General features: G+C 46.7%; 122 protein-coding genes and 1 other annotated feature (2 of these 123 running past the window's edge). Of the genes, 100 read left to right on the forward strand and 22 right to left on the reverse strand.

All coding sequences use genetic code 11. The features are described 5' to 3' along the window. Positions 1-575 carry the 3' portion of an oligoendopeptidase F gene (pepF, locus tag DVG79_RS02815; RefSeq protein WP_114595372.1) on the forward strand. Its footprint begins 1228 nt before the window's first position, so the window shows 575 of its 1803 coding nt (coding positions 1229-1803); its start codon lies off the left edge, out of view; its stop codon occupies positions 573-575. A 171-nt stretch (positions 576-746) separates the two neighbouring features. On the opposite strand, the gene DVG79_RS02820 is transcribed toward pepF, so the two are convergent. Both DVG79_RS02820 and DVG79_RS02825 read right to left on the reverse strand, forming a co-directional pair. Next, the gene (locus tag DVG79_RS02820) at positions 747-1538 is read right to left on the reverse strand and encodes a DsbA family protein (protein WP_114595373.1); all 792 of its coding nucleotides are present in this window, start codon (positions 1536-1538) and stop codon (positions 747-749) included. A 92-nt stretch (positions 1539-1630) separates the two neighbouring features. Continuing rightward, the gene (locus tag DVG79_RS02825; RefSeq protein ID WP_233494512.1) at positions 1631-2206 is read right to left on the reverse strand and encodes a CYTH domain-containing protein; all 576 of its coding nucleotides are present in this window, start codon (positions 2204-2206) and stop codon (positions 1631-1633) included. A 105-nt stretch (positions 2207-2311) separates the two neighbouring features. Here DVG79_RS02825 and yjbM point away from each other — a divergent pair, with 105 nt between their 5' ends. From yjbM to DVG79_RS02840, 3 genes are read left to right on the forward strand one after another with little or no spacing between them, the layout of a single operon-like run. Continuing rightward, positions 2312-2962, forward strand: a complete 651-nt coding sequence (gene yjbM, locus DVG79_RS02830) for a GTP diphosphokinase (protein ID WP_034769792.1) — start codon at positions 2312-2314, stop codon at positions 2960-2962. 10 nt (positions 2963-2972) lie between these two features. Continuing rightward, positions 2973-3776 carry an NAD kinase gene (locus DVG79_RS02835; protein ID WP_114595374.1) on the forward strand — a complete coding sequence of 268 codons (804 nt, stop codon included), beginning with the start codon at positions 2973-2975 and terminating at the stop codon, positions 3774-3776. Between the two features lie 17 nt (positions 3777-3793). After that, the gene (locus DVG79_RS02840; RefSeq protein WP_114595375.1) at positions 3794-4675 is read left to right on the forward strand and encodes an RluA family pseudouridine synthase; all 882 of its coding nucleotides are present in this window, start codon (positions 3794-3796) and stop codon (positions 4673-4675) included. A 45-nt stretch (positions 4676-4720) separates the two neighbouring features. On the opposite strand, the gene DVG79_RS02845 is transcribed toward DVG79_RS02840, so the two are convergent. Next, positions 4721-5890, reverse strand: a complete 1170-nt coding sequence (locus DVG79_RS02845) for an FtsW/RodA/SpoVE family cell cycle protein (protein ID WP_114595376.1) — start codon at positions 5888-5890, stop codon at positions 4721-4723. Positions 5891-6034: 144 nt separating this feature from the next. Here DVG79_RS02845 and fabI point away from each other — a divergent pair, with 144 nt between their 5' ends. Both fabI and DVG79_RS02855 read left to right on the forward strand, forming a co-directional pair. After that, complete coding sequence (fabI, locus tag DVG79_RS02850; protein ID WP_114595377.1) at positions 6035-6808, forward strand: enoyl-ACP reductase FabI; 774 nt, start codon at positions 6035-6037, stop codon at positions 6806-6808. 133 nt (positions 6809-6941) lie between these two features. Beyond that, the gene (locus DVG79_RS02855; RefSeq protein WP_114595378.1) at positions 6942-7145 is read left to right on the forward strand and encodes a hypothetical protein; all 204 of its coding nucleotides are present in this window, start codon (positions 6942-6944) and stop codon (positions 7143-7145) included. 2 nt (positions 7146-7147) lie between these two features. Here the strand turns inward: DVG79_RS02855 and DVG79_RS02860 are convergent, their stop codons facing one another. Further along, the gene (locus DVG79_RS02860) at positions 7148-7660 is read right to left on the reverse strand and encodes a YjcG family protein (protein WP_114595379.1); all 513 of its coding nucleotides are present in this window, start codon (positions 7658-7660) and stop codon (positions 7148-7150) included. A gap of 145 nt (positions 7661-7805) precedes the next feature. On the opposite strand from DVG79_RS02860, the gene DVG79_RS02865 reads away from it, so the two are divergent. The 3 genes from DVG79_RS02865 to DVG79_RS02875 are packed head-to-tail and all read left to right on the forward strand — an operon-like array spanning position 7806 to position 9482. Further along, positions 7806-8351, forward strand: coding sequence for a phosphatidylglycerophosphatase A family protein (locus DVG79_RS02865; RefSeq protein ID WP_026827879.1), 546 nt, complete (start codon positions 7806-7808; stop codon positions 8349-8351). After that, on the forward strand, positions 8351-8989 hold the full coding sequence (locus DVG79_RS02870; protein ID WP_114595380.1) for a phosphatase PAP2 family protein: 639 nt from the start codon (positions 8351-8353) through the stop codon (positions 8987-8989). The genes DVG79_RS02865 and DVG79_RS02870 overlap by 1 nt, the downstream gene beginning before the upstream one ends. Further along, positions 8976-9482, forward strand: a complete 507-nt coding sequence (locus tag DVG79_RS02875; protein WP_114595381.1) for an HAD family hydrolase — start codon at positions 8976-8978, stop codon at positions 9480-9482. Before DVG79_RS02870 ends, DVG79_RS02875 begins: the two co-directional genes overlap by 14 nt. Before the next feature lie 159 nt (positions 9483-9641). Here the strand turns inward: DVG79_RS02875 and DVG79_RS02880 are convergent, their stop codons facing one another. From DVG79_RS02880 to DVG79_RS02895, 4 genes are all read right to left on the reverse strand, one after another. After that, positions 9642-10514, reverse strand: coding sequence for a DegV family protein (locus DVG79_RS02880; protein ID WP_114595382.1), 873 nt, complete (start codon positions 10512-10514; stop codon positions 9642-9644). Between the two features lie 64 nt (positions 10515-10578). After that, complete coding sequence (brnQ, locus tag DVG79_RS02885) at positions 10579-11901, reverse strand: branched-chain amino acid transport system II carrier protein (RefSeq protein WP_114595383.1); 1323 nt, start codon at positions 11899-11901, stop codon at positions 10579-10581. 201 nt (positions 11902-12102) lie between these two features. Continuing rightward, complete coding sequence (locus tag DVG79_RS02890; RefSeq protein ID WP_014970831.1) at positions 12103-12396, reverse strand: hypothetical protein; 294 nt, start codon at positions 12394-12396, stop codon at positions 12103-12105. Between the two features lie 250 nt (positions 12397-12646). Beyond that, positions 12647-13378: a hypothetical protein gene (locus DVG79_RS02895; RefSeq protein ID WP_114595384.1), complete on the reverse strand. Its 732-nt coding sequence runs from the start codon at positions 13376-13378 to the stop codon at positions 12647-12649. A gap of 122 nt (positions 13379-13500) precedes the next feature. Here DVG79_RS02895 and DVG79_RS02900 point away from each other — a divergent pair, with 122 nt between their 5' ends. From DVG79_RS02900 to DVG79_RS02930, 7 genes are all read left to right on the forward strand, one after another. Next, the gene (locus tag DVG79_RS02900) at positions 13501-14058 is read left to right on the forward strand and encodes a GNAT family N-acetyltransferase (RefSeq protein WP_012370898.1); all 558 of its coding nucleotides are present in this window, start codon (positions 13501-13503) and stop codon (positions 14056-14058) included. A gap of 8 nt (positions 14059-14066) precedes the next feature. Then, positions 14067-14792 (forward strand): alpha/beta fold hydrolase, encoded by a 726-nt coding sequence (locus DVG79_RS02905; RefSeq protein ID WP_114595385.1) that lies wholly within the window; start codon positions 14067-14069, stop codon positions 14790-14792. A 139-nt stretch (positions 14793-14931) separates the two neighbouring features. Beyond that, positions 14932-16023 (forward strand): virulence factor, encoded by a 1092-nt coding sequence (locus DVG79_RS02910; RefSeq protein ID WP_114595386.1) that lies wholly within the window; start codon positions 14932-14934, stop codon positions 16021-16023. 357 nt (positions 16024-16380) lie between these two features. After that, the gene (locus DVG79_RS02915; RefSeq protein ID WP_114595387.1) at positions 16381-16593 is read left to right on the forward strand and encodes a hypothetical protein; all 213 of its coding nucleotides are present in this window, start codon (positions 16381-16383) and stop codon (positions 16591-16593) included. Between the two features lie 92 nt (positions 16594-16685). Next, complete coding sequence (locus DVG79_RS02920) at positions 16686-17150, forward strand: BsuPI-related putative proteinase inhibitor (RefSeq protein ID WP_114595388.1); 465 nt, start codon at positions 16686-16688, stop codon at positions 17148-17150. A gap of 36 nt (positions 17151-17186) precedes the next feature. Continuing rightward, positions 17187-18002 carry an ammonia-dependent NAD(+) synthetase gene (nadE, locus tag DVG79_RS02925; protein ID WP_114595389.1) on the forward strand — a complete coding sequence of 272 codons (816 nt, stop codon included), beginning with the start codon at positions 17187-17189 and terminating at the stop codon, positions 18000-18002. 106 nt (positions 18003-18108) lie between these two features. Next, positions 18109-19404 carry an FAD-dependent oxidoreductase gene (locus DVG79_RS02930; RefSeq protein ID WP_114595390.1) on the forward strand — a complete coding sequence of 432 codons (1296 nt, stop codon included), beginning with the start codon at positions 18109-18111 and terminating at the stop codon, positions 19402-19404. Here the strand turns inward: DVG79_RS02930 and DVG79_RS02935 are convergent. Further along, a complete protein-coding gene (locus tag DVG79_RS02935) occupies positions 19398-19790 on the reverse strand; it encodes a disulfide bond formation protein B (RefSeq protein WP_114595391.1) in 393 nt (130 codons plus the stop codon). The two genes, DVG79_RS02930 and DVG79_RS02935, sit on opposite strands and share 7 nt — an antisense overlap. A 65-nt stretch (positions 19791-19855) precedes the next feature. Here DVG79_RS02935 and DVG79_RS02940 point away from each other — a divergent pair, with 65 nt between their 5' ends. The 5 genes from DVG79_RS02940 to DVG79_RS02960 all read left to right on the forward strand — a co-directional run bounded on the left by DVG79_RS02940 (position 19856) and on the right by DVG79_RS02960 (position 25343). Beyond that, positions 19856-20746, forward strand: coding sequence for a transcriptional regulator CcpC (locus tag DVG79_RS02940; protein WP_012370890.1), 891 nt, complete (start codon positions 19856-19858; stop codon positions 20744-20746). Then, positions 20730-21842: an N-acetyldiaminopimelate deacetylase gene (locus DVG79_RS02945; RefSeq protein WP_114595392.1), complete on the forward strand. Its 1113-nt coding sequence runs from the start codon at positions 20730-20732 to the stop codon at positions 21840-21842. The genes DVG79_RS02940 and DVG79_RS02945 overlap by 17 nt, the downstream gene beginning before the upstream one ends. Positions 21843-22063: 221 nt before the next feature. Then, positions 22064-23452: a cytochrome ubiquinol oxidase subunit I gene (locus DVG79_RS02950; RefSeq protein WP_114595393.1), complete on the forward strand. Its 1389-nt coding sequence runs from the start codon at positions 22064-22066 to the stop codon at positions 23450-23452. Between the two features lie 12 nt (positions 23453-23464). After that, positions 23465-24487, forward strand: coding sequence for a cytochrome d ubiquinol oxidase subunit II (locus DVG79_RS02955; RefSeq protein ID WP_012370887.1), 1023 nt, complete (start codon positions 23465-23467; stop codon positions 24485-24487). A gap of 187 nt (positions 24488-24674) precedes the next feature. After that, the gene (locus DVG79_RS02960) at positions 24675-25343 is read left to right on the forward strand and encodes a potassium channel family protein (RefSeq protein WP_012370886.1); all 669 of its coding nucleotides are present in this window, start codon (positions 24675-24677) and stop codon (positions 25341-25343) included. Positions 25344-25395: 52 nt separating this feature from the next. Here DVG79_RS02960 and DVG79_RS02965 read toward each other — a convergent pair whose 3' ends face one another. After that, complete coding sequence (locus DVG79_RS02965; RefSeq protein ID WP_114595394.1) at positions 25396-26172, reverse strand: Cof-type HAD-IIB family hydrolase; 777 nt, start codon at positions 26170-26172, stop codon at positions 25396-25398. Between the two features lie 170 nt (positions 26173-26342). Between DVG79_RS02965 and DVG79_RS02970 the strand changes: the two genes are divergently transcribed. Next, positions 26343-26561 carry a DNA-dependent RNA polymerase subunit epsilon gene (locus tag DVG79_RS02970; RefSeq protein ID WP_114595395.1) on the forward strand — a complete coding sequence of 73 codons (219 nt, stop codon included), beginning with the start codon at positions 26343-26345 and terminating at the stop codon, positions 26559-26561. Further along, positions 26558-28225 (forward strand): ribonuclease J1, encoded by a 1668-nt coding sequence (gene rnjA, locus DVG79_RS02975; RefSeq protein ID WP_012370883.1) that lies wholly within the window; start codon positions 26558-26560, stop codon positions 28223-28225. Before DVG79_RS02970 ends, rnjA begins: the two co-directional genes overlap by 4 nt. Before the next feature lie 55 nt (positions 28226-28280). Here rnjA and def read toward each other — a convergent pair whose 3' ends face one another. Further along, the gene (gene def, locus DVG79_RS02980; RefSeq protein WP_114595396.1) at positions 28281-28820 is read right to left on the reverse strand and encodes a peptide deformylase; all 540 of its coding nucleotides are present in this window, start codon (positions 28818-28820) and stop codon (positions 28281-28283) included. A 378-nt stretch (positions 28821-29198) separates the two neighbouring features. Here def and pdhA point away from each other — a divergent pair, with 378 nt between their 5' ends. From pdhA to DVG79_RS03005, 5 genes are all read left to right on the forward strand, one after another. Beyond that, positions 29199-30281, forward strand: a complete 1083-nt coding sequence (pdhA, locus tag DVG79_RS02985; protein ID WP_012370881.1) for a pyruvate dehydrogenase (acetyl-transferring) E1 component subunit alpha — start codon at positions 29199-29201, stop codon at positions 30279-30281. 3 nt (positions 30282-30284) lie between these two features. Continuing rightward, positions 30285-31262 (forward strand): alpha-ketoacid dehydrogenase subunit beta, encoded by a 978-nt coding sequence (locus DVG79_RS02990; protein WP_012370880.1) that lies wholly within the window; start codon positions 30285-30287, stop codon positions 31260-31262. Between the two features lie 98 nt (positions 31263-31360). Then, positions 31361-32659 carry a dihydrolipoamide acetyltransferase family protein gene (locus DVG79_RS02995; protein ID WP_012370879.1) on the forward strand — a complete coding sequence of 433 codons (1299 nt, stop codon included), beginning with the start codon at positions 31361-31363 and terminating at the stop codon, positions 32657-32659. Positions 32660-32662: 3 nt separating this feature from the next. Further along, on the forward strand, positions 32663-34075 hold the full coding sequence (gene lpdA, locus DVG79_RS03000; protein WP_114595397.1) for a dihydrolipoyl dehydrogenase: 1413 nt from the start codon (positions 32663-32665) through the stop codon (positions 34073-34075). Positions 34076-34178: 103 nt separating this feature from the next. Next, positions 34179-34487: an SAV0927 family protein gene (locus DVG79_RS03005; protein ID WP_114595398.1), complete on the forward strand. Its 309-nt coding sequence runs from the start codon at positions 34179-34181 to the stop codon at positions 34485-34487. 50 nt (positions 34488-34537) lie between these two features. Here DVG79_RS03005 and DVG79_RS03010 read toward each other — a convergent pair whose 3' ends face one another. Then, positions 34538-36025: an aminotransferase class I/II-fold pyridoxal phosphate-dependent enzyme gene (locus DVG79_RS03010; RefSeq protein WP_114595399.1), complete on the reverse strand. Its 1488-nt coding sequence runs from the start codon at positions 36023-36025 to the stop codon at positions 34538-34540. A 132-nt stretch (positions 36026-36157) separates the two neighbouring features. On the opposite strand from DVG79_RS03010, the gene DVG79_RS03015 reads away from it, so the two are divergent. From DVG79_RS03015 to DVG79_RS03025, 3 genes are all read left to right on the forward strand, one after another. After that, complete coding sequence (locus DVG79_RS03015) at positions 36158-36430, forward strand: UPF0223 family protein (RefSeq protein WP_114595400.1); 273 nt, start codon at positions 36158-36160, stop codon at positions 36428-36430. A gap of 234 nt (positions 36431-36664) precedes the next feature. Next, positions 36665-36853: a hypothetical protein gene (locus DVG79_RS03020; RefSeq protein ID WP_012370874.1), complete on the forward strand. Its 189-nt coding sequence runs from the start codon at positions 36665-36667 to the stop codon at positions 36851-36853. A gap of 139 nt (positions 36854-36992) precedes the next feature. Next, positions 36993-37772, forward strand: a complete 780-nt coding sequence (locus DVG79_RS03025) for an inositol monophosphatase family protein (RefSeq protein WP_114596541.1) — start codon at positions 36993-36995, stop codon at positions 37770-37772. 18 nt (positions 37773-37790) lie between these two features. Here DVG79_RS03025 and DVG79_RS16075 read toward each other — a convergent pair whose 3' ends face one another. Then, positions 37791-37961 (reverse strand): DUF5325 family protein, encoded by a 171-nt coding sequence (locus DVG79_RS16075; protein WP_012370872.1) that lies wholly within the window; start codon positions 37959-37961, stop codon positions 37791-37793. Positions 37962-38148: 187 nt separating this feature from the next. Between DVG79_RS16075 and typA the strand changes: the two genes are divergently transcribed. The 3 genes from typA (at position 38149) to DVG79_RS03040 (ending at position 41567) form a co-directional block, all read left to right on the forward strand. Then, a complete protein-coding gene (gene typA / locus DVG79_RS03030) occupies positions 38149-39996 on the forward strand; it encodes a translational GTPase TypA (protein WP_014970803.1) in 1848 nt (615 codons plus the stop codon). Positions 39997-40023: 27 nt separating this feature from the next. Then, on the forward strand, positions 40024-40377 hold the full coding sequence (locus DVG79_RS03035; RefSeq protein ID WP_012370870.1) for a YlaH-like family protein: 354 nt from the start codon (positions 40024-40026) through the stop codon (positions 40375-40377). 140 nt (positions 40378-40517) lie between these two features. Further along, complete coding sequence (locus DVG79_RS03040) at positions 40518-41567, forward strand: PQQ-dependent sugar dehydrogenase (RefSeq protein WP_114595401.1); 1050 nt, start codon at positions 40518-40520, stop codon at positions 41565-41567. Positions 41568-41596: 29 nt separating this feature from the next. Here the strand turns inward: DVG79_RS03040 and DVG79_RS03045 are convergent, their stop codons facing one another. Further along, positions 41597-41800 (reverse strand): YlaI family protein, encoded by a 204-nt coding sequence (locus tag DVG79_RS03045; protein ID WP_114595402.1) that lies wholly within the window; start codon positions 41798-41800, stop codon positions 41597-41599. A 116-nt stretch (positions 41801-41916) separates the two neighbouring features. Between DVG79_RS03045 and DVG79_RS03050 the strand changes: the two genes are divergently transcribed. Both DVG79_RS03050 and DVG79_RS03055 read left to right on the forward strand, forming a co-directional pair. Continuing rightward, positions 41917-42369 carry a PNPOx family protein gene (locus DVG79_RS03050; protein WP_114595403.1) on the forward strand — a complete coding sequence of 151 codons (453 nt, stop codon included), beginning with the start codon at positions 41917-41919 and terminating at the stop codon, positions 42367-42369. Positions 42370-42408: 39 nt separating this feature from the next. Next, complete coding sequence (locus DVG79_RS03055; RefSeq protein ID WP_114595404.1) at positions 42409-43725, forward strand: PhoH family protein; 1317 nt, start codon at positions 42409-42411, stop codon at positions 43723-43725. 78 nt (positions 43726-43803) lie between these two features. On the opposite strand, the gene DVG79_RS03060 is transcribed toward DVG79_RS03055, so the two are convergent. Further along, positions 43804-44265 carry a hypothetical protein gene (locus tag DVG79_RS03060; protein WP_114595405.1) on the reverse strand — a complete coding sequence of 154 codons (462 nt, stop codon included), beginning with the start codon at positions 44263-44265 and terminating at the stop codon, positions 43804-43806. A 122-nt stretch (positions 44266-44387) separates the two neighbouring features. Between DVG79_RS03060 and DVG79_RS03065 the strand changes: the two genes are divergently transcribed. The 4 genes from DVG79_RS03065 (at position 44388) to DVG79_RS03080 (ending at position 50899) form a co-directional block, all read left to right on the forward strand. Continuing rightward, positions 44388-44666, forward strand: coding sequence for an Fpa/YlaN family protein (locus DVG79_RS03065; RefSeq protein WP_014970798.1), 279 nt, complete (start codon positions 44388-44390; stop codon positions 44664-44666). Between the two features lie 77 nt (positions 44667-44743). Then, complete coding sequence (locus DVG79_RS03070) at positions 44744-46015, forward strand: FtsW/RodA/SpoVE family cell cycle protein (protein WP_114595406.1); 1272 nt, start codon at positions 44744-44746, stop codon at positions 46013-46015. After that, positions 46008-49442: a pyruvate carboxylase gene (locus DVG79_RS03075; RefSeq protein WP_114595407.1), complete on the forward strand. Its 3435-nt coding sequence runs from the start codon at positions 46008-46010 to the stop codon at positions 49440-49442. Before DVG79_RS03070 ends, DVG79_RS03075 begins: the two co-directional genes overlap by 8 nt. Positions 49443-49543: 101 nt before the next feature. Continuing rightward, complete coding sequence (locus DVG79_RS03080) at positions 49544-50899, forward strand: cryptochrome/photolyase family protein (RefSeq protein WP_114595408.1); 1356 nt, start codon at positions 49544-49546, stop codon at positions 50897-50899. 62 nt (positions 50900-50961) lie between these two features. On the opposite strand, the gene DVG79_RS03085 is transcribed toward DVG79_RS03080, so the two are convergent. Then, positions 50962-51855 (reverse strand): COX15/CtaA family protein, encoded by an 894-nt coding sequence (locus DVG79_RS03085; RefSeq protein WP_114595409.1) that lies wholly within the window; start codon positions 51853-51855, stop codon positions 50962-50964. A gap of 325 nt (positions 51856-52180) precedes the next feature. Here DVG79_RS03085 and cyoE point away from each other — a divergent pair, with 325 nt between their 5' ends. The 9 genes from cyoE to DVG79_RS03130 all read left to right on the forward strand — a co-directional run bounded on the left by cyoE (position 52181) and on the right by DVG79_RS03130 (position 59474). Next, positions 52181-53113, forward strand: a complete 933-nt coding sequence (gene cyoE, locus DVG79_RS03090; RefSeq protein WP_114595410.1) for a heme o synthase — start codon at positions 52181-52183, stop codon at positions 53111-53113. A gap of 64 nt (positions 53114-53177) precedes the next feature. After that, positions 53178-54209, forward strand: a complete 1032-nt coding sequence (coxB, locus tag DVG79_RS03095) for a cytochrome c oxidase subunit II (RefSeq protein WP_114595411.1) — start codon at positions 53178-53180, stop codon at positions 54207-54209. Between the two features lie 34 nt (positions 54210-54243). Beyond that, positions 54244-56112 carry a cytochrome c oxidase subunit I gene (ctaD, locus tag DVG79_RS03100; protein WP_026827913.1) on the forward strand — a complete coding sequence of 623 codons (1869 nt, stop codon included), beginning with the start codon at positions 54244-54246 and terminating at the stop codon, positions 56110-56112. A gap of 1 nt (position 56113) precedes the next feature. Then, positions 56114-56743, forward strand: coding sequence for a cytochrome (ubi)quinol oxidase subunit III (locus tag DVG79_RS03105; RefSeq protein ID WP_012370856.1), 630 nt, complete (start codon positions 56114-56116; stop codon positions 56741-56743). Between the two features lies 1 nt (position 56744). Continuing rightward, positions 56745-57074: a cytochrome C oxidase subunit IV family protein gene (locus DVG79_RS03110; protein WP_114595412.1), complete on the forward strand. Its 330-nt coding sequence runs from the start codon at positions 56745-56747 to the stop codon at positions 57072-57074. Positions 57075-57204: 130 nt separating this feature from the next. Next, positions 57205-58110: a cytochrome c oxidase assembly factor CtaG gene (gene ctaG / locus DVG79_RS03115; RefSeq protein ID WP_114595413.1), complete on the forward strand. Its 906-nt coding sequence runs from the start codon at positions 57205-57207 to the stop codon at positions 58108-58110. 18 nt (positions 58111-58128) lie between these two features. Next, on the forward strand, positions 58129-58590 hold the full coding sequence (locus tag DVG79_RS03120) for a DUF420 domain-containing protein (RefSeq protein ID WP_114595414.1): 462 nt from the start codon (positions 58129-58131) through the stop codon (positions 58588-58590). Positions 58591-58602: 12 nt separating this feature from the next. After that, positions 58603-59208, forward strand: a complete 606-nt coding sequence (locus DVG79_RS03125; RefSeq protein ID WP_114595415.1) for an SCO family protein — start codon at positions 58603-58605, stop codon at positions 59206-59208. An 8-nt stretch (positions 59209-59216) separates the two neighbouring features. Then, positions 59217-59474, forward strand: a complete 258-nt coding sequence (locus tag DVG79_RS03130) for a hypothetical protein (RefSeq protein ID WP_114595416.1) — start codon at positions 59217-59219, stop codon at positions 59472-59474. A 159-nt stretch (positions 59475-59633) separates the two neighbouring features. Here DVG79_RS03130 and DVG79_RS03135 read toward each other — a convergent pair whose 3' ends face one another. Together DVG79_RS03135 and DVG79_RS03140 are read right to left on the reverse strand one after the other, a co-directional pair. After that, positions 59634-59984 (reverse strand): YugN family protein, encoded by a 351-nt coding sequence (locus DVG79_RS03135; protein WP_012370850.1) that lies wholly within the window; start codon positions 59982-59984, stop codon positions 59634-59636. A 110-nt stretch (positions 59985-60094) separates the two neighbouring features. Further along, positions 60095-60862, reverse strand: a complete 768-nt coding sequence (locus DVG79_RS03140; RefSeq protein ID WP_233494513.1) for an ATP-grasp domain-containing protein — start codon at positions 60860-60862, stop codon at positions 60095-60097. Between the two features lie 101 nt (positions 60863-60963). On the opposite strand from DVG79_RS03140, the gene DVG79_RS03145 reads away from it, so the two are divergent. From DVG79_RS03145 to DVG79_RS03165, 5 genes are read left to right on the forward strand one after another with little or no spacing between them, the layout of a single operon-like run. Next, on the forward strand, positions 60964-61404 hold the full coding sequence (locus DVG79_RS03145; RefSeq protein WP_012370848.1) for a YlbF/YmcA family competence regulator: 441 nt from the start codon (positions 60964-60966) through the stop codon (positions 61402-61404). Positions 61405-61429: 25 nt separating this feature from the next. Continuing rightward, positions 61430-61687 carry a YlbG family protein gene (locus DVG79_RS03150; protein WP_114595418.1) on the forward strand — a complete coding sequence of 86 codons (258 nt, stop codon included), beginning with the start codon at positions 61430-61432 and terminating at the stop codon, positions 61685-61687. 54 nt (positions 61688-61741) lie between these two features. Continuing rightward, positions 61742-62311 carry a 16S rRNA (guanine(966)-N(2))-methyltransferase RsmD gene (rsmD, locus tag DVG79_RS03155; protein WP_114595419.1) on the forward strand — a complete coding sequence of 190 codons (570 nt, stop codon included), beginning with the start codon at positions 61742-61744 and terminating at the stop codon, positions 62309-62311. Beyond that, positions 62308-62802 carry a pantetheine-phosphate adenylyltransferase gene (gene coaD / locus DVG79_RS03160; RefSeq protein WP_114595420.1) on the forward strand — a complete coding sequence of 165 codons (495 nt, stop codon included), beginning with the start codon at positions 62308-62310 and terminating at the stop codon, positions 62800-62802. Before rsmD ends, coaD begins: the two co-directional genes overlap by 4 nt. Beyond that, positions 62799-63797 (forward strand): SepM family pheromone-processing serine protease, encoded by a 999-nt coding sequence (locus DVG79_RS03165; protein WP_114595421.1) that lies wholly within the window; start codon positions 62799-62801, stop codon positions 63795-63797. The genes coaD and DVG79_RS03165 overlap by 4 nt, the downstream gene beginning before the upstream one ends. On the opposite strand, the gene DVG79_RS03170 is transcribed toward DVG79_RS03165, so the two are convergent. Continuing rightward, on the reverse strand, positions 63770-64921 hold the full coding sequence (locus DVG79_RS03170; protein WP_114595422.1) for a tRNA(Met) cytidine acetate ligase: 1152 nt from the start codon (positions 64919-64921) through the stop codon (positions 63770-63772). The two genes, DVG79_RS03165 and DVG79_RS03170, sit on opposite strands and share 28 nt — an antisense overlap. A 155-nt stretch (positions 64922-65076) precedes the next feature. On the opposite strand from DVG79_RS03170, the gene DVG79_RS03175 reads away from it, so the two are divergent. From DVG79_RS03175 to DVG79_RS03345, 35 genes are all read left to right on the forward strand, one after another. Further along, on the forward strand, positions 65077-65601 hold the full coding sequence (locus DVG79_RS03175; RefSeq protein WP_114595423.1) for a YceD family protein: 525 nt from the start codon (positions 65077-65079) through the stop codon (positions 65599-65601). A 47-nt stretch (positions 65602-65648) separates the two neighbouring features. Beyond that, positions 65649-65822: a 50S ribosomal protein L32 gene (gene rpmF / locus DVG79_RS03180; RefSeq protein ID WP_012370841.1), complete on the forward strand. Its 174-nt coding sequence runs from the start codon at positions 65649-65651 to the stop codon at positions 65820-65822. Between the two features lie 87 nt (positions 65823-65909). Beyond that, the gene (locus DVG79_RS03185; protein ID WP_114595424.1) at positions 65910-66731 is read left to right on the forward strand and encodes a ketopantoate reductase family protein; all 822 of its coding nucleotides are present in this window, start codon (positions 65910-65912) and stop codon (positions 66729-66731) included. Beyond that, positions 66728-67084 carry a DUF3397 domain-containing protein gene (locus DVG79_RS03190; RefSeq protein ID WP_114595425.1) on the forward strand — a complete coding sequence of 119 codons (357 nt, stop codon included), beginning with the start codon at positions 66728-66730 and terminating at the stop codon, positions 67082-67084. The genes DVG79_RS03185 and DVG79_RS03190 overlap by 4 nt, the downstream gene beginning before the upstream one ends. Before the next feature lie 25 nt (positions 67085-67109). Continuing rightward, positions 67110-68669, forward strand: coding sequence for a bacillithiol biosynthesis cysteine-adding enzyme BshC (gene bshC, locus DVG79_RS03195; protein WP_114595426.1), 1560 nt, complete (start codon positions 67110-67112; stop codon positions 68667-68669). Between the two features lie 160 nt (positions 68670-68829). Then, positions 68830-69768, forward strand: coding sequence for a 16S rRNA (cytosine(1402)-N(4))-methyltransferase RsmH (gene rsmH, locus DVG79_RS03200; protein ID WP_114595427.1), 939 nt, complete (start codon positions 68830-68832; stop codon positions 69766-69768). 13 nt (positions 69769-69781) lie between these two features. Further along, positions 69782-70168 (forward strand): cell division protein FtsL, encoded by a 387-nt coding sequence (ftsL, locus tag DVG79_RS03205; RefSeq protein WP_114595428.1) that lies wholly within the window; start codon positions 69782-69784, stop codon positions 70166-70168. Then, positions 70165-72303, forward strand: coding sequence for a penicillin-binding protein (locus tag DVG79_RS03210; RefSeq protein WP_114595429.1), 2139 nt, complete (start codon positions 70165-70167; stop codon positions 72301-72303). The genes ftsL and DVG79_RS03210 overlap by 4 nt, the downstream gene beginning before the upstream one ends. A gap of 104 nt (positions 72304-72407) precedes the next feature. Beyond that, positions 72408-73727, forward strand: a complete 1320-nt coding sequence (locus DVG79_RS03215; protein ID WP_114595430.1) for a UDP-N-acetylmuramoyl-tripeptide--D-alanyl-D-alanine ligase — start codon at positions 72408-72410, stop codon at positions 73725-73727. 22 nt (positions 73728-73749) lie between these two features. Beyond that, positions 73750-74712, forward strand: a complete 963-nt coding sequence (gene mraY, locus DVG79_RS03220; RefSeq protein ID WP_114595431.1) for a phospho-N-acetylmuramoyl-pentapeptide-transferase — start codon at positions 73750-73752, stop codon at positions 74710-74712. 33 nt (positions 74713-74745) lie between these two features. Continuing rightward, positions 74746-76095 carry a UDP-N-acetylmuramoyl-L-alanine--D-glutamate ligase gene (murD, locus tag DVG79_RS03225; RefSeq protein WP_114595432.1) on the forward strand — a complete coding sequence of 450 codons (1350 nt, stop codon included), beginning with the start codon at positions 74746-74748 and terminating at the stop codon, positions 76093-76095. After that, positions 76092-77186, forward strand: coding sequence for an undecaprenyldiphospho-muramoylpentapeptide beta-N-acetylglucosaminyltransferase (murG, locus tag DVG79_RS03230; RefSeq protein WP_114595433.1), 1095 nt, complete (start codon positions 76092-76094; stop codon positions 77184-77186). The genes murD and murG overlap by 4 nt, the downstream gene beginning before the upstream one ends. Before the next feature lie 61 nt (positions 77187-77247). Next, complete coding sequence (locus tag DVG79_RS03235; RefSeq protein ID WP_114595434.1) at positions 77248-78027, forward strand: cell division protein FtsQ/DivIB; 780 nt, start codon at positions 77248-77250, stop codon at positions 78025-78027. Between the two features lie 229 nt (positions 78028-78256). Then, positions 78257-79561: a cell division protein FtsA gene (ftsA, locus tag DVG79_RS03240; protein ID WP_114595435.1), complete on the forward strand. Its 1305-nt coding sequence runs from the start codon at positions 78257-78259 to the stop codon at positions 79559-79561. Positions 79562-79599: 38 nt separating this feature from the next. Then, on the forward strand, positions 79600-80757 hold the full coding sequence (gene ftsZ / locus DVG79_RS03245) for a cell division protein FtsZ (RefSeq protein ID WP_114595436.1): 1158 nt from the start codon (positions 79600-79602) through the stop codon (positions 80755-80757). A gap of 82 nt (positions 80758-80839) precedes the next feature. Further along, complete coding sequence (gene pgeF / locus DVG79_RS03250) at positions 80840-81616, forward strand: peptidoglycan editing factor PgeF (RefSeq protein WP_114595437.1); 777 nt, start codon at positions 80840-80842, stop codon at positions 81614-81616. Beyond that, on the forward strand, positions 81603-82274 hold the full coding sequence (locus tag DVG79_RS03255; RefSeq protein ID WP_114595438.1) for a YggS family pyridoxal phosphate-dependent enzyme: 672 nt from the start codon (positions 81603-81605) through the stop codon (positions 82272-82274). Before pgeF ends, DVG79_RS03255 begins: the two co-directional genes overlap by 14 nt. Positions 82275-82475: 201 nt before the next feature. Beyond that, on the forward strand, positions 82476-82799 hold the full coding sequence (locus DVG79_RS03260) for a cell division protein SepF (protein WP_233494514.1): 324 nt from the start codon (positions 82476-82478) through the stop codon (positions 82797-82799). Positions 82800-82801: 2 nt separating this feature from the next. Then, positions 82802-83074: a YggT family protein gene (locus DVG79_RS03265; protein ID WP_034769807.1), complete on the forward strand. Its 273-nt coding sequence runs from the start codon at positions 82802-82804 to the stop codon at positions 83072-83074. After that, entirely contained in the window at positions 83074-83847 is a 774-nt protein-coding gene (locus DVG79_RS03270; protein WP_114595440.1) for a YlmH family RNA-binding protein, read from the forward strand. The genes DVG79_RS03265 and DVG79_RS03270 overlap by 1 nt, the downstream gene beginning before the upstream one ends. Positions 83848-83873: 26 nt before the next feature. Further along, positions 83874-84395, forward strand: a complete 522-nt coding sequence (locus DVG79_RS03275) for a DivIVA domain-containing protein (RefSeq protein ID WP_114595441.1) — start codon at positions 83874-83876, stop codon at positions 84393-84395. Then, positions 84396-84624, forward strand: a binding site (T-box leader). A 57-nt stretch (positions 84625-84681) separates the two neighbouring features. Further along, complete coding sequence (gene ileS / locus DVG79_RS03280; RefSeq protein WP_114595442.1) at positions 84682-87417, forward strand: isoleucine--tRNA ligase; 2736 nt, start codon at positions 84682-84684, stop codon at positions 87415-87417. Between the two features lie 72 nt (positions 87418-87489). Then, positions 87490-87963, forward strand: a complete 474-nt coding sequence (lspA, locus tag DVG79_RS03285) for a signal peptidase II (RefSeq protein ID WP_012370820.1) — start codon at positions 87490-87492, stop codon at positions 87961-87963. Then, complete coding sequence (locus DVG79_RS03290; RefSeq protein WP_026827946.1) at positions 87964-88887, forward strand: RluA family pseudouridine synthase; 924 nt, start codon at positions 87964-87966, stop codon at positions 88885-88887. 242 nt (positions 88888-89129) lie between these two features. After that, the gene (gene pyrR / locus DVG79_RS03295; protein ID WP_012370818.1) at positions 89130-89660 is read left to right on the forward strand and encodes a bifunctional pyr operon transcriptional regulator/uracil phosphoribosyltransferase PyrR; all 531 of its coding nucleotides are present in this window, start codon (positions 89130-89132) and stop codon (positions 89658-89660) included. 51 nt (positions 89661-89711) lie between these two features. Further along, on the forward strand, positions 89712-91028 hold the full coding sequence (locus tag DVG79_RS03300) for a uracil-xanthine permease family protein (RefSeq protein ID WP_114595443.1): 1317 nt from the start codon (positions 89712-89714) through the stop codon (positions 91026-91028). 138 nt (positions 91029-91166) lie between these two features. Further along, positions 91167-92066 (forward strand): aspartate carbamoyltransferase catalytic subunit, encoded by a 900-nt coding sequence (locus DVG79_RS03305; protein WP_114596542.1) that lies wholly within the window; start codon positions 91167-91169, stop codon positions 92064-92066. A 1-nt stretch (position 92067) separates the two neighbouring features. Further along, positions 92068-93339, forward strand: a complete 1272-nt coding sequence (locus DVG79_RS03310; RefSeq protein ID WP_114595444.1) for a dihydroorotase — start codon at positions 92068-92070, stop codon at positions 93337-93339. Continuing rightward, a complete protein-coding gene (locus DVG79_RS03315) occupies positions 93332-94420 on the forward strand; it encodes a carbamoyl phosphate synthase small subunit (RefSeq protein ID WP_114595445.1) in 1089 nt (362 codons plus the stop codon). The genes DVG79_RS03310 and DVG79_RS03315 overlap by 8 nt, the downstream gene beginning before the upstream one ends. Further along, positions 94413-97625: a carbamoyl-phosphate synthase large subunit gene (gene carB, locus DVG79_RS03320; protein ID WP_114595446.1), complete on the forward strand. Its 3213-nt coding sequence runs from the start codon at positions 94413-94415 to the stop codon at positions 97623-97625. Before DVG79_RS03315 ends, carB begins: the two co-directional genes overlap by 8 nt. Beyond that, the gene (locus tag DVG79_RS03325) at positions 97622-98353 is read left to right on the forward strand and encodes a dihydroorotate dehydrogenase electron transfer subunit (RefSeq protein WP_114595447.1); all 732 of its coding nucleotides are present in this window, start codon (positions 97622-97624) and stop codon (positions 98351-98353) included. The genes carB and DVG79_RS03325 overlap by 4 nt, the downstream gene beginning before the upstream one ends. Then, complete coding sequence (locus tag DVG79_RS03330; protein ID WP_114595448.1) at positions 98350-99279, forward strand: dihydroorotate dehydrogenase; 930 nt, start codon at positions 98350-98352, stop codon at positions 99277-99279. The genes DVG79_RS03325 and DVG79_RS03330 overlap by 4 nt, the downstream gene beginning before the upstream one ends. Then, entirely contained in the window at positions 99254-99952 is a 699-nt protein-coding gene (gene pyrF / locus DVG79_RS03335) for an orotidine-5'-phosphate decarboxylase (protein ID WP_114595449.1), read from the forward strand. Before DVG79_RS03330 ends, pyrF begins: the two co-directional genes overlap by 26 nt. Beyond that, positions 99949-100590 (forward strand): orotate phosphoribosyltransferase, encoded by a 642-nt coding sequence (gene pyrE, locus DVG79_RS03340; RefSeq protein ID WP_114595450.1) that lies wholly within the window; start codon positions 99949-99951, stop codon positions 100588-100590. The genes pyrF and pyrE overlap by 4 nt, the downstream gene beginning before the upstream one ends. A gap of 110 nt (positions 100591-100700) precedes the next feature. Further along, positions 100701-101510, forward strand: coding sequence for a GNAT family N-acetyltransferase (locus DVG79_RS03345; protein WP_114595451.1), 810 nt, complete (start codon positions 100701-100703; stop codon positions 101508-101510). Between the two features lie 82 nt (positions 101511-101592). Here the strand turns inward: DVG79_RS03345 and DVG79_RS03350 are convergent, their stop codons facing one another. Next, positions 101593-102564, reverse strand: coding sequence for a zinc-binding dehydrogenase (locus DVG79_RS03350; RefSeq protein WP_114595452.1), 972 nt, complete (start codon positions 102562-102564; stop codon positions 101593-101595). 1 nt (position 102565) lies between these two features. Next, positions 102566-103057 carry a lactoylglutathione lyase family protein gene (locus DVG79_RS03355; protein ID WP_114595453.1) on the reverse strand — a complete coding sequence of 164 codons (492 nt, stop codon included), beginning with the start codon at positions 103055-103057 and terminating at the stop codon, positions 102566-102568. Positions 103058-103163: 106 nt separating this feature from the next. Here DVG79_RS03355 and DVG79_RS03360 point away from each other — a divergent pair, with 106 nt between their 5' ends. The 4 genes from DVG79_RS03360 (at position 103164) to DVG79_RS03375 (ending at position 106209) form a co-directional block, all read left to right on the forward strand. Then, on the forward strand, positions 103164-103463 hold the full coding sequence (locus DVG79_RS03360; RefSeq protein ID WP_114595454.1) for a winged helix-turn-helix transcriptional regulator: 300 nt from the start codon (positions 103164-103166) through the stop codon (positions 103461-103463). A gap of 40 nt (positions 103464-103503) precedes the next feature. Then, complete coding sequence (locus DVG79_RS03365) at positions 103504-104193, forward strand: metal-dependent hydrolase (RefSeq protein ID WP_114595455.1); 690 nt, start codon at positions 103504-103506, stop codon at positions 104191-104193. A gap of 208 nt (positions 104194-104401) precedes the next feature. Continuing rightward, positions 104402-105301 carry a DUF4097 family beta strand repeat-containing protein gene (locus DVG79_RS03370; RefSeq protein WP_114595456.1) on the forward strand — a complete coding sequence of 300 codons (900 nt, stop codon included), beginning with the start codon at positions 104402-104404 and terminating at the stop codon, positions 105299-105301. Beyond that, positions 105298-106209, forward strand: a complete 912-nt coding sequence (locus DVG79_RS03375; RefSeq protein ID WP_114595457.1) for an FUSC family protein — start codon at positions 105298-105300, stop codon at positions 106207-106209. The genes DVG79_RS03370 and DVG79_RS03375 overlap by 4 nt, the downstream gene beginning before the upstream one ends. 59 nt (positions 106210-106268) lie before the next feature. On the opposite strand, the gene DVG79_RS03380 is transcribed toward DVG79_RS03375, so the two are convergent. Beyond that, positions 106269-107963 carry an Rqc2 family fibronectin-binding protein gene (locus tag DVG79_RS03380; protein ID WP_114595458.1) on the reverse strand — a complete coding sequence of 565 codons (1695 nt, stop codon included), beginning with the start codon at positions 107961-107963 and terminating at the stop codon, positions 106269-106271. 168 nt (positions 107964-108131) lie between these two features. Here DVG79_RS03380 and gmk point away from each other — a divergent pair, with 168 nt between their 5' ends. The 7 genes in view from gmk to DVG79_RS03415 are tightly spaced (at most 56 nt apart) and all read left to right on the forward strand, a layout consistent with a single transcriptional unit that may run on beyond the window. Continuing rightward, positions 108132-108749 carry a guanylate kinase gene (gene gmk, locus DVG79_RS03385; protein ID WP_188005445.1) on the forward strand — a complete coding sequence of 206 codons (618 nt, stop codon included), beginning with the start codon at positions 108132-108134 and terminating at the stop codon, positions 108747-108749. A gap of 1 nt (position 108750) precedes the next feature. Continuing rightward, positions 108751-108954, forward strand: coding sequence for a DNA-directed RNA polymerase subunit omega (gene rpoZ, locus DVG79_RS03390; RefSeq protein WP_012370799.1), 204 nt, complete (start codon positions 108751-108753; stop codon positions 108952-108954). Between the two features lie 56 nt (positions 108955-109010). Next, positions 109011-110201: a bifunctional phosphopantothenoylcysteine decarboxylase/phosphopantothenate--cysteine ligase CoaBC gene (coaBC, locus tag DVG79_RS03395; RefSeq protein ID WP_114595460.1), complete on the forward strand. Its 1191-nt coding sequence runs from the start codon at positions 109011-109013 to the stop codon at positions 110199-110201. Then, on the forward strand, positions 110198-112522 hold the full coding sequence (gene priA / locus DVG79_RS03400) for a primosomal protein N' (RefSeq protein WP_114595461.1): 2325 nt from the start codon (positions 110198-110200) through the stop codon (positions 112520-112522). The genes coaBC and priA overlap by 4 nt, the downstream gene beginning before the upstream one ends. 11 nt (positions 112523-112533) lie before the next feature. Next, positions 112534-113919, forward strand: coding sequence for a methionyl-tRNA formyltransferase (fmt, locus tag DVG79_RS03405; RefSeq protein ID WP_114595462.1), 1386 nt, complete (start codon positions 112534-112536; stop codon positions 113917-113919). Continuing rightward, positions 113916-115256 carry a 16S rRNA (cytosine(967)-C(5))-methyltransferase RsmB gene (gene rsmB / locus DVG79_RS03410; RefSeq protein ID WP_114595463.1) on the forward strand — a complete coding sequence of 447 codons (1341 nt, stop codon included), beginning with the start codon at positions 113916-113918 and terminating at the stop codon, positions 115254-115256. Before fmt ends, rsmB begins: the two co-directional genes overlap by 4 nt. Positions 115257-115280: 24 nt before the next feature. After that, on the forward strand, positions 115281-115343 hold the 5' end (the start) of the coding sequence (locus tag DVG79_RS03415; protein ID WP_114595464.1) for a Stp1/IreP family PP2C-type Ser/Thr phosphatase. The gene runs 672 nt beyond the window's last position; the window shows 63 of its 735 coding nt (coding positions 1-63); its start codon is at positions 115281-115283; its stop codon lies off the right edge, out of view.

The following is a 115343-nucleotide window of genomic DNA, read 5'->3' on the forward strand; positions in this document are numbered from 1 at the left end:
ATTATTCAATCTTTGTCGCTGAGGTAGCGTCGACGACAAACGAAGCACTCCTAAATGATTACTTGTTGAAACTTGTGACGGATAAAAACGAGAAACTGTACCTCTTGAACAACCAATTGGAAACATTCCGCGGAACGTTATTCCGTCAGACGATGTTTGCAGAGTTCGAACACCAAATTCATGAAGCAGCACGTCTTGGACAAGCGCTGACACCTGAATTCTTAACCAAGACGTATTACGCCTTAAATGAAACGTATTTCGGTGAGGGTATCGTGTTAGATGAAGAAATTGGTTTGGAATGGGCACGGATTCCCCATTTTTATTACAACTACTATGTCTATCAGTATGCGACAGGTATTTCTGCAGCTGCAGCGCTGACTTCACAAATTTTAGAAGAAGGGGAGCCGGCGGTCGAGCGATACATCAATAACTTCCTTAAAGCAGGATCAAGTGATTATCCGATTGAAGTCCTCAAGGCGGCAGGCGTCGATATGACGACGAAAGCCCCGGTTGAGGCGGCCCTCCGTCAATTCGAACGGGTACTCGATGAATTTGAAGCACTTCTCGGAGAATGACAATTTTGTGAAAAGATGAACAAAAGGCTTTCGAAGAGGAATATATTCGATTATACTAAACATGTGAAGCGAATCACATTCCCCCTGATGATTCTCTTTTCCCCCATCCGAGTTTAAAAGAACGACAAAGAAGCTGCTTCCGCGATTGACGTGGAAGCAGCTTCTTTTAAGTTAAGCATGGGCAGAATCTTTTAAATGACGCCATACTTTACCGTCACAATACGTCAGTGAAACGCATTTTTGTTGAAGCATTAACTTTTTCAATTCGTGTTCAACCTGCGCTTCTGTTGCATCATAGATAAATGCAATTTCAGAAGTAGTTGCGGTGTCATACCGTCTCAAGAATTGTTCGAGAGGAGGCTTTGCCTGTTTCTCAAACGGTTGTTCTAACAATTCGTTCAGAATCGATACATAAATCAAGTATTCGTAATGGCCTTCCGCCTTGATTGCTTCCTCATCTCCAACAAAAGCAAGCGTCGGGAGAATACGTACGTCCCAATCGGTCACCAGTTCAGTTTCCTTTTCGAGCATCAATTGAATGGTATCTGATTCGATATCACGATGGAATTCTGCTAAATCAAGACCAAATTCCGTTAATGCTTCTGCCAATCGCATCAGGGAAGAGCGCGAATAAGCGCTTTTTCCTTCGACATTATGCAACATGCGTAAACGACGCATGAATCGCATACCAAACGTTTTACCTTGCAATTCAATGGCTTTTAGAATCAGCAGAGGTGACATATCACACGCTGATCGCGAAGGCGCACAAGGAATTGTTGCAATTGTCCGAAGACGGAACAGATGACCGTATTCTAATTCTAATTTCTTGAGAACGGGAATCAACCGTAAACCATCCGTTTGTGTGATGTCTAGAAAATGATAGATTTCTAGTGGTTTTGTCGGTTGTTGAATTGATGGTTCGTCCAATGAACAATATGAACCGTTGCATTGTTCGTGTTCCATCCGTTCACCCCTTTTCTTTTTAATATCGTTACCCTATTTTAGCAACGAAAAAAAAGAAAGAGCAAAGGTTTTGCTTGTACATTTCTACACGATTAACGTGTAAGCGCTTTACGGTCCATAAAACGGACGATTTTATTTTTTGTTTCACGAAGGGGAATCTCGTTTGTTTGCAACAGTTCTTCGAACGCACGTTTACCGGCCGCGTAGTCTGTCACTTCAAATTCAAGTTCATAATCTGTGGTGCCTAAATACGTACTTTTATCTAAAACTAACAAACCGCTTTCCAGTTGTTTCTCGAATCGTTCTGTTTCAAGGCGCCCTAAATGTTCAAGTGAAGTCGTTAATTCGAATTTTTCCAACTGCTGATTCATTTCAGAAGAGTGGATCAAACCGTATTGAAATAAATCTTCCGCCTCTTGTTCGGACAAAGACACATGTGTTTCAAGTAACCCGTCGTCCTGTGGTTCTTTCAAAGTCAAAATCAAACCGGTCTTCTTTTCGCGAATGCGCAATGCAGCACCATGGCTACGAAGTTCAAACGTAGGTGTATCAAAATAGTCATTTGCTTGCCAAACAGAAGACCCGGATGTATTGTACCGTTCCATCAGTTTGGTATAATCCTTTTCGTTTAACAGGTTTTTAAATTCAATTTCCATTTCTTGTCTCATTTCCGACCACACCTTTCTAGTTGAATGCTTGAAAATATGATACCATGAATGGTGTAGTGGAACGAATTGAACTAACAATTTAGACTAAAAGTGGTGACAATAACGATGACAAAAGAAAATTGGGACTTATTTCTCGCACCGTATCAAATCGCAGTGGATGAATTAAAAGTAAAATTAAAAGCCATTCGAAAACAATTTCAACAACGTGGGGAACATTCACCGATTGAATTTGTCACAGGACGTGTCAAACCTGTAAAGAGTATCTTACAGAAGGCAGAACGAAAATCGATTGATATCGAGTTGTTGGAACAAGATATGCAGGACATAGCAGGTCTCCGGATCATGTGCCAATTCGTGGATGACATCATCCATGTCTTAGAACTGTTACGTTCACGGGGAGACTTTAAGATTGTCGAGGAACGCAACTACATTACACAAAAGAAGGAGAGTGGGTATCGCTCGTACCACATCATCATTGCTTATCCCGTCCAAACGATTGAAGGAGAAATCCCGACACTTGTTGAGATTCAAATCCGGACACTTGCAATGAATTTTTGGGCGACGATCGAACATTCTTTGAATTATAAATACCAGGGGAATATTCCCGAAGAGACACGGGAACGCTTGCGACGTGCGGCTGAAGCGGCGTTTCTGCTCGATGCGGAGATGAGTCAGCTGAAAGTAGAGATACAAGATGCTCAAGTCGTTTTACATGAACGAGAGGCGACCGAAGCAAAGAATCGAACAAAAGAGTAGGGGGATGACGATGCGTTTTGCGGTTACGGCTCGGGGCGATGAACGTTCCCATATGCTGAAGGAACAAGTAGAACAGGCGTTGATCGAACGGGGAAGTCATCGAGACGTCGTTACTCCGGAAATCGTGATTTCAATCGGCGGGGACGGTACAATGTTACAGGCCTTTCATTCTTATCTGGATCAGGTCGAGGAAATCACGCTGGTCGGAATTCATACCGGGCATCTCGGATTTTATGCCGACTGGAGACCGGAAGAAATGGATGAATTGATTCAACACATCGCGGACGATAACATAGCGACCGTTGAATATCCGCTACTTGAATTATCGATTGATTATGCAGACGGTTCGACGAATAAACTGTTGGCACTAAACGAATGTACGATTAAAAGTTTTAATCAGACGCTGGTCTGCGATTTGTCGATTCGTGGAGAATATTTTGAAACGTTTCGTGGTGATGGTCTGTGTATTTCAACCCCATCCGGTTCAACAGCCTACAACAAAGCACTGGGCGGGGCCATCGTGCATCCGGCGCTCGAGGCAATCCAGATCACAGAAATGGCTTCAATCAATAACCGGGTGTACCGGACGATTGGATCCCCGATGTTACTGCCGAAGCACCACGATGTCGAGATTCAACCGGTCAATCCGATTGATTTTCAATTGACATACGATCATTACGCATCGATTGTGCACCAAAATGTTAAGTCGATCCGTTGTCGTGTGTCCGATAAAAAAGTCAAATTCGCCCGATTCCGCTCTTTCCCGTTTTGGCAACGCGTCCGAGAATCGTTTTTAGCAGAAGAAAGAAGTTAATTAGAAGAGGTAACGTGATGGCATTTCAAATGGAACACCAGGTAACTTTAAATGAAGATGGCTGGAGTGTCGGTCATTTTTGTACGACACGCCTTCATATTTCCCGAAAAATGTTAGTTTCGATCAAGCACCACGGGGATATTTTACGGAATGGACAACATGTCAATGTCAACGAGCCCGTTCACGCAGGTGACCGGATTCATGTCCGGTTTCCTGACGAACAGCCTGCGCACGATATGCATGCGACGATTGGAGAACTTGATATTCTCTTTGAAGACGAGTGGCTGTTGATTGTCAACAAACCGCCGGGCATGGCTTCGATTCCGTCCCGACTCCATCCGGAGCGGTCATTATCGAATTTCGTACTCGGTTATTACCGGCAACATCAAATTCCATATGCGATTCACATCGTCAATCGGTTGGACCGGGATACGAGCGGTCTGGTCGTGTTTGCGAAACATGCCCTTGCACATTATCAGTTGAGCAAGATGCAACAGAATGGCTTGCTCGATCGCCGGTATGTGGCGTTGATTGAAGGATCAATCAAACCTCAGACGATTGATCTTCCAATCGGTCAAACCGATCATTCCTTCATGGAAAGAATGGTCCGGGAGGATGGTCAACAGGCGATTACGCATATCTTAACGAGTGAGCGGATTACTGCTTTTTCGCGTGAATTGTCCCGATTGACGATTAAACTGGAAACGGGCAGGACGCATCAAATCCGGGTACATCTCGCAGCACTTGGTCATCCGTTAGTCGGAGATACGATGTATAAAGGGACACCATTGATTGCGAGACAAGCATTACACAGTGCGTCTGCTACGTTTCCGCATCCGGGGACGGGTGAGATGATGACGTTCGTCGCACCGTTGCCGGACGACTTAAGTCTTGCGTGAATACCAAAAGAGTGGCACCCGACTGGATGCCACTCTTTTTTGACGTTAATCTTCATCAAACATCGAGATGCGGGACTGTGAAGCAATTGCCATGATCAAGCCGAGTCCAACCAAGTTAACAATCATCGTCGACCCTCCGTAACTAATGAAGGGAAGCGGGAGACCGGTGATCGGTAAGACCCCCATCGTCATACCGATGTTTTGGAAGATCTGGAATGTGAACATGGCGACGTAACCCGTTACGATATACGTTCCAAACGGATCTGCTGTTTCCAGCGCGATTTGTATCAACCGGTAGATGAACAGGAACAGGATAATTAGAACGACGGCTGCACCGATAAAGCCATAGTGAGCTGAAATCGCAGTGAAGATAAAATCGGTGTGCAGTTCGGGAACCGATACCTGCAGTTTTCCGTACCCGACACCAAACATCTGACCTGAACCGATGGCGTTAATCGACTGGACCAACTGATAGGAGAGGTCATCCGCATATTCGAACGGTTGTAACCAGGCCATAATCCGGTTCATTGCATGCCCCGGGAAGAAGGTGGCGAGTAAATCATTCTGGAAATAAAACAGATAAAAGAATCCGACGATCGCGACAGTCAACAACCCGAACATAGTGAGCAGCCATTTCCAGTTCAAACCGGACAGTAACATCGCACACGCTAAAATGACGCAGAGAATCAAGCCGATTCCTAAGTCAGGTTGAATGATGATCAAAGCAAGTGGAAGCAACGTAATCGCGACCATCTTGACTAACAGCAGGAAGTCCCGCTCATGTTGGACATACCGGGCGTTGTGTTCCGAAATGACGGCAGCTAACGTAACAATCAGAAAAAACTTCATGAACTCAGCCGGTTGAACGGTTCCGATGACCGGGAACTGATACCAGCCATAGGCTCCTTTAATGTTTGCGACCAACGGTGTACCGCGTAAAACAACGAGACCAATCAAAGAGATGATCCCTGCTCCATATAAGTACCAGTGAAAACGTTTCAGCTGCTCATAATCGATGAAAATGACGACAGACAATGCGATAAATCCGATGATATACCACTGAATCTGTTTGGCCATGAAATTGATTTCACTGATTGCTCCCTGTAAGAAAGGTTGCGCGGTATAGATTGCGATGACACTGATGACCATCAAACAACCGAGCAAAAAAAGCAACGTGTTATCATAACGTTGTGTAAATGATTTAAAACGGTTCATTCCATCCCTACTTTCTGTCTCTTTCTATATTACCGTAATTTATCAAAATCGCAATATCAACAGCGACAGTTGACAGAAGCGTTACGTTTTTGTAACCTAGACATAGGTGTTATTACCAGGTACTAATTTAAGGGGGAACTCATAATGAATATTTATCCTTCGCTTGAGGGAAAGACGTATGTTGTAATGGGTGTCATCAATCAACGGTCAATCGCATGGGGAATCGCACGTGCTCTTGATGCAGCGGGTGCAAGTCTTGCATTTACGTACGTCGGAGAACGCTTCAAGGCCCCGCTCGAAAAGTTAGGCCAAGAACTTTCACGACCGGCGACGTATTATACGTGTGATGTCACGAGTGATGCTGAAATCACACAAGTATTTGAAACGATTCATGCCGATCACGGACAGATTTCAGGAATCGCTCACTCGATTGCTTTTGCCGATAAAGAAGCATTACGTGGTGAATTCTCAGGTGTGACACGCGAACAGTTTGCACAAGCACTTGATATCTCGGCATACAGTTTGACGGCTGTCGTCAAAGCAGCAAAAGATTTCTTCACGGAAGATGCCTCTGTTATTACATTGACGTATCTTGGTGGCGAAAAGATGGTCCCGAACTACAATGTGATGGGCGTCGCGAAAGCGGCACTCGATGCAAGTGTCCGTTACTTAGCAGCAGAATACGGAAAGCAGGGTGTTCGCGTCAATGCGATTTCAGCCGGTCCGGTTCGGACGGTTTCTGCAAAAGGTGTCGGTGATTTCAATTCGATTCTTGAAAGTATCGAAGAGCGGGCACCACTTCACCGTAACGTCACGACAGAACAAATTGGTCAAAGTGGATTATTCCTCTTGTCCCAGATGTCGAGTGGTGTTACGGGTGAGATTCTTCACGTCGACAGCGGTTTCCATATCTTATAATATAATAAGAATTTTCGTTCATTTCGAACTAAACTGTCCAGTTAAAACCAAGGGAAACCTTGGTTTTTTGTTTTTCTTAAAGAGATTTTGGGAATAACAGAATAACGAGCTGAACTTTAGGGAGGGATATTCTATGTACCAGGTAGATTTCACGGTAGTCCAATATGTCAATCGGCAAGTCAGAGTCGATTTGGAGCGGAAAACAGAACCGGTCGCCCGCATCAATCCGATCAAGCGTGTCGAGCCGCATCATGCTGAACTGGAAGAACAAGCAAATGCTTATGGGGTTTTGCCAGAACTAAAACTTCCCGGTCGCAAGTTCGACCGGGAAGTTTGATGTTATTGACCTGTAAATCGGAACGTTTCGTACACACTCCATGAACCGTTTTCTAGTTCATACAGCAGAGCCATCTTGGTGACATCTTCTTGGAAACGGATATCTTCCATTTTCAATCGTTCGAGAACGTCGAATAATTCGACATCGGATAAATCTTGACCGATTGTAATGTGAGGTAAGAAATCATACTTCGGTGTGTGACTAAGATCACCCGAATGCAAGGCTTGATGTAATTGTTCCAATTCATCCGTCGGCATGACTTTTAAAAATAAGACATTATTCGTCGGATGGAAAGACCGCGCGCCTTGGATATGAAGTGAAACCGGTTTTGTTTGCTCTGCTACCTGATTGAGCGCTGCTACGATGGAATCAAGTTCGGCATCATCGACGCTGATCCGTTCTCGCATCGTAATGTGTGGTGTGATTAACGCATACTTGGAATCGTACCGTTTTCGGTATGAATTCGCAAAATCCTGAATTCGTTTCGATGGAAACAAAACTACCCCGATGTTCATCGAAAATCCCCTACTTTCCCCTGAAATGATAACGCTTTACAGGATAATCATGACGGATTATCGGCGTGATGTCAAAGAAGTTTGAGGGGAGAGCAGCAATCCGTGTATACTTGTGAAGAACTTTGTCAGAGAGGTGGATTTTGTCATGAAAGAAAAAGCACATTCTAAAGAAGTCAAACAAGCAGCAATCGATAAGTTGCATGAGCGAGGTGTCACGATTCATGCAATTGCTGAAATCGTGTATCAAATGCAAGCACCATACACGATTGAACTTACGCTTGAAACCTGTGTCAGCTCCGTGGAACGTGTTCTCGAAAAACGGGAGTTGCAGCATGCTATTCTCGTTGGGGCAGAACTCGATATTTTAGCCGAAAAAGGATTGTTATCTGAACCGCTTTTATCCATCATTCGTAGTGATGAAGGATTGTTTGGCGTCGATGAGACGATTGCAATTGGGGCTGTCAATACGTACGGTTCGATTGCCGTAACAACGTTTGGTTACTTGGATAAGGCTAAGATCGGGATTATCAAAGAACTGGATACAAAGGTCGATGACGGACGCGTCAATACCTTCATGGATGATATCGTAGCGGCAATTGCTGCCAATGCGTCCGGGCGTCTTGCACACCGATTACGTGATAAGGAAGATTACTCGGCCGAAGAACTTGAGCAACGGAAAGGGACGTATTGATGAAATTAAATCGAAAAGCTTTAGCTGTTTCAGGAATTGCGTTCGTCATCTTTCTCGGAATCGCTATCTCCATCCGGTTGACGGGCTATTTTTTATTTGACGCGCAACTGTCCAATCGCATGTCGAAACAAGTCCCGGCTGACTATGTCAGTTGGTTCACGCAGTTAGGATCAGGAGTAGGAGCCGTGACGGTAACACTTCTGTTAACCGCCATCAGTTATTATCTGTGGCGAGATCGCGTGGGAAGTATTTGGTACCTGTCGACCTTTTTAGCAGTGGCCGTTCTCAATCAAGTCGCGAAGGCGATTTTTGTCCGGGACCGTCCTTCCCTCAATGAACTGGTTGGCGGCGTCGGTTACAGTTTTCCGAGTGGTCACTCGTCAATGGCTTTTGCAGTGTACGGTGGGTTTTTGATTCTGAGTTGGCGGTTTTTAAACCGGGCCGGGAAAATCATTTTGGGAACCTTTCTTAGTCTGTTGATTTTAGCAATGGGTTCGTCACGTATTATCTTGAACGTGCATTACTTCTCGGATGTTGTTGGTGGTTTTTGTTTTGCTGCGTTCATCTTGTGCCTGTCCTATGCCTTCATCTCATCGCGACGTAAACAAAAGGAGACCGGTCATCATGTTATTAATTGATATCGATCACAGTCTGCTTTTTGATGAAACGGCGATGAAAAAGATTGCAGTCCCTACTTTATTAGTAGAGCGAATAGGAGAGGAAAAACGGTTCATGACGATGCGGACGCATTTGCGATTGAAACGTCTCGTTGAAAAGAACGCTTTGATTCCATTTACGAGCCGCACATTTGAGGGATTCCGGCATTTGGAGTTGTTTCAAATCGATGCGAAGCCGAAATGGTCTATTCTTGAGAGTGGTAGAACCTTGCTGAAGGATGGGAAACCAGATAAACGTTATGCAAACTGGTTACGACAATACGAAGAAAACCCTTCCCTGGAAACGGTACTCCGTTATTTAGAGGAAGTGGAGCAGTTCGATTGGACCGTTTATCCGGCAGAAGCATGGGAAAAACGAATCACTCGTCCGCATCAGACGATTTTGCGCCAAGAAGATGAAGCGACGATGCTTGATGATGTCTTTAAACAAATGAATGATTTGCAGCAAGGATAACACTTACCCGAATGGGGACACTTAATTCAAAGGTCCCATTCGGTTTTTTTGTGTAGATGGACTGTTGGGCACAAAAAAAGATGACTCCGATGTAATATCGGAATCACCTAATAAGCGGGGGCAGCGTCCAGAATAAAGGAAGTCGTTCAAGGTTACTTCTTATACGTTGACAGTCAAATCATCGAACCAGTACACACCAACGGTTTCCGATCCGGCGTGCGTGAGAATGGACGGACCAAACTGTGTAATCTCGATTGAAATCTGTGGCAATTTTGTTTGCAGCAAATCGCGTAATTGTTCGGCAGAAGACCGCGCAAGTGTATGGCCGATGTAAAGGGTCTGATTGTATAAACCAAACTGTTCGATTTTAGTAGCGATCTCGAATGACATTTCGTGAAAAGCTTTTTTAATCGACCGCACTTTTTTAAACGGAACCAGTTTACCGACCTCGTCGAACTTCACGATCGGTTTAATGTTCAGCATGTTGGCCAGTAAAAATTGACTGCTGGAAACACGACCACTTCGACGCATCGTCTCCATGTTGCCGATAATCAGATAGAAATGAGAGTGGTGCTTGAACTGTTCCAAGACTTGCATGACTTCTTCCGGCTGCTTACCAGCTTGCGCCATCTCGATGGAAAGACGTAACATGTTTTGTTGATTCGTAGCACCGGTGTAAGAGTCAATAGCATATAACTTAAAACCGACAGCATCCGCAGCGGCGACAGAACTGGCATACGTCCCACTTAAGCCGCTCGTGATGTGAACAGCATACGCATAATCATAACCGTCTGCTTGTAAACGCTCGTAAAGTTCAACCAACTCACCAAACGACGGTTGTGAAGTCGTCGGGATGACAGAAGAATTTTCGCGCATTTTTTGATCCAGTTGTTCAATCGACAGATCAGCATATTCCCGGTATGATTCTCCGTTGATGATGATGACTGTTGGTACGACATGGACTCCGAGTTTTTCAGCTTCCCCGGGTGGGAAAAAAGCCATACTATCGGTAATCCAAGCAATCTTATCCATTAAAGCGACGCCTCCAGTAGAATTTCATTTTTTTAATCATACCATAGCGATGAAAGCGGCATCACTAGCCAATCTGTTTTTCAGGAATAGAATCTGGAGAATCGTGTCTAATCGATGAACTGATGAAGAAGGTGATCAAAACAGGCAACAGCCAAGCTAAACTTTTATCGGATAACGGCAAGGAAGAATATACAGCGACTATCGGATCAGGCAAAACTTTTAACGTATGGAGAGCACTTAATAAAGAGAACAAGGCCGTGACCGATAAAGTGGTTCGATACACAAGTGATGGTCTCTTCAGCAAAGAACGGATAAAGGTCAAATCAATCAGGACGATGACGATCGGATACAGGAACATCAAAACAGGTACCGCAATCGCAAGTAAGGCATCAAGTCCGACAATTGAAACGGAAAAACCTAAAACGGTTGTGATCGTGCCGGTGATTGGAAGTGTGAGACGGGTTGAGAGCGACATCATATATTCTGAAAAAGCTGTGACAAGACCAACGGATGTCGTTAAACAGGCAAGTAAAATAGCGACTCCCAAAATCATCAGACCAATCGTACCAAATGTACTTTCGGCATATTGTTGTAATAATGAAGGGCCATCGATTACCCCGACTGCTCCAAAACTATTCCGGCCAATGAAACCGAGTCCGGTGTAAACCAGAGTCAGTGATAGTGCAGCAATTAATCCGGCTTGTGTCACGGTTTTTAATTGGACTTTTCGACTTTTTAAACCTCTGGCATGTAGTGTATGCAGGACGATGACACCAAATACAAGAGCGCCGAGAGCGTCAAGCGTCAAGTATCCTTGAAGAAATCCTTGAATGAATGCATCTGTAAAATCATCGTACGAAGAGGCAGGGGGTTGAACTGCTGATAATGGCGTTAAGATACTGCTGATACTGAGTGTCGCAAGTGCCAACAGCAGCAACGGAGTGATAAAACGGCCAATGATATCAAGCAGTTTGCCCGGTTTAAGGACAAGGTACAATGTGATTAAAAAGAAAACGGAAGAAGAAATCAACAGCGTCGTTTGACTAGGACCACTTAAGAAGGGAACAACACCAAGTTCATACGTGACGACGGAAGTCCGTGGAATTCCAAAAAAAGGTCCGATGGCGACATATAAAGCAAAAGTCAGTAGGGCACCGACGAATTTAGGAAGCGGACGGGCAAGTGTACGGATTCCCCCGCCGACCCATGCGACAGCAATCAATCCAGTCAGAGGTAATCCGACACCGGTAACAATGAAGCCGAGTATTGCAGGAAAGAACTGTGTTCCGGCCAGGGCACCGAGTTCAGGAGGGAAAATCAAATTACCCGCACCAAAGAATAATGCGAAAATCATAAAACCTAAAGCAAAGACATCTTTTTTACTCATAATATATCTTACCTCCTGTTTTTTTTTACGTTATCCACTATATCATCGGATGGAAATGGATGAAAGAATTTTTAGAAAATTCATTTGTTTTCAAGCTTTATTTTTTGACTTTATCAAAAAAAGCCCATGTCATGGTTAGAAGATCTCTAACGGTGACATGAGCAGGTGTTGCAGGAATGACAAAGTAAAGGAGTAAGTGGTTTAGCTAGACGCCATGAAACGACCTTTTTTTTGTCGTCTTAATTTATGGAGGAGCCAAGCGTGAACGACTTCGCACGATTGACGAGGAAGGGTCAGTTCCACGAGTGGTTCTTGCTGCTGACCACGGATAATAAATAATCCTGTTTCTTCATCAATAGGTGAGATAGTCATTGAGCTCGCTTCATTCAACGATACTTTCAGTTCGCCTGTTGTGGCATCCTTCAATTTCAGGATGTTTCCGTTCGTTGCAAACTTGGTGAATGAACCGATACCGTTCACTTTTAACTGATCCATGCTAAATTCCTCCTTCGGTTGATCCAGACTTATTTAAATCATCAGAAAAGCGGTTCCAACTTCTAACTTCCAAAAGGTTAATCTCATTATAACGAAGTCTCGCCCAGATGCCAGTCTTAATTTATGTGAAAATTCCAACTAATCAGTAATGATATTGTCATATAGAGGATTATGCAAAAAACGACCAAAAAATACTGTTTGAAACATATGAGAAAACTATCCTGTTATCAAGTAAAAAAAGTGATTGGGATCAACGTAACTCCAAACTCCAATTTTTTTTACGATGGATCAACTCACCACGAAGGATGATTGATTCTTTTTTTGCCTCAAGATCTTCTTTCAGAACATGCATGTCTTCGTATCGACCGGCGATATAAACCGGAATGGTCGTTTGACGTGTGAACATCGATTGCCGTGTATGCGTGAAATCGATCAAAATTCCTTCTTGTAACAATTGACGCAGATTAATGATGATTTCCGCTGTAAGAGGTGAGAGGGTCGGAATACGGAGTTCACGACGGATTTTTTGTTGCACTAGTGTGGATAAGGCTTGTTCGATACTGGACCAATCTTTTAAATAAGCCGTTGCCTGTGTCCCATCACGCTCACTGAAATAGGCCCATTCGTTTTCGACGGAAGTCATGAATGGACTAGGCATTCCGCGTTTCATATGCATTAAAAATAACAGCTCTGCGATTTCAACATCTGTCAGGATATCCAGGGAATGAGAAGAACGGATATCAATGGCGTTCAGTGGAAAACGTTCTACATCATTCGATTGGACAAATTGTTCGACTTCATGGGCCTCGACGTAATGAAAGGCGGTCCGCGAAGAATATTTGATGGATTTGAAAGCGGCTCCTGAGACAAGCAGGGCACTTTTTGAATCAATAGACGTGATAAAGTCCGCAAAGGTAACACCGGACATCGTCAAACGATGATTTTCGGCATCTTCATACAAATAGAGCAGGGAGTTGGACATAAACGAGCGACTTCCTTTCGTGGTCAGGACGTGAATAAGTTCAATAGTAGCAAAACTTCTAATGAGCGAAAAGGGTATTTCCTTCTGAAAACGGGCATAATATAAAAAAGAGGTGATTGGGCATGTGGGGGTTAAGAAAACCATTCCCGGAACTAAAAACAGAACGCTTCATCTTGAGAGAACTGGAAAACAAAGATGCACGAGATCTATTTAAGATTTTATCGGATGATGAGGTCATGTATTATTACGGATCAGATCCGCTGGTCACGGTGTATGAAGCAAAAAATGTCATCAGTTACTTCAAAGAACAATTTACCCAAGGGAAAGCGATTCGATGGGCGATTGCCGACCAGCAAACGAATCAACTGATTGGAACAATTGGATTTCATAATTGGTTGACCCAGTATCACCGGGCAGAAATCGGATTTGAAGTCAGCCAAGACTATTGGCAACAGGGAGTGGCCTCGGAAGCAGCACGGGCAGTCTTGACACACGGATTTGAAGACTTCGCGCTGCACCGGATCAGTGCACTTGTTGCACCTGAAAATATCGCGTCCAATGCACTGGTTCAGAAACTTGGTTTTCAAGCAGAAGGATTACTTGAAGATTATGCATACAGTCATGGACGATTTATGGATTTAACGATCTACCGAATGCTTGCATCGGAATGGAAAGGATGACTAGTCGAATGTCGAAACAATCACTTGTGTTACTACATGGATTTGCCGGAGGAACGGATTATTTTAATCGGGTTGAAGCGAAACTGCGTCTGTCGTTTGATGTACTCGTGCTGGCTTTGCCTGGTCATGAAGGACAATCAGTCGGTCCGGAGACGATTGAAGAATTTGCCTCATGGGTGATGGAGGACTTGAAACGAAGAGGAATTGAACGGCCGATTCTGATTGGACATTCGTTTGGCGGTTATATCGTCTCCTCGATTGTCGAGACGTATTCGGAAAAAATCAATGGATTTGGTCTTGTCTATTCAACGGCTAAAGCAGATACGGACGAAGCCAAACAAAAAAGAAATCAAAACATCAGCCGAGTCCAAGAAATCGGTGTGCGGGAATTTGTTGACGGGTTAGTTCCCGGACTATTCGCTGAAGGTACTGATGTGATGATTATCTCTGAAGCGAAGGAAATCGGTTATATGATGACTGTCGAAGGGGCAATCCGGGCGCTGACAGCGATGCGTGACCGTAGAGATTTGACAGACGTTTTAAGTCGAACAGACGTTCCGGGAGTGATCATCCACGGAACGAAGGATCCTTTAATTTCGGAAGCGAGTGCATTTGCGCCTCAAAACGAACGGATTATAAAACGTTCGACGGACAGCAGTCATATGGGGATGCTTGAGACACCCGATGCATTTTGTGAGATTTTAGAAGAAGTGTTCTCAGAGGAGAAGTCTTGAGGGAAATCTGTCTGATCAGCGTTCACCACACGGTGGGCGCTTTCTTGCTTCTTTTACGTTACCGGTTGAAAAAAGATACAAAAGCGTATGCGTTGCATTTTTAATTGAATTTCTGAATGATGAAAGGGGAGGGATTAAGATGAAAATTATAGCAATTGAACCAACACCAAGTCCGAATAATATGAAGGTCATCGTTGATGAAACGTTTTCGGAGAAGGGACAAACGTTTGAACATGCATTCGGTGCACCGGATCATGTAGCAAAATTACTGGAGATTCCAGGCATTAAGTCGGTTTATCAAGTGAGTGACTTTTTAGCCGTTGAACGGTTTCCAAAATATGATTGGCGTACACTAGTCATCGAGATTCGCCGGTCCTTTGGCGAAGTACTCAGCGATGTCGAACAGCATGAGACGGATGAAGCATTTGAGCCTGTTCATCTGTTCATTCAATTTATTTTAGGTGTACCGATGCAACTAAAAGGAGTCAAAGGACTAGAAGAAAAACGCCACGGATTACCTGACCGGTTCCGGGAAGCGGCGCTATTCGTTCAACCTTATGTGAAAAATGTCATCAGTGACCGCCGCTGGGTCGAACAGGCACCGCGTTACGGGGATTTAGATGAAAGTTTGGCAGAAGTAGCTCAAGAAATCGAAGTCGCATATCCAGCAGAGCGGATTGATCGCTTAAAGACTATTGCTTCAGGGGAAGAAGTCACATTTGACGGACAGGCGTTAACGTCGGCAGAGTGGAAACAGCGTTTTGCAGCTCTGGATGAATTACCGATTGAATTGAATTGGGTTCCGGCATACGCCAAGATGCTTCAAGATGAAAAGATGCAGATCAGAAGACAGGCTGTAGTCAAACTCGGAATGTTTGAAGAAAACCGATTAGAGCTGCTGGATTATATAACAAATGCGCTACACGACCCGTCAAGCAGTGTACGGCGAACGGCCGGAGATACGATTTCCGACTGGGCCTTGCCGGAGGCGGAAGTGATGATGATTGAAGCGTTGACGGATAAAAATAAACTGGTCCGTTGGCGGGCTGCCCGCTTTTTATTTGATGTCGGAACGGAACAATCGATTCCACGGTTAAAGGAAGCCGCGCAAGATAAGGAATATGAAGTCGCACTTCAAGCGGAACTGGCATTGGCACGAATCGAAAGTGGGGAAGAAGCACTAGGCACGGTTTGGCAACAAATGAATCGAATGTCAGGTGAAGGTTCATAAGAACCTCAAAAAAGAGGTGTATGAAGAACCATTCGACAAAATAACAATTAAGATGTCTAGGTATATTTTACCTTCTAACGAATAGATATGGGAAAATATGAATATTTTTTTGTAATGGTTTTGAAATGGAATTGAAATGTCGTGATAAATCGCCATTTTAAAGGTGTATAATCCAACTATTTTAACATTCCAATAAATGGTTGTATTTTTTGGAATAAAGTTTTGACACGAAATGTCGAACGAGAATTTTCCGATGTTTTTCCTGTTTTGATAAAGTGAAATCACAATAACTGATTCGATTTCAAACAGCTATTCTGGTTTGACTGACATCTGACATAACAAAGGAGATTCGGGGACATGATACTTTTTGCTGAAACAGATCTAGCAGTAGGATACAAAGAACGTACGGCTTCGGGTGTATTCGTAACGATTGAAACAATGGACAGCCGGACAATTACACTTGTGGCACCGGCAACGGCAACGGATGCCATTTGTGATGAATTGTTTGTGACGGGGATTGAACAATTGTTTTCTACATCAAAAATGACAGTAGCCATTCCGGTTGCTTAATCGATGAATCAAAGAGGCAGGATGGGGGGAGAACCTTATCCTGCCTCTTTTTTGTGCTAAAATTGAGAAGAGAGAAGAGAGGGGGCATTGTTTTGAAATGGATCATCCGGTTATCCTGTTTATGCGTACTGACTTTGATGTTGGCTGGATGTAACCAGCAAGAACAAAAGAAAGCGACGACACAAGGCGATGCCACGGAACAACCGATTGAAATCAAGGTGTCCGGAAAACAAGTAGAACCAAACGTTGTCTTAGCTGTCGTACAATTAAAAAATCCGAATGAACAAGCTGTGACCTTGACATTCCCGACATCCCAGCGATTTGAATTGAAAGTCAAGGATGCGGATCAAAAAGTGCTCTATACTTTTTCGCAAGAGCAGGTGTTTACGCAAGCGATTGAACAAGAGCGCTTCAAAGGATTGGAGACAAAACGTTACGAAGTAAGAATTGAGCTTCCGGATTCCAGTCATCCGACGCAAGTCGAGGCGATGACCATCCGTCAAGTAAAGGGAGATGCGAGTTCCAACAGGAAAGCGCAAAGTGAAATCTTGAACTAGACAAGTATAAAAAAGCTGAAGGAGTGTGACGGTTTCATGCAACAGGAAATCATTCAAGTGACCGGGGTCAAGCCAGTCATCGTTGCTGAAGAAGAAATTAAACAACGTGTTCAATTTTTAAAAGCGTATCTTGTGCATACAGGGGCAAAGGGACTTGTTCTTGGTATTTCAGGAGGACAGGACTCCTCATTAGCGGGTCGTCTTTGTCAACTCGCTGTTGAAGAGTTACGCAGTGAGACGAATCGCGATTATCAATTTTACGCCGTCCGATTACCGTATGGTCAACAACAAGACGAGTCGGATGCGCAGCTTGCGTTGTCATTCATCCGTCCGGATCATGCGTTGCGAGTCGATATCAAACCGGCTGTTGCTGCTTCCATGGCTTCTTTTGAACAGGCAACGGGAGACGTTTTGTCTGATTTTAGCAAAGGAAATACAAAAGCACGGGAACGAATGAAGGTGCAATATGATATAGCGGCTCATTACGGCTGTTTAGTCGTCGGAACAGATCATGCAGCAGAATTCGTAACCGGTTTTTATACGAAACACGGGGATGGAGCATGTGATTTAACACCATTGACCGGACTGAACAAGCGCCAAGGAAAACAGTTACTCCGTGAATTACAGGCACCTGAAGGATTGATTGAAAAAGTTCCGACAGCCGACTTAGAAGACGATCAGCCGGGGTTGCCTGATGAACAAGCGCTGGGCATGACATACAATGAAATTGATGATTATTTAGAAGGTAAAATGATTTCCAGTGAAAGCCAAGCTAAGCTGGAAGGTCAGTACAAACGAGTGGGACATAAACATCATATGCCGGTCTCGCCACTGGATACCTGGTGGAAATGAGTAATCCATTGCAGACGACAGCTGAAACAGCTGTCGTTTTTTTCGTCTGAAAATCGGGAAAAGACCCAAAACACATCAATAAGAGAGTCGGACGGGAGGTAAAGGCATGGAAACAATTGCAGTCGTCGGTGGTGGACTAGCGGGATTATCAGCCGCGGCCTTGCTTGCAAAACAAGGAAAACGTGTTCAGCTGTATGATGCGGCGATGTTAGGCGGAAGAGCGACTTCACAAATCATTAAAGGGTATACGTTCAACTACGGGGCGCATGCAGTATACGGACGGGATCATTCCGTGTTAAAGACAATCATTAAAAGCTTGAAACTAGAGATTACCTGGCTGGACTTTTCTTCGACGAAAGCAAAATATGAATTTTCCGGCCACTTAACGGCTGCTCCGGCTAATGCGATTGGTCTCTTGAAAACAGAAGTGATTGGCGGAACGGATAAACTTCGTTTTACATGGGAAGTTGTGAAAACAGTTCTCCGTCTTGAAAAAGGAGTGCCGGAGCTGTCAATTGGTCAATGGTTGGTGCAAGAAAAAGTCGAAGAAGACGTGGCACGCTTGATGCTTGATTTAGCGTCCAGTAACTTTTTTACGACCGAACCTGAAAACATTCCGTCAGTCGTCTATTTTGACTATTACCGGAAACTCTTTCGGACACGAAAACCGGTTTCCTATATCGCAGGAGGGTGGCAAGTCCTAATTGATGAACTGGAACGTGTTCTGCAAGAACAGGGAGGAACGATTCACCGGAAAACTAAAATTACAGCGATTGAAGAAAAGGAACAAGGATACCGGTTGCGTGACCGGAAAAAAACGGAATGGACTGTTGACCGGGTTGTCTTGGCGCTTCCACCCCGTGACATGCGAAAGCTCGCTTTACCGGCTACCGTCCAATCCTTTATCGAACCTTTTGCCCAATATGAACCGGTAGAAGTTCTTGTGTACGATGTCGGAATCAGTCCATATCTCAAAACACCGTTTTCATACGTTTACGACCGTACCCATCAACTGTTTGTCACCGATTTATCTCATTACGATCCGAGTATCGCACCGAAAAACGGTCAGGTCTTACAAGTCGTTGCCTATCTCGCGCATCAGGAAGTCGGAAATCCGGACTATTTGGCAGAAAAGGTCAAACAGATTCACCGGCTTCTCGATCAGCATTATCCGCAATGGCAGCAGCGTCTGGTTGTCGAACGGACAATGAAGCGGGCGATCGTTCAAGAAATCAAATGGAAGATGGGGCAAACGCCCCTCCCTAATTTTATGCAGGATGGACATAAGGAGACGATGGCCTTTGTCGGGGATTGGTGTGAAGGAGAAGGTCAGTTATCAGAACTGTCTTTCTCGAGTGCGTTGAACGTAGCAGCGGAATGGCAACAAAAAAACGCTCATTGAGCGTTTTTTTGTTTCGGATAAAAGGCAAGGACAATCAAAATCGTAAAAGCAATCAAACTCATCATCGGAATCGTCAGGAAACCAAAATAATTGACCCACTTGATGAGGCAACCGTTCGTGCAGAGTGCTTCTCCGTCCGGTAAGCGTTCGAGTATGACGTGATAAGCTGCGACCGCAAATCCGAGTAACGTATATAATCGAAGAAAAAATCCATCGACCGGGCGATTGCGGAATAAGGATACAAGCAAATAAATGGCGGTCGTATACATGAACAGACGTTGCCACCAGCACAACGGACAAGGAATGAATCCGCGAATCTCACTGAAATACAGACTGCCTAAAGTCGCGACCGTTGAGACGATCAACATAAAATGATAGCGTGACATATGTACCTTCCTCTCTAACGTGTTAAACTAATGCCATCTTATATCATGAGGAGTCGAATCATACATTGCAAGTGTCGGAAATGGAAATGTTGATTACGTTATCAGAAGAATTGAACATGAGACGGGCCGCCGAACGTCTGTTTGTCTCGCAACCTGCTCTCAGCCAGCGTCTGGTCGCAATCGAACGGCGCTGGGCAACAAAGTTGTTCATTCGTTCATCACGTGGACTGAGTATCACTCCACAAGGTGAAAAAGTCATCGGACTTGCCAAAGAAATGAACCGAAAAGAACTGGAGCTTAAAAGTGAATTGACGGCGGAAGAGGGGGCTGTTTACGGTACACTTCGGATTGCTGTCGCGTCCATTATGGGACAATATTGGCTTCCCCGTGTCCTGAAACGGTTTGTCGAACGTTATCCGCACGTCCGTGTCCAACTGGTCACAGGGTGGTCGAGTGAGATGATGCGCCATATGCTGGAAGAGCATTTTCATATTGGTATCATCCGCGGAAATCCTGATTGGAAAGGCGTGAAGGAACGGCTGTTCTCGGATCCGTTATATCTTGTTGACAGTGAACTGACGTCACTCGAACAGCTTCGGAAAACAGAACGTCCTTTCATTCAATTTAAAAGTGACTCGACGTACTATCAGGAGATTTTAGAATGGTGGCAGGACCGTTTTTCGAGTCCACCGGCTCGGACGCTCGTCGTTGACCAGATTGAGACGTGTAAACAGATGGCGCTTCACGGAATTGGTTTTGCGATCTTACCGGAATCAACGATTCATGAAGCGAGTGAAGTGATGCAGATCCCGCTTAAAACGTCATCGGGAAAAATTTTAAAGCGGGACACGTGGATTCTATCGACGGAGTCGATGCTTGAATTAAAACAAGTCCAAGCGTTTTGGGACATCGTCAAAGAAGAAGGAGGAAGTCAGTCAGATGGAATACGCAATTGAAATGCGCCGAGAACTTCATAAAATACCGGAGCCGGGCTTTAAGGAGTTTAAAACGCAAGCTTTTATCCTCGATCAAATCCGGTCGTACCCGGAAGATCGGGTAAGTTATGATACATTCGAAACAGGAGTATTTGTCCGCGTAAAAGGTTTAACGGGGAACCGGACGATTGGATATCGGGCGGACATCGATGGATTACCGATCGAAGAAGCAACGGGGTTACCATTTGGTTCTGAACATCCGGGCTTCATGCATGCCTGTGGTCATGATGTTCACGCATCCATCGCCTTAGGTCTGTTACGCCGGATTGTCGAACTGCCTGTCATGGATGATGTCGTCTTCCTGTTCCAACCGGCTGAAGAAGGACCGGGTGGGGCGGAACCGATGATCAAAAGCCCGCTGTTTGAAAAGTATCGTCCGAGTGAAATGTATGGTCTGCATGTTGCGCCGGAATATCCGGTCGGAACGATTGCAAGCCGGCCTGGTGTCTTGTTTGCGAGTGCCCGGGAAGTTCATATCACGATTTATGGACAAAGCGGTCATGCTGCCTTTCCGCATTTGACGATTGATACGGTTGTTGCTCAGGCGGCGTTGATCATGCAGCTTCAGACGATTGTCAGTCGTTCAATCAATCCAATGAACTGCAGTGTCATTACGATTGGGAAAGTGGAAGCGGGAATACGGGAAAATGTCATTGCAGGTCGTGCTTTACTCGACGGAACGATGCGTGCGCTTAACGGAACAGACATGGAAAAACTAGAGCAACGTGTGCGGGACATCGTACGCGGCATCGAAGCTTCATTCGGCGTAAAAATCGATTTGCAGTTTGGAAATCGGTATTATGAAGTCGTCAACGATCAACGAGTGGTTGATAAATTTTCGTCATTCGTCAAAATGAATGCGAATTATATTGAGTGCGATGCTGCGATGACGGGAGAAGATTTTGGCTTCATGTTAAAAGAAATTCCCGGCATGATGTTTTGGCTTGGTGTCAATAATGCCACGTCCGGATTACACCAGCCGACCCTGAATCCGGATGAGGATGCCATTCCCTTCGTGATTAATTTACTCGATCATTACTTCCGCGAATATGTCTGAACAAAAAACGTGACAATCGGCCCTTTATTCATGAAAAAATGGATAAAGGGCTTTCATTTTATAGAAGAGAACAGTTTTCGAACGTTTTGTGAAATAAATCACGAGTATATGTGAACAATTTGTTACATCAAACATTTAAAACAGACACAAATGATTATGTTCTCTATGATACGGATATAAACAATATATAGAAGTACGTCTAGAAAGAGGGGGCTATACACATGTTCAATGATCCAGTCATGCTCAGTCGATTATTGACAGGGCTCACATTAGCATTCCACATCATCTTTGCGACGATTGGGGTAGGGGTTCCATTGATGGTACTCGCAGCGGAGTACATCGGAATTAAACGAAAAGATTCAGACTATATTCTTCTGGCTCGACGCTGGACGCGTGGTTATATCGTAACTGTAGCGGTAGGTGTCGTAACCGGAACAGCAATTGGATTACAATTGTCGCTCCTATGGCCTTCTTTAATGCAGGTAGCAGGTCAAACGATTGCTTTACCGTTGTTCATGGAAACTTTCGCCTTTTTCTTTGAAGCGATTTTCCTCGGTATCTATCTCTACACATGGGACCGGTTTAAAAATCCGTGGTTACACTGGTTGATTGGGATTCCGGTCGTCATCGGAGCAACATTATCCGCTTTCTTCATCACGACGGTCAACTCATTCATGAACTCACCAGAAGGATTTAAAATCGTCAACGGGACACTCACGCAAATCGAACCGTTAAAAGCGATGTTTAATACGGCGACACCAACAAAAGCAACACACGTCATCGTCTCCGCTTACTTGACGGTTGCCTTTATCTTGGCAGCGATTGCGGCTTTCCATCTGTTACGGAAGAAAACTTTGTCGGCAGCAGAAACGGCTTATCACAAAAAAGCCCTTCGTTTAACTGTCATGGCCGGTTTAATCTTTGCTTTCTCAACAGCTCTAGTTGGAGACTTCTCCGGGAAATACCTAGCGAAATACCAGCCAGAAAAATTAGCAGCAGCAGAATGGCATTTTGAAACGACAAGTGAAGCCGAGTTGATTTTTGGTGGAATCCTGGATGAACAGGCAGACGGCAGTTATGAAATCAAAGGTGCCGTCAAAATTCCGTATGCTTTATCCATTCTTGCAGGTGGAGCACCGGATACAGAAGTCATCGGGTTAAATGAATTCGCCAAAGAGGACCAGGCACCACTGTTTGTCCACTATTTCTTCGATATCATGGTGTCGATCGGCATGTATTTAGCCGCCATCTCGGCCTTGTTCGTATTGGCATTCCGACTCAAAAAGTTGAATCCATACAATAAGTGGTTGTTACGCGGTATCTTTATCGGTGGACCACTCGCCATCGTCTCGATTGAAGCAGGCTGGATGTATGCGGAAATCGGACGTCAACCGTGGACGCTCTATGGTATTATGAGAACGGCTGATGCGGCGACCACTTCGACCGCTGTCGGACCGATGTTGATTTTATTCAGTTTACTGTATCTGTTGCTCGGAACGATTTGTACAGTCGTCCTGCTCCGGATGTTCAAAAATAATCCTGTCGGCAAAGAACTTGCGGATGATCATCACTCACGTGGTGAAGCGATGTTTGCCGACGACAACAAATAAGGAGGGAACGAGTTGGACATTCAAACACTTGGAATAACCGTACTTTGGACGTTCCTTTATGGATATCTCATCGTTGCCTCAATTGACTTCGGTGCCGGTTTTTATGCGTTTTATTCAAAATATACGAAACGGGATCATTTGACGAACCGTTTGATTCTCCGTTATCTTTCTCCGGTTTGGGAAGTGACGAACGTGTTCTTCGTTTTCTTCTTTGTCGGACTTGTCGGGTTCTTCCCGGATACGGCTTATTATTACGGAACGGCTTTACTTGTTCCTGCTTCAATCGTCTTAGTATTGATCGCGATTCGCGGTAGCTTTTACGCGTTTGCCAACTACGGTTCAAATGACAGCATGTTCTATACGTTCTTATATGGAGCAACGGGACTATTGATTCCGGCAGCGATGTCCACCACATTGACGATCAGTCAAGGTGGATTCATTCGGAAAACGAATGAGACGGTCGAATTCCTCGGAACGAAGCTGTTCACGAACTTTTATTCTTGGACGGTGGTCGCGCTTGCGATTGTATCCGTCCTCTATATCAGTGCCATGTTCTTGTTGTTCTATGCGGATAAAGCAAAGGATGAGAATGCAACACCATTGATTCGTAAATGGGCATTGTTCTGGAGTATTCCGACGATTGTTGTCTGTGCACTAGTCTTCTTCGGTTTAAAAAATCAGGCGGCTTGGCATTATGAAAACATCTTGAACGGTAATTGGTGGTGGTTCGCAGCAAGTTTTCTCTTCTTCTGCGTCGCGGTCACACTTGTTTACCTGAAGAAAAACTACGGGATTGCCTTTATCGCTGTTATGGCGCAATATGGGGTTGCCTGGTTCGGATACGGATACACACATCTTCCTTACATTCTTTATCCGTACATCGATATCAATAAAGCGGTCGTTAACGAAACGATGGCGACGGCACTTGTTGTGGTCTTTATCTTCGGACTAATGTTATTGATTCCTGCATTGTATCTGATCTTACGTTTGTTCCTGTTTGATAACGACTATGTCAGTGGGAAAAAAGCAAAATAAACAGAACCTGTATCACGTAACCATTCCGTGTGTCATCCATTAAAGGATGGCACACTTTTTTTGAGCGGATTTGTCATTCACTTTAAGGGATTGAAAACGGAAAATCGCATTACAAAAGCGTTCATAGTAATTTAGAAGTGAATCGGGTACACTACTACTGAAGCAGAATTGTGAAGGAGAGTTGAACATGAATGGAGAGTTCGCAGTAATTGGTTTAGGTCGGTTCGGGGGTTCGATTGTCCGGGAATTATCAAAGAATGGATATGATGTTTTGGCGATTGATTCGGATGAAGAGCGTGTCAATGAATACATGGGGATTGCGACGCATTCTGTCATTGCGGATACGACGGATGAAAACGTCTTAAAGAGTCTTGGGATTCGCAATTTTGACCATGTCATCGTTGCGATTGGTGAAAATATTCAAGCGTCGATTTTGACGACTTTAATTTTAAAAGAGCTCGGTGTTCAATCGATTACCGTCAAAGCGACAAATGATTATCATGAAAAGGTGTTACGTAAGATTGGAGCCGACTTCATCGTTCACCCTGAACGGGATATGGGGGTCCGGATTGCGAACGGACTGATGAGTTCAAATATTTTAGATTACCTCGATTTATCACAAGAATTCTCAATCGTTGAAATCAAAGTCAGTGATCGAATGGCCAATCAGACATTAATCGACTTGGATTTGCGGAGTAAGTACGGTGCCAACGTCGTTGCAATTAAACGAGGCGAAAACGTCATGATTTCCTTACAAGCGGATGAATTGATTGAAAAAGGGGATTACCTTGTCGTCATTGGCGAAAATGATGACTTGGACCGTTTGGAACGTGCCATCCATAAAGTGAAAAATTAATATCAAAAAAGGCTGAGGAATCATTCCTCGGCCTTTTGAGTACTTGTTACATTTAAATGAGTTGGAATTCTTTCAGACCATGTTCGATGCCATCTTCTAGTATGTGTTTTGTGACGAAGTCAGCCGCCGCTTTTGTTTCGGCAAGACCATTGCCCATCGCGATGCCGGTTCCGACATAACGTAACATTTCTAAATCGTTCAGGGCATCTCCGAATGCAAACGTATCTTCGCGCCGGATATTCGTCAACTTCAGGAATTGTCTGATACCATCAGCTTTTGACGAACCGACATTGATGACATCCATCGCATTCGGATGCCAGCGGATGAAGTCGAAGGCTTGGTAGTTTTGAGTGTACTCGGCTTCTTCTTCAGCGGTACAATAGACAAGCGTTTGGAAGACATCATGTGTCGTAAATGCTTGTTCATCGAAGGCGGGTAAAGGAATATCCAGTTCTCCAAGGGATTCCTGGACCAACTGATCTGACGGTTTAGTTGAGAAACCCTGTGTTTCACCTAGATAGACGAGTGTATGACCGTTTTGATGTGCGCGAGCGGTTAAATGCTTAAGATCTTCAATCGGTTGTGGGCGTCTGTAAATGACCTCGTTCTGATGAACAACGATTTGACCATTATAACCAATGATCGTATCGATGTTGAGCAGTTCGCGCACACCGGATAACATCGCCGGACCACGTCCGGTCGCGATGGCTACATAAACACCATTTGCTTGTAGCTGTTTAATTGCTTGTTTGGTCGACTCGGGAACAAAATGACCATCGTGAAGTAAGGTTCCATCGATATCGAAAAAGACGACTTTCTGATTTGCCATGGTTTCACCTTCTCTTTTTAATTGGCTGTTCAGCCGGATACATGTGGAATTATAGCATAGCGTTAACGTTTACGCCGACCTTGGATTAGGAATAGGATGAAAAAATAGTAGGATATCGTGTATACTAATCTAAGGACAAAAAACAATGGACTGATAAGGAGTTGCTAAACATGATTTTTAAAGTATTTTATCAACCGCTTCGTTCGGAAGCCCCGGTACGGGAACGGACAGAAGTGATGTATGTTGAGGGAGAGAACATTCGTGAAGTGCGAACAGCGATTGATCACCTCATCAAAGATATCAATGTCGAATTCATCCGTGAGTTAAGCGGCGAATTCCTCGAATATGAAAAACTAAGCCCAGACTATAAGGTTGAAACGTTCGCATGAAGTTCGTTAAAAACCATCAAGCAGCCGTTTTCGCACTCGGTGGCTTAGGAGAAATCGGGAAGAACACATATGTCGTTCAATTTCAAGACGAGATCATCGTCATCGACGCCGGTGTCATGTTCCCGGAAGATGAACTACTTGGAATTGACTATGTCATTCCAGACTACACGTACTTGATTAAAAATAAAGATAAAGTAAAAGGGGTCTTCATCACCCACGGTCACGAAGACCACATCGGGGGATTGCCGTTCTTACTCAAACAAGTCAACTTACCAATTTATGCGGGGAAAATTGCACTTGGTCTCATTAAAGTAAAACTCGAAGAACACGGTTTGTTACGGACGGCCGAGTTACATGAAATTGATGAGGATTCGATCATCAAGTTCCGGAAGACAAGCATTTCGTTTTTCCGGACGACACACTCGATTCCAAACTCGTTTGGCGTCGTTGTCAAAACACCGCAGGGCAACATCGTCCATACCGGTGATTTCAAATTCGATTTCACACCAGTCGGAGAACCTGCTGACTTAACCAAAATGGCGGAACTCGGCAAGGAAGGTGTTCTCTGTCTGTTATCAGACTCGACGAACGCTGAGATTGAAGGCTTTACGATGAGTGAACGTGTCGTCGGAGATACGATTTCAAACATCTTCCGTAAGGCAGAAGGTCGGATTATCTTTGCGACATTCGCTTCGAATATCTATCGCTTGCAACAAGTCGTCAATGCATCGGTCGAAGCAGGGCGTAAAATCGTCGTGTTCGGACGGAGCATGGATAAAGTCATGATGATTGGTCAGGAGCTTGATTTCATCAAAGCACCTAAAGGGACGATCATCGAACCGAATGAGATGAAACGGTATAAATCGAACGAACTGACGATTCTTTGCACAGGCTCACAAGGGGAGCCGATGGCAGCCCTGAGCCGGATTGCTAACGGGACACACCGTCAGATTTCAATCATTCCGGACGACTTGGTTATCTTCTCGTCTTCTCCGATTCCAGGAAACGTCGTTTCTGTCGGAAAAACGATCAACCAATTGTACAAAGCCGGTGCAGATGTCATGTATGGCAAGTTGAATGACATCCATACTTCAGGTCACGGCAGTCAACAAGAACAATTGTTGATGCTTCGTCTCCTACAGCCAAAATACTTCATGCCGATCCACGGAGAATACCGGATGTTGAAAAAGCATATGTCGCTTGCAATGGACGCCGGTGTACCGGAAGAAAACTGTTTCGTCATGGACAACGGTGAAGTCTTGGCACTCGATGCCAATGCAGCCGCGATTACCGGTAAAATTCAAGCGAATGCCGTCTATGTAGATGGAAAAGGAATTGGAGATATTGGGAATATCGTCCTGCGTGACCGACGGATTCTTTCGGAAGAAGGATTGGTCGTCGTCGTTGTCACACTTGATTCTAAAACAAATCGTCTTGTTTCAGGACCGGACATCATTTCACGCGGATTTGTTTACATGCGTGAATCAGGAAATCTGATTAAGGATGCGGAACGTCTGTTGAAGCGTTCGCTTGAGCAATCTCTGGCGAATCGAAACACAAAATGGACGGATATCAAACAAGTCATCAACGATACACTGACACCGTACCTGACTGAAAAAACACAACGTCATCCAATGATCATGCCGATCATCATGGAAGTATAAATAAAAAAGGTCATTTCCTTATATTGGAAATGACCTTTTTTATTTCTTAATTAAATTAAAGAGATGAACCATATTCCTTGAATGGTTCTTTCGGATCGATTCGATCGTAAAACATGATGCCGTCCAAATGATCGTATTCATGTTGGCAGACGACGGCTTTTAATCCTTTTAATCTTAATTTTACGGGATTTCCGTTATGATCGATGCCAGACAGGGTAATACGCATATAGCGCGGTACATGGCCTTCGACTTCCCGGTCAACGGATAAACAGCCTTCACCGCCGGCGAGATACGTTTGTTCAACGGAATGACTGATGATTTTCGGATTGTAGATCCCGAACTCGAGAATATCATCTCCGTCCTGCAGACGAATGGCAAACATCCGTTTATTGACCCCGATTTGGGGAGCCGCCAGTCCGATCCCGCTACGTAAATCATATTTTTCAGCTAACTCGTCGTCCTGACTGTTGGCAAGATACTCCATCATCAGACGCATCGTTTCTTTATCTTCCTCGCTGAGGGGGAAGGTAACATCGACAGAACGTTCGTGAAGCGAAGGAACGTCTTCCCGAACGATTTCATTCATGGTAATCATGAACAACACCCCTTTCATCTAGAAAAATTATAGCATATCAAAGGAGGAATATTAATAACTAACACAGTTGTGAAATGATGAATAGTACAGAAGTAAAGCCGTTCTTCGAATGTGAGGTCGTTCACAAGAACATCCGCTAAAAAAAATAAAACATTTCCTTTGATTTTATAGGTGTTACAGTTTTATACTTGTAACGTAATGAACAAGACATGCTTTCGTGTCTAGTCATGTTAATACAGTTTACTCAACTGGATAGGTACACAGATATATGTTCAAGAAAAGGTCATACGGGACTTCATTTTTTGAACACTATTCGTATGTGAGCAAATCAGTCAGAGGAATATTTCGCTGAGCACAGTGAAAGGATGAGGTGAAAAGATGAACTTAAACATGTTTAAAAACGTGGAAGAAAACTTTGAAACATTCCGCATTCTGGATGAAAAAGGTGAAGTCGTCAACAAAGACGCTATGCCGGATCTTTCAGATGAAGAACTTACGGAATTAATGCGTCGTCTCGTTTACACACGTATTTGGGACCAACGCGCAATCTCACTTAACCGTCAAGGACGTCTTGGTTTCTATGCGCCAGTCGCAGGACAAGAAGCGTCAATGATCGGTTCACAATTCGCTTTAGATAAAGATGACTGGATTCTTCCAGGATACCGTGATATCCCGCAAATGGTTTTCCACGGCTTCCCGCTTTACAAAGCATTCTTATTCTCACGCGGACACATCACAGGTGGTAAGATTCCTGAAGGTGTTAACGTCTTAATGCCGCAAATCATCATCGGTGCACAAATCGTGCAAGCTGCCGGTGTGGCACTCGGTCTTAAGAAAAGTGGAAAAGAGCAAGTCGCAATTACGTACACAGGTGATGGCGGATCATCACAAGGTGACTTCTACGAAGGTATGAACTTTGCTGGAGCATTCAAAGCACCTGCAATTTTCGTTGTCCAAAACAACCGCTTTGCGATTTCGACACCGGTTGAAAAACAATCGATGGCGAAAACAATCGCTCAAAAAGCCGTTGCAGCCGGAATCAACGGAATCCAAGTTGACGGAATGGACGTTCTTGCTGTTTACGCAGCAACAAAACAAGCTCGTGTTGAAGCACTGAACGGTGTTCCGACATTGATCGAAACGCTCACATACCGTTACGGACCGCATACGCTCGCTGGAGATGATCCAACACGTTACCGTACAAAAGATATGGATGATGAGTACCAAGCACAAGATCCACTCGTTCGTTTCCGTGCTTTCATGGAAACAAAAGGTCTTTGGAACGAAGACAAAGAGAACGAAGTCATTGAACAAGCGAAAGCGGATGTAAAAGAAGCACTCGCTCAAGCAGATAAAGAACCAAAACAAAAAGTAACAGACTTCATCAACGTGATGGCTGAAAAGTTACCACAAAACCTGCAAGAGCAGCTTGATGAGTATACAGCAAAGGAGTCGAAATAACCCATGGCACAAATGACGATGATCCAAGCGATCACTGACGCAATGCGCGTCGAGATGAAACGCGACGAGCAAGTTCTCTTGTTCGGTGAAGACGTCGGTAAAAACGGTGGGGTATTCCGTGCGACAGAAGGTCTTCAAGATGAATTAGGCGAAGACCGTGTCTTCGATACACCACTTGCCGAGTCTGGTATTGGTGGCCTTGCAGTCGGATTCAGCTTAACTGGTTTCCGTCCAATCATGGAAATCCAATTCTTCGGTTTTGTTTTCGAAGTATTTGATTCTGTAGCGGCACAACTCGCACGTTTACGTTACCGTTCAGGCGGCACGTACAGTGCACCTGTTACAATCCGTTCACCATTCGGTGGCGGTGTTAAAACACCTGAGCTTCATGCAGATAACTTGGAAGGATTAATGGCTCAGTCACCAGGACTTAAAGTCGTCATCCCTTCAACTCCGTATGATGCAAAAGGTCTTTTGATCGCATCAATCCGCGATAACGATCCAGTCGTTTTCCTTGAGCACATGAAACTGTACCGTTCATTCCGCGGTGAAGTGCCAGAGGGCGACTACACGATCGAACTCGGAAAAGCAGACATCAAACGTGAAGGTACTGACGTGACAATCGTAACGTACGGTGCAATGGTTCACGCGTCACTCAAAGCTGCTGAAGAGCTTGAAAAAGAAAACATCAGCGTTGAAATCATCGATTTGATGACAATCAGCCCGATTGACATCGATACAATCGTTGAGTCAGTCAAGAAAACGAACCGTGTTGTCGTTGTTCAAGAAGCTCAAAAACAAGCAGGTGTGGCTGCAATGGTCGCAACTGAAATTCAAGAGCGCGCAATTCTTGATCTCGAAGCACCGATTCTTCGTGTTGCGGCACCTGACACAATCTTCCCGTTCGCACAAGGTGAAGATTCATGGCTTCCGGACCACAAAGATATCGTCGAAAAAGTAAAAACTGTTTACAACTTCTAAGAGTGAACCGGAAAAAAGGAGAGAGGCAATTCTCTCCTTGCTTCCGTTTTAAAGATAACAATCGACCAGAAGAGTGAAATAAAAGGAGGCTAATTCAAATGGGTTTATTTGAATTCAAATTACCGGATATCGGTGAGGGTATTCACGAAGGTGAAATCGTAAAGTGGTTCGTTAAAGCAGGCGACACAGTAAAAGAAGATGACATTCTTCTTGAAGTACAAAACGATAAAGCAGTCGTTGAAATCCCGTCACCAGTTGATGGCACAGTCAAAGAAGTAAAAGTCGACGAAGGCATCGTAGCCGTCGTTGGTGACGTATTGATCACGTTTGATGTGGAAGGCGAAGGTTCAGCTCCTTCTGAAGAAGAAGCACCGGAACAACCTAAAGCAGCAGACAACGCAAAAGATGTCCAAGACACAGACAAAAAAGTCGAAGACAAGCCAAATGAAGTTCAAATCCATAAATCAGAACGCGTTATCGCAATGCCTTCAGTGCGTAAATATGCACGTGAAAAAGGCGTCGACATCCGTGAAGTTCAAGGTTCTGGTGACAACGGTCGCGTTGTCAAAGAAGACATCGATGCATTTGCAAACGGTGGACAATCTTCAACTGCACCAGCAGCAGAAGAAAAAGCACCGGCAGCACAAGCTTCAGCATCTAAATCTGAAGTGAAACCGTATGTTGCAGCTCAACCTGAGCTTGAAACACGCGAGAAGATCAAAGGAATCCGTAAAGCGATTTCGAAAGCAATGGTCAACTCGAAACATACAGCACCACACGTTACATTGATGGACGAAGTCGATGTTACGAATCTTGTTGCACTCCGTAAAAACTTCAAAGAAGTTGCGGCAGCACAAGGTACGAAATTAACGTATCTTCCATTCGTCGTAAAAGCATTGACAGCAGCGGCTAAAAAATACCCTGCAATCAACGCGTCAATCGACGATGTGAACGAAGAAGTCGTTTACAAAAACTACTTCAACATCGGTATCGCAGCAGACACAGACAACGGTCTTGTTGTTCCTGTCGTCAAAGATGCAGACCGTAAATCAATCTTCGGATTAGCAGATAACATTAACGACCTTGCTGGTAAAGCACGTGACGGTAAACTTTCTGGGGACGAAATGAAAGGCGGATCGATCACAATCACAAACATCGGTTCTGCTGGCGGACAATGGTTCACACCTGTCATCAACCACCCAGAAGTTGCAATCCTCGGTATTGGCCGTATCGCTGAAAAAGCGGTCGTCAAAAACGGCGAAATCGTTGCAGCACCAGTACTTGCTCTTTCATTCAGCTTCGACCACCGTCTCATCGATGGTGCTACAGCACAAAACGCGCTTAACTTGGTTAAACGTTTGTTAAATGACCCACAACTTCTCATTATGGAGGGATAAGCAATGGTAGTAGGTGAATTCGCACAAGAAACAGATTTACTCGTAATCGGGGCTGGCCCTGGTGGTTACGTCGCTGCAATCCGCGGTGCGCAACTCGGACTTAAAGTAACAATCGTCGAACGTGAAAACGTCGGTGGTGTTTGTTTGAACGTCGGATGTATCCCGTCAAAAGCCTTGATCACAGCTGGACACAACTTCCAACATGCAAAAGGTTCAGATTCAATGGGAATCACATCTGAGAACGTCGCTGTCGACTTCTCAAAAGTTCAATCTTGGAAACAATCAGTCGTCAACAAATTGACTGGTGGTGTTGGTGGCCTTCTTAAAGGTAACAACGTTGAAACAGTCGTTGGGGAAGCTTACTTCCAATCTGAAGATACAGTTCGTATCATCAATGAAGATTCTTCTACACCTTACAAATTCAAAAAATGTATCATCGCAACAGGTTCGACTCCAATCGAACTTCCAGCTTTCAAATGGTCAAAACGTGTCCTTTCTTCAACAGGCGCTTTGAACCTTCCTGAACTTCCGAAAAAACTCATCGTCATCGGCGGCGGATACATCGGAATGGAGCTCGGAACAGCGTATGCTAACTTTGACACTGAAGTTGTCATCTTAGAAGGTACAAAAGATATCCTTTCTGGATTCGAGCCTGCAATGACGCAAGTCGTTAAGAAAAAGCTCAAACAAAAAGGAAACATCACGATTCACAACGAAGCACTTGCACAAAGTGTCGAAGAGACAGAAGAAGGCGTAAAAGTTACGTTTGAAGTCAAAGGTGAAACACAAACTGTCGAAGCGGACTACGTCCTCGTCACAGTTGGTCGTCGCCCGAACACATCTGATCTCGGTCTTGAAATGGCGGAAGTTAAAGTCAGCGAACGTGGACTCGTCGAAATCGACGATCAGTGCCGTACGTCGAACGAAAACATCTACGCTATCGGGGACATCGTTCCTGGACCGCCACTTGCACACAAAGCTTCATTCGAAGCAAAAATTGCTGCTGAAGCAGCTGCTGGACATCCGGCATACCTCGACTACAGCGCGATTCCTGCAGTTGTCTTCACAGACCCAGAACTCGCAACAGTCGGTTATACGGAAGCTCAAGCAAAAGAAGAAGGACTCGACTATGTTGCGTCTAAATTCCCTTACGCTGCAAACGGACGTGCTCTTGCACTCAACGAGCCAGACGGCTTCTTGAAAATGATCACACGTAAAGCAGACGGTCTCTTGATTGGTGCTCAAATCGCTGGTACAGGCGCATCTGACATGATCGCAGAGATGGGACTCGCAATCGAGTCTGGTATGACAGCTGAAGATATCGCACTCACAATCCACGCGCACCCTTCACTCGGTGAAATCGCAATGGAAACTGCTGAAGTTGCAATCGGTAGCCCAATCCATATCATGAAATAAGTCATAAAACCTTAAGCGGGGAGCCGACCGCTTAAGGTTTTTTTTGTGTCGTTTAATCTGTCTTTAAAACAGGAAAAGGATAAAAAAGAAAGGATGAGACAAGATGGAATTTCAACTTTCGCCACTTGAAGAACTGTATCATGTCTCAGAAACGGATAAAGTCAGGTTTATCGGGATGACAACGGAACAAGCACGGTACGATTTTGGTGTCGTCTTTACCAAACAGTTTTTCGGGAAGGTGTTAGTTGTCAGTCTCACGAGCGGACGGGCTGCTTTACTCGATCATACGGATGTTCTCGAGGCGGATGCCATGACGCGTCTGCTCGGGATTGAACCGGTGGATGCTGAGACGGTCGGAGAGTTTTTAGCGACACTGTTGCCGGATGTTCCGAGTTATGAACAGGCAGACTAAAAGACCGCAATTGCTTTTTCAGCAGTTGCGGTCTTTTTTAATGCATCTTTTTAACGAATCGCGTTCGATTGTTGAATGACTTTGATTGTCTCGAGCGTATGATCTTCGAGTCCTTGAACGGGGAGACCGGCTTCGATATTTTCTTTGATATACGCCAAATTGTCTGTTGTAATCATTTCACCCGGAATGAAAATCGGAATGCCGGGTGGATAGACCATCATGAACTCTGCCGAGATCCGGCCGACAGCATCCGCGAGTGGGATCGTTTCTGTTTCTTCATAAAAAGCATCACGCGGACTGAGGGCGAGTGCCGGAATGTCGGGTAAGACGATCGAGTGGGACGCGGTTTTCGATCCCGTATCCCGGTGACGTTCTACAAGATCAGCCATTCCTGCAAGTAGAGCATCAATCGTTTCTTCCGAATCACCGGACGTGATAATCAGCAAAATATTGTTTAAGTCGGACAGTTCGACCTCGATGCGGTGTTCTTCCCGTAAAAATTCTTCGACGAGATGACCGGAAATACCCAGTCCTTTAACGGAAATCAATACTTTTGTCGGATCGAAGGCGAATGTCGCACTGGAATGAAGATCCGATTCACCAAACACAGCAAGATAAGGCAGTTTCGCAAGTCCCATCCGCATCCGTGTCGCAAGTTCGAGCGCCCGGCGGTTCATCGCTTCTCCGTTAATCGCCAAATGGCGGCGGGCGCAGTCGAGTGATGCGAGCAATAGATAGGAAGTGGAAGTCGTCGTCAGCATCGACAGGACGGCCTGGACTTTATCCGGTGAGACGAGTCCGCGACGGACATTCAAGACGGAGCTACCAGTTAAAGAGCCGCCTAACTTATGCACACTTGTCGCGGCAAGATCTGCACCTGCCTGCATCGCAGACAGTGGCATATCATCATGGAACGCAATATGCACACCGTGTGCTTCGTCGACGAGGACAGGGATCCCTTTACTATGGGCAAGCGTAACGATGCTCTCTAAGTCACCTGCGACGCCAAAATACGTCGGATTGATGACGAGGACCGCTTTCGTGTCCGGGTGAAGACTGAGGGCACGTTCGACGGCACTTGGCGTGATACCATGAGCGATACCGAACATTTCATCAAATTCGGGGTGAATGAAAATCGGATGCGCTCCAGAAAGAACGATAGCCGACATGACCGATTTATGAACATTCCGAGGAACTAAAATTTTATCGTCCGGACCGACGACACTCATGATCATTGCCATGATGGCGGTCGACGTTCCCTGAACGGAGAAAAATGTTTCGTCTGCATGAAAAGCTTGGGCTGCCAATTGATGAGCATCCTTGATGATTCCTTTTGGGTGATGTAAATCATCGAGCGGCGCGATATTGATTAAATCGATATCGAGCGCATTTTGACCGATGAATGATCGAAAAGCAGGATCCATTCCCTGGCCATTTTTATGACCGGGAATATGAAATTGAATTGGTTGACGTTTCGCATGCGCCAGCAGCGCATCGAATAAAGGTGTATCGAGCTGTGTTAAGCTTTTTGTTTGCACCAGATTTCCCCCCTTAAAACCGAATAAAAAAACAATCAAACAAGCTAACTATAACAAGTTTTCATAAGGTTGCAACTGTTTTATGTTCGATTTCGTTGTAAAATAGGAAGCGTGAAGAAAGGAAGTGTCACAATGGCGGTCAATTATCCGATTAATCCGGACTGGTCTACGGACGAAATCGTAACAGTCATCCAATTTTTTAATATGGTCGAAGAAGCTTATGAAAAAGGAATCGATCGAACAGTCTTTTTGAATGCCTATAAAGCTTTTAAAACCATCGTCAATTCAAAGTCGGAAGAAAAACAGCTCGACCAGTTTTATTTTGAAGAGACAGGGTGTTCGAGCTACCGGGCTGTTCAACAAGCAAGAAAACAAACAGATGCGTTGTTGCGTTTAAAAAAGTAACGACATTCGTATCGTTAAGCACCCCCTCTTCTGACCGTTCAGAAGAGGGGGTGCTTGTTTAGAAAAAACAAAAACTGGTTATATACTACATACAAGACGATATCGTACAACTGTAAAATTGAAAAATAGATACTTTACATCTAAGTTAAATCGTACTATTATGGATTCAATCCACTAAATAGTCGCAATTGTCTGATAACTGAGTTTTTTATCCCGCGAAGGAGTGTGGTTACTGTGAAACAAGTGATCGAAGCATACAAAAGAAAAGATGCAGAAAAACGCATTCCTGTATTGCGCCTTGAAATCGATTATGAACTTGCGACATTACATGATGCAATCGTAGCAAGTGATACGGAAGCGATGGGTGCCAGTAAGGAACGTCTTGAAAAATATCGTCAAGAGATGGTTCGTCTTGAAGCGTAAAACAAGATGATATCTTTTAAAATAGAATAAACGATAATAAAATAATCCCAAAATCAACCAGCGAAATTTTTGTTGGTTGATTTTTTTTGTTATCATGGAAATGTAGGACGGTCTGAAGGAGACGGAAAGGGTGAGTCGGATGCAAGGGATTGAGTTACATGCGATCGATCTAATCAAGCGGGCGGGCAAGTATATTCGTCAAAAGATGGATCAAGCGTATCATATAGAAGAAAAAACAAATAAAAGTGATCTCGTCACAGAAATTGACCAGCATGTGGAAGATTTATTGATTCGAGGAATTTTGGATCGATACCCGGATCATCACGTGTATGGAGAAGAAGGACGAATCGTTCGTCCAGATACACTGGAAGGAACGGTCTGGTTCGTCGATCCGATTGATGGGACGATGAATTTCATCCGTCAAAAACGCTTATTCGCGATTTCGATTGCCATTATGGTAGAAGGGGAATTGCGTTACGGATTCGTGTATGATGTGATGGCTGATGAACTGTTTCATGCCATCAAAGGGCAGGGGGCTTATGAAAACGGGATTCGACTCGCACCAATCCAGGAGAGACCGGTCAAAGAAGCCATCATTTGCATGAACGCGACATGGGTGACGGCGAACCGGCGAATCGATTCTAATCTACTCGCGCCACTTGTCCGGGATGCGGTTGGCGTTCGGGCTGTCGGTGCGGCTTCACTGGAACTTGCTTGGGTCGCGGCGGGACGGGTCGATGGTTACATCACGATGCGAAATATGCCGTGGGATTATACAGGTGGACAAGTATTGATCGAAGAACTTGGCGGACGTGTCGGGACAATCGAAGGAATGGACATGACATATCTTGAGCAAACGAGCGTACTGGCAGGAAGCCGGCAATTCGTCGAGGATGTGTTGACGTACGTGAAAAAATAAAACGCCCGTAGAGGGCGTTTAGGCTTGTTTACGTAAACGTGCTTTCAAGACGAAGCCGACTCCCATTGTCCCGATGGTCAAAAGAAGTGAGACGACGATCATGAGTACGTTTTGTTCCGCAATAAAAATACCGATGGCAGCCATTGAACCGACTGCGATGATGGCTAGCAATAAAAAAAGAATCCGCATTTGTCATTTCCCCCTTGCGATACATGAACTCGTCTTTAGTTTAGCTTGAATCAAGGGCAATGAAAAGGCTTTCGCTGTCATCTTCGATCTAAGTGATTGCCAACTACCAGTCAACCTGTGCTATACTCTTAAAGTTGACCGAAAGTATTAATGGATTATTTAAATGAACAGAAAGAGGTACACACCTATGACAACAGTAGTAAGAAACGATTTACGCAACGTCGCGATCATCGCCCACGTTGACCATGGTAAAACGACACTCGTCGATGAGCTTTTAAAACAATCTGGAACATTCCGTGCGAATGAACTAGTCGAAGAACGTGCAATGGACTCAAATGATATCGAGCGTGAGCGCGGAATCACGATCCTTGCTAAAAATACGGCAATTGATTACAAAAATACACGCATCAACATCGTGGATACACCAGGTCACGCCGATTTCGGTGGTGAAGTAGAACGTATCATGCGTATGGTTGACGGCGTTATCCTTGTTGTCGATGCGCGTGAAGGCTGTATGCCACAAACACGTTTCGTATTGAAAAAAGCACTTGAGCAAGGTCTCCAGCCAATCGTCGTCGTCAATAAAATTGACAAGCCGATGGTCCGTCCACTCGAAGTTGTTGACGAAGTCGTCGACCTCTTGATTGATCTTGGAGCAGATGAAGATCAACTCGAATTCCCAGTCGTTTATGCATCGGCAGTCAACGGCTCAAGTTCATTTGACCCTGAACTTGAAAATCAAGAAGATACAATTACAAACGTACTTGATTTAATTCTTGAGCACACTCCGGCTCCTGTTGACAACAGCATGGATCCTTTACAATTCCAAGTTACAATGCTCGACTACGATAACTATCTTGGACGTATCGGAGTAGGACGCGTTTTCCGTGGAGAAATCAAAGTTGGAGACAGCGTTTCGCTTTCTAAACTTGATGGATCAATCAAAAACTTCCGTGTTACGAAATTATTCGGATACTTTGGTCTGAAACGCGTCGAAATCGAAGCTGCAAAAGCTGGAGATTTGATTGCAATCGCAGGTATGGAAGATATCAACGTCGGTGAAACGGTTTGCCCGACTTCACACGTCGATCCACTCCCATTACTTCGTATTGATGAGCCGACTCTTCAAATGACGTTCATCGTCAACAACTCGCCATTCGCTGGTCGTGAAGGTGACCTCGTCACTTCGCGTAAAATCGAAGAGCGTCTTGAAAAAGAGCTTGAAACAGACGTTTCACTCCGTATCGAAAACACAGATTCACCAGACCGCTGGATCGTTTCTGGCCGTGGTGAGCTTCACCTCGGGATTTTGATTGAAAACATGCGTCGTGAAGGATACGAAATTCAAGTATCTAAACCGCAGGTAATCATCAAAGTTGAAGACGGCGTTAAAGTTGAGCCGTTTGAGCGCGTTGTCATTGATACACCTGAAGAGTACACAGGTGGCGTCATGGAATCGATCGGTCTCCGTAAAGGTGAACTGACGAACATGCAAACAATGGATAACGGACAAACAAAAATGGAATTCATCGTTCCTTCACGTGGATTGATCGGATACCGGAATGAATTCTTATCTGCAACACGCGGATACGGAATCATGAACCATACATTCGAAGAATACCGTCCGTTCATCAACGCGGATATCGGTGGACGCCGCAGTGGTGTTATGGTCTCAATCGAAGCTGGTAAAGCGACTGCATATGCGATTTCTGCACTTGAAGACCGCGGAACGATCTTCATCGAGCCAGGCCTTGAAGTTTACGAAGGAATGATCATCGGTGAATGTAACCGTGACGTCGATCTCGCTGTTAACGTTGTTAAAGCGAAACAATTGACGAACATGCGTGCATCTGCGAAAGATACAACAAACGTTCTTAAACGTCCACGTGTCTTCTCACTCGAAGAATCATTAACATTCCTGAATGAAGATGAGTACTGTGAGATCACACCACAATCAGTTCGTCTTCGGAAACAAGTATTAAACAAAAACGAACGTGAAAAACAAGACAAGCGTCGTCGTCTTGGTAAAGACTGAGCTCTTAACACGTAAGGGGGACTGGCAATGACTGCACAACCTGCCGTTGCTTCTGATTTCTCGAAATTTGATATTCCCGCCGTTGCGAAGTTGCTTGGTGTGGGAAGTGATCCGAATAACTTGAGTGCCGGCTTTAATGCACTGATGATTACGGTCGTCATCTTGACGTTAATCGTTTTTAAATTAGGATTTGCGAAAGAGTTAGCCTGGTGGAAATCACTGATTGTCTACTTGTTGCTCGCGGTGTTCTCTGCCGCTTTAACACTTGTCTTTTGGACATGGCCGATCCCTGAAGTATTGCTTGCGATGGTTGTCATTCTCGGAATTTACCGATTCCGGATGTGGATGGTCAAACGTGAGCGAGAACGAACCGCTTCTTGATCGTAAATCAACACAAAAAAGTTCCGTTTCCTTTTGGAGACGGGACTTTTTTGTGTGAAATGAAGGGAAATGCGTTCCGTGTTCGATTCCAGGAATAGTTTACGACAGGTTCGGGAAAAAAATAGCAAGAGGTGATAGATATGATCAACCGAAAATGGAGCATCCCGTGCAGTCTTGCTGTTGTTTTAGCCGGATGTTCAGAAACTACGACCGAAGATCCATCGAAATCGGTTCCGAAAACATCTGAGCCGGTCGAAAGTAATATCATTTTCAAAAATTTAAAGATACCGTGGAATATTGAAAAAAACCAACAGACCTTTTATATTACAGAACGGGAAGGGACAATCGTCAAAGGAACAGAAGGGAAGTATAGCCGGATGGAGCTCGAATTGACCGAACCGGTCGTTGCAGAAGGGGAGGGCGGACTGCTTGGGATGGCGCTTGATCCAGACTTCCAAAAGAACCGCACAGCGTATGTCTATCATACGTATGAGAAAGAGGGGGCACTTTGGAATCGGGTCATTGAGATCACGGAAGAGACCGAATCGTGGAAAGAGCAACGCGTGTTACTGGATGAGATTCCAGGCGCATCGATTCATAATGGCGGTCGAATTGAAATCGGACCGGATGGATTATTATATGTGACGGCAGGTGACGCGGCAGTCCCCGAAAATGCTCAAAAACTATCTTCTTTATCCGGAAAAATTCTCCGGATGAACCTCGACGGCAGCCCGGCGAAGGGGAATCTAAGAGAATACGTTTACAGTTACGGTCACCGTAATCCACAAGGGTTGGTTTTTGTCGATCAAACATTGTATGCAACGGAACACGGTCAGAGCGGTCATGATGAAATCAACCGGATCGAACAAAAAAATTACGGCTGGCCGTTGATTGAAGGAACGGAAAAGCAACAAGGACTCGTTACACCCTGGTATGAAGTGGGTGAAAATTCAGTTGCACCGAGTGGAATAGCAGAACAAGGTGGAAAGTTGTATTTCGGAACGCTGGTCGGTCAGAGCCTCCGGTCAATTGAAACGTCGACCACTAAAGTGGAGCAACTTGTGACGGACCAGGGGCGTATCCGGGACGTGATGACGGATGGACAACACCTGTATTACGTCACGAACAATACGGATGGAAGAGGAAATCCGTCGGATGAAGACGACGTTCTTGTTCGTCTCGACCCGTAAAAAAACTACTTTGAAAACCAAAGTAGTTTTTACCATCTTTTTTTAGTTGTCGCCCAGGTCGGATAAAGATTAAACTGTCCTGTTTCTTGCCGCGCGACGGTCCGCTTTGTGACACGGTCGTGACATTCATCGCATATGTAGACGCGCACTGGTTTGTTTCGCAATCTTTTGGCTGTGAAGGACCAGTCATCGATGGTTTCTCGTTTATCGCAGATGGTGCATTTAACACGCATGGGAGGTCCTCCTTTTTTTCTTAGTATATCATATTTAAGAATTATTCAACTTGAAAAAGGGATGCGATTATCCGGTATCGAATAGTAATAAAATAAGGAACGGAGGGGGTGGTACCATGGCAAATAAGGTGGAACATCGTCTGAGTGAACAGCAGATGAAGGCATTAACAGATTTACCACTCGTATTTTTAATCACACATGATCAGAGCAAAAGCTGGCCGATTACACATGCCATCAGTTGGGTGTACGCAAAAGATGAAACAACGATTCGTTTTGCAATCGAAGCGGATTCGTTACTTGTCAAAACGTTAGCTGACCATCCCGTTTTTACACTTATTTTCTTTGCCGATCAATCGACGTACAGTTTAACGTGTACGGATGTCGCAGCCTGGGAAACGAACACTCGATTACCTTTACAGGTAGCGTTGTATGAAGGACAGATTCAAGAAGTCCGCGATATCTTATTCTACGGGGCTGCCGTGTCGGACCGGCCGCGTGTTCATAAAACGTATGATGAAGCGGCAGCGCTGAAACTTGATCAACAAATTCAGGATATTTTAAAAGGATAACATTCATCAAAACTCGACTCTAAAGGAGCGAACGATGGAATGAAAAAAATATATGTGCTCGATACCAATGTCATGCTACATGATCCTTTGTCTCTGTTTCAATTCCAAGAGCACGATGTCGTGATTCCGGCCATTGTCTTAGAAGAATTGGATGGGAAAAAACGAAATATGGATGAAGTCGGACGAAATGCACGGGAAACGGCGCGGATTCTTGATCAATTACGGGAAACCGGGCATCTCCATGCCGGTGTTCCGCTCGGGAATGGGGGGATTCTACGGGTTGATATCGGAGATTCCATCAGTGAAGTTTCACCGTTCACGCATGAATCAAACGACAACAAGATTCTTGAACTGGCCTGGTCGATTCATCGGGAACAAAAAGAACAACAAAGTGGGCGGGATGTCATCCTGGTCTCGAAAGATATTTTAGTTCGGGTGAAAGCGGACGCGTATGGTTTGGTCGCAGAAGATTACTTGACGGATCATATCGCTGACCTGACAGGACTATACACGGGTTTTGTTGAACTGGTCGTTGACCAAGAATACATCGATGCTTTTTATCAAGATAAACGATTGTCAGTCGATGTTCTTCCGGAAAAAGTGCATCCGAATCAATTCGTCATTTTAAAGAGTAATGTGTCGAAAGCATCTGCGATTGCTGTCGTCGATCAAGAAATGCCGATTATTCGGGCGCTCTCACTCGACATCGATCAAGTCTGGGGTGTCGTTCCGCGAAACGTCCAACAGCGAATGGCATTTGAACTGTTGCTTCGGGATGATGTTCCACTTGTCACACTCGTCGGGAAAGCAGGAACCGGAAAAACATTACTGGCACTTGCGGCGGGGTTATTACAGGTCGAAGATGAACACCGGTATAAGAAATTGGTAGTTGCGCGACCGGTTGTACCGATGGGCAATGATATCGGATATTTACCGGGAGAGATGGAAGAAAAACTCCGTCCTTGGATGCAACCGATTTATGATAACTTGGAGCATTTATTCAACACGAGTTCCGGTGACGAACTAGGAAACATTTTGGCGGGGATGAAATCGATTCAACTGGAAGCCCTGACCTATATTAGAGGGCGGAGTATGCCGGGGCAATTCATTATCATCGATGAGGCGCAGAATCTGACAAAACATGAAGTGAAAACGATTTTGACCCGTGTCGGTGAAAATTCTAAAATTGTCTTAGTCGGCGATCCCCAACAAATCGATCATCCGTATTTGGATGAGTATTCAAACGGATTATCTTATGCAGTCGAACGGCTGAAAGGTGAAAAGATGACGGGGCATGTCAAACTCGTTAAAGGCGAGCGGTCAAGCCTGGCCCGCTTGGCAGCAGACTTACTCTAAGCAAACACGACAAAAAAGCCGTTTCTGTTTCCTTCACGTTAAGAAGGCACAGAAGCGGCTTTTTATATCTTTTTTAGATCATACTACAGTTATACGAGTCACAGAGCGGACGATTTGATCACGGTAAAGCAGATGGACAGGACCATCACTTAACACTTTTCCGTCTTTTGAAAACTGCAAGTACAGTTCCGGTAACATACTCAGATCAAGTTCAACCGTTTCCGTTCCTTCGAACCGTAATGCGGCGGCGCCTTCGATCGGCTCGGCATTTTGAATGAACGCTGCAAGCGGCATAGCGAATGACCCACGCAAGGCGGCATCTTTTTCTTCGCGCGTCATCGGTTTGTTATGGTCAGTCCGGCTGCCTTCCGTAATTCCTTTATCCCAAGCGGCCCCCATCTTGGCATAATAAGCTTCTTGTGCGTTATCTCCGACTTCTTTCCCAATGTGGTCGACTTCAATCTTCCGTTCATCGAAGATCCAAACCGTTGGGTCGATCGTCAGTGGATAGCGGACGTTACCTGTAATCGGAAAAATCATCATTATTCCCCCTAAATGTATGAGTCGTGCAAATCCATTATACCGAAACGTTGAATTGTTGGCGAAAGTAAGGTAAAGTTTATCTATAACAGGAACGCGTCATTTGATGAGGAGGGATTGGATTGTCAACTGAAATCGGGACAGTTCATCGCCAGCGCGCTCTTGAGCTACTAGAAGCGGATGCCCATAAAATCCGCCGGTTGATCGAGGTCCAGCTTGCGAATTTAACGATGCCACAATGTCCTCTGTATGAGGAAGTATTGGATACACAAATGTTCGGATTGTCACGCCAAATTGATTTTGCCGTTCGTCTCGAACTGATTGATGCGAGTGAAGGAAAACAATTACTCGACTCATTAGAACAGCAATTATCTGATTTACATGATGCGGAGACGTGCTGATTTTCTACTCAAACGTGAAATGCGGCGTTTGGGTATTTTTTTTTAGAACTAGGAATTAGAAAAAGGACGTGTACATAATGCAATCGAAGTTTAAGGAAAAACGTGCGTTTTTTGATTATCGCCTCTTCTTCACGATGCTGATTCTGATGGCGATCAGCACGGTGATGGTTTACAGTGCCAGTGTCTGGAACGGTGGCGATTACGCAGACACCTCATTTTTTGAGAAACAATTGATGTTTGATGTAATGGCGATTGCTGTCTTCTTGTTTGTCGCCCATCTGAATCATGAGATTTTCCGAGGACCATTGGTACGGTTGGCTTTGTATGTCATCACGTTCGGTATGTTGACGGCAACGCTGTTTGCTACACCGTTGAACGGGGCGCGTGCCTGGTTGAATTTCGGGATTTTCTTGATCCAGCCGATCGAGCTGTGTAAATTTGTTCTCGTCATCGGTCTTGCCAACTATTTTGATCAAAAACATAAAGGGCAGATGAATGGTGTGATTGGAATCGTCCACCATTTCATTCATCGTCAAATCGCACCGGATTCATCCGGCAAGCGGATTTTGCTCAGTTTCACGGACTGGATTTTGATTCCGATGCTCGTGTTACTAGCCCCTTATGCCTTGATTATCCGGATGCAACCGGATGATGGCGGGTTGTTCATTTTACTCTTAATTACGGCGATGATTTGGTTTGCAGTCGGATTGCCGCGCGGTTATATCGCTGTTGCCATTGTATTAGCAGCAGGAGCCGCTCTGTATGCCTGGAACAATTTTTCCGCCAATCAGATGGAACGAATCAATGCCATCTTCAATCCCTTTCTGGACGCGGAAGGAAAAGGGTATCAATTGATCAATTCGGTCATCTCGATTGCCCACGGAGGATTCTTTGGAGTTGGTTTAGGGAATAGCTTTCAAAAGTACGGTTATCTGCCGGAACCGGAGACCGATTATATCATGTCGATTATTTCGGAAGAACTCGGATTCGTCGGAGTCCTGATTGTGCTGGGACTGTTGTTCTTTTTAATGTGGCAAAGTGCGCTTATTGCCCGGCAATCGGCTTCCATCTACTCGAGCATGGTGGCATTCGGCATTTCGTCCATCATCTTTATTCAAACCGGCATCAATATCGGAGCGATGTCCGGTCTGTTTCCGGGGACCGGTGTGACGTTACCGTTCATCAGTTACGGCGGGTCTTCGCTTCTCGTCATGAGTACGATGCTTGGTGTCGTGGCAAATATTTCGATGCAAAACAAGCACCGGATAGCGTATCATAAAGAAGTACAGGAAGCACGAAAGATGAGTGCTACGAGTTCATTACCTAAAGGGGGAGCATCAGTTGACTAAAATCAAAAAGATTCTTGTCGCCAACCGCGGAGAAATCGCGATTCGCGTATTCCGTGCGGCAACCGAACTTGGGATTCGGACAGTCGCTATTTATTCACGAGAAGATAAGGGATCGCTTCACCGGTATAAAGCAGATGAAGCATACCGGATTGGCGAGGGGAAAAAGCCGATTGAAGCGTATCTTGATATCGAAGGAATCATCGAGACTGCGAAGAAAGCGGAATGTGATGCGATCCATCCCGGGTACGGTTTTTTATCAGAAAATATTGAACTCGCTACACGATGCCGCGAAGAAGGCATTATTTTCATCGGTCCCCGAGAAGAACATCTCTACAGTTTTGGCGATAAAGTCCGTGCGCGGACGACGGCCATTGAAGCCGGTTTACCTGTTATTCCGGGTACGGATGGTCCGATTACATCAATTGATGAAGCGTATGCTTTTGCTGAAAAGGCCGGTTATCCATTGATGGTCAAAGCTTCTTTAGGCGGCGGTGGACGCGGTATGCGTGTCGTCCGGACCGAAGAAGAATTACCGGACATGATTGAACGGGCAAAATCGGAAGCCTTAAAAGCATTCGGCTCGGATGAAATCTACGTTGAGAAATTGATTGAACGTCCAAAACATATCGAAGTTCAAATCATTGGAGATGCCCATGGCAACATCGTTCATTTGTTCGAACGTGATTGTTCAGTCCAACGCCGACACCAAAAAGTTGTCGAAGTCGCGCCATGTGTCACGTTATCAGATGAGGGACGCCAAAAGATTTGTGATGCAGCTGTCACATTGATGAAGCACGTCGGTTATGAGAATGCCGGAACGGTTGAATTTTTGGTGACACAAGACGAATCATTCTATTTCATCGAAGTTAATCCGCGTGTTCAGGTTGAGCATACGATTACGGAAATGATTACCGGGATTGATATCGTTCAGACACAAATCCGAGTTGCGGAAGGGGAATCACTACATAGTAAATTAGTGGGTATTCCTGCACAAGAAGAGATTCAAATGTTAGGTTTCGCTATCCAAAGCCGGATTACATCAGAGGATCCGGAAAATGGCTTCTTGCCGGATACGGGCAAAATCAAGGCCTACCGTTCACCGGGTGGTTTTGGTGTTCGTCTTGACGGTGGAAATGCCTATGTCGGTGCTGAGATTTCACCTTATTACGATTCTTTACTCGTTAAGATTTCGACACACGGCTTAACCTATGATCAAGCCGTTGCAAAAATGAGCCGGAACTTAAGCGAATTCCGAATCCGTGGTATTAAAACCAATATTCCGTTCTTAAGTAATGTATTGAAACACCATGCGTTTATCAGCGGTGATTACAATACGTCGTTCATCGATGATACAAAAGAATTGTTCATCTTCCCGAAACGACAAGACCGTGGAACGAAGCTGCTGACGTATATTGGAGAAGTATCTGTTAACGGCTTCCCCGGAATCGGAAAAATCGAAAAACCGATTGCCCGTGACGTCCGGATTCCAAAAGATTTGCCTGCCGACTATCAAGCAGGAGCTAAAGCGATTCTTGACGCGGAAGGACCACTTGGTGTCATCAACTGGCTAAAAGCACAAGAACGCGTCCAATTGACGGATACGACATTCCGGGATGCCCATCAGTCCTTACTTGCGACACGGATGCGGACGAAGGACTTAATCGCCATCGCGGAAGCGGAAGCTAAACTGTTACCGGAACTCTTCTCAGTGGAAGCTTGGGGTGGAGCAACATTTGATGTGGCATACCGGTTCCTGTCAGAAGATCCGTGGGTCCGTTTGATGCAATTGCGCGAAAAAATGCCGAATGTTTTGATTCAGATGTTGTTACGCGGAGCCAATGCAGTCGGTTATAAAAACTATCCGGACAATGTCATTCATGCCTTCGTCAAAGAAGCAGCCCAAGCAGGTGTCGATGTGTTCCGAATCTTCGACAGCTTAAACAATCCGGAATCGATTCAGCTTGCCATCGATGCCGTCTTGCCAACTGGGAAAATCGCCGAAGCGGCAGTTTGTTATACAGGCGACTTGTTTGATGCGAACCGTCCGAAATATCATCTTCCGTATTACGTCAAACTGGCGAAACAGCTCGAAGCGAGTGGTGCTCATATCATTGCCATCAAGGATATGGCAGGATTACTGAAACCGGAAGCTGCTTATGCTTTGGTCTCAGCACTAAAAGATGCTGTTGATTTGCCGATTCATCTGCATACGCATGATGCAAGCGGAAACGGAATTTACACGTATGCCCGGGCTGTCGATGCCGGAGTCGATATCGTGGATGTCGCGGCTTCAAGTATGGCCGGTCTGACAAGTCAGCCTGCCGGAGGAAGTTTAATTCATGCATTAAGCGGTCATAAACGTCAGCCGCTCGTGTCTGTCCAAAAATTCGAACAAGTATCGGACTATTGGCAGGATGTACGCCATCTCTATCAAGCGTTTGAACTTGATATGTTAGCTCCGAATCCGACAGTCTATGATCACGAGATGCCGGGTGGTCAGTACTCAAATCTTCAACAACAAGCGAAAGCTGTCGGACTCGCGGATCGTTGGTCTGAAGTTAAAACGATGTATGCCCGTGTCAACATGCTGTTCGGTGACATCGTTAAAGTTACACCATCTTCAAAAGTCGTCGGCGATATGGCCTTGTTCATGGTCCAGCATCATTTGACGGAAGAAGATGTACTGGAACGTGCCAGCAATCTTGATTTCCCGGATTCTGTCGTCGAATTGATGAAAGGGGAGCTTGGGACGCCACCAGACGGTTTCCCGAAACAAGTCCAGGCGGCAATCCTCAAAGGCGTCGAGCCGTTGACGGAGCGTCCCGGAAAAATGATGGAGCCACTCAATTTTGATGCCATCAAGCATGAACTGTTCGAGAAACTGGAACGTCCGGTGACGGAGTTTGATGCCTTGGCATACGCTTTGTATCCAAAGGTATTCCTCGATTACAGTTCGTACGTTGCACGATATGGTGATATTTCAGTTCTCGATACGAGCACGTTCTTCCACGGCATGCGTCTTGGGGAAACGATCGAGGTCGAAATCGAGCGCGGAAAAACGTTGTATTTGAAGTTGATTCAAATTGGTCAACCAAACGATCATGGTGTCCGTGTCATCTACTACGAGATGAACGGTGTGCCGCGTGAGGTCGAAGTAAAAGATATCAGCATTAAAGAAAGCTCATCGAGCCGTCCGAAAGCCGATCGTTCGAATCCGAAACAGATTGGTGCGTCTATGCCGGGTAGCGTCTTGAAAGTCCTGGTTGAGCCTGGAACGCGGGTTCGTAAGGGAGAGCAGTTGCTTGTAACGGAAGCAATGAAAATGGAGACGACGATTCAAGCACCGGAAGACGGTGAAATCAAGTCGGTCCATGTCAAAGAAGGCGAAGCTATCGCGAGTCAAGACTTATTGATTGAATTCATTTAACACAAAACGTAAATCAGCATAAATACAGTATGACGAAAGCAGGCAAAACGCATGGCGGATTGCCTGTTTTTCGTTCATCATTATTTTAGGGAGGCACGAATATGAACATCATTTGCTGGATTCGAAGTGATTTTCGAATCGAGGACAATCACATGTTGGCACAAGCGGTGAACTATCTGGAAAAGGATGAACAGGCAAACGTCGAGTTCGTTTTTTGGGTGAACCCGAACTATATCGGAGAGTATGATGCGAGGCAACAATATTTCTTCCAGGCACTCGAACACTTCGCAAAAAACTGTAAAACACACGGGATGCCGATTCGATTCATCGAAGGGCAGGAAAAAGATTTTCTCGAGGCGACAGATATGGCAGATGTCTTATTATTTAACGCTGAATATGTAGAACCGTTTAAGAGTCGTGACGACGGGATTATGAAAAAGCGGGGTGACAAAAAGACAGAACGTCTGCTGGACCGTCATCTGCTTCATCCACATGCCGTCAAAAAAAATGACGGTTCCTATTATAAAGTGTTTACACCATATAAAAATGCTTTTTTGAAGAAAGATATCGATAAGCCGTACCCGGTCAATCTGGATTTCCTGAAAGCACGTTATCAGACACGCCGTCAAAACAATGCATTTATGTTGGATTACTTTAAACAGGCGGCATCGGATGCTGACTTTGGTGTAGGGGAAGAACAGGCGACGAAACGATTGCAGGCATTCATCCAAAACAGTCTGTCTTCTTATAACGAGCAACGGGATCTGCCGGCGGTCGACGGAACAAGTCTGATGTCCCGTTACCTGCGGACCGGTGAGATCGGAATTCGGACAATCTATGAAGCCGTCAATCAGGAGGAAGATTCGAAAGGCAAACAAACGTATCTGACCGAATTGATTTGGCGGGAGTTTTACTACACGATTTTGATGCATTATCCGGAATCCAAACGACTGCCGGTCAACGAACAGTATACACAGATTGAATGGGAAACGGATGAGGCTGGCTTTAACGCCTGGACAGAAGGGAAAACGGGTTATCCGATTGTCGATGCAGCCATGCGGCAGCTCAACACGACGGGGTGGATGCATAACCGTCTGCGGATGATTGTCGCGTCCTTTTTGACAAAGGACTTACTGGTCGATTGGCAAAAAGGGGAACGGTATTTCCAGCAAAAACTGGTTGATTATGAAGCCGCGTCGAATATTGGCGGGTGGCAATGGGCAGCGTCGGTCGGGACGGATGCTGTTCCATATTTCCGGGTCTTCAATCCGACGACTCAGTCGAAGAAATTTGATAAAGATGGAACCTTTATCCGCCACTATTTGCCGGAACTCAAGGATTTACCTAAAACGTCGATTCATGAGCCGACGGAACAACAACGACAAGATTACGATTATCCGATGCCGATTGTCGAGCATGACATGGCCCGAAAACGAGCGATTGCCCGTTTCAAATAAAACGTGCAAAAAAACAGGGAGGAGGAATAAAATCCTCTCCCTGTTTTTAGTTGAAAGTCTAATCAGCGTAACCGGGAATCGTCTTTTCGCGTCCGGAATGCATGGTAAGCGAGGTAAGAGATGACTCCGAAATAACAAGTGATCAGGAATGCGTGTAATAACGGAACGTACGTGGCATGTCCACCAAGAACGATCCAGGCACCGGTTGCAACCTGACAAGAGATAAAGAAGGTTGCGAACAACATACCGGTACGCGAGGTCCGGTGTTTCAGGCGAATCGCCGTGTAGTGGACGAACAGCGTATAGAAGAACAACAGACCGGCCAAAATCCGGTGAATCATTTGCACCCACGCTTCGAACGTCATCGTCGGTTGCGAACAGACCGGCCAGCCGACGCAGGCATACGTCGCACCGACATGGCGGACGAACGCTCCGGTGTAAACGACGATTAACGTATAGATCAGTAAGCCGTACAACAGTTTACGCAAGAACGCTGGGACCGATTCCCTGAATTCTTGACCGGGACGCTCCATAATCAAGATCGTCAAGATAAGTAAGGAAGCAAAAGAAATCAATGAGATTCCAAAATGGAGTGCCATGACGAGATCCGACTGTTGCCAAACGACGGCACCTGCACCGACAATGGATTGAATCAACATGAAAATGAAGGCCAGGAAAGCGAAAATCTTGATATCCAGGCGATCTTTGAAAGCGACAAGTGTCCAAAGACACAAGGCGATGATCAATAAACCGACGACTCCTGTTACTGCGCGGTGACTATACTCAATCATCGTTTCGACACTTGGATTAGTTGGAATCAATTCTCCGTGACAGAGCGGCCAATCGGTCCCGCATCCGTTTCCGGAATCTGTTTTCGTGACGGTCCCCCCCATGAGAAGAACGATCATCATCGTGAATGTGACAAATGCTGAAAAAATCGAAAGTTTTCGATTCAAAACGCAGCCACCACCTTTCTAGAGAAAATACATGATACTTGAAATACCTAGCAATAGTATCGCATAAAAAATATCGAAACGCTTGCAATCTTTTAGAAGAACGCTATTCTAATATTAGGTAAATATGGTGAACTGTGAGGTTAATCACATAGATTTCACATTTTGTTCATTATGTCGAAAGTATTTTCATACGTCATGACCTTGAATATGTGGTATCTTTTATAGAGAAAAGGACGTTTCGTGGCGTGTCTGTGTTATTTCTGTGAAGAAAATACGTGAATCCTACGTACAGAAAGAACGCGGACGGTTAGAAGGAGGAAACAACATGGCGAAAGTAAACGGGGAGACCCTGGACATCATGATCGAGCAATCGGATCAGCCGACGTTCAAGGACTATGTCACCCTAGCAAAGATGGGAATCGTTCGTGCGAATCTCATCACCGTCTTCGCAGGTTATGTCGTGGCAGCATCATACTTAACGGATGATGTTCTACTGTACTTGTGGCAGACGAAGTTGACATTATTGTGGACGCTTCTCGGAAGTGGACTGGTCATTGCCGGTAGTTGTTACCTCAATAACTATATCGACCGTGACATTGATTACAAGATGGAGCGGACGATGGGAAGACCGAGTGTAACCGGTAAGATGGATGGGCAACGGATATTGGCATTAGGACTTGGGATACTGGCTACCGGTACCGTTCTCTTGCTGATCGTTAACCATGTCGCGGCAGTTTTCGGATTGATTGGTTCGTTTGTCTACGTTGTCATCTATACGATGTGGTTAAAGCGGACACATACGATCAATACAGTCGTAGGTGGTATTTCCGGAGCAGTGCCACCGATCATTGGATTTGCGGCAGTCACTCCAACACTTCATATCGATGCATGGATTTTGTTTCTCATCATGTTCGTATGGCAACCGCCTCACTTCCTTGCGCTCGCCATGAGACGGACGGAAGAGTACCGGGCTGCCGGTATTCCAATGTTACCTGTCGTCAATGGTTTTGCGATCACGAAACGGCAAATTGTATGGTGGATTGCAGTTTTAGTTCCATCATCACTCCTCCTTGCGCATTACGGCATCATTTATATGCTTGTCATGGCAGTGCTTGGCGGATACTGGCTCTACATGGGACTGAAAGGTCTCAAAATCAAGGAAGAACAAGCTGAGATTAAGTGGGCTTCGAAGATGTTTTTCTTCTCGCTCTTTTATTTCACGGCTTGGATCGTGACGGTCGTACTCGTTTCTCTCTAAAACGATTTGACATACTTCACGGACACCATTAAGAAAGAAAAAAATTGGGGAAAAGAAAGTGGGGATGGTTGTGAAAAAATCAGGAAAAATGCTCTTCCGGCTTCTTCCGATCGGTTTGATGGCATTATTGTTATCAGGTTGTGGAATCCCGGAATTGTCCGCACTACAGCCTCGCGGGGAAGGCGCACAAATGCAACTTGAAATCATTAAGCTCAGCTTATGGGTCATGTTGTTTGTCCTTGCGATTGTAGCAGTCATCTATATTTACGTACTTATGAAATTCCGTCGTAAAGCTGGAGACAACACTGTTCCGAAACAAGTGGAAGGAAATCACACACTTGAAATCATCTGGACAGTCATTCCGATTCTCTTGTTAGTCGTTCTTGCCGTACCAACCATCAAAACGACGGTTGAATTAGCAGATGCGAAAGAAGCGAAGAAAAATGAAGTCATCAACGTTACAGCAAACCTGTACTGGTGGGAGTTCGAATATCCAGACAAAGGTGTTTCAACAGGACAAGAGCTCGTTATTCCAGTCGGAAAACGTGTTGCTGTCAACTTAACTTCAAAAGACGTCATTCACTCATTCTGGGTACCTGCTCTTTCAGGTAAAACAGATACAAACCCGGGTCTTGAGAATGAAATGTGGTTACAAGCACAAGAAGCCGGTACGTACTACGGTAAATGTGCCGAGTTATGTGGACCATCGCATGCTTTGATGGACTTCAAGGTCATCGCGCTTGAACAGGATGATTACGATGCATGGCTTAAAGACATGAAGTCAGCTAAAGAAGCAGAAACAAAACAATTGGATGCAAAAAATGAAAAGAACTGGACGACTGGCGAGCAAGTTTACGCACAAAACTGCCTCAGCTGTCACGGTGGCGGGAAAGTCGCGCCAAGCTTAACAAACTTTGGTGATCGTCAACGTATCGCTGGATACCTCGATCATGACAAAGAAAATCTCGAAAAATGGATTCGCGATCCACAAAAAGAAAAACAAGGAACAAAAATGCCTGGTTTCTCTGAAGATAAGATTAGCGATGAAGAGTTAAGCGAACTTGCAGACTACCTATTGGACAAAAAGCTCCAATAATATTTAAGGGGGAATCATAGTGGGGACACATACTATGGGTATGCCGAAGAAAAAAACCGGCATCATGGACTGGCTAACGACAGTCGACCATAAAAAAATCGGGGTTCTCTATATCATCTCTGGATTGTTTTTCCTTCTGGTTGGTGGCGTAGAAGCCTTAATGATTCGTTTTCAATTGATTAAACCGATGAACGATTTCGTCAGCGGTGAATTATTTAACCAGTTGATCACGATGCACGGTACGACCATGATCTTCCTGGCAGCCATGCCGATGTTGATCGGTTATATGAACGCTGCTGTTCCGCTTCAAATCGGAGCACGTGACGTTGCGTTTCCGTTTTTAAATGCACTTGGTTTTTGGTTGTTCTTCTTCGGGGGAGTCTTGTTGAACCTGTCATGGTTCTTCGGCGCAGCTCCGAACGCAGGGTGGACAGCATATGCACCACTTTCAACTGTTCCAGAATCACTCGGTGTTGATTTCTACTCACTCGGATTACAGATTTCTGGTTTCGGTACACTCATGGGGGGGATTAACTTCCTCGTTACGATTTTGAACATGCGTGCACCAGGTATGAAACTGATGCGGATGCCGTTGTTCACATGGACAGCATTCGTTGCATCAGCATTGATCGTTTTCGCATTCCCGCCACTTACGGTCGGATTGTTCCTCTTGACGTTTGAGCGTCTGTTCGGGGCACATTTCTTCGATCCGGCAGCCGGTGGTAACATAGTCATCTGGGAACACCTTTTCTGGATTTTCGGTCACCCGGAAGTATACATCTTGATCTTACCGGCCTTCGGTATCTTCTCTGAAATCATTCCTACATTTGCCCGTAAACGTCTCTTCGGTTACACGACGATGGTCTTTGCGACAATGTTGATCGGTTTCTTAGGATTCATGGTTTGGGTCCACCACATGTTCACAGTTGGACTTGGTCCGGTTGCGAACGCAATCTTCGCGGTTGCGACAATGGCGATCGCCGTTCCGACCGGGGTTAAAATCTTCAACTGGCTCTTTACGCTATGGGGCGGTAAATTGACGTTCCCAGTTGCGATGCTCTACTCGGTTGCCTTCATCCCATCATTCCTTGTTGGTGGTATGACAGGGGTCATGCTTTCTGTTGCTCCTGCCGATTATCAGTACCATGACAGCTACTTCGTAGTTGCCCACTTCCACTACGTTATCGTTGGTGGAGTTGTCTTCGGTCTCTTCGCAGGTCTGTACTACTGGTTCCCACTCATGTTCGGGAAACAGCTCAACGAGTTCTGGGGTAAAATTCAATTCTGGTTGTTCTTCATCGGCTTCCACTTGACGTTCTTCCCACAACACATTCTCGGTCTGACTGGTATGCCACGTCGTGTCTTCACGTACTTGCCAAACCAAGGCTGGGAAACAATGAACTTACTGTCATCAATCGGAGCAGCCTTCATGGGTGTCTCGACAATCGTTCTTGTCGTATCCATCGTTGCGGCATTGATGTCAAAAGAATACGTTAAACGTGACGTCTGGGGCGACGGTCGTACCCTCGAGTGGACACTTCCTGTCCCAACTCCAGAGTACAACTTTGCACAGATTCCACTTGTTAAAGGTCTTGACACATACTGGCTCGAAAAAATGGCTGGAAACAAAACGGTTTCGGTTTCGGAAGAAGTCGGCGATATCCACATGCCGAACAACTCGATCCTGCCATTCGTCATGTCTGTCGGTTTATTCCTTGCCGGTCTCGGATTCATTCTTCGCCTTGACTACGGTACAGTAGGTCTGATTATCGCCTTGATCGGTCTTGCGATGACACTCTTCGCAATGTTCCTCCGTTCTTGGATTGACGATGAAGGATACTACATCCCGAAAGCGGAAATCGAAAAAGATCTACGCCTTGAAGCTGAAAAGGAGGCGAAGTAAGATGGGACATCATTCAGTACCAAACAACCCGATTACGGGTATTCCGGATCATGTTGAAAAAGCAACACTTGAGGGTAAGAATAAATATGTAGCCTTCTGGTTCTTCCTTGGAGGAGAGACGACATTGTTCGCTTCTCTCTTCGGGACGTACATCGGGTTGCACAACTCCGGTGCGAAAGAAGGATTACGCAGTTACGATATTTTTGAAATGGGTCTTGTCTTCATCATGACGATGCTCCTTCTCACAAGTTCACTGACAAGTGTTCTTGCGATGATGGCGATGAAACGTAATGATGTGAAGAAAATGAAAATGTGGTTGATCATCACGCTTGCACTCGGTTTAGGGTTCCTCAGCGGTGAGATTTATGAGTTCAATCATTACTACCACATCGGTCACACGTTTACGTCAAGTGCTTTTGGATCAGCCTTCTACACACTCGTTGGTTTCCACGGAGCACACGTCTTGTTCGGTCTCCTCTGGATCTCTACATTGTTGATTCGGAACTGGAATCGCGGGATTACGGTCGTGAACGCACCGAAGTATTATGTTTCAAGTCTTTACTGGCACTTCATTGACGTCGTCTGGGTCTTTATCTTCTCAGTCGTCTACCTCATGGGGATGGTGAAATAAGATGGAAAAACACGAACCGCAATTAACACGTAATCAAGTTGAACTCGAGTTGAAAGCAGATCGCAGCCGCGAGATGCAGTTGCAACTCACGAGTTTCGCTTTGATGATCTTTCTCACACTGATTGCTTTTGGTGCGGTCATGGCAGAACTCATGCCACACTGGGCAGCGGGTGGATTCCTGATCATCATGGCAATCGTTCAAGTCTACTTGCAGCTTTATATGTTCATGCATATGAACAATAAAGGCAACACGTGGATCAAAGTCATGATGGCACTCGGCATCTTCGTCGCCTTGACGATCGTCGCGACACTCCGTCTTTTGATCTGGTAATAAATTGTGACCATTCTGCTAACGTTTAGCAGGATGGTCTTTTATTTTGGAATCGTTTTATGAGAAACCTTTACAATGAAATAGGGGAACGGTAATCTTAATCTGTAGGAAAAAGGAACGGGGTGAAAACATGTTAGGCAACTTAAGGGGATCTTTATCACAATTCGACTGGACGGTTTTATGGAGTCCATATTATGCATTACTTTTGATTGGTATATATGTTTTATACGCTGTCTTGACGGAAAAGATCCGTCGACCCGATGAAGCTGAGACGACGCTAGGGCAGAAGTTTTCGATGCTTGCGGCATTATTCGTCTATTACATCGGTTTTGGCAGTCCGCTTGACGTCCTCGCGCACATCACATTCTCTGCCCATATGCTGCAGATGGTATTCGTGTATATGGTGGCGCCGCCGCTCTTGATGATGGCGATTCCAGGGTGGGTATTCAAACGGTTGTTTGAGGTGCCATATCTCGGACGGACATTACGATTTTTCATTTTGCCGTTGATTGCACTGATTTTGTTTAATTCCTTGTTCACGTTTTACCACATGCCATTCATCTTTGATTATGTCTTGACGAATTATACGGTGCACCGGATTTTCCACGGAACACTGATTTTCCTCAGCATGACGATGTGGTATCCGATCATTGCACCCGTCAACGAAGAAGACAGTTTGTCGGACTTGAAGAAGATGGTGTATATCGTGGCGAACGGTGTATTGTTGACACCAGCGTGTGCGTTCATGATCTTTAGTCAAAGTTTTCAGTACGATGCCTATCAGGATCCGGCTACTTTTGCGAAAGTATTAGCATACTGTATGCCGAATAATGATTTAAGTGGACTCAACATGGAACGACTATTCGGAACAACAAAAGATTTGCTTGAGGACCAGCGTTTTGGCGGAGTTCTCATGAAACTCGGTCAAGAATTAGTGTACGGGCTGTTCTTTGGTCTGACGTTCTTTACATGGGTCAGACGTTCTAAAAGTACTGCTGTCGATGAAGGTATGTCCTTCTCGCCAAAAGCGGATTAAATTGGGGGAAGTTGGAACATGAGTTATTTGCCGTTGATTTGTGTCTCGTTGATTGTCATCAGTGCGATTTTTGTCGCAATCGGTTGGTTTTTGATTGCGCAGACACGCCGGAATATGAAAGCACACCAATTCGTGATGACGATTGCTGCTGCGTTAGCTTTACTCTTCTTCATCATGTATGCGTTACGAACGATTTTATTGGGCAACACTGCATTTGGAGGACCCGATACGATTAAACCGTACTATACTGGATTTTTGATTTTCCATATCCTGCTCGCCACATCAGGTGGTGTTCTTGGACTGATGGCTCTTTTCTTTGCTTATAAGAAAAACTTTGCGAAACACCGTAAAATTGGTCCGAAAGCATCGGTCATTTGGTTTTTAACGGCGATTACAGGTGTTATCGTCTACTGTCTTTTATACGTGGTCTACGAGCCGGGAGAGACAACAAATGTGTTTCGGGCAATCTGGAACCATTAAGGAGGTCTTGATTTGAAGAAAAACAGTTATTTGACTGTCGCCGCAGTCGTATTGATTTTAGTGGCTGCAGCAGGCGGATATTATTATTTTTTCATGAAAGAAAAATTACCTGTCATTGCGGAACCAACTCCGTTTGAATTGACGAATGCAGTCGATGGAAAGCAGTTTAGTTCGGAAGATGGAAAAGTCAAAGTCTTGACGTTTTTCTACTCGAACTGTCCGGACATCTGTCCGTTAACGTTAAACGATTACCGCAAATTAGAAAAACAGTTACGTGCTGAAGAATTGTACGGAACAGATGTTGAACTTGTTGCGGTTACGGTCGACCCGAAAGTGGATACACAAAAAGTCCTGAAAAAATATGCGTCCAACTTCGAGGCGAATGCAGAAGGCTGGAAAGTCTTGACGGGAGACGATGTCGTCATCGATCGTCTGACACGCCAATTGAATTTCTATTATTCAAAAGCAGAAAGCGGCTTGGTGACACACGGCACGCAGATGTTCATCCTTGATCGGGACAATAAAGTCCGGGCGATTTCTTCGATGGCAAAAACGACAGACGAACCGGTTGACTTAGAGGAAGTAATGACATCGGTCAAACAACTTGCGAAGGAGTGAATACCGTGATGGAACAGCAGTATGAAGTAACAGGCGAAGTGACGGTCTCCGTACAAGCGATTGAAGAACTTTTACTCTGTACAGTCCTTGATTTCGGCGCAACTGTAGCACGGATCAAACGATTATCCGGAGACTCGATTTCATTCAGCTTGAAAGTCCAGGTCGACGCCACCCGGCTTCCGGGTTTGTATCACTATTTGCGTGAACAAGTAAACCTCCAATTAGGGGAAGATGTGCTCGACTATCTTCAGTTGGTGGCCAAGTAACCGGAACCCATCGATTCCAGCGAGATGTCCGGAAAAAGTAAAGGAGGCATTTTCTCGGTTCATGAGAAGGTGCCTCCTTTTTACAACCTTTTTTAAGAAATGGATATGCAAAAAAAAAAATCAAAATCCACGAAAGGTGAATTTTGATTCGTTTGATGCTTATTTTTCGAGCGTTTCAAGTAGTGCAGTCAAGCGGCGTTCGCAGTCTTTGACGATTTCAGGAGGGAACTCCTCATCGTACTCGACGCCGTGCGGATAGTAATGTTTTCCGAGTAACGGTGTCAACATCCGAACGACTGCTTGACGGTCCTCGATCTCACCTTGAATGGCATAGACCGGAATACGGAGGTAAAATACCTCGCCCGTCGATTGTTTTTCGTACTTCATGTCATACATGGCACGCTCATAATCCCATTGTCCTTCACGGACGAAACGGTGATGCGCCATAATCGTTTCGAGTAACCCAAACTTCATTTCCTTATTTTCGATTCCGAACTGTTCAAACTTCATGTGTGAATCCCCCTATACCCCAGTTTGCTAGCGTACACTAGTCTTTCCAAGCTATCATACCATAATGAAACAACCGATAAAGAAAAAGTTGTGAAGTCAATTTGAAGAATTCATGAACTTCCGTATTTTCGCTCAACGTATTCAAGAATCGTATCCGGTGCATGGATGCCGAGATGATTTAACCCTTCTCCGCCAAAGAAAACGTTAAATTCAAGCACATAAATATGACCGTCCCGGAAAATGAGATCAAATCCGGCATGATCGATATCAAGTTGCTTAGCGAGAGTCAGCACAAAATCAAGTGCCTCCTGTGGAATGTTCTCGAAATCAAGGACACCCCCTTGAGCGACGTTATTTAAGAACTCGGTACCGCCGACCCGCCAGTAGGCAGCGAGAACGTGATCGCCGACGACGACGACACGTAAATCCTTTTCATTCGGAATATATTCCTGTACATAAAACGTATCATGTTGCGCCACGTATTTATCCCAGTCCGCGTCATTTTTGATCAGATGGACGCCTTGACCCATGGAACTGCGGACGGTCTTGGCGACGAACGGAAAACTGAACTGATCGAGTACACGGGAAATCGTGAATTCGTTTTTTCCGTAAATTTCTGTCCGGGGAATGTTATCGGGAATAACGGTTTTGAAAATCCGTGTCATTTCGATTTTATCGTGACCCAAATGGAACGTCGCTGCTGAAGGAAAAATCGGTTTTTTCATTCCATAGATGATGGAATGAATCTGCCAGTATTCCGGGAACAGGATGACATCCGCCTGGGCGATTTTATTTAATGAATCAAAATGATAATCCGACTTCGCATGTTCGGTTTTGATTCCAATCGTCCGGAACATGTTAAATGATAAAAATTGCATACAATTCATTCCTTCCTTCTGAACAAATTATACACAATTCAGCGTGCTAGGAGCGAGATAAATGTTATGATATGATGGTTAAGTTAAGGAGGAGATTCGTTGTGATTTATTCAGATAAAACAATCGACCTCATCAACGCAGCGGAAGACCTTGCATACTCTCTCTCGCAAAGCGAAACAGGTCAAGCATATAGATTAGCAAAACAGGCACGTGCAAACTCAAGACAAGCACAGGATGTGATTCGGGACTTCAACCGAATCAAGGAAGAGTACGAATTGGTGCAACGATTTGGCCGGTATCATCCGGATTATCAAACCATCACAAAAAAAGTACATGAAATTAAACGTGCACTGGATTTACAAGAGGAAGTCGCGCAGTTTAAAAAAGCTGAAAAACAATTGGAAACGCTTCTCGGACAAGTCAGTCTCGTCCTGGCAGGACAAGTCTCTCCTCAAATCAAAGTACCGACTGGAAATCCGTTTTTCGATCAAGGATGCGCAGGCGGATGTTCGACTGGAGGAAGCTGCAGCTGTAGCGGTTAAGAACGACACAAGGGAGGAACGGTGTGTGATCAAGGATCGAATTGGACTTATCGTCTATGTCAATGCATTGAAAGCATCACGTCAATTGCGTCGGTTCGGAAATGTCTATTTCACTTCAAAACGGGAACGATACGTCTTTTTATACGTTGATTTGGAACGACATGAACAGGTGGTTGAACGGATTACAGAATTACCGTTTGTCGAAAGCGTCATTCGATCAGAACGACCGTTCATCAGTGAAACTTATGCAAATAAAAAAGGTAAGATACAAGAAGAAGTCTAACAGGTAGAGCGATGAGGTCATCCTCGTCGCTTTTTTGTGAAAGGATGAGAATGCATGCGGGTCATATCAGGGGAACGAAAAGGGATGCGAATCAAAGCTGTACCGGGGGATCAGACACGACCGACGACAGATAAAGTCAAAGAGTCTTTGTTTAATGTCATCGGACCGTATTTTGACGGAGGAAAGGCACTCGATTTATTTGCCGGCAGTGGCGGTCTTGGGATCGAAGCATTATCACGAGGGTGTGATGAAGCGGTTTTTGTCGATCAACATTTCAAAGCGATTCAAACAATCAAAGAAAATTTAGAGACAACCCGCTTTACAGAGCGAAGCCGCGTCTTAAAGAAGGACGTGACGGTGGCTTTATCGGAACTTTCGGGCGAGTCACCTTTTAAACTGATTTTTCTTGATCCACCGTATGCGAAGGAGCAACTCGCTGATCAAGTGGCGTACATAGATCAACATGACATGCTGACAGACAATGGCGTTATTATTTGTGAACATGGAACGGAGACGGAGTTACCGGATGAAATCGGCCGTTTACAGGTCATCAAACGTCTGCGATACTCTACGGTCATCTCAATTACATTGTATGAATTTACAGAACTGGAGGAACAAGCATGAAACGAATCGCCATCTGTCCCGGGAGTTTTGATCCCATCACGAACGGACATCTTGATATCATTGAACGGGCAGCACCCATCTTTGACGAAATCATCGTTGCCGTACTGAACAATTCCTCCAAGCAACCGCTGTTTTCGGTGCGTGAACGAATGGAGCTGATTTCGGAAGTGACGGAACATTTACCGCACATTAAAGTCGATTCCTTTAACGGGTTACTCGTCGATTATGCTTCGGAGGTCGAAGCAGACGTCATCGTCCGTGGATTACGTGCCGTATCAGATTTTGAATATGAAATGCAGGTCGCCTCAATCAATAAAAAAATGAATGATCAAATCGAGACGTTGTTTATGATGACAAATAACCAGTATTCGTTTTTGAGTTCATCGATCGTCAAGGAAGCTGCGAAATACGGTGCCTCCGTTGCCGGACTTGTACCTCCTGCCGTTGAAGAAGCATTACGTCATAAATACAGCAAAGGAGAATTGAGATGAAAGCTTGGAAACCGGCACTGGCCGCTGTGCTCGCAGCGATGATTGCTTTTTTTGTTCCGCTTCCGTATTTCATCTCCTATCCCGGAGATGCGACCTCGACGGAGCAATTGATTGATGTCGAAGGAGCGACGAAGGAGCCGGGGGATTTAATGATGTTGACGATTGCCCAGCGCCGGGCGACTCCGTATTTTCTCGTAGAGAGCCTATTTTTGCCGTTTGCGGACCGTTCGAGTGTCAGTGACTATTTGTATGACGGTGAGTCGGATGCGCAATATGAGAAACGTCAGAAGCTATACATGGAAGAAGCCCAGCATAATGCGACGATTGAAGGGTATGAGCTCGCAGGGAAAAAGGCGACTGTCGATTTCAAGGGCATTTATGTATCGGGCATCATTCCGGACGGTCCGGCAGACGGGAAGTTGAAAGCGGGGGACCAAATCACGGCGGTTGGGGACGAAGCAATTACTTCATTGAGCGGATTCATGAAAACGATCAGCAGTAAAAAGGCAGGGACAAAAATGGAGTTGACGTTCCTGCGAAACAAAAAACAGCGACAAACGGACATCACGGTCAGTCAGCTGACGAAGGAATCAGAGCGGGTCGGACTGGGGATTTACGAGCCGCTTCCGATGTCTTCGGTCAAAACGGATCCAGAAGTCGATTTTAACGTCAAAGATGTCGGCGGACCGTCAGCTGGAATGATGTTTACGCTCGAAATTTACGATCAACTGACGAAAGGGGACTTAGCGAAAGGGTACAAAATTGCCGGAACAGGTACGATTGAAGAAGGTGGACAAGTCGGTCCGATCGGCGGCGCTTGGCAAAAAGTCGTAGCGGCAGACGAAGCGGATGCAGAAATCATGTTTGTCCCGTCCGGTGAAAATTACAAAGAAGCCAAACCGTCCATCAAAAAAATCGAGACGAATATGAAACTCGTCCCGATCAAGACAGTGGAAGATGCACTGGATTACTTAGAAGCGTTGCCGGCGAAATGAGCAAAACGGCGATGTTCTTCGAGGGCGTCATAACGAGCCAAGGGCACAGCGTACGCTGCTGTGACTTGGCTTTCTTTGATGAGCCAAGGATGTTTTTCGAATGTCGAGATGACCGGAATACGTTGTTTGATTTCACGTAAGGCGAGGCGTCCTTTATCATTGAATGCCAACGGACGCACATAGTCGATCTGATTGAATGCAATGCTATCCATCTCGCTTGTCATAGTTGAAGTCAACAGGTAAATCAGTGTGCGTTGAAGGCTGGTCCGGGTATAGCGGCGCGTTTTTATGGCAGTCATGAAGTCATCAAACGTCTCGTTCCTGCGTGCTCCTTCAATCAATCGCGGGGCTAAAGAGGAATCGATCCCATTAAATTGCGTCAAATCATCGAGACGGGTTGTCAGAAGGCGGTGGCGAATAAAAGGATAGTAGGGCTCAAATGAAGCGAAGACCGCATTCTGGAGTGTCTCAGCGGTCAGTTTCGGCAAACCGATTAACGACTGGTGGTTGGCATAGTAGGCGCGAATAGCCGTCGCACTCATGATGTCGCCGGTCGAAAGGTCATGATAGCCGCTTCCGATTCGTTTAGTCGTGTGTAACGTAATCGTGGAGGCAGCCCGTGCGTAATAGTAGCCGAGAGTATTGTTCGGTGTCGTCAAGTCCAGGGTGGTCGTCATTTCCCGAAACGCTTGGCTGGAAGCTGTTGCCGAAGACAGTCCGCGTGCTAGTCCTTGTTGGACCAATTCTTGATAACGTGGACTCGCTTCATGATTTTCGGCAGCGGCATGGATGAAAGGGGCCAACTGACCACATTCGCTCCCGAACGATAAACTTTCGGCTCCGATGGTCTCCGCAATCGTTACCCCGCCGAGGGCGAAGCGGTCAGCCCGTTGGACAGCGAAATAAAATGGAAGTTCGAGAACGAGATCGATTTCACCACTTGCGACGGCTGCTTGTGCGCGCGACCATTTATCTGTAAAGGCCGGTTCCCCGCGTTGTGTGAACGTCCCGCTCATGATCGCAACAATCAAATCAGCACCGGTTTCCTGGCGGGCGATTTTGGCTTGATAAAGGTGTCCATTGTGAAACGGATTGTACTCAGAAATAATTGCAGTCATTCTCATGAAACTTTCTCCTTTGCAAACCGAATTAAGTGCGGTAATATGGATGAAGACGTCCAAAAGTGTTCGTTCTCTAGCGATTTCAGTGTAAAGAAAAAACATTGACAAAACAAGATGTCCTCTCTATAATTCATATTGTTGCAATTGAGGTGATTCGGATGAAATGGTCCCTGATGCAATTGAATAAATTGCGCAATCTGGGTCAACTTCAGGTTAACGAGACGATTGAGCTTCCTGAGCTTATCGCCCTCCATCCGGATATCCGGGCGGTGCAACCTGTGCACGTTCGTGCAAATGCATCGTTTACATCGAATCAATTAATATTCAATCTCCGGATTACAGGTGAAATGACGCTTCCGGATGCCCGGACGCTGAGTGACGTCGCGTACCCGTTCGAGATTGAATCCATCGAGTCGTTCCTGCTCGAGGTTGATGCTGTTCCGAGTGATTCGGATGAGATCAACTTACCGAACGGGAATACGGTTGATCTTCAACCACTCGTGCAAGAATTGATTTTACTTCATGTGCCAGTGCAAGTGCATGGGGATGATGAAGAAAATCAGTTGGTTCAAGGGGAAGGCTGGACGGTTCTCTCTGAAGAAGCGCCAGAAGAAACTGAACCAAAAATTGATCCGCGACTTGCGGGTCTCGCTCAGTTCTTTAAAAAAGATCAGGATTCCTAATCTTTTCATAAAAAGACGAGTGTATTTTTTCAAGGAGGTGGACAACGATGGCAGTACCATTCCGCAGAACGTCGAAAACACGCAAACGTCTTCGCCGTACTCATTTCAAACTCCGTGTACCAGGTATGGTCGAGTGCCCAAACTGTGGTGAAATGAAACTTTCACACCGCGTTTGTAAAGCATGTGGCTCGTACAAAGGTAAAGAAATCGTCAGCAAGTAAGCTGAATGATCGGTATAAAAGCGACCCTAGAATCGAGCAATCGGTTTGACAGGTCGCTTTTTTTGATGAAAGAAGGAGCGTGAGTGGATGAGTAATATAGGAATCATCGGTGCGGGATCGATTGGATTGTTAATCGCGTCCTACCTTGCAGAACAACACCATGTGACACTCTATACGAGACAAACGACAGGGCACGACGTCACCATCCTCCGGGATGATCAAGTCAGCCGACCGATAGAGGTACGGCCACTTGATCAATTCGAGTCACAAGACTTGGTGTTCGTGACGACAAAGTCGTATGATATAAAAAGTGTGATGCCTTACCTGACGACCGGAAAGATGCCGGTCATGTTCTTACAGAACGGAATGGGGCATGTGAAAGAAGCAGAGCAGGTCCAGGATGCTTTGTTCGGGGTCGTGGAACACGGTGCCATGAGAACGGGACGATACGCGGTGCAACATACCGGGATGGGACGCATCCGCTACGGACGAGTACCTGTTCCAATGCTTGAAGCGACACCGTTACAGTTTGAGTATGTTCCGAATATCGAGCAGGTCATGTTAACGAAATTATTCATGAATGCGGTCATCAATCCATTGACAGCCTATTACCGGATTACAAACGGTCAATTATTGGAAACGCCCTATGCTGAAAAGGCGTACGGTATTTTTGAAGAGTTACGGAACGTCTTTCCAGAACATCCGATCAGCTACGAAGAAATCGAACAGGTCATCAGACGGACTGCATTAAATCGTTCGTCGATGCTTCAAGATCTAGAGCGGGGAAGACAGACGGAAATTGAACCGATTGTCGGTTTTGTCCTGGAACACGCGATGAATCCGACGCCCTTACTGACTTTTTATTTTCATCAGATTAAATCTCAGGAAAAAAGAGGGGATTCGATGTGACGTGGTTTATTATCTTTCCAGTCTTCAGCTTAGTTAGTCTATATATCATTTTTTTGGCTGTCTTTCGCCAACATGGAAAAGCAGTTCGGTTGGCACTTGATTTAGGTACATTCATCGTCTTGTATGGGATTCACGTCGCGTTGATTGCACTGACAGGTCAAAATTACTTAGGATGGTTATTGATTGCCGTACTCTTGATTTTTGCGGTCAACGCTTTATGGCAACGCATTAAAAAAGTGGACGTGGATTATATACAAATGATACGACACAGTTGGCGGATTACGATCTTGATTGCTCTTCCCGTTCAGTTGATGCTGTTTGGAATCGGAATTCAACAACTGTTCATTCATTGATTTTGTCAGAAAGAAGGGATTTTGTTTGAAGGTACAATCATTTCATGCCTTGTATGATGAAGATTCATTGATGCATAAAGTCTCGCGCCAGGAATTTTCGAAATACGTTGATCATATTGGAACAGAAGGAATGCAGGCAAGGAGCAGCCTTTTACAAGAACGGCAGTATCCGCATCTGAACGCGCTTGTCGACGAACTGTTACGGCAAAATCCTCGGTTGAGCGACAGCTTGAAGAACCGTCTCGAACTGTTGCGGACAGGTGAGGCGCAAGTTGTAATTACCGGTCAACAAACCGGAATCTTTGGCGGTCCGATGTATGCCGTTTATAAATTGCTGACCTGTCTAAAGGTTGCCCGCCAAACGGAAGAACTGATCGGTCGTCCAGTTCTCCCGATCTTTTGGCTCGCAACCGAAGACCATGATTTTGATGAAATCAATCACCTGATCGTCCCGACACATGATTTCCGGACGCGGAAGCTGGCCGTCCAGGCGCCGGACTCGATTTCGCGCTCTGTCAGCCGCTTGGCCTTCGATCAGACGGGCGTCAAGGAAATCGTACGTCAGGCATTATGTACTGAACGAGAGACGCCATACACAAAAGAGCTGTTGGCATTGTCGGACCGGTTAATCGAATCCAGTTCGACATATGGAGAATTTTTCGCTTCTTTCTTAGGAGAACTTGTCGATCACGATATCATCTTCTTTGACGCGGATACGCAAACAGTCCGTCAACTTGAAATTCCATTTTTCGAACGGCTGATTCAAGACAATGCAGAAATCCGCCAAGCCTTATCGAAAGGTATCCAACAAACCACCGAATTGCCGGATACATTTCTAAATGAAGAAGCGGCCCACCTCTTTGTTGAGGATATCGGACGCGATTTGTTATACCCGGGCCAAGATTTTGTGACGAAACAAGGAAAGACCTATACGGAACTGGAACTGTTGGCATTGCTGTATACAAGTCCGGAACGTTTTTCAAACAGCGTCGTCACGCGTCCATTGATGCAAGATTACTTATTCCCGACGCTCGCTTATATCGGAGGACCGGGTGAAATTGCATATTGGACGAGACTGCGACCATTATTCCATCACTTCGATTGGACGATGCCGCTGTTGCTTCCACGGATGGGAGCTGTCATGTTGCAGGCGAAGGAAGAGAAGGGGCTTCGGCGCCATGGTCTGAGCCTTGAGCAAGTGCTTCAGACAGGTGTCCCTCTTGCAGCGTTCGATGCGACTGCGACTAAAGGACAATTACATGACTCGACCGTGTTAGGTGCAGTCCTGGTCGAAGAAGTCACCCGGATTGAAAAACAGGAATTGCAGACGACAGCTGTCGCGACGAAGCTCAATAAACAGCTGCAGCTTGCCTTGGAAACAATCGTCGAACAAAAACGGCGTCTTCATGAACAAGCGAACCGTTCGGATCGGGCACTGCAATATCAATTGGCACCCGATCATGCACCCCAGGAACGGATTCATTCGATCTTACCTTGGCTGAATCGTTATGGTTTGAATTTAGTTCAGACCTTGCGGATGCAATATGAACAAACTGAGGCAGAACAATTGAAAATCATGCTATAAACCTGCGAAATCAGCAGGTTTTTTTGTTTTTTTAACGAAAGATACATAAAAGTTCAAAAAATCAAGGAAACTGTCTCATTTTCGTAACGTTTTCAAGAAAGAATATGATACATTGAAAAAGAGTAACGTCCAGTTTGGACAGTGAAAGGTGAGGCAGCACATGTTTGAGCATGAAACAGTATTAAAATGGGAGTCCATTAAAGGGCTGAATATCAAACCTGACGGGATTTATGTCGATTGTACGTTAGGTGGAGCAGGACACAGTGAAGAGATCGTCAAACAGTTAACGACAGGACATCTGTACGCGTTTGATCAGGATGATGTCGCACTGGCACATGCAGCAGAACGTCTCGCGGCGTATGAAGGTCGCTTTACTTTAATAAAAAGTAATTTCGTACATTTAAAAGAAGAATTAGCAGCACGATCTGTGACAAAAGTGGACGGGATTTTATTTGATCTCGGTGTATCTTCTCCGCAACTAGACGAAGGCGAACGTGGATTCAGCTACAACTTTGATGCCCGACTCGATATGCGTATGGACCAAACATCATCGCTATCGGCATACGAAGTCGTCAATGAGTGGCCGTATAACGATCTTGTTCGAATTTTGTTTACATATGGGGAAGAAAAGTTCTCCAAACAGATTGCACGCAAGATTGAGAAGGCACGTGAAATCGCACCGATTGAAACGACGTTTGAACTGGTCGAATTGATCAAAGATGCGATTCCGGCACCGGCCCGCCGCAAAGGAGGGCATCCGGCAAAACGGACGTTCCAAGCGATTCGGATTGCTGTAAATGATGAATTGAATGTCTTCGACCGCGCCGTCTATCAAGCAATTGATTTACTCGCTGTCGGTGGACGCCTATGTGTCATTACCTTCCATTCACTCGAAGACCGCATGTGTAAGCAAGCGTTCAAAGAGAAGTCATCGTTACCTGAGCTTCCGCAAGGGTTACCGATGATTCCTAAAGAGTTTGAACCGGAACTACGCCTGGTGACAAGAAAACCGATTACAGCAGGAGACGATGAACTCGATGACAATCGTCGATCACGCTCTGCCAAGTTACGAATCGTTGAAAAAATGAAGGAAAGTTGAAAGGAGCATTCAAATGGCAGAGCCACTTCGCAAGCCGATGCAAACCATGGAACCCGTTCGGCAGCAACCTATCCAAGAACCACGTAAGACGGAAGATATCGCACGTCGTGTTGCGGTTCGTCCGAAATATCGTCTATATCCATTTGAGAAGTTTTTGTACAGTGCGATGATTGGCGGAATCGTCCTTTTCGGCAGTATGACGATTGGCGCTCATAACGAAGCGTATAATGTCAGCCGGGATCTCGCGAAGGAAAATCAAGTCACGCAAGAGATGAAGAAAGAAAATGAACGTCTTCAACTTGAAGTGACCAACTTAAGCTCTCCAGAACGAATTTACAAGATTGCGAAAGAACAAGGTCTTGATATGCGAAAAGGGAACATCAAGGTGATTCCTAAATGAATCCACTATCTAAATCCCGACGGAGAGTAGCCATTGTCATGTTGATATTTGCTGCTCTCTTTTTGGTGTTCATTTCACGCTTTTTGTACTTATCGACGACGAAGAAATTCCACGGGGAAGACATGCTTGTCTACGCGGAAAAGAAACGTTGGGAGTCCCAGGCCACGCTGTCGGCAGAACGTGGAGAAATCTTTGACCGACTGGGCTCGCCGATTGCCATTAACATCCCGTCCTATCATTTGGTCGCCGTTTACCGGTTAGGTGGGGAAAAAGATCCGGATGAGACAGTAGTCGACTTTAAGAAAACAGCAACCGGACTTGCACCGATTTTAGGCATGTCGGTTAAAGAATTGGAAACCTATCTGATTGAAAATAAAAACCGCTCCCAAATCGAATTCGGTAAAAAAGGGAACGATTTGACGGTTGATCAGAAAGAACAGATTGATCGGTTAAAGCTGCCGGGGATTCGATTGATTGAAGAACCGAAGCGCTATTATCCGAACGGGATTTTCCTGTCCGATACGTTAGGATTCGTCCAGAAAATCACAGAAGATAATGGACGGGTCGTCTTAAAAGGACAGATGGGCATCGAAAAACAGTATGATGAAGCCTTACGTGAATCGTTTGGTTCCCGTGTCTTTGAAAAAGATCGCAGCGGCGGAGAATTGGTTCAAGGGACTTCGAAAATCTCGAATGAGCCGAAAGACGGATCGAACCTCTATCTGACCATCGATCACCGGATCCAGCAAGCACTCGAGAAACAGATGCAAAAGATGTACAACGAGTACAAACCTAAAAATGCGACAGGAATCGTCATGGATGCCAAGACAGGCGAAATTTTGGCGATGACGGATCGTCCGTCGTTTAATCCGAATTTACGCGATATGACGGATTTTACGAATTTTGCGGTCTCCTCACGGTTTGAACCCGGATCGACAATGAAGATCTTTACGTTGGCTGCTGCCATCGATGCAGGAGTCTTCCGTCCGAACGAACCGTATAAATCAGGGAGTTACAATTACAAGGGAACTGTCATCAAAGACTACAATGATGTCGGTTGGGGAACGATTCCGATGATTGAAGGGGTCTACCATTCCTCAAACGTCATGTTCTCGATCCTGACAGCTGAAAAGCTTGGAATCGAACGGTATAAAGACTATTTCAAGAAGTTTCATTTTGATCAAAAAACGGGTATAGACATCTCGGGTGAAGTGAACAGCCAATCTGATCTGTCTAAACCGTTGAATACGTTGATTACATCATGGGGACAATCGACGGCAGTGACGCCGATGCAGATTCTCCAAGGGGCGACAGCAATTGCCGGAAACGGTGAAATGGTCAAACCGCACATTATCCAAAAAGCGGATCATACGGATAAAGCGCCGTATAAAGCAAAAACGGAAGTGGTCGGAAAACCGATTTCTGCGGAAGCGGCAAAAGCGACCCGTGAAGCGTTGGATGGTGTCGTCAACAGTAAAATCGGTACCGGACAAATGTATAAGCTGAAAGATTATCGTGTCATCGGAAAAACAGGGACGGCACAGATTTCAGAAAACGGAAAATACATCCAAGGGCAGTTTATTCATTCCTTTATTGGAATGGCGCCAAAAGATGATCCGGAATTGATCATGTACATCGCTGTCGACCGGCCATCGAAAAATGAGTCGTCGGTTTCCGGACCGAGTATCATGAGTCCGGTCTTCAAAAGTGTCATGAATACCGCTTTGCAATATCGAAGCATCAAACCTGCGACTCAAAAAGAGTCGGTGGATGTCAAGGCTAAAATCATTCCAAGTTACATCGGGAAAAGTATGAATCAAGCAGAAGCGATGGCGAAGGAACAGGGGGCCGTACCGGTCGTTTTGGGTGACGGGGTTGAAGTCGTCTCACAAATACCGACGCGCGGACAAGAATTCGTCAGCGGGGAACGTGTCCTCTTTAAAACAGGACGGACGTTCAAAATGCCTGATATCACCGGTTGGTCACAACGGGATGTTAAAAAACTTGTCAGTCTCTATGATTTAAAGTTAGACGTGATTGGTAAAGGTTTTGTAACCAAACAATCGGCACGAACTGGTACACTAGTGAAAGAAAATGGAAAGCTGACGGTGGAACTCGCTGAACCAAAAGAGTAAGAAACAGCGGTCTCCTGATTTCTGCAGTGAAACGAGGACGGACCGGAGTCATTCGTTGACTTCTGTTCGTCCTCGTTTGCTGTAATCGAGTGGAGGAAATAGGGATGGTAACAATTGTACAGATCGCCCAGTGGTTGGGATTGGAAGAAACCGATACACGGTCATTAAGAAATTTTGCGACGGATTCAAGAAGTACACTCACGGAAGGGTTGTATATCCCAATCCAGGGAGCACGCGTCGACGGACATTCGTTCATCGAGGGAGCAGTTGCTCAAGGTGCGATTGCTACGTTGTGGAAAAAAGGGATTCCTCTTCCGGAGATGGACATTACGGTTCTTGAAGTCGAAGATCCATTACAGGCGTTACAGGTCATCGCACAACGGTATTTACAGCAAGTGGCGCCAAAAGTCATCGCGATTACTGGATCAAACGGCAAGACATCAACAAAAGATATGATTGAGAGTGTCCTGAAACAGTCGTTCCGGACGCATAAAACGGCAGGTAACTTCAATTCAGACATCGGAATGCCGTTGACGATCTTGATGATGCCGAACGAGACGGAAGTTGCTGTTCTCGAAATGGGAATGAACGGGTTTGGAGATATCGAACTCTTATCGAATCTTGCCGAACCGGATATTGCACTCGTGACGAACATTGGCGAGTCACATGCCGAACAGGTCGGCGGACGAACGGGAATTGCCCGAGCCAAACTAGAAATCCGGTCAGGATTAAAACCGAATGGTCATCTCTTCGTAGACGGGGATGAACCGCTGTTAGGAGAAGTGGAGGCTGAACGGATCGGGTATCATGCGACCAATACGTATGTCATCGAACAGGCGGAAGCGACGTTCGTCGGGACGACATTCAAATTTGATGGTGCGACGTTCAACTTACCGGTCCTTGGCAAACACCAAATCCGGAATGCAGCGTATGCGATTGCAACAGCTCGAGCACTTGGTCTTACGGACGAAGTGATTCAGGCAGGATTGAACGAGGTCCAATTGACACCCATGCGGATGGAACGTTTAATGTACGGTCAAACTGCCATCATTAACGATGCATATAATGCCAGCCCGACTTCGATGAATGCGGCAATCGAGACCATTGCAACGCTCGACGGATTTACGAATAAAGTCGTCGTTCTCGGCGATATGTATGAACTCGGTCAACAGGAACGCCTGTTGCATGCCTCTGTCGGGAAGAAGATTGCACTTCCTGTATCCCATGCTATTCTTGTAGGGGGGAAAGGTCGTCATATCGCGGATGGAATTGTTGATCCGACTGTCCAAGTCCAATTTGCGGACACGGTCGAAGATGCAGCACATCTGCTCCAACCGTTGCTCGGCAAGCAAACCGTTGTCTTGCTGAAAGCTTCGCGTGGGCTGGCACTGGAACAAATCTTCACATATTTAAATGAAACTTAATCCTTAAAAGTAGGTGTTTGCAATGATCACATTATTCATCAGTTTAATTATTGCGTTTTTGGTTGTCGTACTCGTGATGCCAAAAGCGATTCCTTTTTTACACAGCCTTAAATTTGGTCAAGAGATTCGGGAAGAAGGTCCGGATTGGCACCAAGTGAAATCAGGAACACCGACGATGGGTGGAATCGTCATTTTGCTGGCTATGATCGGTAGCCTGATTGTTCTCTTGTTGATGGGAGACTTGGACCGGAGTCATCTGTCGTTACTGTTCTTAACGCTTGCCTACGGGGCGATCGGATTTATCGATGATTACATCAAGGTTGTCAAAAAGCGAAACCTTGGTTTGAACTCAAAGCAAAAATTAGTCGGGCAAATCGTTGTTGGTCTGTTGTTTGTCTGGTTAAGCGGTGGATTTTCGAGTCAGGCGACGTATCTGTCGATTCCATTTACGTCATGGTCGATTGATTTCGGTATCCTGTATCCGCTCGTCGCGTTATTTTGGCTCGTCGGATTCTCGAATGCCGTCAATCTGACGGACGGACTGGATGGACTCGTATCCTTTACGGCTATTCCGACGTTCTTGTTCTTTGGTCTCTACGGATGGTTCATCGCCGATGAGCCGGGTGTTGCCTTATTTGCTTTTTCAGCTGTCGGTGCATTGATCGGGTTCCTTGTGTTTAATGTTTACCCGGCTAAAATCTTTATGGGTGATACCGGTTCACTTGCTTTAGGAGCAGCCCTTGCTGGTTTATCGATCTTATTGAAGCTGGAATTATTGTTAGTATTAATTGGAATTGTATTCGTTGTTGAGACATTATCGGTCATCCTGCAGGTCATTTCCTTCAAGACGACAGGAAAACGTATCTTTAAGATGAGTCCGATTCATCACCATTTCGAAATGGTCGGTTGGAGTGAATGGCGAATCGTTGGAACATTTGCTTCGATTAGCTTAATCGTGGCGTTAATCGCCTATCTGTTCGTGTAATCGAAATTCGTGGTCAAGAAAGTGAGCGATTTAATGATGAAGAGTTCTGAACTGGAGAAGAAAAAAATATTGGTCCTTGGGACTGCGAAAAGCGGAATTGCAGCAGCGACCTATCTTGTTAAGGCGGGAGCTGTCGTGACGGTGAATGATGGGGGGACTCCTTCGGAAGCCGACGTACAAACGCTTGAATCCTTGGAAGTCGAAACGATTTTCGGAAGTCATCCGTTATCCTTACTGGATGGAACAGAATTAATCGTAAAAAATCCGGGGATTCCGTATCAGATTCCGTTGTTACAGACGGCAATTGAGCGTGGCATTCCGATTTGGACAGAAGTTGAACTAGCATACCGTTCAACGAAAGCAGATTGGGTCGCGATTACCGGATCAAACGGTAAGACGACGACGACGACACTGGTCCATGAATTATTGAAACAGGGGTCAAGACGCGTTCATTTAGCTGGAAACATTGGTTTCCCGGCAGTTGAAGTTGCCCAGCAGACGGCTGCAGATGATGTCATCGTCATCGAGTTATCCAGTTTTCAATTGATGGGGATTCAATCATTCCAACCAGTCAGTGCAGCATTCTTAAACTTGTCGCCGGCTCATCTTGATTATCACGGAGATGTAACATCTTACGCGGCAGCAAAAGCACGAATCTTTTCAAACATGGATGAAGCTGGACGCCTTGTCGTAAATGCGGACGATGAGGAAGTCATGCGCTTGAGCAAAACAGCGGCAGCGGAACGATTGACGTTTTCACGTCGTCAACCGGCCTATGCACATGTCGAAAACGGTATGATCTTCGTCGGTCAAACAAAAATTCTTCCGGTCAGTGAACTGGCGCTTGGTGGTGGACACAATCTCGAGAATGTCCTGGCCGCCTTGACATTGATTGAACCGTTCGGGATTGCCTTGACAGCGATTCAAGACGTTCTGCGGACATTTGGTGGAGTCGCACACCGGACGGAATACATCGGCGAGTTTGCCGGACGGAAAGTTTACAATGATTCAAAAGCGACAAACAATGTGGCGACGGAAGCGGCTTTGTCTGGTTTTCACTCGTCCATCATCTGGATTTGTGGTGGACTCGAACGCGGCGCAGATTTGACACCGTTAAAAAGTGCGATGACCCATGTCAAACATGTCATTGGACTCGGTGAGACAGGTCAACGCTTCGCTGATTTGGCAGCCGATCAACAAATCGCCTCGACGGTAACGCGTGAGATGGAAGAAGCGGTAGTCACGGCATTCGATGTCTCGCAGCCCGGCGATATCATTTTACTTTCTCCGGCATCGGCCAGTTGGGATCAGTACAAGACGTATGAAGAGCGTGGCGAACATTTCATCCGTTCTGTCCAAAAAGTAGGGGGGACGAAGAAATGAGAATCGTAGTTTCAGGTGGCGGAACTGGCGGACATATTTATCCCGCCTTAGCCATGATCCGAGAAATTGAACGTCGTATGGCATGTGAAGTGTTATATATCGGTACTGAGAATGGACTCGAGGCGGACATCGTCCGCCGGGCAGGCATTCCGTTTGAATCAATTGAAATTTCAGGACTACGCCGTTCCTTGTCGTTTGAGAACGTCAAGACCGGTTTCCGTTTCATGAAAAGTGTTGTCCGCGTCCGAAAACTTCTGCGTGACTTCCAACCGGATATCGTTGTCGGAACAGGTGGTTTTGTCTGCGGTCCCGTCCTCTATACAGCAGCGAAGATGGGGTATAAGACGTTGGTCCATGAACAAAACAGCTTACCTGGAATCACCAACAAATTCTTGGCGCGTTATGTCGACCGGGTGGCACTATCCTTTAAAGGGTCTGGTCATCATTTCGGGAAAAACGAAGGGAAAACGATTCTAATCGGAAATCCCCGGGCTTCGGAAGTTGCGATGTTGCAAATCGATCCAATCGAAGAAAAACAAAAATATGGTTTTGATCAGGATCGCCCCCTGATTGTCGTGTACGGCGGCAGCCGAGGTGCGCCGGCCATCAATAAAGCAGTCGTCGAGATGATTCCCAAGTTGACAGCAACTGACTGGTCGTTATTGTTCGTCACCGGCCAGGTCCACTATGAAGACATTCAGACGCAGTTAGGAACATTACCGGACCGGATTCAATTGCGTCCATTCATTTACGATTTGCCGTTGATATTAAAAGCGAGTCAACTGGTCATCTCGCGTTCCGGAGCAAGTACGTTAGCTGAATTGACGACGCTCGGTTTACCGAGTATCTTGATTCCAAGTCCATACGTGACGGAAAATCATCAGGAAGTGAACGCATCATCACTCGTCGAGACAGGTGCGAGTCTTTTGATCCGTGAATCCGAATTGACGGGAGACCGATTGTTCGAGGCGTGTACGAAGGCGATTGCCGATCAAGCCAACATGTCAAAAGCATCGCTCGCACTCGGCATGCCAAATGCGGCAAGTGATTTGGTCGATGAATTATCACGGTTGATTCAGCAAAATAACTAAAGCATTGCAGGAATAGACCGATAAGGTACTGAAATTAAACATAATGGAGGGAGAGGCTTACGTGAAGGAACAACAACCGGCAAGCCAGCCGAAGATGGATACGACTGTCCGCAGCTTAGAAGATAAAATTCCATATGTCCGTGAGCAGCGTCGGAAAAAGGCGAACCGGCGTTTAATCTATGTCCTCATCCTGATCGGTCTATTGATTGGTGTCGTCTTCTATCTTCAATCGAGTTTCTCGCGTGTCGCGACGTTTGACGTCACCGGCACCGTGAACGTCAAGAAGGAAAACATCATTCAAGCCTCACGTATTAAGGTGAAGGAGACACATGCTTTCAATGTGTCGGAAGAAGCCGTGTTGGAACGGATTGAAAATGTCCCGGGTATACGCGAAGCGACGATGAAAAAAACGTTTTTACATCATTATGAAGTTGACGTCGTCGAAGAAAAAGAGATTGCGTATGCCAAAGATAAACCGGGCGCCCGGATCGTCTTAGCGGATGGAACGATTATTCCCGGAAAATCGAAGGAAGAATTGTTTGATGCTCCGATTCTAACAGGATTTACGGATCAGTCCCTGGAACGTCTGACAAAGGAACTTGTCAAAATCGAGCCGAAAGTCCGGAGCCGGATTTCGGAAATCGTAGCCAATGACCAGACGGACAAGGGGGGATTGAAGTTATTCATGACAGACGGAAATACCGTCTTATTGAGTACATCGGCTTTTTCTAACTCGTTGAATGAATATGTCAAGGTGATTTCCGCTTTACCGAAAGGAAAGACCGGAACAATCACCATTGATGGAGGAATCTATTTCAAACCATATAAAGGTAAAAAATAGAAAATAACATCAAGGATTAGATGGGTTTGACAAACGTTTGTTTTCATTAGTAGGAAAGCGGACACATCGTCATCAAATCGTAATCTATTAGATGGGTAAGTTAGACAATAACTTCTTTTCGTGAGGTTTTTTATAGTGTAGACTTAAACGAGAAGAAGATTGTCTCGATTCCTGTAAATATAAACAGGGACGATAGGATTAGTATTATGAAAGTGGAGGTGTCACTCCCATGGAAACGAAAGGTACGATTGCCGCACTAGATATTGGGACATCGGAAGTGAAACTCATCGTCGGTGAACTTCTAGGTGGAACACTGAATGTCTTAGCGGAAGGGTCTGCACCATCTGCAGGCGTCAAGCGAGGTGTCATCGTCGACATCGATCAAACAGTAAATGCCATTAAACAAGCGGTTGCAGAAGTGGAGCGCACACTCGGCGAACCAATTGGTGAAGTATATGTAGCAATTTCCGGTGAACACATCCAAGTCAAGGATTGCCAAGGGATGACATCAATCAAAGGGGAAGACAACGAAATCACAGATGACGACGTGAAAGATGTTCTTCACTCAGCCATGGTGATGCGGATTCCAAACGAATTGAGTGTTGTCGATGTGTTACCTAAAACGTTTACTGTCGATCAGCAGACGGAGATCACGGATCCACGTGGCATGATCGGTTATCGTTTAGAAGTGACAGGGAAGCTGATTATCGGAGCGAAGACGATTCTACATAGCATCAAACGTTCCATCGAACGGGCTGGTTTAGAACTTGCGGGGTATGTGCTGGAAAGTTTAGCCGTCTCACGAATCGCAGCTTCGATTGATGAGTTAGAACTGGGTGTCGGGATCGTTGATATCGGACATGAAACGACCACTCTTTCGATTTACGAAAAAAACGATCTAGTTTACTCAACGACACTTGCGTACGGTGGAGATCATCTGACACGCGATTTGACGTATAAAATGAATTGTAAATATCAAGATGCGAAACTAGCCAAAGAAGAATACGGTGTCGCATTAGAAGCATTGGGTGACCCGGAAGAGAAAGTCTCGTACGTGACAATCAACGGGGAACACCGTTTCGAACCACAGACGGAGATTGGCTTTGTCCTGGAAGCCCGTCTGGAAGAGATTTTTGAGATGATTCAGAAGCGAATGACACAGGCTGGGTATCCACAAATGAACAGTGGAATCATTCTTTGTGGTGGCAGTTCTTCCCTACCAGGAATTGACCAGCTCGGTAAGCGAATCTTTAAACAAAGCGTGAATGTGTATCAACCAGCCAGCTTAGGGATTCGTCATCCGAAGTATGCTGTCGCTGCTGGAATGTTACGATATGTTTTATCACGCAGTGCCGTTTCGAAGTCAGGATTTGACCGTGCGGACGAAAAGGGAGTAGCCGCACAAGGCCGTGAGCAAGAGGAGTTACTTGCACACCCTTCCCAACCTTCAGTACGCGAAGAGCGACCACAGAAGGAACAGCCTCCAAAAGAGCGAAAGTCATTCAGCAGTTTCTTTGAGAAGTTTTTCGGCTAAATAAAAAATTATCAGTAAAAAAATAGGGGGCCCCTTTTATGTTGCATTTTGATGAAATGATGGACCAAGTAGCTAAAATCAAAGTCATCGGAGTAGGCGGCGGTGGATCTAACGCTGTCAACCGAATGATCGAACATGGTGTCCAAGGCGTAGAATTCATCGCTGTCAACACGGATGCACAAGCATTAAACATGTCACAGGCAGATGTAAAACTTCAACTCGGAGCAAAACTGACACGTGGTCTTGGTGCCGGAGCAAATCCGGAAATCGGTAAAAAAGCTGCCGAAGAAAGCCGCGAACAGTTGACAGAAATTTTATCTGGTGCCGATATGGTTTTCGTAACGGCAGGAATGGGTGGAGGCACCGGAACAGGTGCTGCACCGGTCATCGCAGAAATCTCTAAAGAAATCGGCGCATTGACAGTAGGTGTCGTCACAAAACCTTTCATGTTCGAAGGCCGTAAACGGATGCAACATGCTGTTTCAGGTGTTCAGAACTTTAAAGAAAAAGTCGATACACTCATCGTCATCCCGAATGATAAATTGCTTGAAATCGTCGATCGTAATACGCCGATGCTTGAAGCCTTCAAAGAAGCCGATAACGTTCTTCGTCAAGGGGTACAAGGGATTACGGATTTAATCGCCGTTCCTGGTCTCATCAACTTGGATTTCGCGGATGTTAAAACGATCATGACGGAAAAAGGCTCAGCATTGATGGGTGTTGGTGTCGCAACCGGCGAACACCGTGCAACGGAAGCTGCGAAAAAAGCGATCTCAAGTCCATTGCTTGAAACATCGATCGAAGGGGCAAAAGGCGTCCTGATGAACATTACCGGTAGTGCGAACTTGAGCCTTTACGAAGTAACGGAAGCGGCTCAAATCGTTCAAAGCGCTGCGGATGAAGAAGTTAACTTAATCTTCGGATCAGTCATCAATGACAACTTGGAAGACGAAATCATTGTTACGGTCATCGCAACGGAATTCGAAAACGAACCACTCGATTTTGAAATCCCATCAGCACAAGAGATGATGAAAAACTTGCTTAAGAAAAAGCAAGCGGCACCATCACCGGTAGCTGAAGAACCTAAACCGCAAGTCGAAGAGACACCTAGTAGCTCGAACCAAGAATCAGCAAAAGGGTCAGATGTTGAAGAGACGATGGATATTCCTTCTTTCCTTCGCCGGAATAATCGTTAATCCGATATTCCAGAGACACGACTGCTAGATCAAGAGGTGTCGCGTAAGCGACACCTCTTTTTTTAAAAAAGGATGGGATGAAATGTTTGGTCAATGGATAAAATGGGATACGCCGACAGGTACTGTTCGCGCAGCGTTTACGACAAAATTTTCAGCACCTCACGGCAAGGGCAACTTAGGACTTCATGTCAAGGATGATCCGGAAGGGGTCATCAAAAATCGTGAAGTCATCGTCCGACAACTGGATTTAGCTTTGGAAAACTCTGTTTGGGCTGAACAAGTGCACGGCAATCACGTAGAACAAGTAACAACACTCGAGTCCGGTCGTGGAGCTTCTGATTACGAAACGGCAATCAAGGGTACAGACGGACTGGTGACAACGGATTCAAACGTCTTATTGATGATGCTGTTTGCTGACTGTGTACCGCTCCTGTTCTGTGATCCGCGGACCGGTATCATTGCAAATGTTCACGCCGGTTGGCGCGGAACGGTCGCTAACATCGTCGAAGCAACTCTTACAAAGATGGAACAAGCCGGTGCCGAACGGTCTTCTATTCAGATGGTCATCGGACCCTCGATTCGCGAATGTTGTTATGAAGTCGATGGACCGGTCCTTGAAGCGGTAGATCAACTTGGTCTTGAAGAATCTCCTTACATCAAGAAAGAAGACGGGAAAGCCATGTTATCACTTCAAAAAACGAATGCTATGTTAGCCGAACGCAGTGGTGTCGGCGATGTGCTCGATACAGGAATCTGTACGAACTGTCAGGCAGAAGACTATTTCTCCTATCGTCACGGAGATCATGGTGGACGGTTTGCCAGTTTGATTGTAAAGGAGTCTCTCGATGTCAATTTCTGAAAATGTACAACATGTCCGACAAAACATGAAACAGGCCTATGAAAAGACTGATCAAAAAAAGCAGGTACAATTGATCGGCGTGACGAAATCAGTGTCAAGTGAAGTGGCAGCCGAACTACTCGCTTCAGGGATAACGGCACTTGGTGAGAATCGTCCGGAAGGGTTGACCGACAAACAAACGGTCTTAGGACGCGAGGCCTGTGAGTGGCACTTCATTGGAACGTTACAGACCCGTAAAGTCCGGCAAATCATTGATCGGATTGATGTGTTGCATTCCTTGGACCGGCTGCATTTGGCGGAAGAAATCAACAAACGTGCGAAACGTCCCGTCGATTGTTTTGTTCAAGTCAACGTCTCCGGGGAAGAATCAAAGCAAGGAATTGATCCGGAAGATGTCCATTCATTTTTGCATGAAGTCGGACAATATCCGATGGTCCGCGTCATCGGTTTGATGACGATGGCACCATTGACGGAGGACGAGCAAGTACTGCGTTCAGTCTTTCATTCGCTGCGTGTGTTGCGGGATGAAGTGGCTTCCCGCCATCTACCGCACGCACCATGCACGGAGTTATCAATGGGTATGTCATCAGATTATCAGATTGCCATTGAAGAAGGTGCGACATACGTCCGAATCGGAACGACGTTAGTCCAATCATAAATTGTCTAGATATGTGAAAGGAGAATCGATATGGGATTCAAATCAAAAATGCAAAATCTATTTCTCGGTAACACAGACGATTTAGATGAACTCGAATATGAAAATGATGCTACAATAAATAAAGGTAGAGGTGCATCACAGCAAGAATACGACGAGTACTACGAGGAATCTACCCCGAGTGTTACTCAAAAGGAGGACCCTGTGAGACAATCGAACATCGTACCCATTCATACAAAAAAGACAAAATCACAAGTCATTCTCAGTGAACCGCGTGTGTTTAATGAAGCGCAGGAAATTGGAGAACATCTTCGCCAAAATCGTGCTGTCATCGTTAACATGCAACGGATGTCTAAAGATCAATCACGCCAAATGATCAATTTCTTGTCAGGTGTCGTGTTTGCCCTTGATGGAACGATTACGACAATCAGTCAAAATACACTCCTCTGTGTTCCGAACAACGTCGAGCTGGCCGGAAGTATTTCAAATCTGCTCGGTGAAGATGATATCAACCATAAGGGGTGGTAAGCATGGATTCGCAAGTCATGTACGCAATCGGTCGTACACTCAGCACGTTACTTCAATACTACAGCTACGTCATGATTGCCTATATTTTATTATCGTGGTTCCCAAACGCACGTGAATCACGATTCGGTCAAGTTCTCGCTATGTTAGTTGAACCTTTCCTCGCGCCGTTCCGACGGATTATCCCGCCCATCGGAGGTATGCTTGACATTTCACCTATCGTTGCCTTTCTTGTGCTTAATCTCGCACAGTCGGGTATTCGAGCAATCTTCCTGTAATGAGTGTTTATGATCATTATCGCGGACATGAGCGGGAGTTCGTCGATCTTGTCTTGAATTGGATCGACCATGTCGAAGCGACCTATACGTTTAAAGTGACAGATTTTCTGGATCCGCGTGAACAACAAATTACCCGAGAACTCGTCGGAACAAAATGTGCCCTCTTTTTTGAGGGCGGTTTTGAAGGCGCCGAACGACAGCGTGCGCTGATTGCCCCTGATTATTATGAGCTTGATGCCAACGATTTTGATATCGCCATTTATCGTATCCATTATCCCACAAAATTCGTGGAGCTCTCGCATCGCCAGGTGACAGGCACATTGCTGAATGTCGGATTAAAGCGAGGGAAATTCGGTGACGTCGTCATTCAAGATCAAGTCGTCCAATTTGCCGTTGCGAAAGAAGTAGCTTCTTATATCGAAGCAAATGTCGATCGTGCGGGAAAAACGAAGATTCGGTTGTCGCTCGTGGATTCAGAAGAACAGTTGAAGATTAAGGATCAAGAATGGCAAGAAGAACTGGGATTCGTCAGTTCACTTCGTTTTGATACGGTTGTCAGTGAAATCCTTGGTTTTTCAAGACAAAAAGCGCAAAGCCTGATTAAACAAGGTGAAAGCAAAGTGAATTATAAAATCGTTGAAGATCCAAGTTTTTTGTTAGAGGAAGGCGACCTACTGTCCCTTCGCGGAACGGGACGTGTCAAGTTAATCGCCGTACTCGGCTCGACAAAACGGGATCGGATTAAGTTGCAATACGGTCTGCTAAAAGGATAACCAACAAGCTGAGGGAGGATTTCATCATGCCATTGACGCCACTTGATATTCACAATAAGGAATTTACACGTAAGTTTCGCGGCTATGACGAAGATGAGGTCAATGAATTTCTTGATCAAGTCATCAAAGATTTTGAATTGTTGCTCCGGGAAAACCGTCAACAGCAAGAAGTCATTCACAATATGCAGTCGCGTGTCGATTACTTCAGTTCGATGGAAGAAACATTAAACAAATCCATCATCGTGGCACAAGAAGCGGCAGAAGAAGTCAAAGCCAATGCGACGAAAGAAGCGAGCTTAATCGTCAAACAAGCGGAACGGGAAGCCGAGCAATTGCAAGATGCGGCACAACGCCGAGCACAACGGACCGATTTCGAAGTCGAACAGATGCGTAAAAAAATCGAATTGTACCGGAATCGATTCAAAGTGTTGATTGACGCACAGATGGAATTGTTGACGAGCCACGACTGGGATGCATTCGATATTTCGACGCGGGGTGCGCTTGACGAGATTCCGGCAGTTGCGTATAATGACGACGATGTCATATAAGCTAAATCAATGAAAAGGACACGTCTTTTATCAGGATACTGTCAGCGAATCGGGGACTGGTGCGAGCCCGATCAGTGAATGATAAAAGATATCCCCTTTGAGTGTGGGACTGAACATATTCAGTAAGTTCCGCCGTTTCGCCTCCGTTATCAGGCTCTTAAGTGGTAATCCGTTCGTTAGGATTACTAGTAGGGTGGTACCGCGAGTTCAAGCCAAGCTCGTCCCTATCAGGGGATGAGCTTGGCTTTTTTTGTACGTAAAATATAGACAAGTGAGGGAATGCCAAATGGAATACAAAGATACGTTATTGATGATGAAAACGGAATTTTTAATGCGGGGAAACTTACCGAAACGTGAACCAGATATGCAGGCACGCTGGAACGAGATGAATCTTTATGAAGCAGTTCAAGAAAAAAATGCCGGAAAACCGACATTCATCCTGCACGACGGTCCTCCCTACGCAAACGGAGACATCCATATGGGACACGGATTGAACAAAGTCTTAAAAGACATCGTCGTCCGTTATAAATCAATGAACGGATTCCGCTCTCCGTATGTACCGGGTTGGGACACACACGGACTTCCGATCGAGACGGCTCTTCAAAAAGCGGGTGTCGACCGTAAATCAATGTCGGTCGCGGAATTCCGTGAGCTGTGTGCGAAGTATGCGCTCGAACAGGTCGATCATCAACGTGAACAATTCAAGCGTCTTGGTGTTCTCGGTGACTATGACAATCCATACATCACGTTACAACCGGAATTCGAAGCCGCACAAATTCGTCTGTTCGGCGATATGGCCAATAAAGGTTACATCTATAAAGGGAAAAAACCGGTGTACTGGTCGCCGTCATCAGAATCTGCTTTGGCAGAAGCCGAAATCGAATACCAGGATAAACGTTCTGCTGCCATCTACGTAGCGTTCCAAGTCATGGATGGAAAAAATATCCTGGAGTCGACGGATCATTTCGTCATCTGGACGACGACACCTTGGACGATTCCGGCAAACCTCGGAATCTCAGTCAGTGGTGAGTTGACATATGCACGCATCGAACACGAAGGAAAAGGCTATATCGTAGCTGAGACCCTCGTACCGGAAGTGATCGAAGCACTCGGCTGGGAAAATGCGACGGTTGGTCGTGTCTTTAACGGGGCAGACTTTGAGTACATCAAAGCGAAACACCCGCTCTATGACCGGGAATCACTTGTCATGCTCGGCGATCACGTCACGGCAGAAGCGACGGGTGTCGTTCATACAGCACCCGGACACGGGGAAGATGACTTCAGAATCGGTCAAGCGTACGGTTTGGATGTGCTTTGTCCGGTTGACGATAAAGGTGTCATGACGGCAGAAGCTCCTGGTTTTGAAGGGTTGTTCTATGAAGATGCCAACAAAGAAATCGGTGTGGCATTGGAAGAAGCCGGTGCTTTATTAAAACTGTCATTCATCAAACACTCGTATCCGCATGACTGGCGGACGAAAAAACCGGTGATTTTCCGGGCGACACCCCAGTGGTTCGCTTCAATTAAAGATTTCCGGGCAGAAATCCTCGATGAGATCAAAGGCGTTCAATGGGTACCGGAGTGGGGTGAAACCCGTCTTCACAATATGTTCAAAGACCGTGGGGACTGGGTCATTTCCCGTCAACGCGCATGGGGTGTCCCGTTGCCAATCTTCTATGCGGAAGACGGTACGGAAATCGTCACACCGGAAACAATCGACCATATCGCGAACCTGTTTGCGGCACACGGATCAAACGTCTGGTATGAGCGGGAAGCCGTTGATTTGTTACCGGAAGGATTTACGCATCCGGCAAGCCCGAACGGGATCTTCAAAAAAGAAACGGATATCATGGATGTCTGGTTCGATTCTGGATCATCTCATGCCGGTGTTCTTGCGACACGTCCGGAACTCGAGCGTCCAGCTGACTTGTATCTAGAAGGTTCTGACCAATACCGCGGATGGTTCAACTCGTCGCTTTCGACAGCTGTCGCAACGACAGGGAAAGCCCCTTATAAAGCGGTCGTCAGTCACGGATTCGTCCTTGACGGTCAAGGGCGGAAGATGTCGAAATCAATCGGAAATACGATTGCCCCGATCCAAATCATGCAACAATTCGGAGCGGAAATCCTTCGTCTTTGGGTCGCTTCTGTCGACTATCAATCGGACGTCCGGGCTTCAATGGACAACTTCAAACAAGTTTCGGAATCATACCGGAAAATCCGGAATACGGTCCGGTTCCTGCTTGGTAACCTGGATCAGTTCGATCATACGGCGCATCGTGTTGCCTTTGCCGACTTACCGGAATCGGATCGCTTCATGCGGACGAAACTGGATCAACTCGTCGGTAAAGTAAAAGCGGCGTATGACGCGTATGACTTTATGGCGGTCTATCAGTTGTTGCATAACTTCTGTGTCCTTGACTTGTCTTCGTTCTATCTCGATTACACGAAGGATATCTTGTACATCGAAAAAGCAGATGCACCAGCGCGTCGTGCCGTTCAAACGGTCATGTACGATACGGTCGTCACATTGTTACAACTGATGGCACCGGTCTTACCGCATACAGCAGACGAAGCATGGGAATTCGTTCCTGGCGTCGAGACGGCAAGCATCTTCTTGACAGATCTTCCGGAAGCACTGGAAGTGACAGAAGAAGGCCTTGCGTTGATTGCGAAATGGAACAGTTTCCTCGTCTTCCGTGATGATGTCTTGAAAGCGCTCGAAGAAGCACGCGCCGAGAAACTGGTCGGGAAAACGCTCGAAGCGAAACTGGAACTGGCACCAAATGACGAAACGAAAGCATTGCTTGCGACGATCGATCATCTTGAGCAGTTGTTGCAGGTTTCACAGATTGAGTTCGTCGCTTCGGCGGAGAAATCATACGGGACAACAGGCATCACCGTTCTGAAAGCGGACGGCGAAAAATGTGAACGCTGTTGGACATATTCGACGGAGCTTGGACAAGATCCGGCTCATCCGACACTTTGCCCACGTTGTACTGAAGTCGTCAATTCTTTATAATGAATCAGGGAGGGGCAGCTACGGCGACTTCGTAGCGGTCCCTCATTATTTTTGGATGTGGAGGAAAAAAGAATGTGGCTTTACTTAGCGATTGCTGCTGTACTCGTCGGAGTGGATCAATTGACGAAATGGATCGTCGTCCAACAGATGACGATTGGTCAAGCGATTGAGATCATTCCCAATTTCTTTTATTTAAATTCATACCGGAATCGTGGCGCTGCCTGGGGGATGCTTGAAGGGAAGTTTGGCTTTTTCTTCGTCATCACGCTGGTCGTCGTCATTGGGCTGATTTATTTTCTTTACAAAGAAGGCACAAAAAACAAAGTATTTGCTTGGAGCGTCGCCTTATTACTCGGCGGAGCGGTCGGGAATTTCATCGACCGGATGGCACGTGGAGAAGTCGTCGACTTTTTTCATTTTTATCCGTTCGGGTATAATTTCCCGATATTTAATGTGGCAGACGTCAGTTTGACGTTTGGGGTTATTCTGATGCTGATCAGCGTCATGTTTGAAGAGCGTTTGACTAAGAAGGGAACGATTGATTAAATGAATGAACAAAATGAATGGGCTGTTAAAGCCAATGGTGCTACCGGTCGAATTGATAAATGGTTAGCGGAACAACAAGACTGGTCCCGGTCACAAGTCCAGGACTGGTTAAAAGCGGGACACGTCGAAGTCGACGGACGAATCGTCAAACCGAACTATAAGATGTCGGGTACGGAAGAGATTCTCGTCCGGATTCCGGAAGCCGTGGAGCTGGAAGTGTTACCGGAAGATATCCCGCTGGATGTCGTGTATGAAGACAGTGATGTCATCGTCATCAACAAGCCAAAAGGGATGGTCGTACATCCGGCAGCAGGGCACGTATCCGGAACACTCGTCAATGCCTTGCTCCATCACTGCCAGGATTTGTCCGGCATCAACGGCGTCAAACGTCCAGGCATCGTCCACCGAATCGATAAAGATACATCCGGTCTCCTGATGGTCGCTAAAAATGATTTGGCACATGAATCCCTGGCACAACAACTAAAAGACAAGACGACAGAGCGTCTGTACATCGCGCTTGTCCACGGCGAGATTCCGCATGAACTGGGAACGATCGAAGCACCGGTCGGCCGTGACAAAAATGACCGTCAACGGATGACGGTGACGGATAAAAACTCGAAAGCGGCTGTGACGCATTTCCGTGTCCTTGACCGTTACGAAGGGTTCACTGTCGTTGAATGTAAGCTCGAGACAGGACGGACGCACCAGATTCGTGTCCACATGCGTTACATCGGTTTCCCGCTCGCCGGAGATCCGAAATACGGACCACGGAAAACGATGAAAATGAACGGTCAAGCGCTTCATGCGGCTGTTCTTGGATTCAAGCATCCGCGGACTGGGGAAATGTTACATTTCGAGGCACCGTTACCGGAAGAGATGACGTTCGAGATCAGTCAGTTGAAAAAACTTGAATTAGAGTCTTGACGTTTTTCTAATAAAACGGTAGAGTATCACCTAGAGAGCGATGCGAGACATCTGCCTCACACAACCGGTCGTCCGCGTTGACGATCCTACCCATAGCACACCTTTAAACGAGTCCGGAGAGGCTACGAAAGGGAGACACTTCATTTGTGTAGATACGTGTAGCGTGAGCTGCCCACACTTATTGTCTTCAACAACCTCCTGCGACTTCACGCAGGAGGTTTTTTTGCAGAAAGGAGCAAGTAATGAAACCATCCGTCATTTTAGATGAAGCCGCAATCAGTCGGGCATTGACACGCATCGCCCATGAAATCATCGAACGCAACAAAGGAATTGATCAACTGATGATCGTCGGTATCAAGACACGGGGCGAGACACTGGCCCGCCGTCTGGCCCGCCGGATCGAAGAGATTGAAGGCAAGCCGGTCCTGCTTGGTGTCGTGGACATCTCGATGTACCGGGATGACTTATCGAAAAAAAGTCTTGAGCCGGAAATCAAAGGCACGGACATGCCGGAGACGGTGACCGGAAAAATCATCGTCCTGGTGGATGACGTCCTATACACCGGACGCACCGTCCGCGCTGCGATGGATGCGCTCGTTGATCACGGTCGCCCGAGTATGATTCAACTCGCTGTCCTCGTCGACCGGGGACACCGGGAACTGCCGATCCGACCGGATTTCATCGGGAAGAATGTCCCGACATCACGCGAAGAACAAGTTGTCGTCGCCTTATCTGAAGTCGATGACGCCGATCAAGTATTTATCAAACGTTAAACACAAATACCTTTAACGTGGTCCAGAGAGACCAGAAAGGGAGTTATCCTTATGAAAACCCACACAGCGATTTTGGATGTACAAGAACGGCCAAAACACCCCCTGCAGTGGCTGATGCTCAGCCTCCAACATGTCTTCGCGATGTTTGGTGCGACGGTCCTGGTTCCGCTATTAACGGGATTAAACACATCCGTCGCCCTCGTCGCAAGCGGAGTCGGCACCTTGATTTTCCTCGCCGTCACACGCTTTAAAGTCCCGACGTACTTAGGTTCAAGTTTTGCGTATATCGTCCCGATCATCGCTGTCAGTGAACGCTGGGGAGTGGAAGATGCCCTTGTCGGCGGCATGGTAGCCGGGCTGGTCTACGGCATCGTTTCCCTCATCATCACATATACGGGAGTCGGTTGGCTGATGAAACTCTTGCCGCCGGTCGTCATCGGACCTGTCATCATGGTCATCGGATTATCGCTTGCGCCGACAGCTGTCAACATGGCGATGAACGGAGCGGACGGAAAGTACAGCGGGACCTTCCTCCTCGTCGCCTTGACGACACTCGCCGTGACGTTGCTTGCCATGACGTATTTCAAAGGCATGTGGAGTACGGTGCCGATCCTGTTCGGTATCTTGACAGGCTATCTGGTCGCTGTTGCGGCGGGAATCGTTGATTTCACTTCACTGAAACAGGCGAGCTTTTTCCAAATTCCGAACTTTACGGTACCGTTCCTGGATTACTCACCAACCTTGAACTGGGCAGCACTTGCACTCATCGTCCCGGTCACACTCGTCACGTTGACAGAACACATCGGAGAGCAAAAAGTGACATCACGGATTATCGGGCGCGAGACGCTTCTTGATCCGGGGATGCACCGGACGGTTCTCGGAGACGGACTGGCGAAGACAATCGCTTCGATGCTCGGCGGTCCGCCGGTGACGACATACGGTGAAAACAACGGTGTCATGGCCATTACCCGCGTCTACAGCGTCTTTGTCCTCGGAGGCGCAGCCGTTCTTGCCATCAGCTTCGGATTCCTCGGCTATGTCGAAGGATTCATCAAAACGATTCCGACACCTGTCATGGGCGGCATCAGCATCCTGCTGTTTGGAGTCATCGCTTCGAACGGTTTGCGGACTCTGGTCGAAAGTAAAGTCGATCTTGCGGATAAACGCAATCTGACGATCACTGCCGTCATCCTGGTCATCGGAATCGGCGGGGCTGCTTTGAAAATCGGTAACTTCTCGTTAGAAGGCATGGCACTGGCGACGATTCTAGGAGTCCTTTTGAATCTGATCTTGCCGAAAACGAGTACCGAAGTGGCAGAACAAGAACAAGAATCACCACAACCGAAACGAGCAGCTAACGACTTTTAAGACGTTCCAGAGAGAACGATAAAGTGGAGGCCCTTCAGAAACAGATGGCGACATCTGTCTTCTTCAGCGCACCTTCACATCAGAAGGTGCGCTTTTTTGCGGCCCAAAGGAGAGAAGAACATGCAGACACGACAACGGATTGCCCATTTTACAAGTCTTGACGAGCTGTCGACAACTGAAATCGAACGATTGATAAAGCGGGGACTGGAATTGAAACAAGGCGCACCCGCCCGGCCATTGCCGAAGAAAACCGTCGCTAACTTATTTTTCGAACATTCGACCCGGACCAAATGTTCGTTTGACATGGCAGAATATCATCTCGGATTGCACGTCCTGCCATTCGAAACAGCGACCTCATCCGTTCAAAAAGGTGAAACGTTACTGGATACATGTAAGACGTTACAGGCGATTGGCGTCGATGCGCTCGTCATCCGTCACGGAGAGACCGGTTATTACGAACCACTGCAACACCATCTGGCGATTCCAATCATTAATGCCGGAGACGGTAGCGGACAGCATCCCTCACAATCCTTACTGGATTTGATGACCATGTACGAGACATACGGTGATGTCAGCGGGAAAACGATCGTCATCTGCGGGGATCTCCGGCATAGCCGGGTGGCCCGCTCCAATGCACACGTCTTACAGCGGTTGGGAGCGACCGTCATCGGTTCCGGACCGAGGGAATGGTTCGATGAAACGATGGGAATCACTTACCGGGAGATGGATGAGGCAGTAGCCACGAGTGATATCATCATGCTGCTCCGGGTTCAGCATGAACGGCATGCGGATAAGCAGTCGTTTGCAACAGATGAGTATCACGAACGGTACGGTTTAACGGGGAAACGGATGAACCGGATTCGGCCGGATGCGATTGTGTTACATCCCGCACCGGTCAACCGCGGCGTTGAAATTGCCGAAGAACTGGTTGAACATCCGCAATCACGTATCTTTGATCAGATGACGAACGGTGTGTTTGCGCGAATGGCGATTTTAGAACGGGCGTTTGAGACAGAAACGACAAAGGAGACGATATAAGATGGCAATCCGAATTGATCATGCGACATGGTATAAAAATGGGGAACGGCAAGAGTCGAGCATTCGCATCGAAAATGGAATCTTTACGGAACTCGATGCGACACCGATTGAAACGGATCAGGTGATTGACGCTAAAGATTATTTGGTTGCACCGGGATTTGTCGATATTCATGTTCATTTACGCGAACCGGGCGGCGAACATAAGGAGACGATCGCGACGGGAACGGCAGCAGCGGCAGCAGGCGGATTTACGACGATTTGTCCGATGCCGAACACGCGACCGGTTCCGGATGACCGGGAGACGCTGGATGCGCTCTTTAAAAAGATTGAAGAAACGGCATCTGTCCGTGTTTTCCCTTATGCGGCGATTTCAAAAAATCAGCTAGGGCAGGAACTCGTCGCATTTGAACAACTGACCGATGCCTTCGCTTTCACGGATGACGGAGTCGGTGTCCAAAGTGCCGCTGTCATGCGGGAAGCGATGACACGCGCCGCCGCCGTCAATAAAAGTATCATCGCCCATTGTGAAGATGATTCGCTAAAGGCAGGTTGTGTCCATGAAGGAGCGTACAGTGCACGCGAAAAGTTACAGGGAATTCCGTCACTGGCCGAAAGCATTCATATCGCGCGGGATGTCTTGATTGCAGAAGCGACCGGCTGTCATTATCATGTCTGCCATGTCTCGACGAAGGAATCCGTCCGGGTGATCCGGGATGCAAAACGGGCAGGAATTCGGGTGACGGCGGAAGTCACGCCCCATCATCTGGTGTTAACGGAAGACGATATCGTCGGACGCGATCCAAACTTCAAGATGAATCCACCACTTCGGAGCGAAGCGGATCGTCAAGCATTGCTGGAAGGTTTACTGGACGGGACGATTGATTGTATCGCAACGGACCATGCCCCGCATGCAGCAGAGGAAAAAGCACTCGGCATCGAGCGGGCCCCGTTCGGAATTACAGGATTTGAGACGGCATTTCCGTTGCTGTATACGAAGCTGGTCGAACCGGGCATCGTCACGCTTGCCCAGTTGCTCGATTGGCTGTCACGTAAACCGGCTGATTTGTTTGACTTGCCATTTGGACGAATCGAAGTCGGTGCACCTGCCGATCTTGTCCTACTCGATCTAACGACAGTCCGGACGGTTCAACCGGATCAGTTTTTCTCGAAAGGGAAAAACACACCATTTAGTGGAGAACGGCTAACGGGCTATCCGGTCTTGACGCTCGTCGGTGGAGAAATTGTATTCAAGGGGGAAATGACACATGTCTAAACGGACGTTGATTTTAGAAGATGGAATGGTGTTTGAAGGAGAAGCATTTGGTTCAAGCGAGGTGACGATGGGGGAAGTGGTCTTCCAAACAGGCATGACCGGGTATCAAGAGATGTTATCCGATCCTTCCTACTGTGATCAAATGATCGTCTTAACCAATCCGTTGATCGGCAACTACGGCATGAACCGCGATGACTATGAAACGACCCGTCCGCTTGCGAAAGCACTGATCGTCCGGGAAGTCTGTCATACACCATCAAACTTCCGCTCCCAGACGTCACTTGCAACGGCTCTAGAGGAATTCAACATTCCCGGTTTAACGGGAATCGATACCCGTCAGTTAACCCGACACCTGCGTTCAAAAGGAGTCATGCGGGGACTCCTCGTCGATGGAGCGTACGAGTTGTCCGAGCAACTGGAACGGATTCAACAGATGACGCTTGCGACCGATCAGGTCAAACGAGCTTCGACGGAACGCGCCTATGTCATCCCGGGTGCCGGTCCACGGATCGTCTTGGTTGATTTCGGTGCCAAACTCGGGATTATCCGGGAGCTTGTCCGACGCGGATGTGAAGTCGTCGTCGTCCCGCACGACGTGACGGCGAAGGATGTCTTGCGTTACGTACCGGACGGTGTCATGTTATCGAACGGTCCCGGAAATCCAAAAGATGTTCCGACCGCGATTCCCTTAATTCAGGAACTGACCGGTCAAGTCGTCATCTTTGGCATCTGTCTTGGTCATCAATTGATTGCCTTGGCGCATGGAGCAGATACGTTTAAATTACCGTTCGGTCACCGCGGAGCAAACCACCCGGTCGAAGATCTTCAAACGGGACAAGTCAGTATCACGTCACAAAATCATGGTTACGCTGTCGAGGAACAGTCGCTGGTCGGATTGAATCTCAAACTGACGCACCGGGCGATCAATGATGGGACCGTTGAAGGAATCCGGCATACGATCCACCCCGTCTTTTCCGTTCAGTATCATCCTGAAGCTTCTCCCGGACCAATGGATGCCAATGATTTATTTGATCAATTTTTAACAGAAATCACGAACCAACAGGAGGTCTCTCATGCCTAAACGTCAAGATATTCAAAAGATTCTCGTTATCGGATCCGGTCCAATCGTCATCGGACAAGCGGCGGAATTTGATTATGCCGGAACACAAGCCTGCCAAGCCTTAAAAGAGGAAGGGTACGAAGTCGTTCTCGTTAACTCCAATCCGGCGACCATCATGACGGATCCGACAGTAGCCGACCGCGTGTACATTGAACCGTTACAAGCAGAGTTTGTTTCCCGGATTATCCGGAAAGAACGTCCCGATGCGTTACTCGCGACTCTCGGCGGACAAACGGGTCTGAATCTTGCTGTTGAACTGGATCGACTGGGTGTTCTTGCGGAATACGGCGTCGAGCTGCTCGGAACGAAGCTGACGGCAATCGAGGAAGCGGAAGATCGTGATTTGTTCAGAAAATTGATGTTTAGACTTGGGCACGGTGTTCCGGAAAGTGAGATCGTGCATACGGTCGAAGAAGCCGAGGACTTTTGTGCGAAAATCGGTCTTCCAATCATTATTCGACCGGCATATACGCTTGGAGGAACCGGTGGCGGCATCGCTGAAACGATGGATGAGTTCATCCGGATTGTCGAAGGCGGACTGAAAGCCAGTCCAGCGACACAGGTTTTACTTGAGAAATCCATCGCCGGGATGAAAGAAGTCGAATTTGAAGTCATGCGTGACGCGACGAACCAGGCAATCATCGTCTGTGCGATGGAAAACTTTGATCCGGTTGGTGTCCACACGGGTGATTCGATTGTCTTTGCCCCGACACAAACGTTATCCGACCGCGATTATCAGATGATGCGTAATGTATCGCTCGATATCATTCGTGCACTCGGGATCGAAGGCGGGTGCAATATTCAATTCGCACTCGATCCGGTCAGTTTCACGTATTATGTCATCGAAGTGAATCCGCGCGTCTCCCGTTCTTCGGCACTGGCTTCGAAAGCCACAGGATATCCGATTGCTAAACTGGCCGCAAAAATCGCCGTCGGGTATGCCTTATCCGAGTTGAAGAATCCGATTACGGAAACGAGCTTTGCTTCGTTCGAACCGGCACTCGACTATGTTGTCGCCAAGATTCCACGGTGGCCGTTTGATAAGTTTGAATCAGCTGACCGGACACTTGGGACGCAGATGAAAGCGACGGGTGAAGTGATGGCCATGGGGCGGACGATGGAGGAAGCTTTGCTGAAAGCAGTCCGTTCGCTTGAAATCGGTCAATCCGATTTACACATGACACGTTTTGCTGAAATGAATGAAGCCGATCTGCACCGTCAAATCGTCAAAGCGACGGATGAACGATTGTTTGCCCTCTATGCCGGCATCGAACGTGGTTATACCGTCGAACAGCTGCACGAATGGACAAGCATCGACCGGTTATTCTTAGAAAAACTGCATCACATCCACCGAATTGAACAAGATATCGTCAAGAACGGATTGACACAGGAACGCCTGCGTCATGCCAAACGTTATGGCTTCAGTGACCAAATGCTCGCCCGGATCACGCAACAAACCGAGACAGCTGTCCGGTCTATCCGCAACGAAGCGGGACTGCATCCGGTCTATAAAATGGTTGATACGTGTGCAGCGGAATTTGCATCCGACACACCGTATTACTACGGTACGTACGAAGTTGAAAACGAAGCGGCACCAACGACACGGCCGTCGATTCTCGTCCTCGGTTCCGGACCGATCCGGATCGGGCAAGGGGTGGAGTTTGATTATGCAACGGTCCACTCGATTCAAGCGATTCGTGAAGCGGGATATGAAGCCATCATCGTCAACAATAACCCGGAGACGGTCTCAACTGACTTCTCGATTTCTGACCGGCTCTATTTTGAACCCTTGACGACGGAAGATGTCTTGGAAGTCATCCAGAATGAACAGCCGATCGGGGTCATCGTGCAATTCGGCGGACAGACGGCGATCAATTTAGCTGAATCACTGGAAGCGGAAGGGGTGAAGATTCTTGGAACGTCTCTTGAGGATCTCGACCGGGCAGAAGACCGGAAACAGTTTGAAGCAGCCCTGACACAGCTTGAAATTCCGCAACCTCCGGGAAAAACTGCCATCACGGTAGCTGAAGCGACAGACGCGGCAAGCGAACTCGGGTATCCGGTTCTCGTCCGCCCGTCGTATGTCCTTGGCGGACGCGCGATGGAGATTGTCTATGGACAACAGGAACTCGAACATTATATGAAACACGCCGTCATTGCCTCACCGGAACGTCCGGTTCTCGTCGACCGTTATTTGACCGGAATGGAACTTGAGGTGGATGCGATTTGTGACGGGGAAGATGTCGTCATTCCGGGCATCATGGAACATATTGAACGGGCCGGCGTCCACTCCGGGGATTCCATCGGCGTTTATCCGCCGCAACGTGTACCGCAAGCGATCAAGGATTTGATTGTCGATTATACGACACGGATTGCCAAAGCCTTCCGGATCAAAGGATTGCTTAATATCCAATTCGTCTTTGCAGACGGAGAACTGTATGTGCTCGAAGTCAATCCGCGGGCAAGCCGGACCGTCCCGTTCATCTCAAAAGTCACCGGCTTACCGGTTGCACGTCTGGCGACGAATGTCATCTTGGGAGATACGCTTGCGTCTTACGGATTGACGAGTGGCGTTTTACCGGAAGAAGAACTGGTCTCTGTAAAAGTACCGGTCTTCTCGTTTGCGAAGCTGAAGGAAGTCGACCCGTCGCTCGGACCGGAGATGAAATCGACCGGAGAAGTCATTGGAACGGACCGGACACTTGAAAAAGCACTTTATAAAGGGTTGCTTGCCTCCGGTATGGCGATTCCGGAACACGGCCGGGTCTTGCTGACGGTTGCCGATCAGGATAAACAGGAAATGCTCGATCTCGCCAAACGCTTTACAGCACTCGGCTTTACACTCCTCGCCACGGCGGGAACTGCCAGTGTCTTGGCGGAGAACGGTCTGCGTGTCCAAGTCGTCGGTAAGCTCGGTTCGGAACAAGGATCAATGCTCGAATGGATTGAAAAAGCGGAAGTCGAATATGTCATCAATACGATGAGTCGGGATTCGCAAGTTACGAAAGACGGCTTCATCATTCGCCGGGCAGCAGCAGAAAACAATGTCGTCTGCCTGACATCTCTTGATACAGCCGAAGCCTTGTTACGGGTCATTGAAAGTCTGTCCTTTGAAGCCAGCGCCATTCAACCGTTCGACTATATGAAAAAGGCGGTGACTCGATGATTCAACTCCTGACGGTCGTGACACGACGACAAATTGCTTCAGGCGCGACAGAATTAGTCTGTCGCCGCCCTGACGCGACGCCTATCGAACCAGGCCGGTTCATGCATTTACGGGTCGGTCCGTTATTACGTCGCCCGATCTCAATCGCTAACGTCGAAGGAGATTTAATCACGTTTTTGTTCAAGGAAATCGGTCAAGGCACAAAAGAACTGGCGCGTCTTCGGGCAGGGGATCAAATCGATGCGCTCGGTCCACTCGGAAACGGGTTTCCAGTCGAACATGTTGCGCGTGACGCCAAAATTGTGTTGGTCGGGGGAGGCATCGGGGTTCCGCCGCTTTATTATACGATGCGCCGATTGGTTGAACGGGGAATTGCCTGCGAAGCGATTTTGGGATTCGATACGGCAGACAGTGTCTTTTATGAAGACGAGTTTCGAAAACTTGGTCCGACGACCGTGACGACCATCGACGGGACAGCGGGAATCCAAGGATTCGTGACCGCCGCGCTCGACAGCAACCGGTTCGATACACTGTTCGCCTGTGGACCGGAACCGATGTTACGCTCGATTCAACAAGTTCCAATCAAACATAAGTTTTTATCGATTGAAAACCGGATGGGGTGCGGCATTGGCGCCTGTTTCGCTTGTGTCTGTCCGACACCTGACGGACATTATGTCAAAACCTGTTCCGATGGTCCGGTCTTCCGGGCAGAAGAGGTGATCCTATGAACCGTCTGCAAGTGGTCTTGCCCGGTCTGAATTTAAAAAATCCGATTATTCCGGCGTCCGGATGTTTCGGATTCGGTGAAGAGTTTGCCAAACTGTACGATTTATCGATGCTTGGCGGCATCATGATCAAAGCGGCGACCGGAGAAGAGCGGTATGGCAATCCGACGCCGCGGGTTGCAGAGAGCGATATGGGCATGCTGAATGCGATCGGGTTACAAAATCCAGGTGTCGACGGAATCATCGCAAAGAAATTACCGTTTCTCAGTCAGTTTGATACAGAAATCATTGCGAACGTGGCCGGCTCGACACCAGAAGAATATGAGGAAGTCACAAGACGGATCAGCCGGGATCCGGTCGTTAAAGCAATCGAGTTGAACATCTCCTGTCCAAACGTCAAGTCCGGCGGGTTGCAGTTCGGAACGGATCCGAAGATGGCGGCTGAGCTGACACGGCGCGTCAAAGCGGTTTCCGAAAAACCGGTCTATGTCAAATTATCTCCGAATGTCACGTCGATTGTTGAGATGGCCCAAGCAGTGGAACAGGCGGGTGCGGATGGACTGACGATGATCAATACACTTGTCGGGATGCGGATCGACGTTCGGACCGGTCAACCGATTTTGGCTAACCGGATCGGCGGATTGTCCGGACCAGCCATCAAACCGGTTGCCATTCGGATGATTAACGATGTCGCCCAAGTCGTCTCGATTCCGATCATCGGGATGGGAGGCGTCATGGAAGTGGATGATGTACTCGAGATGATTTACGCAGGCGCATCAGCGGTAGCAATTGGAACGGCAAATTTCGTGAATCCGTTCATTTGTCAGGAACTGATCACGGCATTGCCGAAACGAATGGACGAGTTAGGCATTGAACACATTTTGGACATCAGGGGGAAAGCATATGGAGCAACTTTACATCGCGCTTGATTTTGAGTCAGCCAACCAAGTTGAACGATTTTTAGAAAAATTGGCACCACACCGTCCGGCAGTCAAAATCGGGATGGAGCTGTATTATGCGGAAGGTCCCGCTTTTGTCCGGCATTTGGTCAAACAAGGACATGCTGTCTTTCTCGATTTAAAAGTCCATGATATTCCGGAAACGGCCCGGCGGACGATGCGGATCATTGGTCAACTCGGTGTTGAATTGACGAACGTCCACGCAGCAGGTGGAAAAACAATGATGCAGGCGGCCCTGGCAGGACTGCGGGAGACATCAGCCGATACACGGTTGATTGCCGTCACCCAGCTGACATCGACCGATCAAGACATGTTGACCGACCTGATGATTCCACACGCGATGGACGAGGTCGTTGCGCATTATGCCCGCGAAGCCGACCAGACCGGTCTTGACGGAGTCGTGTGTTCCGTTCTCGATACGACGCACATCAAAGCAACCTGTCGCTCCGGCTTCCAACTGGTCACGCCGGGGATCCGGCCGGACGGGACGGCTGCAAATGATCAAAAACGGATTGCGACAGTAACGGATGCACGCCGAAACGGGGCAACGGATCTCGTCATCGGACGTGCCATCACACAGGCAGAGGATCCGAAAGCCGTCTATGAAGCATTACTCTCAGAATGGAAGGGGATTAAACAATGAATCAACTGGCACAGGCATTACTTGAAATCGAGGCGGTCACGTTAGCACCGACGACACCGTATACGTGGGCAAGCGGATTACGATCGCCGATTTATTGCGATAACCGGCTGACTTTATCCAGTCCGGCCGTTCGGACGCTGATTGCCGACAAATTAGCGGAACGCATCCGTCCTTTAAACGTCGATGTCATCGCGGGGACGGCAACAGCCGGTATTCCGCATGCGGCGCTCGTCGCGGAACGACTTGGCCTTCCAATGATTTATATCCGAGGGAGTGCGAAAGGACACGGAAAAGGGAATCAGATTGAAGGACGTTTGCAAGCCGGACAACGGGTCATCGTCGTCGAAGACTTATTGTCGACGGGGATGTCTTCGATTGAAGCCACACAAGCCGTCGAAGCAGCCGGGGGAACCGTCGTCCGGATTCAAGCCATCTTCTCTTACGGCATGACACGACTGAAGGAAAACTTAACGGCGGCCGAAGTGGAAGCGGATGCGTTATTGACGTTCACAGAATTGCTGGAGACAGCTGTCGAGACGGCCTACATTTCTAAAGAAGAACGAGACGCTTTACAGACCTGGTCGGTCGATCCGGTGAAGTGGAGTGAAGCGTTCCTGGCGGTCGCAAAACAGAATTAATCACGACAGCATGAGTGAAGTGATCCGAGCATGACGGAAATGATGAGAATCATCCGTCATGCGTTCTGTTTTTTGATACACTGAAAACAAAGAAAAGGAGCTGTTTTCAGATGTTGACCCATTATCGTGATTATGAGAGCTTCAAACAGGTTGCGCTCCCGTTGCTTGAACGACGACCTGATGTTCATCAGTTGCCGCTCGGGATACTCGAACGGGGGGATGTCCCGATTTTGATGGCGATTGCAGAAGAGGGAGACCGGACGATTGTCGTCCTGCAAACAATTGAAGAACAGGCGATCCTGGCAGGGGATGTGTTTACATACGAAGGAATCCGAAAGTTATCACGGATTTTGAACTGCCCCGGATATGTCGGCGAGCAGGCAATCATTAAACCGTTGCTGGCTTCGCACAGTCCGTTTCAAATCAAGATGGATCAAGGGATTTACGCATTGACGACGGTGATTCCTCCGGTAACGCTCGACTATGAGTTCCGTCTGATCGAGGAACGATTTGCTGATCAGGCTGTTGCGTTCGGCTGGTCATTCATCCAAGAGACCGGGGCCTTACCCGCGACAGAACGCAGTCGTTTGAAAAATGAACAAACGATCCGAAAACATATTCAAGCAGATACCTTGTTTGGTCTGTTCGACGGGGAGCAGTTGCTCGCGATGGCGTCTTCCAGTCGACCAACTGCTTCCGGTGTGACGATTTCGTATGTCTTCACCCCGCAAAAACGGCGGAAACAGGGGATTGCTTCTTACTTAGTGGCCTGTTTGTCCGAGCATTTATTACAGCAATATCCGATGGTGTCATTGTATACGGACTGGTCGAATCCGACGTCGAACAAGATTTATCAGGCAGTCGGCTTTGAACTCGTCGGACGTTCGGTACAAATTACGAAACGTCCGAAATACCAATGACCGGATGACACCATGAAAAAGCAGCAGTGCTTTCCTGAATCAGGAGGAAGCCCTGCTGCTTTTGTTGTAGAAATAAGGTGTGTTAAAACGTCGCGATGATTTTTCCGCGGACGTGGCGTTCTGACAAACGTTGTAAGCCTTTGACGATGTCTGCCGCCGGAATTTCTTCCGTGACGAGCGGATCCAGTTCTTTTGCTGCAACGAGTTTTAGAAGCTCATTCGCCATATGACCAAGGTTTCGAATGGCACGGTCATCTTCGCTCGCATAAGCAGCAGCGAGTGCGACTTCATGAACGGACGGAGAGAGCGTAAACGGTTTGACGACCGATTGATCGGGTCCACCGGCGATGAAGGCCAGTTGACCGGAAAAAGCGAGGCGTCCAAAATCAGCTGTTGCTTCGTCGCGACCTACCGTGTTGAAAATTAAATCAGCACCGCGACCGTTCGTCCAGTTTCGGATGGCTTCTGTTACGTTTTCTTTTTTATAGTCGATGGCAAGATCCGCACCGAGTTTCTTGACCCAATCGTGATTTTCCGTTGAGGCCGTCGTCGCAACGGAGAGCCCAAGACGTTTGGCGAGTTGGATCCCGATTCCGCCGACACCACCCGCACCGGCATGGATGAGGATCGTTTCTTTACCGGTCGTGTTCATCTTTTGAACGATTGCTTCATAGGCGGTCATCCCGGCACACAAAATCGCCGCTGCCTCGGTGAAGCTGACAGCATCCGGAATCTTGGCCAGGGCACGGGCATCGACGACTGCATATTCCGCAAAAGCTCCGTTTTTTTGGAGGTTCGTATGGATTGCCACCCGGTCACCGGGCTCGACCTCCGTTACGTTTTCCCCCACTTGTTCGACGATACCGGTTAAATCAACACCCGGAATATGCGGGTACGTCCAAGCCGGATTCTTCGTTGCTTTGTAATCAACAGGATTTAAAGCGGCCGCTTGGACGCGAATCATGGCCTGTCCTTCACCCGGTGTGGGGGTTTCGACTTCTTCAAATGTCCATTGATTGATAGTGTCGCCTGCGTGATTTAGCCATGCTTTCATTTTAATACGCTCCTTCCGAGTAGGTCAGTTCATACGAATGGGAATACAGTTCAACGAGGTTGCCGAACGGATCTTCACAGTACACCATCCGGTACGGTTTTTCGCCCGGATAATATTCACGGATCGGCATCCGTTGTTTGCCGCCGTGCGCGACGATTTTTTCGACCATGCCTTCGATGTCCGGATCTTGAATCGCATAGTGGAAAATACCTGTTTTCCAAAATTCAAAGTTGTTGTCCGGCTGTTCATTGTTCGGGAACTCAAATAACTCGATCCCGACCCGGTCACCCGTCGCCATATGCGCAATGCGGAATTTTTCCCAGCCGGCTCCGAAGACATCCGTACACATGACACCGATCGGCGAATCGTCTTCTACGACATCGGACGGTTCCATGATGATATACCAGCCCATGACCTCCGAGTAAAACGAAATGGCTTGTTCTAAGTTTGGGACAGACAGTCCGATGTGCGAAAAATTACGTGGATACGTCATAACATCCAGCTCCTTTGCATTTTGATTTACGACAACGATAACTTACGATACACTCGACTGCATAGTACGCACTTTGAAGTAACTACCTGAAGGAGAGACGGAAACAATGACGACAGAACAATTTCCAGTCAATCGGGCGCTCGCCATCATCGGCGGGAAATGGCGTCCACAGTTATATTGCACGCTAGAAGACGGTCCGAAACGTTTTTTAGAGTTACAACGCGCAATTCCGGGTATTTCGCGTAAAGTTTTGACCGATCAGTTAAAGGAACTCGAACGGCTCGGGATGGTTGAACGGATTGAATTTGATGAAGCCGTCTTACATGTCGAGTACCGGTTGACAGACGCCGCTTATACGTTACAACCTGCGGTAAAAGGTTTATGTGCCTGGGGAGAAGGGAACTAAATCTTCTGTTGATACCATTAATCTCAGGAGGTCATTTTAGATGAAGTTGACTTATCATGGACAGTCTACTGTCACCATCGAAACGAACGGGCACCATATCGTGATTGATCCATTTTTCAGCGGTAACGATCACGCGATGACGAAGCCGGAAGATGTCAAAGCAGATTTTATCTTGCTGACGCATGCGCACGCTGATCATATGCTGGATGCAGAAGCCATCGCAAAAGCAACCGGCGCAACGATTGTCGCAACACATGAACTGGCGACTTACCTCAGCTTCAAAGGTTTGAACGTGCATCCGATGAACCTGGGCGGACAGTTCGAATTTCCGTTTGGTAAAGTCAAAATGACGCAGGCATTCCACTCTTCAAGCATCATTGACGAAGAAAAACAGACAATCACGTATATGGGGATGCCAGCCGGTTTCTTATTGACGATTGAAGACAAAGTCATTTATCATGCGGGAGATACAGCACTGTTTGGTGATATGGCGCTCTACGGTGCGCATTATGACATCGACCTCGCCTTCTTGCCGATCGGAGATAACTATACGATGGGGCCTGATGATGCGTTAGTTGCAGCAGACATGCTCCAAGCGAAAGCAGTCGTTCCGGTCCATTACGATACATTCGATTTAATCAAACAGGACGCTGAGGCATTTTGTGCGAATCTCGAAGCACAAGGGCAGACGGGGCATGCGTTAAAAATTGACGCATCGATTGAACTCTAATATATGGCGAGACCTTCCATGTGAATGTTCTTCGAACATCGAAACGGACACTTTTTCTGATGAAGCAGGAAGAGGTGTTCGTTTTTTTGTTGTGCTCCATCCTCCGCCCGATGGCAATATGTGAACAATTTCGTATGATAAAGAAGGAATGTTGACAGACGAATCATAAATTCGGAATAATGGGAGAGAATTGGATGGAGGTAGACCAATGGAGGAGAACACAAGCAGAACGGAACGGAAACGGAAACAATCGTCATTTACACGTCTGAAAGACAAGCGACGGAAGGTGGCGGCATCATTTGATCGGATTGGTGCCCGCAAACCGATCCGGCGTCCACTGATCGTGTATGGATCGGTTCTTTTAAGTTTGCTGGTCTTATATACGGTGACGTTGTTTTTGACGACGGATTCCTTATCGCGGGGCGAAGCATTTAAAACGACGAAGCGGTATAAAACATTGCAAATCGATGCCCCGAACGGCACGATCAACTTTGTCCGGAGTACGGACGGAAACGTTCAATTGAAATTGGTCGATAGTGCGTCAAGTCAAAAACGATTAAAGATCGGGACGTCAGGAAATACATTGACGGTGACAGGACGTGATGGGTTTACCGCACGACTCGGGAACCGTCCGAGTGAGAAGCCGGGTGATTTTTCGATTCAGGTCGGATTACCGAACTATATGAATCGTATCGATGTCGACGCCGAGTCGATCAAAGGAATGGGTGTTTACGCCAAATCAATTAATCTGTCAGCCGAGACGATGGACTTAAATAAAATGGACGCCGATGATATTGTGCTGACAGGTCAAGGCAATATCAAAGCATCGAATATGAATGCCGTCCATGCTGAAGTGACGGCAGAATCGGTCAGTTTATCGGAATACGGTGCAAAACTCGATTTGACCGTCTCAACGATTGATGGTCCGATTCGATTGAAACCAACGAAAGCAGCGGGAACGATTGCTGTAACGACAGAGGGAGACATTAAAGCTTCCGACCGGTATACGAAACAAAAAGACGAAGATGTCGCTTTATTCGAGTTATCCAAACAAGAAAAACCGGAAGTGACTGTCGAGAGTGAAGTCGGGCAGGTGACGCTCGAGTGAAATTCCAGTTTCGTATTGGTCTCCGGACGATCAAGACCGGAATCGCTGTAGCGATTGCCCTCAGCTTTTCCTGGTATGTCTTCGGGATCTATTCAGGTATGGGCGCCGTCGCTGCCATCGTTGCGATGCAACCGACGATTCACCGGTCGTTTAAAATCGTCTTCAATCGGATTTTAGGAACGATTCTTGGATTAGTTTGTGGACTGGCGGTCGTCGCTACGCTTGGAGCAAATCCGTTGACGATTGGTCTCGCGGTCATCGTTTCGCTTGTCTTTAACTCGATGATTGGACGGACCGACATGTCGACGTTTGCCGCTTTTGCGATCGTCCTGATGTTTGAGAGTCCGACAGCTGACTATGTCCATTACGCGTTGACGCGGTCATTATTGACGGTCGTCGGTGTCTTATCCGCTGTCGCCGTCAACTATATCGTCTTCCCGCCGCACTACGAAGACCGCTTGTTGTTGTTCGTCAAAAAGACGACCAAACAATTGATGGAGGACTGGCGGAGTCTGGTCAAAGACGATGCGAAATTACTGACGGTCCGTAAACAGGTCTTAAAACATGAGGAAATGATCATCATGCTGCAAGAAGATCAGAAATATCCACTGGTTGCCAGTGGTCAGAGTAAAGCATTCATTCAATTGAAACAGCTTGTAGATCTGGAAGATAAACTTCTATTGCTTCTCGAGAGTATCGCCAGTCATCGTGACTTGCCGATGTCAGACGAGCAGGAGAAGGTACTTGGACAAGAAATCGATTTTCTGCTCAGCCATCATTATGATGTGATCTTTTCACATGACCGCGATCAGCCGATGTTCAGCTTTGACCAGGAAGTGAGTGAGGTCAAAGACATCATCAACGGACACTTGCTGGATTACCGGGAACAACTCGAAAAAATGAAATAAAAAAACGTCGTCCTCGAGACCCTTTTTCAATCGAAAAAGAGTGAGGGCGACGTTTTGGTTTAAGGTGTCCGCAATGACTGGACGAGATCGGCGTCCGGTGTGACGTAAAGTGTCGTTTGATCCGTATAGATGACGAATCCCGGTTTGGCACCACTCGGCTTTTTGACATAACGGAGTTCTGTGAAATCGACCGGGACCTGACTCGATTCACGGGCTTTTGAATAGTAGGCAGCAACAATTGCTGCTTCTTTCAGGGTAGTCTCATCCGGCTGTTCACTGCGAATGATGACGTGTGAACCGGGAATATCTTTTGTATGCAACCACGTCTCGGACCGACGTCCAAATTTAAAGGTCGCATAATCATTTTGTTTATTGTTTTTCCCGACGAAAAATGGAATACCGGTCGAAGATTGATACGCCTCGAGTTTCGGGACGAGCGGTTTCTTTTTCTTTTTACTGCGCTCCCGGACATAACCTTCTTCGACGAGCTCTTCCCGCATCTCCCGAATGTCTTCCGGGGAAGCGACATCGAGTTGTGCCAGCAAGGACTCAAAATAATTGATTTCGAGCTGATTTTTCTCAAGCTGCTTCGCTACTTCAATTTTAGCGGTCTTCAATTTGTTGTACCGTTTGTAATAGCGCTGGGCATTTTCATTCGGTGAAAAGCGGGGATCAAGGGCAATCGTAATTTCCTTGCCGTCTTCCTCATAATAATCGACGACGGTTGCTTCTTTCATCCCGCGTTCGAGCTGGTACAGGTAGGTCGTCAATAATTCCCCTTTATGTTTCAACTCGTCCATCTTTTCCGTGGCGGCGAGATCACGCTCGAGTTTCGTTCGTTTGAGAATGTTTTTATCGTATTCACTTTTGATGAACCGTTCCAGGTCGGCAGCCTGCTGTTTGACGCGATCCCGATTCGATTTCTGGTGGAAAAATGCATCGAGGACGTCTCCGCTCGTTGCGAACGTCTTTTCTTCAACAATCTCTCCATGATGGAGCGCGACAGGCGAGAACCGTTCTTTTCCGTTTGCGAGACGCTGGAAATAATAAGGTCCTGTCAGTTCACCCAGTATGGAATGAATGGCCTGCGCCAGCGACGTCCGGTTTGCAAGTCCAGCCCGTGATACGATCTCGGCAGTGATTTGCGGTGAAAAACCACTGAACAATCCTAATAATTGACGATCAATCTTTCCGGCATTCCAATCAATCCGGTGTAACGTCTGTTCGATGTCACCGGTCAACGGATCGACTTTATCCTGTTCCGGAGGCAATTGATACTGTAGACCCGGCATGATAGTCCGGAATGTATTTTGGCTGAGCGGAAGATGTTTGATGGCATCCAAAATTTTATCCTGTCCATCTGTCAGCAGGATGTTGGAGTGGCGGCCCATCAGTTCGATGTACAGCTTCTTGGCTTCTTCATCCCCGAGTTCATTTCGTGAACGGACGCGCATTAAGATGACCCGGTCACGTCCAAGTTGCTCAATCGATTCGATGAAGCCACCTTCGAGATGCTTCCGGAGCATCATACAAAACATCGGCGGTTCGCTTGGATTGCTCGTCGACTCCGATGTCAGATGAAGCCGTGCGTACATCGCATTGGCCGATGCGAGCAACATCACGTTTTTTCGTTCTGCCCGGACACTGAAAATCAAATCGAGTGCATACGGTTGATGTATTTTATTAATCCGTGCTCCAACGAGCGGTTGGAGTTCCCGGACGACACGTGTCGTCATTAGTCCATCAAAAGCCATGATATTACCTTCTTTCTTGATTTCGTTTCCACTTTCTAAAGGTAACAGAAAGTGCACGGTTATGGTATGATTAAGCAGTCGAGCTGAAAAAGACCACTTGCGAACTTCCTATCTCTACTGCTAATATGAAACAATGTGAAGTTTGTTAGATGGAGGGGTTCTGAAGTGATTTTTAAAGAGCGTGGCTTATTACTCGTATTGTCTGGTCCGAGTGGTGTCGGTAAAGGAACGGTTTGCCGTGCTTTACGCGAAGACGAAGACAACAATTTGCACTATTCGGTGTCATGTACGACACGCAAACCGCGTGAGGGAGAAGTGGATGGTGTCCATTATTTCTTCAAGACACGTGAAGAATTCGAAAGTATGATTGCCAATAATCAATTGCTCGAGCATGCGGAATTCGTCGGCAATTATTATGGTACACCCGTCGATTGGGTCAACAAAATCTTGGATGAAGGAAAAGACGTCATCTTAGAAATTGAAGTGCAGGGTGCGATGCAGGTTAAGGAACATTTTCCGGAAGCTGTTTTTCTGTTTTTGGCTCCGCCAAGTCTACAGGAACTTCGTAACCGACTTGTTGGACGTGGAACGGAATCAGAAGAAGTCATCAAACAACGTCTTCTTGTTGCGAAAGAAGAGATTGAGATGATGGATGCTTATGATTACGTCGTCACGAATGATGAGATCCATAAAGCATGTGACAGAATTCAAGCAATCGTCACTGCAGAACATTGTAGCCGGGAACGCGTTGCGTCCTTGTATAAAAAAGCCATGGAGGTCAAATAACATGTTATATCCATCAGTAGACAAGCTTCAAAAGACGGTCCCTTCGAAATACACAATCGTGACGGTCGCAGCAAAACGTGCGCGTCAAATCCAAGACGGGAAACGCGTGAAAGTAGCGAACCCGAAATCATACAAACCAGTCGGAAAAGCGCTCGAAGAACTCTTTTCTGGTGAAGTCGTGGTTACGAACCAACCGCAAGACTAATTTTGAAGCAGCCACTCCTCATTGTGGCTGTTTTTTTCAATAAGGAGGAATTCATCATGCTAACGAATCGTAACATCCTATTATGTGTCGGAGGCGGAATCGCTTCATATAAAGCAGCGGCCTTGGCATCGAAACTCGTTCAGGCCGGAGCGAACGTTCAAGTCGCGATGACGAAGAATGCCCAACAATTCGTCGGGAAAACGACGTTTGCCGCCTTGACGCGAAAACCGGTCTATGATGATGTCTTCATCGAGCATGATGCATCCAAGATTGCCCACATCGATTTAGCAGATGAAGCTGATTTGATCGTCGTGGCTCCTGCGACGGCCAATCTGATTGCGAAACTGGCGCACGGAATCGCCGATGATTTCATTACGACGACGATTTTAGCGGCGACGTGTCCGGTCGTTGTTGCTCCGGCGATGAACGTCAATATGCTCGAACATCCGGCGACGGTGCGAAATATGGACCGGCTGATGGCAGACGGAGTCCATTTGATTGCACCCGGCGTCGGGAATTTGGCATGCGGTTGGGTCGGAAAAGGGCGGTTGCCTGAACCGGAAGAATTGGTCGAGACATTATCCGGTCTTTTCGAAACTAAAAAACTGGAAAACCGCCATGTCCTGGTCAGTGCCGGTCCGACGGTGGAACGAATTGATCCGGTTCGTTATTTGACGAACGATTCATCTGGAAAGATGGGTATCGCGCTTGCGGAAGCGGCCCGGGATGCTGGAGCAACCGTCACACTTGTTCACGGTCCGGTCCGTGGGACAGTGCCGACCGGTATGACGACGATTGCTGTCGAATCCGGTCAGGAAATGCTCGAAGCGATGTTAGCCGTCTATGACAAACAAGACCTGGTCATCATGGCAGCGGCGGTCGCAGACTATCGCCCGACTGTCCAATATGATCGCAAACAAAAGAAAATCGACGGACCGTTACGGATTGAACTGGAAGAGACGACTGATATCTTACGAACACTTGGTGAGCGGAAGACCAAACAGATTTTAGTAGGGTTTGCAGCAGAGACGGAAAACCTGGAAACACATGCGCAACAAAAACTGATTCGAAAACAGGCGGATTTCATCGTCGCAAATGATGTCTCCCGTGCGGACATCGGTTTTTCGAGTGATGAAAATCAAGTCACGGTCTACGGTAAAAGTAATGAAGCCGTCCATTACGATCAACAAGCGAAGACCCGATTAGCAACCGCATTAATCGAACAGTTCGCGGAGGCCTTACGATGATTGCTGAAGTCATCGTCGATGTCGCTGCGGCGACGGTCGACCGGCCCTTTGACTATGAAGTACCGGATTTATGGCGTGATCTCGTCGTTCCCGGTATGCGTGTCGAAGTGCCGTTTGGTCCGCGGGCGTTGCTCGGAATCGTCGTAGCCGTGAAGGATGGGACCGATCTCGCACGAATTAAACCGATCGTACGTGTTCTCGATGAGACTCCGACGTATACGGAAGAATTACTTCGACTGTCGAGTTATTTATCAGAGACAACCCTTTGCTATCAGGCGACGGCACTGCTTGCGATGTTGCCCGCTGCTTTGAAAGTCAGTTATGATAAACTGATTTTGGCGGAAGACCCGCGGCTGGTTCACTGGAACCAGAAGAAAATCAGCCAGTTTCCGAGTGAAGTCCAACAACAGATATTAGTGGCTGCCCAAAATGGGGATATCCGACTGCAACCGATCGTCAAAGAAAAGAAGACGTCTAAAACCGACAAACGGATCCGCCTGCTTGATGCGACGATTGAATTATCGAAACAAGCTACCAAGCAGATTCTGTTCCGTGATTATCTGACGGAACGACCGGAAGTGTTATGGAGTGAAGTGATGCATGAACTCGATTTGACCGTCAGCATTCTCAACAGTCTGGAGAAAAAAGGCGTCATTACAGTTGAGACGATTGATGTGAACCGAAATCCGTATGAACATCTTGTCCAGGATATCTTTGTTCCTTCCACGTTGACGACGCACCAGCAGGATGCCGTCGATGCGATTACGGCACCGGATGAAACACATACGTTTTTACTCCATGGGGTGACCGGGAGCGGGAAAACGGAAGTGTATCTCGAATCGATTCATACCATGCTTGAACGGGGACGCCAAGCCATTCTGCTCGTACCGGAGATCAGTTTGACACCGATGATGGTCAAACGTTTTAAACGACGGTTCGGAGACCGTGTCGCCGTGTTGCACAGCGGGTTGTCGTTAGGTGAAAAATACGATGAATGGCGCAAAATTTCGCATGGAGAAGTGGACGTCGTCGTCGGAGCACGATCTGCGATTTTTGCACCATTGACGAACATCGGTGTGATCATTTTAGACGAAGAACATGAAACGACCTATAAACAAGAAGAAAATCCGCGGTATCATACCCGGGACGTGGCAACATGGCGAGCGGCATACCATAAATGTCCCGTCGTCCTTGGAAGTGCGACGCCGATTCTAGAGACGTATGCACGCTCTCAGAAAGGGGTCTATCGTTACCTCCCTCTAACAGAACGATTCGGAGGCGAACTTCCACCGGTCGAGATCATCGATATGCGAAAAGAACTAGAACGCGGCAATCGAACGCCGTTCAGCCTCGCGCTCGTCGAAGGAATCAAACAGCGCATCGAGCGGGGCGAACAGACGGTCTTGCTCCTCAATCGACGGGGATACACGACATTCGTGCTGTGCCGGGATTGTGGAGAAACGCTTCAATGTCCTCATTGCGCTGTCAATCTGACGTATCATCAACACCAAGATTGTCTGAAGTGTCATTATTGCGGATTTGAAGCAGCAATGCCGAAAACGTGTCCGTCGTGTGAATCGAAAAAAATTCGGCAGTTCGGTACCGGAACGCAAAAAATCGAAGAAGAACTGGCACATTTAATTCCGGAAGCGAAAATCATTCGGATGGATCAGGACACGACGTCACGCAAAGGGGCGCATGAAAAATTGTTAAATGCGTTTGAGCGCGGCGAAGGAAACATTTTGCTCGGAACACAAATGATTGCCAAAGGACTTGATTTTCCGAATGTGACACTGGTCGGTGTCATTGCGGCGGATGCCACACTCGGAATTCCCGATTTTCGGGCGAGTGAACGAACGTTTCAGTTGATCACACAGGTTTCAGGGCGGGCCGGTCGGGGAGCACTTGCCGGGCAATCGATCATTCAGACGTATAACCCGGATCATTATGTCATCCAGACGGCAAAACGGCACGACTATGAAGCGTTTTATAAGCGGGAGATGCAGTTGCGCAAGTTAGGGGGGCATCCGCCCTTCTGGTTTTTAGGATTGATCACGATTTCAGCGGCCCATCCGCTCGAAGCCCAAGCGGAAGCAGAAGCGATTGCCGGACAACTCCGGCATTTGGAATCAGACGACTTGGTTGTCAACGGTCCGCTCGAAGCGCCGCTCGCACGGTTGAAAAACATGTATCGCCAACAGGTGATTTTAAAACATAAAGGTCAAGAAGAGGTACGGGAGGCACTCCGTGCGATGCTTGCGTTACGCATCAAACAAAAAGTCCAAGTAACAGTGGATTTAAATCCATTTGTATTCATGTGAGGTGGCAAATTATGTACAAAGTTGTAGAAGTACCAAATGAAGTATTACGTCAAAAATGCCAACGCGTAACGAAGTTTGATAAGAGATTAGGGAAAATGATTGATCGTATGTTCGATACGATGTATGAATATGATGGTGTCGGACTTGCTGCGCCACAAATCAATCAGCCGATTCGTGTCGCTGTCGTCCATACGGATGATGAAACGGGACCAATTGAGCTGATTAACCCAGAAATCATCGAAGCATCCGGTTCAGAAATCGATGACGAAGGATGTTTGAGTATGCCGGGAATTTTCGGACCGGTCGAACGGTTCGAGCAAATCGTCGTCAAATCACAAGACCGTCTAGGACGGAGTGTCAAAATTAAGGCGAATGGTTTTTTTGCACGGGCGATTCAACACGAAATGGATCATCTGGACGGTGTATTGTTTACGGATAAATTAGTCGAAACAGAAGCATCCCCTCGCGTCGTCTTCATGGGGACGCCGGACTTTGCCGCCAATACGCTCCGTGAAGTGATTGATGCCGGTTATGATGTCGTCGGTGTCGTCTCTCAGCCTGATAAACCCGTTGGACGCAAACGTGAAATCAAACCAACACCGGTGAAGGAAGTTGCGCTGGCTCACGACATTCCTGTCTTACAACCCGTTAAAATCCGGGAAGATTATCAAGACTTACTCGACTTGAACCCGGACCTGATCATTACGGCTGCTTACGGACAAATCGTTCCGACGGCCGTGCTTGAAGCACCGCGATATGGTGCGATTAATGTCCATGCGTCCTTGCTGCCGAAGTATCGCGGCGGCGCTCCGATTCATCAAGCCATTATCGATGGTGAAGCGGAAACGGGAGTCACAATCATGTATATGGTGGACCGGTTGGATGCAGGCGACATGTTATCAAAAATCATCGTGCCGATCGAAGAACGTGATACAGTCGGAACGATGTTTGACAAACTCAGTGCTGCCGGTGCCCGCCTGCTAATCGAAACATTACCGCAGTTGATTGCGGGAACATTGACACCGGAAGCGCAACGGGAAGAAGACGTCACGTTTTCTCCGAATATCAGCAGGGAACGGGAACGACTTGATTTTTCACGTCCCGGAGAAGCGTTATACAATCAAATCCGCGGAATGAATCCCTTCCCGAGTGCGTATACGATGCTTGGTTCAGACCGTCTGAAAGTCTACTTTGCTGAAAAAGTCCCGGGTCACGGACCGGCGGGCGAAATCATTGCCCTTGAAGCCGACGGACCGGTCATCGCAACCGGATCGGATGTCGCCTTGAAATTAGTAGATGTACAACCGGCCGGAAAAAAACGGATGGACGGTGCCACATTTATGCGTGGTGTCGGACAGACATTGACGATTGGACAGAAAGTAGGCGAACAAGCATGAACGTCAGAGATGCAGCAGTAACAACTTTATTAAAAATTGGTCAAGGTGGGGCTTTCTCCACGATTTCCGTCCACCAGATGCTTGAAAAACGTGCCATTTCAAAAGCAGATGTCGGCTTATATACGGAACTGGTGTACGGAACGCTCAGCCGTGAATTGACACTCGACTATATTTTAGAACCGTTCTTAACGAAACAAAAGAAGCTCGATCCATTCATTCGTCCGTTATTACGAATGAGCGTCTATCAACTGTTTTATCTCGACCGGATTCCGGATCATGCCGTCATCAACGAGGCAGTTGAGATTGCCAAGACACGCGGTAAACCGCACATTGCGAAAGTCGTCAACGGTGTGCTGCGGAACGTCCTTCGACAAGGAAAACCTGATTTCTCAGCGATTCCTTCAGTGGTCGACCGAATCAGTATCGAGACAAGCCATCCGGCATGGCTAGTCGAACGGTGGATTGAATTATTCGGAGAAGAAGAAACATGGCAGATGTGCCGACTGAACAATGAACCGGCTCCCGTCACCGTCCGTGTCAACCGGACCCGGACAGACAGACGAGAAGCGATTGAATTACTGGAAGCCCAGGGCGTCAGTGCGAAACCGGCCCATGTGGCGCCAGACGGTCTCGAAATCATCAGTGGCAGCGTGCAACAGACGGATTTATTGGAACGTGGGTACCTGTCGCTCCAGGACGAAAGTTCGATGCTCGTTGCTGCGGCGTTAGGTGCACAACCGACAGATCGTGTCCTGGACAGCTGCGCGGCGCCAGGCGGGAAAGCGATGCATATCGCGGAAGGTTTGGCGAACGGCTCGCTGTTGGCACTGGATCTTCATCCACACAAAGTGAAATTGCTAGAAAAACAGGCAGTTCGTCTTAGACTTGAAAATGTTCAGGCGGAAGCACTGGATGCCCGTCAAGCGGGCACCCGTTTTGAGGCGGCGTCGTTTGACCGGGTACTGGTCGACGCACCGTGTTCGGGACTCGGTGTCATTCGCCGGAAACCCGATATCAAGTGGACGAAACGTCCGGAAGATTTAACGCAGTTGCCGGTCATTCAGCGGCAGATTCTGGAAGCGGTTCTTCCGTTGGTCAAACCGGACGGAACATTCGTCTATTCGACCTGTACGATGGATCCGCTCGAAAATGAGCAGCAAACGGACTATATTCTCAGCCAAGGATTTGTTTTTGACGAAACATTCAAAACACGGATGCCGGAAGCCGTTCAATCGCTGATTGGTGAACGGGCTGAATTGAAATTACTCCCGACATCACTTGGTACAGATGGTTTTTATATCGCTGCATTCAAAAAAGTGAATGAACCAACAGGATAATAAAAAACGATGAGGAGGACGGGTATGGAGTTAGCTTATTTGACGACGACTGGAAAGATCCGTTCAAAAAATGAGGACACGGTCTTA

The organism is Exiguobacterium sp. RIT594, assembly GCF_003339585.1.
Lineage (GTDB): Bacteria > Bacillota > Bacilli > Exiguobacteriales > Exiguobacteriaceae > Exiguobacterium_A.

What these genes read in the sequence shown, in the direction of transcription:
- ftsA (WP_114595435.1), top strand. Translation starts at nt 78,257, where the DNA reads ATGGAAACGAAAGGTACGATTGCCGCACTAGATATTGGGACATCGGAA.
- DVG79_RS03365 (WP_114595455.1), top strand. Translation starts at nt 103,504, where the DNA reads ATGAAGTTGACTTATCATGGACAGTCTACTGTCACCATCGAAACGAAC.
- DVG79_RS03360 (WP_114595454.1), top strand. Translation starts at nt 103,164, where the DNA reads ATGACGACAGAACAATTTCCAGTCAATCGGGCGCTCGCCATCATCGGC.
- ftsL (WP_114595428.1), top strand. Translation starts at nt 69,782, where the DNA reads ATGGCAGAGCCACTTCGCAAGCCGATGCAAACCATGGAACCCGTTCGG.
- DVG79_RS03270 (WP_114595440.1), top strand. Translation starts at nt 83,074, where the DNA reads ATGAGTGTTTATGATCATTATCGCGGACATGAGCGGGAGTTCGTCGAT.
- DVG79_RS02875 (WP_114595381.1), top strand. Translation starts at nt 8,976, where the DNA reads ATGTTATTAATTGATATCGATCACAGTCTGCTTTTTGATGAAACGGCG.
- carB (WP_114595446.1), top strand. Translation starts at nt 94,413, where the DNA reads ATGCCTAAACGTCAAGATATTCAAAAGATTCTCGTTATCGGATCCGGT.
- DVG79_RS02910 (WP_114595386.1), top strand. Translation starts at nt 14,932, where the DNA reads ATGAAAATTATAGCAATTGAACCAACACCAAGTCCGAATAATATGAAG.
- DVG79_RS02960 (WP_012370886.1), top strand. Translation starts at nt 24,675, where the DNA reads ATGAATGGAGAGTTCGCAGTAATTGGTTTAGGTCGGTTCGGGGGTTCG.
- DVG79_RS02915 (WP_114595387.1), top strand. Translation starts at nt 16,381, where the DNA reads ATGATACTTTTTGCTGAAACAGATCTAGCAGTAGGATACAAAGAACGT.
- fmt (WP_114595462.1), top strand. Translation starts at nt 112,534, where the DNA reads ATGTACAAAGTTGTAGAAGTACCAAATGAAGTATTACGTCAAAAATGC.
- rpoZ (WP_012370799.1), top strand. Translation starts at nt 108,751, where the DNA reads ATGTTATATCCATCAGTAGACAAGCTTCAAAAGACGGTCCCTTCGAAA.
- coaD (WP_114595420.1), top strand. Translation starts at nt 62,308, where the DNA reads ATGAAACGAATCGCCATCTGTCCCGGGAGTTTTGATCCCATCACGAAC.
- def (WP_114595396.1), bottom strand. Translation starts at nt 28,820, where the DNA reads ATGATTACCATGAATGAAATCGTTCGGGAAGACGTTCCTTCGCTTCAC.
- ctaG (WP_114595413.1), top strand. Translation starts at nt 57,205, where the DNA reads ATGTTAGGCAACTTAAGGGGATCTTTATCACAATTCGACTGGACGGTT.
- DVG79_RS03130 (WP_114595416.1), top strand. Translation starts at nt 59,217, where the DNA reads ATGGAACAGCAGTATGAAGTAACAGGCGAAGTGACGGTCTCCGTACAA.
- DVG79_RS02845 (WP_114595376.1), bottom strand. Translation starts at nt 5,890, where the DNA reads ATGAACCGTTTTAAATCATTTACACAACGTTATGATAACACGTTGCTT.
- DVG79_RS03035 (WP_012370870.1), top strand. Translation starts at nt 40,024, where the DNA reads ATGACTGCACAACCTGCCGTTGCTTCTGATTTCTCGAAATTTGATATT.
- DVG79_RS03165 (WP_114595421.1), top strand. Translation starts at nt 62,799, where the DNA reads ATGAAAGCTTGGAAACCGGCACTGGCCGCTGTGCTCGCAGCGATGATT.
- DVG79_RS02870 (WP_114595380.1), top strand. Translation starts at nt 8,351, where the DNA reads ATGAAATTAAATCGAAAAGCTTTAGCTGTTTCAGGAATTGCGTTCGTC.
- DVG79_RS02840 (WP_114595375.1), top strand. Translation starts at nt 3,794, where the DNA reads ATGGCATTTCAAATGGAACACCAGGTAACTTTAAATGAAGATGGCTGG.
- DVG79_RS02905 (WP_114595385.1), top strand. Translation starts at nt 14,067, where the DNA reads ATGTCGAAACAATCACTTGTGTTACTACATGGATTTGCCGGAGGAACG.
- DVG79_RS03045 (WP_114595402.1), bottom strand. Translation starts at nt 41,800, where the DNA reads ATGCGTGTTAAATGCACCATCTGCGATAAACGAGAAACCATCGATGAC.
- DVG79_RS02950 (WP_114595393.1), top strand. Translation starts at nt 22,064, where the DNA reads ATGTTCAATGATCCAGTCATGCTCAGTCGATTATTGACAGGGCTCACA.
- DVG79_RS02855 (WP_114595378.1), top strand. Translation starts at nt 6,942, where the DNA reads ATGTACCAGGTAGATTTCACGGTAGTCCAATATGTCAATCGGCAAGTC.
- DVG79_RS03120 (WP_114595414.1), top strand. Translation starts at nt 58,129, where the DNA reads ATGAGTTATTTGCCGTTGATTTGTGTCTCGTTGATTGTCATCAGTGCG.
- nadE (WP_114595389.1), top strand. Translation starts at nt 17,187, where the DNA reads ATGCAACAGGAAATCATTCAAGTGACCGGGGTCAAGCCAGTCATCGTT.
- DVG79_RS03140 (WP_233494513.1), bottom strand. Translation starts at nt 60,862, where the DNA reads ATGCAATTTTTATCATTTAACATGTTCCGGACGATTGGAATCAAAACC.
- pdhA (WP_012370881.1), top strand. Translation starts at nt 29,199, where the DNA reads ATGAACTTAAACATGTTTAAAAACGTGGAAGAAAACTTTGAAACATTC.
- rnjA (WP_012370883.1), top strand. Translation starts at nt 26,558, where the DNA reads ATGAAGTTCGTTAAAAACCATCAAGCAGCCGTTTTCGCACTCGGTGGC.
- lpdA (WP_114595397.1), top strand. Translation starts at nt 32,663, where the DNA reads ATGGTAGTAGGTGAATTCGCACAAGAAACAGATTTACTCGTAATCGGG.
- DVG79_RS03330 (WP_114595448.1), top strand. Translation starts at nt 98,350, where the DNA reads ATGAACCGTCTGCAAGTGGTCTTGCCCGGTCTGAATTTAAAAAATCCG.
- DVG79_RS02865 (WP_026827879.1), top strand. Translation starts at nt 7,806, where the DNA reads ATGAAAGAAAAAGCACATTCTAAAGAAGTCAAACAAGCAGCAATCGAT.
- DVG79_RS02995 (WP_012370879.1), top strand. Translation starts at nt 31,361, where the DNA reads ATGGGTTTATTTGAATTCAAATTACCGGATATCGGTGAGGGTATTCAC.
- DVG79_RS03290 (WP_026827946.1), top strand. Translation starts at nt 87,964, where the DNA reads ATGAATGAACAAAATGAATGGGCTGTTAAAGCCAATGGTGCTACCGGT.
- DVG79_RS03110 (WP_114595412.1), top strand. Translation starts at nt 56,745, where the DNA reads ATGGAAAAACACGAACCGCAATTAACACGTAATCAAGTTGAACTCGAG.
- DVG79_RS03300 (WP_114595443.1), top strand. Translation starts at nt 89,712, where the DNA reads ATGAAAACCCACACAGCGATTTTGGATGTACAAGAACGGCCAAAACAC.
- DVG79_RS02970 (WP_114595395.1), top strand. Translation starts at nt 26,343, where the DNA reads ATGATTTTTAAAGTATTTTATCAACCGCTTCGTTCGGAAGCCCCGGTA.
- typA (WP_014970803.1), top strand. Translation starts at nt 38,149, where the DNA reads ATGACAACAGTAGTAAGAAACGATTTACGCAACGTCGCGATCATCGCC.
- DVG79_RS03055 (WP_114595404.1), top strand. Translation starts at nt 42,409, where the DNA reads ATGAAAAAAATATATGTGCTCGATACCAATGTCATGCTACATGATCCT.
- DVG79_RS02835 (WP_114595374.1), top strand. Translation starts at nt 2,973, where the DNA reads ATGCGTTTTGCGGTTACGGCTCGGGGCGATGAACGTTCCCATATGCTG.
- DVG79_RS02890 (WP_014970831.1), bottom strand. Translation starts at nt 12,396, where the DNA reads ATGGATCAGTTAAAAGTGAACGGTATCGGTTCATTCACCAAGTTTGCA.
- DVG79_RS02945 (WP_114595392.1), top strand. Translation starts at nt 20,730, where the DNA reads ATGGAATACGCAATTGAAATGCGCCGAGAACTTCATAAAATACCGGAG.
- yjbM (WP_034769792.1), top strand. Translation starts at nt 2,312, where the DNA reads ATGACAAAAGAAAATTGGGACTTATTTCTCGCACCGTATCAAATCGCA.
- DVG79_RS03080 (WP_114595408.1), top strand. Translation starts at nt 49,544, where the DNA reads ATGAACATCATTTGCTGGATTCGAAGTGATTTTCGAATCGAGGACAAT.
- rsmH (WP_114595427.1), top strand. Translation starts at nt 68,830, where the DNA reads ATGTTTGAGCATGAAACAGTATTAAAATGGGAGTCCATTAAAGGGCTG.
- cyoE (WP_114595410.1), top strand. Translation starts at nt 52,181, where the DNA reads ATGGCGAAAGTAAACGGGGAGACCCTGGACATCATGATCGAGCAATCG.
- DVG79_RS02990 (WP_012370880.1), top strand. Translation starts at nt 30,285, where the DNA reads ATGGCACAAATGACGATGATCCAAGCGATCACTGACGCAATGCGCGTC.
- DVG79_RS03265 (WP_034769807.1), top strand. Translation starts at nt 82,802, where the DNA reads ATGGATTCGCAAGTCATGTACGCAATCGGTCGTACACTCAGCACGTTA.
- lspA (WP_012370820.1), top strand. Translation starts at nt 87,490, where the DNA reads ATGTGGCTTTACTTAGCGATTGCTGCTGTACTCGTCGGAGTGGATCAA.
- pyrR (WP_012370818.1), top strand. Translation starts at nt 89,130, where the DNA reads ATGAAACCATCCGTCATTTTAGATGAAGCCGCAATCAGTCGGGCATTG.
- rsmD (WP_114595419.1), top strand. Translation starts at nt 61,742, where the DNA reads ATGCGGGTCATATCAGGGGAACGAAAAGGGATGCGAATCAAAGCTGTA.
- DVG79_RS03345 (WP_114595451.1), top strand. Translation starts at nt 100,701, where the DNA reads ATGTTGACCCATTATCGTGATTATGAGAGCTTCAAACAGGTTGCGCTC.
- DVG79_RS02935 (WP_114595391.1), bottom strand. Translation starts at nt 19,790, where the DNA reads ATGTCACGCTATCATTTTATGTTGATCGTCTCAACGGTCGCGACTTTA.
- pgeF (WP_114595437.1), top strand. Translation starts at nt 80,840, where the DNA reads ATGTTTGGTCAATGGATAAAATGGGATACGCCGACAGGTACTGTTCGC.
- DVG79_RS16075 (WP_012370872.1), bottom strand. Translation starts at nt 37,961, where the DNA reads ATGCGGATTCTTTTTTTATTGCTAGCCATCATCGCAGTCGGTTCAATG.
- priA (WP_114595461.1), top strand. Translation starts at nt 110,198, where the DNA reads ATGATTGCTGAAGTCATCGTCGATGTCGCTGCGGCGACGGTCGACCGG.
- DVG79_RS03170 (WP_114595422.1), bottom strand. Translation starts at nt 64,921, where the DNA reads ATGAGAATGACTGCAATTATTTCTGAGTACAATCCGTTTCACAATGGA.
- pyrE (WP_114595450.1), top strand. Translation starts at nt 99,949, where the DNA reads ATGAATCAACTGGCACAGGCATTACTTGAAATCGAGGCGGTCACGTTA.
- DVG79_RS03275 (WP_114595441.1), top strand. Translation starts at nt 83,874, where the DNA reads ATGCCATTGACGCCACTTGATATTCACAATAAGGAATTTACACGTAAG.
- murD (WP_114595432.1), top strand. Translation starts at nt 74,746, where the DNA reads ATGATGAAGAGTTCTGAACTGGAGAAGAAAAAAATATTGGTCCTTGGG.
- ftsZ (WP_114595436.1), top strand. Translation starts at nt 79,600, where the DNA reads ATGTTGCATTTTGATGAAATGATGGACCAAGTAGCTAAAATCAAAGTC.
- DVG79_RS02930 (WP_114595390.1), top strand. Translation starts at nt 18,109, where the DNA reads ATGGAAACAATTGCAGTCGTCGGTGGTGGACTAGCGGGATTATCAGCC.
- DVG79_RS02965 (WP_114595394.1), bottom strand. Translation starts at nt 26,172, where the DNA reads ATGGCAAATCAGAAAGTCGTCTTTTTCGATATCGATGGAACCTTACTT.
- brnQ (WP_114595383.1), bottom strand. Translation starts at nt 11,901, where the DNA reads ATGAGTAAAAAAGATGTCTTTGCTTTAGGTTTTATGATTTTCGCATTA.
- mraY (WP_114595431.1), top strand. Translation starts at nt 73,750, where the DNA reads ATGATCACATTATTCATCAGTTTAATTATTGCGTTTTTGGTTGTCGTA.
- DVG79_RS03185 (WP_114595424.1), top strand. Translation starts at nt 65,910, where the DNA reads ATGAGTAATATAGGAATCATCGGTGCGGGATCGATTGGATTGTTAATC.
- rsmB (WP_114595463.1), top strand. Translation starts at nt 113,916, where the DNA reads ATGAACGTCAGAGATGCAGCAGTAACAACTTTATTAAAAATTGGTCAA.
- DVG79_RS03350 (WP_114595452.1), bottom strand. Translation starts at nt 102,564, where the DNA reads ATGAAAGCATGGCTAAATCACGCAGGCGACACTATCAATCAATGGACA.
- DVG79_RS03310 (WP_114595444.1), top strand. Translation starts at nt 92,068, where the DNA reads ATGGCAATCCGAATTGATCATGCGACATGGTATAAAAATGGGGAACGG.
- ileS (WP_114595442.1), top strand. Translation starts at nt 84,682, where the DNA reads ATGGAATACAAAGATACGTTATTGATGATGAAAACGGAATTTTTAATG.
- DVG79_RS03215 (WP_114595430.1), top strand. Translation starts at nt 72,408, where the DNA reads ATGGTAACAATTGTACAGATCGCCCAGTGGTTGGGATTGGAAGAAACC.
- DVG79_RS03025 (WP_114596541.1), top strand. Translation starts at nt 36,993, where the DNA reads ATGCAAGGGATTGAGTTACATGCGATCGATCTAATCAAGCGGGCGGGC.
- murG (WP_114595433.1), top strand. Translation starts at nt 76,092, where the DNA reads ATGAGAATCGTAGTTTCAGGTGGCGGAACTGGCGGACATATTTATCCC.
- rpmF (WP_012370841.1), top strand. Translation starts at nt 65,649, where the DNA reads ATGGCAGTACCATTCCGCAGAACGTCGAAAACACGCAAACGTCTTCGC.
- ctaD (WP_026827913.1), top strand. Translation starts at nt 54,244, where the DNA reads ATGGGTATGCCGAAGAAAAAAACCGGCATCATGGACTGGCTAACGACA.
- DVG79_RS03050 (WP_114595403.1), top strand. Translation starts at nt 41,917, where the DNA reads ATGGCAAATAAGGTGGAACATCGTCTGAGTGAACAGCAGATGAAGGCA.
- DVG79_RS03040 (WP_114595401.1), top strand. Translation starts at nt 40,518, where the DNA reads ATGATCAACCGAAAATGGAGCATCCCGTGCAGTCTTGCTGTTGTTTTA.
- DVG79_RS02900 (WP_012370898.1), top strand. Translation starts at nt 13,501, where the DNA reads ATGTGGGGGTTAAGAAAACCATTCCCGGAACTAAAAACAGAACGCTTC.
- DVG79_RS03380 (WP_114595458.1), bottom strand. Translation starts at nt 107,963, where the DNA reads ATGGCTTTTGATGGACTAATGACGACACGTGTCGTCCGGGAACTCCAA.
- DVG79_RS03135 (WP_012370850.1), bottom strand. Translation starts at nt 59,984, where the DNA reads ATGAAGTTTGAACAGTTCGGAATCGAAAATAAGGAAATGAAGTTTGGG.
- fabI (WP_114595377.1), top strand. Translation starts at nt 6,035, where the DNA reads ATGAATATTTATCCTTCGCTTGAGGGAAAGACGTATGTTGTAATGGGT.
- DVG79_RS03325 (WP_114595447.1), top strand. Translation starts at nt 97,622, where the DNA reads ATGATTCAACTCCTGACGGTCGTGACACGACGACAAATTGCTTCAGGC.
- DVG79_RS02860 (WP_114595379.1), bottom strand. Translation starts at nt 7,660, where the DNA reads ATGAACATCGGGGTAGTTTTGTTTCCATCGAAACGAATTCAGGATTTT.
- pyrF (WP_114595449.1), top strand. Translation starts at nt 99,254, where the DNA reads ATGGAGCAACTTTACATCGCGCTTGATTTTGAGTCAGCCAACCAAGTT.
- DVG79_RS03105 (WP_012370856.1), top strand. Translation starts at nt 56,114, where the DNA reads ATGGGACATCATTCAGTACCAAACAACCCGATTACGGGTATTCCGGAT.
- DVG79_RS02895 (WP_114595384.1), bottom strand. Translation starts at nt 13,378, where the DNA reads ATGTCCAACTCCCTGCTCTATTTGTATGAAGATGCCGAAAATCATCGT.
- coxB (WP_114595411.1), top strand. Translation starts at nt 53,178, where the DNA reads ATGGTTGTGAAAAAATCAGGAAAAATGCTCTTCCGGCTTCTTCCGATC.
- DVG79_RS02880 (WP_114595382.1), bottom strand. Translation starts at nt 10,514, where the DNA reads ATGGATAAGATTGCTTGGATTACCGATAGTATGGCTTTTTTCCCACCC.
- DVG79_RS03370 (WP_114595456.1), top strand. Translation starts at nt 104,402, where the DNA reads ATGGAGGAGAACACAAGCAGAACGGAACGGAAACGGAAACAATCGTCA.
- DVG79_RS02825 (WP_233494512.1), bottom strand. Translation starts at nt 2,206, where the DNA reads ATGAGACAAGAAATGGAAATTGAATTTAAAAACCTGTTAAACGAAAAG.
- DVG79_RS03355 (WP_114595453.1), bottom strand. Translation starts at nt 103,057, where the DNA reads ATGACGTATCCACGTAATTTTTCGCACATCGGACTGTCTGTCCCAAAC.
- DVG79_RS02820 (WP_114595373.1), bottom strand. Translation starts at nt 1,538, where the DNA reads ATGGAACACGAACAATGCAACGGTTCATATTGTTCATTGGACGAACCA.
- DVG79_RS03315 (WP_114595445.1), top strand. Translation starts at nt 93,332, where the DNA reads ATGTCTAAACGGACGTTGATTTTAGAAGATGGAATGGTGTTTGAAGGA.
- DVG79_RS03070 (WP_114595406.1), top strand. Translation starts at nt 44,744, where the DNA reads ATGCAATCGAAGTTTAAGGAAAAACGTGCGTTTTTTGATTATCGCCTC.
- DVG79_RS03175 (WP_114595423.1), top strand. Translation starts at nt 65,077, where the DNA reads ATGAAATGGTCCCTGATGCAATTGAATAAATTGCGCAATCTGGGTCAA.
- coaBC (WP_114595460.1), top strand. Translation starts at nt 109,011, where the DNA reads ATGCTAACGAATCGTAACATCCTATTATGTGTCGGAGGCGGAATCGCT.
- DVG79_RS03005 (WP_114595398.1), top strand. Translation starts at nt 34,179, where the DNA reads ATGGAATTTCAACTTTCGCCACTTGAAGAACTGTATCATGTCTCAGAA.
- DVG79_RS03015 (WP_114595400.1), top strand. Translation starts at nt 36,158, where the DNA reads ATGGCGGTCAATTATCCGATTAATCCGGACTGGTCTACGGACGAAATC.
- DVG79_RS03210 (WP_114595429.1), top strand. Translation starts at nt 70,165, where the DNA reads ATGAATCCACTATCTAAATCCCGACGGAGAGTAGCCATTGTCATGTTG.
- DVG79_RS03255 (WP_114595438.1), top strand. Translation starts at nt 81,603, where the DNA reads ATGTCAATTTCTGAAAATGTACAACATGTCCGACAAAACATGAAACAG.
- DVG79_RS03060 (WP_114595405.1), bottom strand. Translation starts at nt 44,265, where the DNA reads ATGATTTTTCCGATTACAGGTAACGTCCGCTATCCACTGACGATCGAC.